The organism is Spirosoma migulaei (assembly GCF_054776855.1).
Genome location: NZ_BAAHBG010000040.1, coordinates 1 through 115,343, shown reverse-complemented (window position 1 = coordinate 115,343; position 115,343 = coordinate 1). Strand labels below are relative to the sequence as shown.

The window sequence follows — 115,343 nt, the reverse complement described above, 5'->3', positions numbered from 1 at the left end:
AAAGACATGAAAATTATTATCGTAGGTGCATCAGGCACCATGGGAAAACACCTGATACATGCATTTGAGAACGAGCACGAAGTAGTAAAAGTTGGGTCAAAAAGTGGGGATATTCAGGCGGATATTACCTCCATAGAATCCATTGAAAAGATGTACAAACAAGTAGGCAGTTTTGATGCATTAGTATGTACCGCTGGACCAACCTACGTGGGGCCCTGGAAAAAAATGACCCATACCGAATTTAGAAAAGGGATCGAAGGAAAACTGATGGGCCAAATAAATCTGGTACTCATCGGGCAGCACGCTATTAATCCAAAAGGTTCATTTACATTGATCAGTGGGGCTTTAACCCAGGAACCGCAACTAAATTTTGCGAATGCGTCGGCAGCGAATGGGGCCGTTGATGCGTTTGTCCGGGCAGCAGCCATTGAACTGGAACATGGAGTTCGTATTAATGCAGTTAGCCCTACCGTCATTGAAGACTCTCCTCAATACTTCCCCTTCTTTCCGGGAGATATTCCCGTATCAATGAAACACCTGGAATATGGCTTTCGTAAAAGTGTGTTTGGTTCAGGTACGGGCCAGGTGATAACCGTACGCTGATTACTACCGTTGGTCAAAAAATAGCCTTTTCTGTCGGATATATCCTGTCAACACGTACCTTTAAGTAGCAGTTTTCCTTCATGTTATCGCGAAAAAGCCATGGAAGCCAAAGACTATGATTTCGAAGAAAAGTGGAAGCAGTTTGAAGAAACGGGAAAAGAGGTATCGGGCACAATTGGAGCCGTGGCAGGCACACTAATCGGTATTTCCGTATTAGGACTAAGTGCTCCTGTTATGTACTTTACCAAGCGAGCGGCTGGCAAGGATGCCACAGATGCCCTACGGGAAACCGGCGCTAAGGTTGTAGAAAAGACCAAATGGATGGGCGAGTTTGGCCGGTTTACGGGCAAAAAATTCGGGCCCAAAATTTTAGGAACCGTGCTATTTGGCGTAACCGGCCTGCTTTCCAGCGAAGAATAGTAGCTTAATAAGCTAACCCACCAGTTCGGTTGGTGCATAGCCATACCGCTTTCTGAATACATAGCCAAAGTGGGAAAGATTCTCAAAACCAACTTCCAGGTATACATCGGACGGCTTTCGCTTTTTTTCCCGGATCTGATAATGAGCCAGTTCCAGTCGCTTCTCCATTAACCATTTTTGGGGTGTGGTCTGGAAAATCTTTTTAAAATCACGTTTAAACGTGGTCAGGCTACGTCCTGTTAAATAGCCGAATTTATCCATCGACATATTGAACATGTAATTCTGCTCCATAAAGTCGACAAGACTTAGCTTACCCGGTTCGTCGAAATTTGCCAGCACATGGTCAATTGAGGGATCAATCGTTCGAAGGTTCGTAATGGCCTCTTCTATTTTTAAGGAAGCAATGGCATCCGGTAACGGTTCGTTCAGTTCAAAATAAGGAATCAGAGAGGCAAGGCAACTTTTTAACAGCGGATGCTGGCCAAATGCGCGAAATTTAGGTGTCTGCATCTGCTTAAGATCCACCTTATTTTTGGTATAGAAATCAGTTAACCGCTTTTTAGTCAGGTGCATAACCGCCGATTGATGCGGCAAGCCGTCTTTGGGGTAATTAATAACCGTAACTAACTGATTACGAGGAAACAATAGACTATCACCCGCCCCAAACCAATATGTCTCATCGCCGTGCACGATCTTGGTTTCTCCCGAAATAAACCAGACCAGCAAATGCTGTTCAAAGAGCACATCTGCCTTATAAAACTTATCGTCGAAACGGGAGAGCTTCAAGTCGGGATGGATATAGTATGCCTGATGACTCATGATTTTGAAATCTGATAATGCTCTTAGTTTGCGTCAAACTCCACTCCTGTCAATTCTTCACTCAACGTCCATAACCGTTTCGCCTGTTCCGCATCAACTGAATACGGTTTTACTCCCCGCAGGGTTGATGGGTCATCGTACTGGTGGTCAATGTTTCCAGTATCCAGTTCGGCTATATCGGCGTCTTCACAATACACACCGCCCAAATTAGCCAATTGTGGGCTGGTTGCACACCAAACGGTTGTCGCGGCTCCCTGAGGTATCGTCTTTAGTTTCCTGGCCACGTCGGGAAATAAATTACCATTGGCATCATGCGTACCCATTTGTTGAAATAAATCCATGGGCGCCACCCGTCCTAAATCAGTCCCATTGACGGATCCCGGATGGAGTGAAAAGGCACGTACGCCAACCTTTTTGCCCCGATGATCTAATTCTACGGCGAATAGGTTGTTGGCCGTTTTAGATTGACCATAGCCTGCCAGCGTATCATAGTCCCGACAGGTAAAGTTAGGATCGTCAAAATTGAACGGGGCGATCTGATGGCCAAACGACGACACACTGATTACCCTGGCGTCAACCGCTTTTTTCAGCGCAGGCCAAAGCCGTGCCGTGAGCTGAAAATGCCCCAAATGATTCGTGGCTAACTGGGATTCATAGCCTCGTGCATCCCGTTGAAGCGGTACCCACATAATCCCCGCATTGTTGACCAGACTATATAGCGGCTTATCGGTACGAAGGAATTTCTCCGCGAACGCATCAATAGTAGCCGGGTCCATCAAATCCATCGGTTCAATCGTTACGTGTGAGATTCCATTGAGGTTTTTAGCTGCCTTGTTCACATCACGTGCAGGTACGATAACGTCAGCTCCCAGGGATGCAAACGTTTTTACGGTTTCCAGGCCTATGCCCGCGTAACCACCGGTTACGATAACTATTCTGCCAGTTAGGTCAATCCCTTTACTAACGTCTGTGGTGGTAGAAGTGGCTGTAAAACCAGAACCAATAGGCTTTTGCAGAGCCCCATTGTAATTGTCTACTTGTGTTCGTTGTTCCATGATTATCTGCGAATTAGCTGGAACAAAGGTAGACGGGGTGGTTTTTGCCGATTTTGTTTTAAGGGCCTATTTTATGTGTTTTAAAGACCACCTTCAAAAAGAGTGATATGCAGTCTCAGCCATGAGCTAAACAGCACATCCAGGACTTTATCCTTACCTTGTCTTGACACTAATCAACTCTATGTCTACGATAGATGACCCTTCCTGCTATGTTCGATACCTCAAATCTCCGTTTTAACCTCGCTGTCCGTCACTTCTGTGCGCTACCGGATACTGCCAGCGCACTCGCTATTACCAGAGCCTTCATGGACGTTCGAGTAGAAATGCACGCCTTGCTCGATTCAGTGGAGGACGAGGCTGTAATACCCCACCAACCAGCAGGCAGGCTTATAGAGCAACTCTATAAGACAGAACTCGTTGCTTACTTACAAGGCGACATTTCGGCCCTTTTTCGACTTCGGGGAAAGGTACGAGAAGCTGCACGGCTCTTGCCGTAAATCAAGACCTACGCTTTCACTTGTCGGTATGTATTGGTGTTGTCGGCGAATCCAGGAGGAGCTTGAATAAACGAAACATGAGATACTATTCTTACAGCATTGTTTTTAAGTATCAATCAGATCCTGAGTGATCCCCGGAACGCCCTGGCGGCATAATAGGAATCGGCACCGTTGTGATACACGAAAACCATGTTGTAGCGAAAATCACAAAAAAGGGCACCACCGAGTTTTCTGATCTCATCTGGTGTAACTATCCAGCTCGATGTTTTCATATCGAAATTTCCAAGTTGTTGCAGCTTCCGATAGTCCTCTTCCGTTAGCAGGTCAATGCCCATCTCGGCAGCCATATCAAGAGCGCTCGTTGCAGGTTTGTTTTCTTTCCTCGCTTCCAGTGCTTTACGGTCGTAACAAACACTTCTGCGGCCCTTGGGGCTTTCGGCAGAGCAGTCATAGAAAATGTATTCACCCGTCTTCGTATCCTGACCAATCACATCCGGTTCGCCCCCCGTTCGTTCCATTTCGTGGAGCGACCAGAGTTTTTCAGCACTAGCCTGCCCAGCGGACAGGCTAGCCTCCAGCTTTGCTTGTACGTCAGCCCAATCAAGGTCTTCGTGACGGTTCCTATATTTCTCAAAACGGGCTTTCAATGTGTTCAATAGTGATTCCCATTGTTCGGCTGACAACTCTTTTTTAGTGCTGCTCATGGTGTTCATTCATTTAAAGTATTTGTGTTAACTATGCTATTTTAAGCTACCTGCAATAGCTTGTAATCGGTTGTGGGCCATATTTAAACCCCTGGGCATACCTAGCTGCATCATTTGGTCTCTGTGTGCAACTGACCTATACACTATGTGCATGTTGAGTTTGCTGGTATGGTCCGTGAGTTGTTCAAATTCCAGGAACTCAAGCTGGGGGCCAAACCGGACTGCCGAAGTGGGCGTATTCTCCATTTCAAATGTCCGCGTGATTTTCTGGTTTGGGCTAAACTCATGAACGACCCCACTAAACCCGTATTTGTTACCACGAGGATCAGTTGTTTCAAATTGGTAACTGCCGTGCTTTTTATTGTCAAGTTTCAGCACTTTCGTTCCCATCCATTGCTCAACAATCTCAGGATCTGTATAGGCTTTAAAAAGTAACGCTACTGGCAAATCAAATTCTCTTGTAATTAGTAATTCCTGCTTACCCTCTTCGGCATTGAGTTTTGTTTTTTGTTCCATAGTAGTCTATTGCCCCGATTTATACGTCTTCATGATCGATTCTAATTTGTTGAATCGATCATCCCACAGTTGTCGGAATGACTCAATAAATTCAGCGACTTCCTTCATTTTTTTTGCATTGATGTGATAGTAAATTTCTCTGCCGTTTTGTTTTTGTTCGAGCAATTCGCACTCGGTTAGTATTTGAATGTGCTTTGAAATTGTTTGCCGTGATGAGTCGAAATTATCGGCAATGGCTCCTGGCGTTAATGCCTGCACCGCAAGCAGGGTTAGAATGGCCCTTCTGGTAGGGTCAGCAATTGCCTGGAATACATCTCTACGTGATTTCATTGTGCAGCTATTTGACTGCAAATATACGCGCAGTCAGTTAACTGCACAAATTTTTGGGTACTTAGTTTGATAAGAGCGCTGCCGATGGCCCGGCATGGTAGTCAGATAAAACGGATGAGTTAGGTTCCCGGTAGTTAAAAATTCGGGTTACCCTACTTCTAGCAGTAATCCAATTGACACCTAGTACGTTATGACCTACCTTCCGCGTATTGGCACACGCTTACTGCCACTTAGCCTGGTTCTACTGTCCAATCTCTTAACCCAGATAGCGGTTGCTCAATCAGCTCAGTTGCGCACGCACATCATTCACCCGTTGAAACTGGAGCAGGTACGCGTCAACGACTTGTTCTGGAGCCCCAAACTAAAGGTCTGGGATTCGAAAACGGTGTACGATGTGTTAGACAAACTGGAGGGCCGTTACGAACCCGACCTCCCGGATTTGATCAAGGAGAAAGCGAAGTTGGGTCGTACGCGAAACGCCTTTCTGAACTTCGATCTGGTAGCGCAGGGAAAGAAAAATACGGGTAGTCACGATGGGCCACCCTGGTACGATGGGCTGGTATACGAAACCATTCGCGGAGCCGCAGATTTACTGGTTGAATACCCCGATCCGAAACTGGAGCAGAAACTTGACGGCTACATCGACCGTATTGCCGCAGCTCAGGCCGCTGATCCGGATGGCTACCTGAACACCTACACAACCCTGGAAAAACCTACGCAGCGATGGGGCACTAACGGTGGGGATGATAAATGGCAGCACGATGTCTATAACGCCGGTATGCTCATTGAAGCCGCCGTGCATTATTACAAAGCGACGCATAAGACCAAACTGCTTGATGTAGCAACCAAATTCAGCAACTACATGTACCGGGAAATGGGCCCTTTCCCAAAAAAGAATGTCATTCCCGGACATGGCGGGCCGGAAGAAGCCATTCTGAAACTCTACTGGCTGTTTAAAGATGAACCGGCCCTGAAAGCGAAGATGAGTGTACCCGTAAACGAGAATCAGTACTACCAACTGGCAACGTTCTGGATTGAAAACCGGGGCAATCATGGTGATAAAGACGGTCGGTATGCCCGCAAGAGTGACGAGTCGTACAATCAGGATCACATGTCTGTCTTTCAGCAGCGGACTATAGAGGGTCATGCCGTGCGGGCGACCTTACTGGCCACCGGCATAGCGGCTACGGCGCTGGAAAATAACGACCCTCGCTACGTGGAAACAGCCAATGCTTATTGGGATAATATGATTGGTAAACGGATGTTCATTACGGGGGGCGAAGGGGCCATTGCCGATGGCGAACGATTCGGGGCTAACTTTTTTATGCCCGAATCGGCTTATCTGGAATCCTGTGCCGCTATTGGCTCGGCATTTTTCAGCCAGCGTATGAATGAACTGGAAGCCGACGGCAAGTACATCGACGAACTGGAACGGGTCTTATACAACAACCTGCTATCCAGCATTTCGCTCCAGGGCGATCATTACTTCTACGAGAATCCGCTGGTGGCAACCGACCACAAACGCTGGGCCTGGCATGGTTGTCCGTGTTGCCCGCCTATGCTGCTGAAAATGGTATCGGCCCTACCAGGTTTTATTTACGCCTACGACAAGGATGCCGCCTATGTGAACCTGTTTATTGGGAGTCAGGCCGATCTTACCGTTGCGGGAACTAACGTCAACCTAAAGCAGGTGACTCATTACCCCTGGAAAGGTGAGTCCGTGATTGTGGTAAATCCGGCAGCTACGAAAGCCTTTAGAGTAAAGGTGCGCATACCCGGCTGGGCACACAGTCAGGAGAACCCATTTAATTTATATACATCCGCCGTTCGGGAAGCGGTGGTGCTGAAGGTGAACGGGAAATCGGTGGCCACGCAGCCTCAGGACGGGTACGTGTCCATTCATCGAACCTGGAAAAAAGGCGACCGTATTGAACTGAACCTGCCGATGCAGCCCCGGATTGTATCCCCCAGCGATTCGATTCAGACCATCAAAGGCAAGGTAGCACTGGCCTCCGGCCCAATGGTATATGGCCTGGAAGGCATCGATAACCCCAGCCTGAATGAGCTCACACTACCCGTCAACACCCCCCTGACGCTAACCTACCAAACGGCCCTGCTAAACGGTGTCAACGTGATTACGGGGCAGGGGCAGGATAAAAACGGAAAGGCGATAAACTTCAGCGCCGTTCCGTTTTACACCTTCGGTAACCGGGGAGTTTACCCATATAAAGTCTGGGTGCCAAAATAAACTATCAGGCTTCTATCACGCTGATAATCAGCAGTAACAGGAGCAATAGAATTCATTTTGGCCAATACCAGCTCAAACGAATCATACCCCCAACCCGCTGAAGGGTAGGGCTGTTTAGTGCTAGCGTCTTTACCCCCCGGCCCCCTAAAGGGGGAGCACTCCAAAGTGGATTTTCTCCCCCTTTAGGGGGCCGGGGGGGGTAAAGGCAAGACAACAAAAGGAGCTGATTAAGTAAAGAAAATTGAGCACTAAACAACCCTGCCCTTTTCGGAAGATTGGGGGTATACACAACGTCGATAGTAAAATAGTCCTAATACGGCTGTCGTAAATTACGTTACAGCGCCGAAATAATACGGGCGTATATATTGTTGGTTATGTTGCTATCATAGCCATTGCTCGCATCATTCGTCACATTAACATTGATGCTGGTTGTGCTGCCGGAGTTCGCATTGGTTCGGGTAATGCTGAAGCCCAGATTTGCCATCCCTCCTGCCCCTATTAACTGACCAGCTTTCAATACCAGGGAGATTTGTCGATTATCAATGGTGCTCGTTACTGTCCAGTTGGCATTGCTTACCGTTACCGGATTACTTGTACCACCCGATACGTTGATACTTGTGATAGACGGCGCAAACGCGAGTGTATACCCTAGCGGAGCCGTGACGGTAATGGATACACTGGCTGGCGATGTAGGATGTCCGTTGACTTCAAAGAGGCTCACCACAAAATTGCCCACGCTACCTGATGCCGAAAAGCTGGCCTGGGGTAGCACTAAAGAAGGCGTTAGATCGGGGGTTGTTGGCGTATAAATGATTTTATAGAGCGCACTGGCATCCCGGCTCAGATAATAGAGGTTCCCATCCAGTCCCGTCGAAATAGCAAGGGAATTTCCGGGTAGGCTGGTGGCAAACGATGATCTGGTAGCGGGGTTTACCGACAGGTTTATGTTGTTTATCCAGGAGCCACAAAGATCCTGAAAGAAATATTTACCAATAAAACTGGAAGGATAGTTCGTTGTCGTGGGATTAAAGAATGTTCCACCTGTAATTGCGCATCCATTTCCATCGCCCGTAGGCGTATGCGGATAGCTATACACTGGATTGGTAAAAGCGACATTATTGCTTGTTCCTTCGGCAGTTGGCCAGCCAAAATTCAACCCACCCGTTGTGGCATCATTGATTTCTTCCCACGTACTCTGCCCAACATCATTGACAAAAATCCGGCCGGTTCCGGGCTGAATGGCAATTGTATAAGGGTTGCGTAATCCATAGGCCCATACGCGTTTACGCTGTTCCGTCCCACTCGGAAAGGGGTTATCGGCGGGCGCGCTTCCATCGGCGTTAATACGAAGTATCTTCCCTAAATGGGTATCCAGGTTCTGTGCATTAGGTCCGTTGGCGTTTTCACCAACACCCACGTAAAGCTTGCCATCAGGCCCGAAAACCATAGCGCCACCATTGTGATTGGTTGCACTACTCAACGGGTCTAAATCCAGAATCTCAACTTCGCTATTGGCTAACACAACATCGCCATTTGCCGTATACCGACTAATTCGGTTGTGGGCTGGCGTACCTGGCACCGTGTGGTACAGATAAATATAGTGGTTTGTTGAGAAGGCCGGATCTAATACGACACCGATAAGGCCCCGTTCACCGTTGTCATCTACCGTCAGGTGTACAAACGGAGTAGGCAGTAAGGCCCCGTTTTTAATAACCCGTAAATCGCCACTTTGTAAGGTTACAAAGATGCGCCCGTCTGGAGCAAACACCATGGCTGTAGGACCGCTGAGACCATTAGTTACCTGCACCTGCGTAAAACTGGCCGGATACGTTTGCGCTTGTGAAGCTCCAGCCGAAATGAGTAAACTACCCAAAGCGAGGAGCAACAAATTGCCCGTGCCGACAGCAGATTTGGGCATAAAGTACTTTACCGTATGTCCAATCAATTTGTAAAAAGTTGTCATAAAACGTCGGTATCAAGTAAATGAATCTTTAAAGTATATCGGTAAACTATACCTTTTCTCTAATGTTTGTAGATATGTAATTTCGTAGATAAAATATATTTATAAAAATAAATATGATACTTAATTAGAGTCTCGTAGTAAGTGTCGCTAAAGCCACCAAAATTTGATTGATCAATAGAAAAACCCTATAAAAAAAGTAGCCCAACCTAAGGCTGGGCTACTCGTAGAAATACGTATGGGAATTGAAAATTCTACACTGGTTCTGTTCTCGTAAGGCTACTTATCTTCTTTCAGGGTCGATAGGAAGCTAACGACATCCCGAATTTCCCGCTTTGTGAGTAGGTACTTCATTTCGGGCATACTCGACGGGGAGTTCGTGCGTTTGGCAATCTGGTCTTTTCGAACAGCAATATCAGGTTGATCACCCACTTTTACCGACACCTCTGTAGGCGTTTCACCCTGTAAAATACCGCTAACGGTTTTTCCATTTTTGAGCTTCAGGTTAACGGTTCCAAATCCGGGTGCCAAGCGGGCACTTGGATTAATCAGGGCTTCCAGGAGCTGTTCGCGCGTGAGTCGGCTGGCTACACCGTTCAGACGCGGGCCCGCATTGCCGCCCAGGTCATCATACGAGTGGCACCGAATACACTGAGCCGTTTGGTGGCGGAAGAAAATACGCCGACCCAGATCTGGCTCCCCACCCAGCAAGCTCCCTTTATACGAAGCCGCCAGCGCATCGGGCGATAGTTTGGCTGTAATGGCTTTATACCGAGCTGTCAATTGAGGAGAATGACTACTCTCAACGGCTTCTTCTAATTCCAGTTGCAATTCGGGCGACAGTGTACCTGCCGACAATTTTGTCAACAGTTGGTCGAATGCCTTCTGCGAACTGGCTGCAGGAAGTTTGCCCAGTGTGAGTAGGGCGGCCTGTTTTTCTTCGGTTGTGCGGGTGTTGATCACCTCCGTCAGCAGCGTCACCATCCTATCCTTCGGCATACTCGACTTAGCCAGCAAATCCAATCCGGCCACCCGTACACTTTTATCACTGTCGGCCATAGCTGTTTCAATGGCTTTGCTAACCTGTTTATCGTTCATTGAAGCCAGTGCCCGCAAGGCAGCTACCCGAACAACGGCTTCTTTATCAGTCGTTAACCGGCTAAATAAGGCCTCTGACGCTTCCGTCAAGTCCAATTTGGCAATGGCTTTGATAGCACTTAGCCGTAAGGCAAGTTCCTGATGGGTTAATAGCTTAGTGTACAAATCAGCCGTTTTAGCTTTAACCACGGCAGGGTCCCGCTCGATCACACCCCGGTAACGTCCGTCTACCCGATCCAATACCGATGGTTTCGCCCAGGTACTCAGCGCTTCCAGTGCTTCGGCCCGCATCGCCAGCGGACTACCTTCTTTCTTAGCATAATCAATCAGCGTTTGCATGGCTTCAGGCGTACCCACCCGCAAATTTGCGTTGATAGACCGTCGAAGTAAGGCTTCGTTGGTGAAGGCCGTCGTTTGCAGCACCTTACCCAACGCTGGTAATGCGTCTGGAATAGACAGGTCATCATTGATACCCCGAGCGGCTTCTGTCACGATAAACTCATCTTTATCAGCCAGAAAAGCGGCAATACCCGGATCGCTCATGCGACGGAGAGCCACCACAGCCGCAATCCGTACCGCCCGCGACGAGCTGCTGGCCAACGCCACAACGGGTGCTGCTTTACCGATACGAGCCAGCGCCAGACTACCTGCATGACGAATGTAAACGTCCTCATCATTGTTGGCTTCCAGCAGTTGAATAATAGGCTGAATGGCAGGCTCATACGCAATACGACCCAGGGCTTCGGCAGCAAAGAAGCGTGCCCGTGCGTTCGCATCTTTCAGTAACGGAATCAGAGCTGCCCCTGCTTCTTTATACCGAATATCACCCAACCATTTAGCGGCCTGCGCGCGGATTTCAGGGTCGGCATCCTGAAGCAACGGCATTAGTAACTGGCCGTATTGTTTATCCTTACGAGCCAGTTGGCTGATCCCCCAAATGCCATGCACACGGGCCAGCTGATTATCAGTTTGCTTAGTAGCTGCGGTAAAAATAGCTACGCCTTTGTCGCCCCGCTTCGCTAACTCAAACTGTGCTTTCTGCCGAACACGCATATCCGGATTTTTCAGTAACTCCCCTAAATCGGTTTCGGAACGAGGGCCAAATTTCTCGGCCAGCAAGGCTTTGGTACGTTGCCGATCAGCCGAATTAGCGCCCGCTTTATCGTCCAGTTTCCAGATACGACCATAGTCTTTGGCATCCCAGCCATTGATCCAGTCGGCTACATACAAAGCACCATCGGGACCAAAGTCGATACCGGTAGCCAGCACGTTTCCGAGCACCTTTTTCTGCTCACCCAGTTCAAATGAAGCTCCTTTTGGCTTTAACTTAAACGCGTGAATACCCGATTTGGCAGGATTCCCCACGAATTCGGCAATGAAAAACGTGTTCTTGTACGCCGGGCTCAGAGCCGTTCCCGGATTGTAGCGCATACCCGCCGGGCCACTCACGAAATTGGCTAAGGTCGGCGTGATATAAGCTGCCTGACCGGCAAAGCGAGGTTTGTACATCTGCTCGTCCATCCACACTTTGTAGGTGTTGTTGTTCGGGTCGCGGTATTTGCCGTACTGCCAGTTGCTGCGCCAGCCCGTATCGGATCCATTGACGATGTAAACCAGCCGTTCTTTCTCGCCCGGATGGTCGCCGTCATTGTCCTCACTGATCAGGTTTCCGTATTCGTCAAAAACGAACTCGTGGGTATTTCGGACGCCATAGGCAAAAACCTCAAAATCACTACCGTCCGGGTTTGATCGCACAACAACACCGCTGTTGGGGTGTTCCCACTTCTTACCATCTGGTCCTTTGCCATTAAAGCCAATATCACCGATTTGCCAGTAGATTTTGCCATCGGGGCCCATTTCGATCCCCGACATACCGTGACCACCAAAGCCAATATGAACACCGTAGCCATGCGAAATAGACGTTTTTGTTTCGGCGATACCGTCACCATCTTTATCCTGCATGCGCCAGAGGTCAGGTGCAACGGCTACGTATAAATCATCGCCATTCGTCATAACGCCACCCGCTACGTCGGTCACTTCGTCGTGAAAATCATCGACCACCAACTGCGATAAATCAGCAACGCCATCGCCAGACGTATCTTCAATCCGGTAGACATTCTCCTTTTCGACCGTCATGTCACGCCAATCGTGAGAGCCATCACCGTTCAGGTCTTTCAGCCATTCATTTTTCTTGCTGTTTTCGGGCGATAGTACCCGGTGCAGGAATGCTCGTTTATCTTCAATGCTTTGTAATCGGTTCGATTCGATTTCCCAATCCTGGTGGCCCCGGATGTCGAACTCCGAGTTCTTCTGCCGATTTGTCCGGGTGTAATACAGCCTGCCGTTATCATCAATATCAATGGCAATTGGGTCGGCCACCAGCGAATCCACGCCCCACAGGCTCAGGGTAAGTCCTTCGGCAAGTTCAGGCGTTACGGTGGCCTCAATGGCTTTCGCTAACTGCGCAGCTTTTTCGGGAACCATCCGCTTGATCCGGCGGTCTATCGGATCTTTCTCGTTCTGATAGCCTACTAAGCAAAGCATGGGAGCCAGCGCGCAGAGCCAGACAATCTTATTTCTTTTCAATACACTCACCTTACCTTTTTTCATTCTATAGCTAGTTAACCCGTAGTATCGCAAGCAATCAACGGGTCGGATTGGGATTAGTACACACTACAAAGATTCTCACTAATTGGCGGTAGTAAAAGGTTTTTTTTGGCTGGCGCTACTTAATGCAACGAATATGTTTTCTCCCCTACCCTATTTAACGAACCCAGCCCCCTCCAGTAACCATTCCACTTATTGACGGAAGGCCAGCGGCTATCCTGGTAATGGGTGATAAATGTCACAGACTGTCAATACCATGGAGAATAGCTTTACATCAGCATACGAAAAACGAAGCCAATGATACATCTATTGAAATCCATATTCGGCAGTGCCGATACCAGCAACATTGAGGAAGTACTCGCAAAGGGAGCTATTATTATTGACGTCCGCTCGGCAGGTGAGTTTGCCTCGGGTCACGCCAAAGGGGCTGTTAACATTCCCCTCGATCAGTTAGAGTCAAAGCTTTACAAGATCAAAAGCTACCAAAAACCACTCGTACTTTGCTGTGCTTCGGGCATGCGAAGTGCCCGAGCCAAATCGTTTCTGGCAGATCAGGGAATAGCCGATCTGTACGATGCCGGTAGCTGGCGAAATTTGAAGTAAACAATTTCAGGTACTTATCATCAACAAAAAATGCGGACTGGATTAGCCCGCATTTTTTGTTGATCGTTTCTGTGATGAAACATCCTCTAGTCATACTCTTTAAGGACTACCCGAATCGTAGGTTGTACGCTTACCTGCGACCGGACTGAATGACTGATCAGGCAGGCCTTTTCTGCTTTTAGTAGTACGCGATCCGCTTTTTCCACGTCGCCTTCATCAATTAATAGCAATTTCGGGAACAGCTTAATTTCCGATATCATCAGCGTATTGTCTACAGTTTCCAGTTTACCAACGGCCCGGCAATCGAAATCATCGAAGTCAAGCTTAGCGTTTTCGGCAATAGCCAGAAAGGTTGTCATGAAACAACTCGAAACTGAAGCTACCAGCAAGTGCTCCGGCGACCAGACACCGGGCATTCCCTTCGGAAATTCAGGGGGTGTAGCCACATCAATATTTTCGTTTAAAACGGGAGAGCTTAACTGCCCCAAACGGGCATATTGCCAGCCCAGATTGACTTCATGATAGTGGGTTTCCATACTATCCAGTCGTGAAGATGACTATTGATAACTAGTTACTACAGGAGGGTTGTTGGACAAACGTAATCCGTAAGCGGGAGTTTACCCGTTTGCTTGATGGCGGCAAAACCACCCGCTACATTGATCAGATTGGCGAATCCACGCGCTTTTAGGATAGATAGAGCAACCATAGAGCGATACCCACCCGCGCAATGCACATAGTATGTTTTGGTGCGGTCGATATGCGCCATGTTTTCGTTGATGAAGTCGAGCGGCAAATTCTCTACGCCTACGATATGCTCCGAATCGTACTCACTCTTCCGCCGGACATCCAATACTGGCAAGTTGGGATTCCGATTGAAAAGGGTAGCAAAGGTTTCGGCCGTTATCGACGGAATTGTATCGACCTCCCGGCCATCGACCTCCCGGCCATCGGCCTGCCAGGCCGTAAACCCACCGGTCAAATAGCCAATGCAATTATCATAACCAACGCGTGCTAACCGCAACACGGCCTCTTCCTCTTTACCTTCGGGAGCTACAAGCAGTATAGGCTGGTTTAAATCAGGAATCAACGTGCCGACCCAACCCGCGAACTGCCCTTCCAGACCAATATTTATCGCACTGGGAATGAAGCCTTTGGCAAAGTTCTGTGCGTCCCGAACGTCCAGAATCAGGGCATCCACTTCATTGGCTGCGGCTTCAAAAGCAGCGGGCGATAATGCCTGCGTTCCCTGTTGGATTACCTCATCAATAGCGCTATACCCCAGTTTGTTCTTCACCGCATTTTTAGGGAAATACTGCGGAGGAGGCACAAGCCCGGTGGTTACTTCGTTAATAAAGGCCTCTTTGCTTTGCGCGCGTAAGGCATAATTAAACCGCTTTTGATTACCCAGCGTGTCGGACGTTTCCTTACTCATATTCTTGCCGCAGGCCGATCCAGCCCCATGACCGGGGTAAACAATCACATCGTCGGGCAGGGTCATGATTTTGGTATGCAGACTATCGTAAAGATACCCGGCCAGGTCTTCGCGCGAAAGGTCAGTTTTAATGGCCAGGTCAGGTCGGCCAACATCGCCAATGAACAGGGTATCGCCCGTGAAGATGGCCGTTTCTTTACCCGCTTCATCGAGTAGTAAAAATGACGACGACTCCATGGTGTGACCGGGCGTGTGTAGCACCCTGATTTTAACTTTTCCTACCGAAAACTCCTCACCGTCTTTGGCAACATACGCTTCATAACCCGGTTGAGCTGTAGGGCCAAAAACGATTGTTGCTCCGGTTTTTGCCGCCAGGTCCAGGTGGCCTGATACAAAATCGGCGTGGAAGTGGGTTTCAAAAACGTATTTGATGGTTGCTCCATCTTCCTTCGCCCGATCCGTGTAGGGTTTGGTTTCACGAAGCGGATCAATAATGGCAGCCTCCCCTTCCGATTCAATGTAATAGGCTGCCTCAGCCAGACATCCGGTATAAATCTGCTCGATTTTCATGACTTTCCCCTTGTTAAATTGGTAAGTCAAAATTGGAAATCTGGCCGGGGTTCTTCAGTGATATTTGTTACAAACCAGACGTGATTATTATCAGGTTAATGCGGTAATTTTTTCCATACATACCCATACACCCAGGTACCGGCAATGGCACTCAGCAGGGTAACGAGTACCACAACGTATCCACTGCCGATCTGGGCAAACAAAGGTCCAGGACAGGCACCCGTGATCGCCCAGCCCAGGCCAAACAGCAATCCACCGTAGATTTGCCCCCGATTGAATGGTTTAGGATGAAACTCAATTGGTTCGCCTGATAAAGTTTTGATTTTAAACCGTTTGATTAACCAGACGGAGATCATGCCAACCACCACGGCCGATCCAATAACACCGTACATGTGGAAACTTTGCAGCCGGAACATCTCCTGAATCCGAAACCACGAAATGATTTCGGCCTTCACAAACACAATGCCGAACAGAATACCGACAATCAGGTATTTACTAGTAGCCAGGCCCGTTTCCGGCTTCTTCATGTCGTTGGGCGCATCGCACGCCACCACATCGGGGAATTCATCTACTTGCATAGCCCACTCGGTTAAACTAATTTCATCAGATAAGGAAGAATCAACTGGGTCATGGCAAAACCGCCAATCATAAAGCAACAGGTTGCCACGAGCGACGGCCACTGCAGGTTCGACAAGCCCATGATGGAATGGCCTGAGGTGCATCCTCCCGCCCAGCGAGTACCGAAACCCACCAGAAACCCACCGACCACAAAGAAAAAGAAGCCTTTCAGGGTAAACAGGTTCTCTACGCTGAATAAATCGGCAGGCATCAGGCCCGAAAAATCATGAATACCCAAAGCCTGTAAATCCGCAACGGTGGCTGGTGCAAGCTGAATTGGATCAGGGTTGTATAAGAACTGAGTGGCCAGAAATCCACCAATGAGTATACCAGCAACGAAAATCAGGTTCCATATCTCGTTTTTCCAGTTGTAATGAAAGAACGGAAGATTAGCGGGCAGGCAGGCGGCACATATATGCCGTAGTGATGAGGAGATACCAAATGACTTATTGCCGATCAATAATAAGGTGGGAACGGTAAGCCCAATCAGTGGTCCAGCCACATACCAGGGCCAGGGTTTTCGGATGAGGTCAATAAACTCCATGCAATTGAATTATACGTGCTAGCTAAGTGATATACGTAGTTGGGCTACGCAAGATTCCATCAAACACAAGCCATTTCATTGCGCTTACTAGCTAGTGAATCCGTTTATTTTTTCGACCTGTTGGTTCGAATCCCAAAAGGCAAATAAAGTGGGCATGTACTTACCAGGCTTGTCAGGATAAATACACCCGCCAGAACCAGACTGACAATACCCCAAACGCCTGTTAGGACACTAGTTGCGTATAAGCCAATGAGGACACTAGCAATAACGATTCGGAGTGTCCGATCAATAGAACCCATGTTCTTTTTCATGATGTTGGTTTTTCTGACGAAGGAACCGCTTTCTTTTGCTGGATTCAGTGATTTTTATCACATAGCACTACGATTCTGAGACAAGTACGAAATGGTTAGAGCAGCGTCTCTTTAAGAATGATATATACACCCATCACTAGCACAAAGTACCCGAAGGCTTTCTTCAGTTTGCGACTGGACACAAAGCGAGCCAGATAAGACCCAACAAAAATTCCAACCACAGAAAGCGCCGTGAATTCGAGTAGAAATGGCCAATCGACAGCCATGTTTGACAGGTCGCCAAGAAAACCGGTTAGTGATTTCACCGCAATAATCAGCAGGGAGGTACCCACCGCTGTTTTCATGGGCAAGCGGGCCAGTAGCACCAGGGCTGGTATGATTAAAAAGCCACCGCCAGCCCCTACTAGTCCGGTGAGGGCACCTACGAACATACCTTCCAGAGCAATCAATGGCAGATTGAATTGAATCGGACCATCAGGCTTGTTGACTTCCGCTTTTTTATCCCGAATCATACTCACCGAGGCTGCCAGCATAATCAGGGCGAAGAACACCATGATGGCCACGTTTTTGCTCAGTGTAAACGTATCTGTCGAAAAAACAGGGTCGGGGATAAGGGTCACCAGATACTTACGGGTCACATAAACGGTGAGCAGCGAAGGAATGGAAAAAACAATAGCCGCTTTGTAATTGATCTGGTGTTGCCGCATGTAATTGACTGACCCAACCAGCGAGGTCATGCCCACAACAAATAGGGAATAAGCCGTAGACAGCATGGGATTAATGCCCAACAAATAGACGAGTACGGGCAGCGTCAGAATACTACCCCCTCCGCCAATCAAACCCAGACTGACCCCGATTATAATGGATGCAGAAAAGCCCGCTACTTGCAGTGAAGTCATACACGCTTACTTTTTTAAGCGAAATACGTTCTTCCCGTTTTGCTCTTCCGTGACAATTGTTACACAGAAAATTAATTCCTAATTAGCCCAACATTGTTATTTTATTCCGCATCAGTTGAATTTGCCCATCCTTTTCCAACTGCTTTAACAAACGGGAAATTACCTCTCGGGAGGTGGCCAGTTCCTGCGCAATCTCTTCGTGGGTAATGTTCAGCACGGTACACTGGCAACTGGCTACTTTTTTTTGAAGGTACGTGAGCAGGCGCTCATCCAGTTTATGGAAAATCACCTCGTCGATCGTCTCCAGTAGGTTATCAAACCGCTTTTGATAAGTTTGAAACACAAACTGTTTCCAGGTCGAGTACTGGCATAACCAGGTATCCACCTTATCTACGGGCACCGCAATCAATTCGGTTTCCTCGTCAACAACAGCCGTAATTTCACTGCGCTTGTTGCCCAGGCAACAGGTCAGCGACATAGCACAGGCATCCAGCCCGCCCAGGTAATAGAGTAATGCCTCACGCCCTTCCTGATCAGGGCGCATAATTTTGACCGATCCCCGAATAATTATGGGTACCGAACGAATGTACTCACCCGGCCGAATCAGATAAGCGCCAACGGGTACAAGCTTGTGCTGCCCAACTTCGGTCAGTTCCTGAAGAAGCGCGTACTCAAATCGACTACCAAGTGCTTGCTGTAAATAATCGACTGTCAGTTTCATGGTTTATACGATGGGTCCGCTACTGGATTATTCCAGCAACATAAAATGGGCCACGCAAAGTTGCGGAGACAGAGGTCAAAACGTCGGGATGAGCATGGGAACCCGTTGCCGGTACTGTATATACTGACTCCCAAATTCCCGAATCAGCTTTTGTTCCTCAAAGTGAATTCCGATCCGCAGATAAGCGAACGCCAGTAAATCAAACAGGAGATGCTTCCAGTTAGGCTGGTAAATAAGCAGGCCAATCAGGATCAGAAGTATTCCCAGATAGAGCGGGTGGCGGACAAGGCGTAGCAGTCCATCTTGCCGAAATGATCCGTCTGCTGCCGAACTGGCCAGCCAATAAATTCGGCAAGATCATACTGTTTAAACGACAACAACCCAATGAGCACACCTGCGCTAATCAGGAGCCCACCCACCCAAAGCGAGCCATCCCAATTAGTAAAAAGCGGATCAATCGGGGCTGCCCGAAGCGTGAATAAAACAGGCAAAAATGTAGTCAGAGAAAAACCAGTATACGCCAGTCGGTAATAGGATTTGGGGAGCCCAATTATCGTTATTACCCAATGTTTGAACCACAAGCTTGCCGTAACACTATGGAGTGTGCCAAACAAAATCCAGCTGATTGCCAGTAAACCGTAACCCATGCTCAGAAAAGCGATGTGGCAATCCGGTTTACCTATGGCAGCCCCTAACCAGTCTGTTATAGCAGTTTAATCCCTGCCTCTTTAAGCTTTATAAACAACTGCTGCAATAACTGGCTCTTTATGCCAGCTTCACTATAAATACTTTGTATCCATATCAGTATTTTCAGCTCGACACTATCACCACCTATGGCATTGACAAGGATCTCTGGCTGCTGATTTTGCAACACGCCTTCCAACTGGATTGCGCTTTCTTTGATTAGGGTATTGATGGCTATAAGGTCTGTTTCAATACCCACTTTAATCGTCAATTCTGTTTTTATGTAGGTATCTCTGGATGTCCAGTTCACCAGTCGGTTCGACAATAAGTCTCCATTCGGAATAATCACTTCCGATCCCTGCGCCGTTATCATCCGGCTCGAACGGATGCCAATGTCGTTAATTCGCCCTTTTTTATCAGCAAGCTCTACGTAATCGCCAATACGGAACGGTTTCTCAAAAATGAGGATGATCCCTGATACAAAGTTGCTCACAATGTTTTGCATGCCTAAGCCAATTCCCACGCTAAGTGCCCCCAATACTACCGTCAGTTTATCGATCGAAATTCCTGAAGCTGCCACGGCCAGCAAGACGCCCGCCACAACTATCAGCAGGCGTACCAAGGCCAATACGGAACTCATTTGATCGACCTGCCGGTCTACGCCCGGCAACCGATTCTCGCCAAATAGCAGTCCTATATTTTTCTGTAGCAGGCTGGCCAGGTAAATAATCACCGAAAACGACAGAACATTGCCCAGTGTGAAGCTGATACTACCAAATGAGCGCGGGCGGGTGAGCAGTTGATACAGTAGACCGAATACGCCATCCGCAATGCCCAGATTTATAAAAAACACCAACAACCAGAGGGCAATGGCCACAAAAGCCAGCCCTTCTTTAAAGGAACGACGGATGTGGTTAACATTTACTCTGGAAAAAATACCTTTCGAGCAGGCGCTTATCTTTATTTGTAGTTCCAGGGCTTCCAGCACGATTTCTATAAAAACGCCCAGACCTGTGATCTGCACCAGACCAATAACAGCGGTAATCCCGAATGTTTTAGCCAGGCTGATTCGCCCAAAAATATTCAATACAATGGCCAGCCCCTGTAGCAGTAAATAAAGCTTACTAATTGGTCTGACAATGCGGGTGCTCAGGCGTTTCTGTTGTAATCGGCGGGAAAAGAGTAGGCCCAGGTACAAAAAACCGGCATTCAGTACAATAAGCCAGAGCCGCATAAATAGCGAATCACTCACCAGCGTGCTCGTTATAATCAGCAAAATGTAAAGAACTATGTTCAGTACCCACATCCATACATCATGCCTGGAAAGCCGATTCCATAAATGAACGGTGAGCACCAGTAACAGGACAAACTGAGTAATTTCGATGTATAATGATGGCGATTCGGGCTCAAACAGCGGGACTAAGTTCAGCAGCAGAATCAATGAAGCCACAATAGGCACGGGTCGTAGGTTTTCTAAATGAAGATCTCCTATCTCCTGACGTAGCTCAGGCTTACGTGCCTTTTTGAGGTTGGTAAATACCCAGAAAAAGAATAGGCCCACCACAAGAAGCAACAGAAGACGACTGTCCCAATTCGACGTAAAGAAGTATTTGAGTATTTTATCCTGCCCCTGATAATTCGAGGTAAAGATGGCCTGCAATCGGCCAATAGTAAGCGGTGCAGGCGCATCCCACAGATAAGGTGCCTCTTTTTGAAAAGCGCCTTCCGTTGACTTTTGCAACCGCTCATTAATGGTTGCCTGTAGATTACTGATGGTTAAATACGTGCCCGACACATCGGCCAGTAACCGACTTACCGTATCCAGTTGGGCACTGGTGCGCGTGCCCGCATCCTGAAGCTGTAACCTAAGGTCACCTAACTGATCGGCATAGAATTTTTTCTCGGTCGTATCCGTACTCACGACCGTTAGCAAGGAGTCTGTACTTAAGGCAAGTACCTGATCCATCCGACTTTGCAGATCGTTGTTGGATCTGGAAAGTAGGGTTCGCCAGTTCGTTAGTTTTTCCAGCGCATCATTCAGAATCAGGCCGTAATTGGCGAGGTTTTTCGAATCAATTGTTTTCCGATTCGTACGCAAATCTGCCGCAACGGGGGCTACGTTGCTTTTTACGGTGGCCAGCCCGCTACGGATGCGGGCAATGCCATACCCTTTTTTGTTAGCCGCTTTGATCTCGGTAATAACCGATTGTGCTTTCTGAATTTTGAATAATAAGGTATCTGGAATGGTCTGACCAGAAGACGTCGTTTTGGTTTTTGTTGTATCCTGTGCGCCTGCTGGCACTGCTACCGTAATCAACCACAGGCTTAGTATAACTAGTCTGAAAAGCATGTATGCGTACACGAGCAGGGTTGAGATGGTACGTCAACCCTGTTAATTATAACCTGAAAGAAAAGCGATGGTTTGGGATGAGAACCCAGGAAACTCCTGCTTACTTTGTTGAGTCGGATAGAAACGTCTACTCATCCAGTCAAACTAACCGGCTATTCTCAGGTTCCTGATGCATGAAGATATTACTCGTTGAAGATGAAGTTAGCCTGGCCTCATTTATTCGAAAAGGGGTGGAAAGCGAAGGCTATGAAATTGACCTGGCCTACGACGGCTTGATGGGGCAGCGGTTAGCCAGCAACAATCCCTACGACGTAATTGTCTTAGACGTTAATTTGCCACATATCAACGGGTTCGACCTGTGTCGGCACATCAAGCAGGAGTCACCCGGTCAGGCCATACTGATGCTGACCGCGCTGGATAGTTTAACCGACAAAGAAAGTGGGTTTGGAGCCGGAGCTGATGATTACCTCGTGAAACCCTTTGAGTTTCGGGAACTCATCTTACGTATCAAAGCCCTTGCCCGACGGACGAGTGACTTTGCTGGCTTGAAAACGATATTGCGGGTGGCCGATCTGGCACTGGACACAAAAGCGCATTCGGTTACCCGAGCCGGACGACGGATTGATCTGACCGCCCGGGAATATGCCTTGCTGGAATACCTGATGATTAACCAGGGACGAACCGTTAGCCGGGTCGATATTGCCGAGAAAGTCTGGGACTTACATTTCGACACCAACACGAACGTCATCGATGTGTACATTAATTACCTGCGCAAAAAAATAGACAAAGAATTTAGCCCCAAACTGTTACACACCATAGTGGGTATGGGCTACGTTTTACGGGACTCATGATGCAGATTAAACACAAGCTCATTCTGTGGTTTTCGTTACTGGTTGCCAGTATTCTGTTTATTTTTTCCGTGTATGTGTACAGCACCTACACCAGCTTTCGGCAACGGTCTATTGAGGATCGATTGGAACGAAAGGCCCGCGTAACCGAGCAGCTCCTGACCCTCCGGGGCTCGGTGGCGGGAAGCGTCATTACATCCATGCCGGAGCAGGTTGAATTTGTTTACTCTCCTATCGATAGTCTGATTTACACCAGTCAGAAAACCAACGACTTTGTGGCTCAAAAGGCCTTCCGGGAACGGGTTCGACGGGAACGCCTGGTGCGCTTTAGTTACGAAAGCCCCGGCCATATCTACCCAAAAGATGGTGTGGCCCTCACCTACACGGGCGTGTCGCCATCACCCGATGGGCGAGAATACGTGGCCGTCGTAACCGCGTATGATCAGGATGGCTACCAACGCCAAAATCAACTTCGCGATCTGTTTATCGTTGGCAATATCGTGGCCATTGGCCTGGTCGTTTTGCTGGGTTATTTCTTCTCCCGACAGGCCCTAAAGCCACTCAATAACCTGATCGACCAGATAAACACCCCAGCTGCCAGTACTCAGGCATTCCGGCTACGAGCCGATAATCCACAGGATGAGGTAGGCGTATTAGCGCAGGCATTTAATAACCTGCTCACGCGTCAGGAGCGGCTGGTCGATAATCAGCGTTCCTTTATTGCCCAGGCGTCGCACGAGTTACGAACCCCTTTAACCACCATTAAAGGCTGGCTGGAAACGTCCATGCTCTACGATACCGATGCCGATACCCTAAAGCGCGGCATGGCGCAGGCCGTTACTGAGCTCGACAAGTTAACCGCCTTATCCAACGGGCTTCTTCAACTAGCCCGTATTGATGGCGTAGATGCTCAACTCGATCGCCAACCCCTTGCGTTGGTCGAAATTGTACTGGATGCGGCCGATACACTTGGGCAGCAACAAGACGGCCAATCCCTATCTGTACAGGTCAGTGATGGTGTTCTTGAACAGACAACGCCGGTGACTGTATTAGGAAACGCCTATCTGCTGAAAACTGCCTTGCTGAATTTGTTAGATAATGCCGTCAAGTACTCCAACGGTCAGCCTGTTACGCTGCACCTGGAAATGGATACCGAAGAACGGGCACGCATCCGGATTGAAGACCGGGGTATTGGCCTGGCCCCCGGCGAGGAAGATCAGATTCTGTTACCTCTTGTGCGTGGCTCGAACGTAGCCTCAATAGCTGGATTCGGTATTGGATTGACCCTGGCTTCCCGCATTATTGCGCTGCATCAGGGACAACTACACTTACGCCCCCACCCTGGAGGAGGTACGCTCACGGAAGTGGTGCTGCCGTTGCAGCCAGCCTGAGACGACTCTAATAACATCTAATATGGCTCTAATTTCGCTCTAATCTCCTGCCCGTAGTTTTGAGGTTATCCATCGGACTACCCTCATGCTCAACGGAGAAAAACGATATTTGGGCCTGGCAGTCATACTAGCCATAGCCAGCTTCTGGGCTGGGCCAGTCGCTGCTCAGTCAGTCAATTCATTACCAGCAGTTGCCAATCAGCTCAGCCTGCCCAAAGCACTGGAACTGGCTCGTACCAATTACCCAAGTCTGCGTGGCAAGCTGGCTACCATTCGGGCGGCTGAAGCAGAGGCCCAAGGTTTGCAGGTTGCACTATTGCCGCAGGCGGGCGTTCAGGCTCAGGCGCTAAATGCTACCTCCAATCAGGTTCGGGGCGCGTATGTTTCCAATGGCGGATTACTCCTGCCTATCTCGGGCGTACGCACTGATGGATTCAATAACCAGGCCACCTGGACGAGTGGAGCCTCACTGGTTGTGGACTGGGAGGCCGTTACCTTCGGGCGACGGCAAGCCCGACGCAGTCAGGCCCGACTAGCCATTGAGCAAGCCCAGGCCGATTACGAAGGCGAGTTGTTTACCCATCAGGTGCGGGTTTGTGACGCTTACTTGCTGGCGCTCAATGCCCAGAAATCGGTGGCACTGCAAACAGCTAACCTCCAGCGGGCACAGGCGTTACAACGGGTTATCCGCGCCAGTACCGAAGCTGGACTCCGGCCGGGTATCGACAGCGCCATTGCCAATACCGAAGTGGCCCGCGCCCGTTTACAGGTGCTGGAAAGTCAGCAACTGGCGCAGCAACAGGTCCTCCGCTTAACCGAACTAATCGGCCAGCCCAATCCAACGGTTCAACTGGATTCGATGGCGTTTTATAATCGGCTCCCCCGTCTACTGAATACCCAATTAGGCAGTGTAGCACTTCACCCCCAGTTGCGGGTATTTCAGAAGTCGATTGAGTTGGGAAAAGCAAACGAAGCGTTGTTAAAAGCAGCGGCTCTGCCTTCGGTATCCGTTCTGGGCTCACTCCAGGGTCGGGGCTCGGGCATCAGTGAACGAGCCCAGCCCGACGGCACCTTCCGAATCGATCCCTCTCTGGGTGCTGGCTTGTCTTTACGATCCTATAATTACATCGTAGGCGTCACAGCTATCTGGCGACCCACCGATTTATTACGATCCAAATACGCTCTATCCGCCCAACGGGAGCGGATCAACGCCTTCCAGCAAACCTACAATCAACAGGCCCTAGGGATTCAGGCAGCCAGTCAGAATGCCAGCTTACAACTGGAACTGGCGCAGGCCAGGGCCGATCAGGCCCCTTTGCAACTGGATGCGGCTCAGCAAGCCTATACCCAATCGCAGGCACGCTACGAATCTGGTCTGGATAACATTCTGGCCCTGACGCAAACCACTGCCCTACTCAACCGGGCCGAAGTGGATCAGGCAATCGTGACCAATAGTGTTTGGCGGGCACTGCTGCTTCAGGCCGCTACCGCTGGTGATCTGGACTCATTCCTGCAACAAATTCCACGCTAACTCAACTGCCATGATTAAAGCTGCCCTAGCTAAACCCATTACCGTAATTGTTGCCCTGGCGGGTATCGTCTTGTTTGCGGTACTGGCCCTGCTCCAGATTCCGGTAGATATTTTCCCCCGACTCAATCTGCCCACCATTTATATTGCTCAGCCTTACGGCGGCATGACACCCGCCCAGATGGAAGGCTTCATTGCCACCCGTTATCAGAACCAGCTTCTGTATGTCTCGGGAATCAAGGCCGTTGAGGTAAAAAATATTCAGGGACTGTGTCTGGTGAAATGTACGTTCTACGAAGACGTAAACATGGCTCAGGTATCCGGGGAAGTGGCCAATCAGGTAAGCCGGGTCATGAATTACCTCCCCCCTGGCACCGTACCGCCTACAGTAGTTCGTTTCGATGCCTCCAGTTTGCCGGTTGGCCAGTTGGTCTTCAGCAGTCGCCGGGCGTCGCTGGGCGAGATGCAGGACCTGGCCTCTACCCGAATCCGACCGTTATTTTCCCAGATTCCGGGCGCGTCGGCCCCACCGCCATTCGGTGGAAACGAACGAACCGTAGTTGTTAATGTAAATCCCGAACGGATGCGCAGCTACGAACTCACACCCGACGAAATCGTACAGTCGGTTGTAAAAAACAACCAGATATCACCAGCGGGTAGCGTTCAGATGGGGGATTATACGGTGATGACGCCTAGCAATACGGTGCTCGATAAAGTCAGTGAGTTTCTGAACATTCCCTTACGAAAGGGCGTGGGCCCAACCGTGTTTTTGCACGATATAGCCACGGTAGAAGATGCCACCGACATCACGGTCGGGTACGCCCTGGTCAATGGCAAACGGTCGGTCTATATCCCGGTCACCAAAAGTGCCGATGCCTCGACTATGAGCGTTGTGAACGCGCTAAAAGCCCGATTGCCCGAAATGAAAGCCCTGTTACCAGATGATGTACAGCTTTCCTACGAATTTGACCAGTCGGTTTATGTGACGCAGGCGGTTCATAGTCTGGCCGTTGAAGGTGGGTTGGGCGCCATCCTGACGGGCTTGATGGTGCTGCTGTTTCTGGGCGACTGGCGTAGTTCGCTGATTGTGATTCTGACCATCCCGGTTTCGATTCTGAGCGCCATTTTGTTATTGAACCTGACGGGCCAGACCATCAATATCATGACCTTGTCGGGTCTGGCACTGGCCATTGGCATTCTGGTCGATCAGGCTACGGTGGTCATTGAAAATATCCACCAGCACCTGGAAATGGGCAAACCCAAAGCCCGCGCCATTCTGGATGCCTGTCAGGAAATGTCGTTTCCATTGTTGCTCATTACGCTCTGTATTCTGGCGGTGTTTGCCCCTGCGTTCCTGATGAATGGAGTTCCGCGCGGCATGTTTCTGCCGCTGTCGTTATCGGTCGGTTTTTCCATTATTGCGTCCTATGTTCTGTCGCAGGTGTTTGTACCAGTTGTGGCGAACTGGTGGCTAAAAAATCATGTGCATGCGAGCCCACACGAACTAAGTATTTTGCCTGATCTGAATCAGAAACCGGAGACTCGCCAGGAACAATTCGAACAAACGCATCCAGAAAAAGTAACTGGATTTGAACGCTTCAAACTGGGCTACCTCCGGTTGTTGGATCGGCTGATGGCCCGGCGAGCGCTGGTCATTGGGGTTTATGGGCTGCTTTGTGCTCTGCTGATTGGCATTGGATTTACCCAAACGGGCCAGGATATGATGCCTCGCCAGAACCACGCCCACCAGTTTCAGGTACGCATTGTGGGGCCGCAGGGCCTGCGAATTGAACGTACCGAAGAACTAACCAAGCAGGTTATTCAACAGATCAAAGATATCGTCGGCGCGAAGAATATCGCGATTTCATCAGCCTTTGTGGGCATGACGCCATCCAGCTATGGCACCAGCGCGCTGTATGTATTCAACTCCGGTCCGCACGAAGCCGTTCTGCAAGTCAACCTTGCGGATGATTACAAGGTCCAGTCGATGGATGCACTAAAGGATCAGATTCGCAGACGGGTCCGAAAAAAAATGCCCAATGTACGGCTGTCGTTTGAACCGATTGACCTGACGGATAAGATCATGAGTCAGGGGGCCCAAACACCCATCGAGATTTTAGTCGGCGGCAAAGACCTGACCGAAGGCCAGCACTACGCCAACCGCCTGTTAACCCGGCTGCACGAAATTCCTTACCTGCGGGATCTACGGATCAATCAGCCCCTAAGTTACCCAACCGTTACGGTTCAGGTTGACCGGGAGCGGGCCGCTCAACTGGGTCTCAGTGTCGATGAGATTGCCAAATCGCTGGTGGCGGCTACATCATCGAGCCGGTTTACGGCCAAAAATCTCTGGCTTGATCAATCCAAAGGCTTTGCTTATCAGGTACAAATCCAGCTGGAGCAACAGCAGATGAAATCGGTAGCTGATATCCAGGCGATTCCACTCGTAAAAGGGCAACTTAGACCTACGCTGGGCGATGTGGCAATCATTAAGCCAACAACCGTACCGGGTCAGTATGACCGCATTGGCCCCCGACGCATCATCACAGTATCGGCCAATATCAACAATAACGATTTGGGAACCGCCACGCGCGATGTTCAGGCCGCCATTGCTGCCGCCGGACAACCGCCTAAAGGATCAATCGTTGAGTTGCGAGGGTTGGCGCAGTTACTTCAGGAAACACTGGGTAGCCTTCAATTTGGGCTAGGGCTGGCTATTGTCGTCATCTTTCTGCTGCTGGCTGCCAACTATCAGTCCTTCAAAGTGGCCAGTGTTGTTCTGGTTAGTGTACCCGCCGTGCTGGCTGGCTCACTCACGCTGTTACTGATAACCGGGCAAACCCTCAACCTGCAATCGTACATGGGTATCATTATGTCGGTGGGGGTATCTGTAGCCAATGCGTTATTGCTGGTGACCAATGCAGAAACCCTGCGCTTACGCTACCGGGATGCCCGATCCGCAGCTCGCGTGGCGGGTGCATCCCGATTACGGCCAATTTTAATGACTGCCCTGGCCATGATTGCCGGGATGATTCCCATGGCCAGCGGTCTGGGCGAATCGGGCGAGCAGACGGCACCACTGGGCCGGGCCGTCATTGGTGGCCTGTTCTTTTCTACCCTAGCAGCCCTGCTGGTCTTACCTGTCGTCTTCTCCACCATTCAGCGTAAAACGACCTTCGACTCACCCTCCCTCGACCCGGATGACCCAACCAGCACGGTCTACGATGGTAGCGCAATTACGCTGATCGAACCTTCCGAACCCAGTCTTACCTACTAACCAGCCTTCAATTCCATGACTATATATGCTGTTCTCCGACGTGGTTTATTCCTGCTGACCATTACCAGTACGGGCTTTTTGATGAGCCAGTGCGGCAATTCGTCGGCCGAAAAGAGTCCAATGGACGAGGCTCCGGCTAACGAAGAAATTCGGTATGACGCCATCCGCGTAACTGCGTCCCGCCCGGCATCGGAGTTGAATCTGCCGGGTGAACTGGAAAGTTATTACGAAACCGATCTCTACCCCCGCGTGAGTAGCTACGTAAAGGCACTGCACGTCGATATTGGCGATCAGGTGCAGAAGGGTCAGGTGCTGGCCGAGTTGGAAGCCCCCGAACTCACAGCTAATCTGACCGAAGCGTTCTCCAAAGTCAAAGCAGCCGAAGCAGTCTATGGCGCCAGTAAAGGCACTTACCTGCGCGTGCTACGAACCAGCCGTACATTGGGTGCTATTTCGCCCGTCGACTTGGATGCTGCCCGCACCAAGGCTGTTTCAGATAGTTTAGGCGTTGTAGCCGCAAACGCCCATTATAGTTCAGTTCAGCAACTGGTGAGTTATTTAAAAATCATTGCCCCCTTTACTGGTGTGATTACTGATCGACGGCTTTCGCCCGGTGCATTTGTGGGGCCGGGCGGGCAGAATGGTGTGCCCATGCTCAAGATCAAACAACTTGATCGACTGCGGTTACGGATTGCCGTTCCAGAAGCCTATCTGGGCGATATTCGGCGGGGGAATCAGGTACAGTTTTCCGTACGTAGTTTTCCCAACCAAACCTTTACTGGCCGAATCAACCGTATCGCCAATAGTGTTCGTCCTGAAACCCGTTCAGAACTGGTCGAGATTGATTTTCAGAATAAAGGCGGACTGTTAAAACCAGGTATGTTTGCCTCGGCAAGATTACCTGTTACCTCTACTCGGGAGGGCAGTTTATATGTTCCCAAATCGGCTGTAGTCAGCACCCTGGATCGCACCTTTGTTTTGAAAGTGGTTGATGGGAAAGCCATTCGGACAACCGTGCAAAAAGGCGATGATACCGTTGGCCAGACGCAGGTTTTCGGTGATTTAAAAGCAGGTGATGTTATCTTAAAAACAGGCAGTGAAGACATTGCAGACGGGGCAGCGATCAAGACGCAGCCTACTAAACAATAAGCAACATATCTCACTCACATACAAGTACTTACCAAACAAAAAAAGGGATCCAGTCAGGTTTCAACCTAACTGGATCCCTTTTTCAATGATAGGCTATTCATGTGCCTGACTACCGTGGCGGATTGCCACTCGTAGAGGTAGACGTTGAATCGCTATTCATGCGATTGCTATTCCGTTTCATTTTCCGGTTCATCCGGCCTTTCCCCTGGTTATCTGACTGATTCGACATAGAGTTACTGTTCTGACCAGCAGTGCCATTAGAGCTGGAATTACTGTTCATCGACCGATTACCTCTGGTACCTGACCGATTAGATCTGCCCGTCGTATCCGTTGCCCCATTTTGAGCAGCCGATCCATTCGTTCCGTTCCCCGTTCCGCTGCCCGAGGTTGTTTGTGCCTGTGCACTGAAGCTCGCTACCGCAAGAAACAGCGCTCCCATCATAATTGCCTTTTTCATAACTGTGCGTTGAGTTTGTTTATTGGTAGTCAAACTCTGCCTTTAATCGCTTTGGCTAAAAGAGAGGCCATAAGTGAGCATACGGTCCTGATTACAAAAAGGTGACACCAGCTTTACAAAAAGCTATAAAGACAAGACAATCCGTACTCGGTTTACCAAATAATTATAACAATTTTTTTACATGTATAAACATTTATACCCCACAAATAGTATCGTTCAGATGAGCCTACATACGTTAGGGTTAGCACTTACCATCATGATAACGGAATCAACGAGATTTTCTATAATGGCGGGTGATTAATTAAACCCTTCTTATACCAGTAGAACTCAATCATACACCTGAAAATCTGCCAATTAGCTATCTAAGCTATTCATTACCATCTGTATGAATGTACGCTTTACCGATGAATCGTCTGAGTTACTCCAGACACTCGTAGAGACTTCACTTACAAATACCTATGTAGCCAGAGCTGTGCGCGATCCAGCTACTGGTCAGATCACCGACTTTCGCATTACGCTTGTAAATACCCAGTTTCAGAAGTGGATTGGTTCTTCGGTCGAAGAATTACAAGCCACTACCTTGCTAACGCTATTTCCTCAATTCGTCCAGTTGGTACTATTTGCCCACTACATAGAGGTGGTCGAAACCGGCCAGACGTACCAGGGTGAAGATTATCACCCCTCTCGAAACGACAACGGTATGGACTGGTTTACCCTGTCGGTGCGTAAACAGGGCGATGGGATTATGGTCAATTTCCTCGGTATTCCAGCGGAGCAGCTGAAACTGCAGCGACAAGCGGAACAGCTCCGTGCTACACTGGATGCATCGCTCAACAGTATTTTTTACATGAAAGCCGTTCGTGACGACCAAACCGGACAGATCATTGATTTCCTGATTGAGTTTTCCAACCAGGCCGTTCTGAGTAGCACAAACTTAAAGCCCGAGGAAGTTATTGGTCAGCGATTGCTGGAAAAATTTCCGGGTAATAAGGAAAATGGTTTTTTCGACTCGTATGTACGCGTAGTGGAAACAGGTCAGCCGGAACAAATGACCCAACCCTACCGAGATGAGTTAGGCTTAGAGGGCTGGTTTCAAATATCGGCCGTTCGCCATGATCGGGATAATGTGGTGGTCACGTTTATGAACATTACAGAAAGTAAGCAAATTGAACAGCAACTTCGGGAGTCGAATACCAGCCTTGAGCAATTTGCCTCCGTAGCCAGCCACGATTTGCAGGAACCCCTCCGAAAAATACAGTTGTTTAGTACTGCCTTAGTCGATCAATATGGTACTGCTCTTGGTAAAGGAGTCGACTTACTCAAGAAAATGCAATCGACAACCGAGCGTATGCAGTCACTCATTCGGGATTTATTAGACTACTCCCGGCTGTCAAAAGGTGATGACACAAGACATCAGCTAGTGGAGTTACCCAAACTTGTTGAGGAGGTTCTCATTGATCTTGAACTGGCGGTGCAGGAAAAAGGAGCATCCATAGAGGTTGGCAACCTACCCACACTGATGGGTAATGCATTGCAACTACGCCAGGTATTTCAGAATTTGATCTCCAATGGGCTAAAATTTAGCAAACCAGGCCAGGCACCGCACATCAGGATCACAAGCGAGAAAAAGGGACGAACCGAACTACCCGCCGATGTTCGGTTGCCGGGCTTACCAGGGCAATACTATTGGCAAATTAAGGTACGTGATCAGGGAATTGGCTTTGATGAAGCGTATCGAGAGAAGATTTTCGGCGCGTTTGAACGGCTACACGGCCGTAGTAGTGCGTACAAAGGATCGGGTATTGGCCTGGCTATTGTTCGCAAAGTGATGACCAATCACCATGGCCTCGTTGTTGCCCATAGCCGCGAGGGAGCAGGAGCAACGTTCACGTTGTACTTCCCGATCACAGAGCCGGATAGTTAAGGAGCCCCGGCAAGTAACAATAGCGGCTGACCAACTTTACCAGATGTACAACCAGGCACCTGAGTCTTGCCTATTTCAGGAGGTTTCAACCTGTACATCCAATGGCTATGTCAGTTATCGACAGAAAAACATTCCTGAAAGAGATTTCCCTGCTGGCTGGCGCTTCTATGCTGGTGGGACCAACTTTTGCCAGTGAATCCACACGGGACAAATCAGGAATCAAATTGGGATTCGTCACCTATTTATGGGGTAAAGACTGGGATTTATCCACGCTGATTAAAAATTGCGCGGATACAAACATTCTCGGTGTAGAACTGCGCGTGGAGCACGCCCATAACGTCATGCCCGAGCTGAATGCAGCACAACGGCTGGAGGTCAAAAAGAAATTTACCGACAGCCCGGTTAAACTCGTTGGGCTTGGCACAAACCAGCAATTTGATTATGTAGATCAAAGCCAGCTGAACGCATCGATTGAACGGGCAAAAGAGTTTATTCGGTTGAGTGCCGATGTGGGCGGATCGGGTGTAAAAGTGAAACCCAACGCCCTTCATAAAGAGGTCCCGACCGAAAAAACGGTCGCACAAATCGGCGCATCGCTAAACGAACTGGCCCGATATGGCGCTGAATTCGGGCAGCAGATTCGGCTGGAAGTGCACGGGGAGGAGACCCAGGAACTGCCAATGACGAAACGGATTATGGATGTGGCCAACCATCCAAATGCCAGCATTTGCTGGAATTGCAACCCGCAAGACCTCAATGGTAAGGGGTTCCAATCCAACTTCAACTTAGTAAAAGATCGGCTGGGCGCTACCTGCCACGTTCGTGAACTGGACCGGACCGACTATCCCTATCAGGACCTGCTGACTAACCTGGTTCAACTGAATTATAAAGGCTGGGTACTTCTGGAATGCCATACCAATCCGGCCGATAAAGTGGCGTCTATGAAAGCACAGCGAGCCGTTTTCGACCGGATGATCACCAAAGCGTAAGGGCAGCCATATAATGAGTTATTTCCTATCTTCTATCGGCGTTTTGCCAGTACTTCCTGAACACGAGTCCAGTGTATATCCGGGTAACGGTCGTTATCGAGCGGGTCGTTCTGGACGCTGAACATGCTGTGCATGTACTGACCCCGTTGCCAGTCCGGATACACGTCCTGTTCTCCTTCGGGATGCGCTGCCCGTTCACGTTTGTTGTAGGCCGCCAGTTCATCCCGGCTACCCATTCGCACCAACGTAAAATCCTCTCCCGTTATTTCCCTGGCAACCGCGGCCAGCTCATTGGCACTAATCTGAAAACTGGCAATGCGCAGAACTCTTGGAGTAGCAGAGTCCATCGCAGCTGCGGCCGTAAAAGCTGCGGTATTATCCATAGTCGTAAAATCCACCCGCCAGTCGGCACGTTCCCAGTAACCAACCTGCTTTTTCTTAAAATTGAGAAATGGAATGTTGTAGGTTAACAACTCCGCGAAAGCCCCGTTCAGAATCGATGTACCTGCTATACCCGGCTTTGTATCCAGATGCGCATTGAATTCCCGACGCAAATCGAAGTTTCGGTTGTCGCCAACGGTCAGTTTTGTAAAGTCACTTGAAAAGTCGGACGGAATGAAGCGAGGCACCCCTGCCGCCAGTGCCGCATCGAGCAGGGCAGACTGGGCATCTACGATTACGTCGCGCAAGCCCTGCAAGGCTGAAATTACACAGGAGGCCCCCACGCACGCCTGGGCAAGTCCGGCCACATCCGATAAGTCAACCCAGACAACCTGCACACCCCGTTCCACAAGTTTTTCCACCTTCGCGGGATCGGTAGTAGAACGAACCAACGCACGCACATCGGCACCTTTATCGAGCAATGCATTAGTAATCCGACCGCCGAGATCCCCGGTTCCACCGGCCACTACAATTGTTGTTGTCATTTAAATGTATGAGAGAAAGTTATTGATTCATGTAGTGATTGCCAACCTATTCACCCGGATTTAGTAACTAATACCCAATAACCAGCCTGTATCAGAACGCAATATAGACTGGCTATTGTTTTGTCGTGGCAATTTGTAGCACAGGCTACTTACAACCTTCGTTTGGCCAGATACGCGAGTAAAATCTGTTCGCGGATAAACTCCGATCTGCCAATTCGTTCACTGGTTAACCGGTTTTGATCCAGATAGCTTTTCAACCGACCAACCGTAATGTGCAATTCCTGAGCTGCTTCTGGAAGAGTATAAAATACCGTTCCTTTGATGGCTTTAGGCATGACTCAACTTGTTTGACTACTTCCTCCTGCCGGTATAGGCAGGTAATTCACTAAGATTTTGTTAAAGAAGATTGTTTCGTGTAACCCCGTCCTTATAGAGACACTGCCTCCCGCCATTCCGGTCCCCATTTAACCCGATTGAGTAGCAGTTTTCCATATTTTGGAAAAAGATGCCACGGCATAAATGAAACCAGCACTAACCACTCCAATATATACTGACAATCAACTACTTAACTGATTGACACCATCATTCGATATTCGAATTCGTATTTCTCAAGCAAGCTGTTGTACGGTTTACTCATATGGAATTCATTCATCTTATTCGGGCAAGGCTAATGCGGCCGGAATGAACGGCATCGACAACGTAGTGCATGAACTGGCGACCCAGCAGCAACAGGCAGGCCTTGCCGTTGAAGTCTGGGGGATTTTCGGTCAATCTGGCGCACGATTACCCCAAACGAACCTACACGACCCAACTATTTAAAGCCAGTCGAAATCCGTTTCAGGTGGAGCCGTTATGGACACAGGCGATCCTTGCCCGAAAGGATAAGATTATCGTGCAAATTCATGGTGGAGTTGTACCTCGTTTCTACGCATCAGCCCGCATCCTTCAACAGCATCAGATTCTGTACCTGATTAGCGTTTCAATCAGCTTTATCAGGCTATATGGCATGCTCACAAACAGCCGGATGGGGTCAAGTCATCACCAGACCAGTTTCCAGTTTCCAGAGAGAATTTCCATAAACTGGAACAGCCTGAGCGCGAAATTATCGAATAGAGCCCGCCAGAGGCTATTTGCAGCGCTGGCATAAAACTGGTAACTCCCGACTGCATGAGCACGTATGTTTACCAAGCAGATAGTCAGCGGTTGCAGACAGGTCTAGGCGCTATCGGCCTTCCAGTATCAGCAACACCTACACCCGACTTTACCTGTTCCATTTCCTGTTATCTGTACCGTAACCCAGATGGCAGCATTCGCTGGATCTGGCCAGTAGGTGCGGATCAGCCGGATTTTTTACGATTTTACCAGGTTGGTAGTCAACGGGCTCAGGTATTTATCTGGCTGGTCAGGCTGCTGTTCCGGCTAAAATTAGGGCGTTTGGTTGCGCAGGATCGTCTCATTCTCTACACAACTGTCGCTGGCTATCAGCTTTTTCGCCGTAGCCAGCTAAACCGGTGGGCATTATTTATGGGTACGCCCAGCCCGAATCGTAAGCTTGTGCTCTGGTACAGCACCCGTTCCTCAAAAAGCTACTTTCTGAAAATCGCGCTGACTTCGCCCGCAACCAATACCCTGCGTCAGGAAGCACTGGCGCTCCGGCAGGTGCAACGGGTACCCTTCCTGGAACTGGAAACCCCACGACTAAAATCCTATTCAGGCGCTGTTCTGATTCAGGAAGATATGGGGCTGGCTGATGGTCGGCAAACAACCCAGCTGGCCGATTTCCCCAGTGGTGCCTTACAGGAACTGGTTAGCCGGAACTGGCACACCCAACTGTTACAACAGACCGATTTCTGGCTGCAAGCTCGTGAAACGGTTTCGGAATTATGGATAACCAACGATCCCCGAATTCCCGTCAGCCTGCTTATTAAACTGGAGCAGCTAATGCGCAGTATCAATGAGCAATCAGCGGTTCCGCTGGCGGCTGCCCATGGCGATTTTACGCCCAGAAACGCGTTATTGATGGGAGATCGGTTGTGTGTTGTAGACTGGGCACTCTATCAGGCGGAGTTACCGGGCCTGTATGACCTCTTTCATTTCCTCTATCAATCAACCACGCTGATTGAACACAAAGGGTATGGCGTTATCCGGCAGCAGATCGACGCTACCTTGAACCAGCCCGAATGGCAGTTATTTCGGGAGCGCCACCCAATTGATACGAACCTGTCCGAAATGCTGTATCTGGTTCATACCATCACGCATCATCTCTCGGCCTATAGTCGTCAGGAGGAATGGCATCAGCAGACAGACTGGCAACTGACCACCTGGAACGATGCCCTGACGTACTGGCTGAATCGAACCCAAGCGGTGTCGGCCCAGAAACTACTCCTGCATGACCTTGCCTTCTGGTCAGAGGCCTGATGTTAGGTCGTTGACAACCTTGGTAATCACCTTGTCCAGTTTATCAATCAGTTGTTCCAACTGTTCCGATGCACCATATACGTCGGCTTTTGCTTCGATGGTCCTGATTGTTTCCGTCAAGGATGTAATGCCTAAATTATCCAGCGACGGTTTCATGCGGTGGGCCGTCTTACTTATTTTTTCGAAATCGCCGATGGCATAAGCCTCTTTGATTTCGTTCACCGACTCAGGGCCATATCCAACAAATAAGTTGATCATTTTAGTGATGAATGACTCATCCCCCCTGGCCAGGCGTTTAAGTTTAGACAGATCATATAAGGGAGCCACTTCTAAGACGTTACCTTCATCTTCTGGTTTCGGAGCTGGAATTTCCACTTTGCCAAGCCACTTGGCCACGACCGCAAGCAACTGAGTTTCTTCAAAGGGTTTGGATAAGTAATCACTCATACCGGCACCAATAAATTTCTGGCTATCTCCTTTCACCGCAAAAGCCGTTAAGGCAATAACCGGTAGTTGGTCACTTAAGGTGGCCCGGATTTCATGGGTGGCTTCTACTCCATCCATCACCGGCATTTGGATATCCATCAACACAAGATCAAAATGCTGTTGCCGTATTTTCTCAACCGCTTCCCGTCCGTTCTCCGCTTCCTCAATCAGGGCACCATAGTTTTTTAATATAGTAGATGCCACCAGGCGATTCATGCCATTGTCATCGGCCATCAGAATTCGTTTTCCAGCAAGAATAGCCGTATTTGTCTCTTCAACTTCCCGTACAGGTAAGTTTTCCTGACTTCCTTTCCGAAACGGAATACGAAACGAAACCGACGTCCCTACTCCTTTTTTACTTTCCACCTGCACGGTGCCGCCCATCAGTTCAACTAAATTTTTGCTGATACTGAGACCTAAGCCAGTACCTCCAAACCGCCGGGTAACGGACTCATCTTCCTGCCTGAAGTTCTGAAATAGATTCTGGGAGAAGGACTCATCCATGCCTATTCCGGTATCCTGAACGGTTGCTTCAATAAGCTGTTCGTCTTCATTTTCCTGAATGACCTGGCAGCGGATATCGACACTTCCTTTATGGGTAAACTTGATGGCATTGGAGATCAGATTGAGCAGAACCTGCGTAATCCGATAAGGATCGCCAATTAAAATCGGCGACAAATGACTGTCGCAAAATGAATTCGTGAATAACAATCCCTTTTCCTGGGCCTTATGCATCATCACCTGCATGGCCTTGCCTACCACCAGTTTGGGCTCAAATCCTATTTGTTCAAGGGATAATTTACCGGCTTCAATTTTCGACAGATCAAGTATATCATTGATGATAATCAATAGATTATCGGTGGCGGACTGGATCGTGTTCAGATAAAACAGCTGATCCGACGTCAGCGACGTTTTCGTCAACTGATTCGCCATACCCATAATAGCGTTCATGGGAGTCCGGATTTCATGGCTCATGTTCGCCAGAAATAATTCCTTCGCTTTAGTGGATTCTTCGGCTACTTCTTTTGCGTAGGTGAGTTCTAACTCCAGCTCTTTTTGTCGGGTAATGTCAATATGGGTGCCAATTATTTTAAGCGGCTTACCCTCCTCATCCGTTTTTGTAACAACGCCCCGATCGAGTACCCAGTGAATCGTTTCATCCTTATGAATCATACGGTATTCATTGTGATGATTGGTAATCAATCCGGCTTTGTACTGTCTGTCGTTTGCTTCTAAAATCGATTTATCGTCCGGATGGACACGGCTCCACCACAAGTCTGCCACATTCGTAAACTCTTCCAGTTGAAAACCCAGCAACGTTGTACCGGGATTGGAAAAGTAGGTTTTACCCGTTATGAAGTCGTGTTCCCAGTAATTGTCGCCCACGTTGGTTAGGGCCATGCGTAAGCGCTCTTCGTATTCTTTCAATTTCCGCTGCACTACTTTTTCGGCGGAAATGTCTTCAATCATGGAAAAGTAGTGCGTAATTTCTCCCTGTTTATTTACCACCGGCTGCCCCTGCGTCCGGCCCCAAAACCAGGTCCCATCTTTTTTATAATGGATTCCTTCAATATCAAAGGGAATCCCTTTATCAAACGATTCGATCATCGTTCTCAGGCTGGCACGGTCAGAAAATGGCCCTTTACAAAGCTCAATGGGTGTTTTCCCAATTATTTCGGCATTACTATAGTCGGTAAGATTACTAAATCCTTCATTGGCCCAGAAAATTTTTCGATCAAGCCCAACAAAAACGATTCCGTTCTTATTCGCACTGGCTACCATCGATAGCCGTTCCAGTTTCTCCTCCGTCTTTTTGCGTTCCGAAATATCCCGTATGAAGGAGCAAAAGAACTCATCGTCGCCCTGTTTAACCGGTATGATGTATAATTCGATAGGAAACGTTTTTCCCTCCCGGTTAATGGCGGGCAACTCCATTTGTTTCCCCATCACAGGCCCGTGTCCGGTTTTTTTGTAGCGTTCCATTCCCCGCTCGTGGGCAGTTCGATGTACATCCGGGATAATGATGTCCGACAATCGTTTACCAATCACTTCGGCGGCCTTCCAGCCAAATATATTCTCGGACTGAGGGTTCCAGAACGTAATTAGTCCGGCCCGATCAATGGTCACAATGGCATCCAGAGCCGCATTCATAATTAAGCGATTCTTCAATTCGCTTTGCTCAAGGGCATCCTGGTTCCGTTTCCGCTCGGTAATATCAGTATAGCTCCATAGGTGACCTTTGTATTTCTGATCGATAAAAATGGGGATGTAATCCCGTTGAAGTACACTTCCGTCAACAAGCTCCAGGATCTCACCCGTCACTAACTTTTGTTGTAACAGAATGGTATTGATCCGTTCAACAAAGGCATCTGAGTTTCTGAATAGTCCTTTTGTTTGTTCGGCGGTATGGGTGCAGTCCATGCCCTGCAGTAGCTCGGGAGGAGCCGTAATGCCAAACAAATCGCAAAAAACCTGATTTGTAAACGCTATTTTCCGGTTCTCATCTTCCAGCAATACCCCACTTTGCATGTTGGCAATTAAGGAGGTAAATACCTCCTCGGCATTTTTTCGTTTGCTGACCTGCTGGCTTAGGACTCGGGCAATGCCGAGCAAATCATTGGAATCGTGGGGCGTATCAACACCGGAAATAGTGCTAACGGCTTCTTTTAATTTTTCGACCGATCGTTTCTTCAGGTCAATTTCATGCTTGAGTTTATCATTTATCTCTACGTATTCGCACTCGCTAATGGTAAATGCGCGCTCCACCAACTCCCGATCCCGTTCCAGCGCTCTATACGACTCGCTGATCACATCCAGGAATTTACCCATAGCAGGATTGCTCCGAAGTTCCTCGGGTAAATGGCGCTGGACCTGCTTCGACAATAGTTTATGGAAGTTCATAAAAGGACGTAATTGTCATTGTCTGGTTGTGCAACTGACACGGGCCACCTTCATTAAAAGGAGAAATCTCCCCGTTGGCATAAAAACCCACAAGTGGTACCTGCTTACCCAGTGTTTCGCTAACCAATTCAACTTCCTCATCAATACGTGGACCGTAAATAAGCTTTCGGCCAACACAACTAATTAATAAGGCTAAATCCGGTTTCTGCTCGTTGGGTAAGCTGGTTTGCTGAGCCGCGGTTGCAGCAGCTGCCGTGAGTTTATCAAAATTTGCTTTCATAAAGCGAACTTTAGAACCCACAGGTACATCGCCAGCGAATGTCATGCGTTTTCTGTCTTCATCAATGGAGAGAATCGTGCGAACTACGGGTTTATCGGAATCAGGGATGGTTACAGCAAGCGGAAAGTAGAAAGCCGAGCCGGGTAAATTTTCTGCATCATCCCCCAAATACTTTTTATAAATCCCTAAAGCATTCTCATGATCAATTTCATACAATACGTTGCTTTCTGACTGGGTTATCTCCTTTTCCAGACCAAACATAGCCCATCCCCCTTTTGAGCCATGGGTAACCACCAGCTTTTGGCCATAGAAGCCAATTGCCACAATGGTACCCTCCGTAGGCTGTTGATTTAAGCCAACCAGCGTGGAGTTGAATTTGGCGGCATCCCCAGCCAAACCACCCGTTACTAAAACGTTTCCAGCCCCTGCCTGTAAGCCTTTTACCAGTTCACTACCATTTACCAGACCACCATCCGACAAGACAAGCATGTAGACCAGGTCTTCTCGTTCCAATTGCTCGGTCAGCCGTTGGGCAGCGTCGAAGCTTGTATTAAAATCGCGGATATTGACGGATGCCGTTACAATCCGGGTATCGGCAAACTGAATAGCTACGGCGATCAGCGTATTGTCCTGGACAATATCATGGTAAATTTCTCCCGCGGTACTGCATAATGCGATGGCTGCATTGGGAAATTTAGCGCGGACTGTGTCAAATATGGAATCGGACTGTAAAATTTCTTTAGCTGCGAAGCATAAAACAAGTTGCGCTTGTGCATCCTCCAACGACTGACTAATCGTGTGTTTCGACCAGACATTTTCATTAAACTGAACAATTGAGACGATCATAGAGAAAGTTATTGGCGTGCGTTTTGCGCAAATACTGGTTACACACAAAATAGAGACCAATCAAAATCACCATGATAAGTAATTAACAATAAGCCTTTTAGCTCACAATTCCAGATACACTCATTCCACAATCTGGAAATGAAGTCTATTTTCTGGAAAAACAAAGAACCATTGAACACTGCCCATCCACACTGCCCGTACTACACGAAATGGAAAAACTGTCCAGAATCTGGAAACAGGTAGTTGCAAAACCAACTTAAATAGCTCCATAGAAGCTATTTAACTAGTTGGCACGACTTAGGCTGTAGAACCTGATCAAAATCATCTGCATCGCTGGAACCAGTTTTCCTATTCACAGATTGCGTTACCAAAGGAAGTCTTTACGTCAGTTTGCCAGCGGCCTTTTTGCAAATCTACCGCCCTGGTAAAACCCTGGTAATAAAGTAACTACGGCTCATTCTATCGAATTCATGTAATTTAGTAGTTCAAATTGCCTTTTTATATAAATTGAAATTCCAATTAGTCAAATCAACATTACTATTGGTAACAATAAATATTCCCAACTTGCCAATATCTACACTAATAGTAAGCTAACTTGTACCATGAATGAGCCTAATACCTACCGTATTTTTATAGTTGAGGACGATCCCTGGTATGGTGAAGTACTTAAGTACCATCTATCCCTTAATCCTGATTATGAACTCTACCGATTTGCAACCGGGGAGGGCTGTCTGAAGTACCTCAGAACCTGTACACCCCACCTGATCACGATCGATTATTCCTTACCGGATACAAACGGAGCTGAGTTATTCCGGCGTATTCACGAACAATTACCTGATACACCGGTGATTGTGATTAGTGGTCAGAAAGATGTTGAAACGGCGGTTAGTCTGCTCCAGGCAGGTGTTCACGATTATTTAGTGAAGGATGATCGAACAAAAGATCTGCTCTGGAACGCCATTCTTAAGATTCGGGAAAATCAAAACCTGAAGCAGGAGATTGAACAATTACGCGAAGAACTGGGGCAGAAATATGACTTCAGCTCGATTATAAAAGGAAACAGCCCAGCGATTCGGAAGGTGTTTACGCTCGTTGAAAAAGCCGTTCGAACAAACATCAATATATCCATTACAGGCGAAACCGGAACCGGAAAAGAACTGGTTGCCAAAGCAATTCATTATCATTCTGATCGCCGGAAAAAGCCATTTGTTGCCGTTAATATGGCAGCTATTCCGCCCAGTTTAGCAGAAAGTGAATTATTCGGGCACGAAAAAGGGGCATTTACAGGTGCCATTTCCCGGAAAATCGGGCGGTTTGAAGAAGCCAATAAAGGGACTCTATTTCTGGATGAGATTGCCGAACTGGACTTGACCCTGCAAAGCAAGCTGCTGCGGGTGTTACAGGAACGAGAGCTTGTTCGGGTGGGGGGCAGCGAAAAAATAACGCTGGATATTCGGCTGGTGATTGCGTCTCACAAAAATTTACTGGAAGAGGTCAGGCAAGGTCGATTTCGGGAGGATTTGTACTATCGTCTTCTGGGCCTTCCTATTGCCCTGCCCCCGCTGCGCGATCGCCCAACCGATATCATGGTGTTAGCGCGCTTTTTTCTGGATGACTTTTGCAAAGCCAATAACTTCCCCTTCATGGCTATTTCTTCTCAGGCCACCGACAAATTAATGCACTATCCGTTTCCTGGTAACGTACGGGAACTGAAGTCGGTTATGGAGTTGGCGGCTGTGCTATGCGACGGAACGGAAATCAGGCCGGAAGACATTCTGCTGGCTTCCGACACAGAGGACATCTCCTTAAACTCCGGCGATAAGACCCTGCGGGATTATACGCTACAGGTGATTAAATCCTACCTAAAAAAATACGACAACAATGTGGTGCTGGTTGCCGAGAAGCTGGATATCGGCAAATCCACCATTTACAAAATGCTTCAGACTAATGAACTCACTTTATCCTGAAGCAAACCGCTAGTACTCGACCAATTTGGTCATTTTGATTCTTTGGGTTCTCTGGATGCTGTTGTTCTGAAAAGAAAAAGTTAACTCCATAGAATCCTGAGAATCTAGTTTTAGCGGAATCTTGAATCAATATACGCATGGAAAATGCCCACCCCTCTGCCCTACCCGAGCCATTGGCTTCACTAACATTACGTCAGGAAAACGAACAGCTTCGACGCGAAAAGCAACAACTGGAGGCCACGATTGCCCAACAGCAAACTGAAATGGCGCTAATTGAACAACGCTGGAAGTTTGCGCTGGAAGGCGTTGGCGACGCGATATGGGAGCTAAATCTGCAAACTGGAGCCATCTTCCGCTCGCCCAGATACCGCGAAATTCTGGGCTATAGCGTTGACGAAGTTCCCGATACAGTTCAAGGCTGGAGCGAGTTGCTACATCCGATGGACCGGGATTTGGCCCTCATTCCAGACCTGGATCAGTCCCCGCCTGACCAGTGGGCAAGCCATAGTATCGCGTATCGGCTTCTGGGTAAAGATGGATCGTACCGGTATTTTCTGGATCGGGGGCGGTTGTTTAGCTGTTCGGCAGACGGAAGACCCCTGCTGATGATTGGAACCACCACGGACATTACCGCCCAGAAACGCCGAGAGGAGGCAGTACGCTTACAGGCAAGCCGGTTAGCCAATCTAATCGCCGATTTACAGGAAGGCATTTTGCTCGAAGATGAGCACCGGACAATTGGGCTTGTCAATCAGCATTTCTGCGACCTGTTCTCGTTACCAGTAACGCCCGATCAGCTAAAAGGCATGGACTGCTCTGGAATGGCCGAACAAAGTAAGGATTTCTTCAAAAATCCAGACTGGTTTGTAAACCGGGTAAATCAGCTCCTGGCAGATCAACAGCCGGTTATTGGCGAAGAACTGGAACTGGCGGATGGGCGCATTTTTGAGCGAGACTATATCCCCGTTTTTACAGACGGTGTGTACGCCGGTCACCTCTGGAAATATTCAGACATTACGAAGCGGAAACGCGCCGAAGGTATTGCCGTTCACCTGAACGAAAAATACCAGCGGATTATTGAGAATATGAATCTGGGGTTGATTGAGGTTGACCTGGACGAACGCATCGTGTATACGAACCAGAGTTTCTGTACCATGAGCGGTTATGACCCCAATGAACTGATCGGGCAGATAGCAACGGATATTTTGCTCAAAGGCCAGAATATTCAGGTCATGAAGGAAAAAAATGATAGCCGATTGAAGGGTGTCATGGATGCCTATGAAGTAGCTGTTAAAAACAAACAGGGCGAAGCCATGTGGTGGCTGGTTAGTGGAGCACCCCTTTATTCGGATACAGGAGAAGTAATTGGCTCGACCGGCATTCACCTGGACATCACCAAGCAAAAGCAACTCGAATCCGAACTTCGGATTGCCAAGCAGGAAGCAGAACATTCATCCCACGCAAAAGAGCTTTTTCTGGCCAACATGAGTCACGAGATTCGTACGCCAATGAACGCAATCCTGAGCCTGGGGCAACAACTGGCCAAAACAACCCTAACCGATCATCAGCAGTTTTTTTTGAGCATGATCAATACCGCGGCCAGCAATCTGCTGGTCATTATTAATGACATCTTAGACTTTTCTAAAATAGAAGCAGGCCAGCTTGCCCTGGAGCATATCGGTTTTGATCTGGCCGATTTACTACAGCGTGCGGCACTGGTTATGACCCAGAATGCAACCGAAAAAGGCCTCCAATTACTAACAACCATTGATCCTGACCTGGCACCTGTGCTTATCGGCGATCCCTACCGACTGAATCAGATCTTGCTTAATCTGATTGGGAATGCGATCAAGTTTACGGATCACGGACGTGTACATGTACAGTGTGACTGCCTCACCATTGGGAACCAACAGGCCATTCACCTTATCGTAGCCGATACAGGTATTGGCATGGAGCCTGATTTTCAGCAGAATTTGTTCACAAAATTCACCCAGGAAGACGAGAGTATTGGGCGCCGGTACGGCGGAACAGGCCTGGGAATGAGTATTACCAAGCAGTTAGTTGAATTGATGGGTGGAGAGATTCGGGTGGAGAGCGTAAAACACAAAGGAACTACCGTAAGCGTATATGTATCCCTTCCAATTGGTGATCCGGAAAACCTTTTGGTGGATGAACAGGGGGTTCAGAATGACGAGGCTCTACAGTCGAAACGCGTTTTGTTAGTCGAGGATAATGAGATGAATCGACTAATTGTCAGAACTATTCTTGACCCCTACGAAATTGATCTGGTTGAGGTTACAAACGGATTGACTGCTGTAGATACCCTTAGAACCGACTCGTTTGATCTCGTACTCATGGATGTGCAAATGCCCGTTATGGATGGCCTGGAAGCAACCCGTATTATTCGACGAGAAATAAGCACCACTATTCCAATTATAGCACTAACGGCTAGTGCTATACGCAACGAAAAAGAGGCCTGCTATTCTGCTGGGATGAATGACTTTTTAGCAAAGCCGTTCGAGGAGAAAAGTCTGATTGAGAAACTAACGAAATGGCTGGTGGGAATAGACACGGTAACCGGATTAACTGCTACCAGCCCGGACAAGCCACTCTATAATTTAACGAAGCTGGAAGCCATCAGCCGGGGCGACGAAGAGTTTACACTAAAAATGATTCAACTGTTTTGTACAGAGGTGCCCATTGCTGCCACTGAGATCCGAGAAGCGTATGAATCAAAAGAGTATGCAAAAGCGAAATATGTGGCCCACCGAATAAAACCCTCCGTTGATATTATGGGACTACAGGCTCAGCTCGATGAGCTTCAACGCATTGAGGAATTGGCAGGCAACGAAACCAGTTCGCCGGAACTTGGTGAACTGATTATCAACTTTGAGCAGGAAATCAAGACGGCGGTTGACCACATGAAGGCTATGTATCTAACCGGAAATGAACTCAGCTAGCGCACAACTCGTAGTGTACAAACCCAAATAGCTCCTCGAACATAAAATCATTTAGCCCGTTTGGAAGTTTATAACAGAATCTATCAACACGACCGCCAGAATTAGGCTACTGATTCGTACCAGCGGCACTAAACCCTAGTTTTACAACTATGGAGGGACTATCCGATCAACTACCACCCAATGAGGATCAACCCTCTGCTCAGCAGGGAAATGTTGATGCCGCCAACGATTTTCTGTCCACATGCGACCGGTTGTCAACGGGTTACGATAGTGGATTTTACTGGGAGGACGTGCAACGGGCTTTACGCATTGCCTCAGGTTTAGAGAAATGGCCTGATTGATATCTGCAAAATCTATCCCTGACAGGGCATTGCCACGGGGCTTGTTTATACTAACTCAACATGCAAACTGCTTACGTACGATTACTTAGTGTACTCTTAATAGTACTAACTGCTGTCGGCCAACTTATGGCTCAGCAGACAACCGATGTACGCCAGGTTCGCTGGGGCTTTTCGCCAAAGCAAGTCAAGCAATCCGAATCCGTAAAACCTACCTCCATAAAGCGTGACAAAGTCGTTTATTCGCGCGTACCCTTGGCTACCCGGACAGTTGGCCTTGAGTATGAGTTCAACGGAGATTCGCTACTGTCCGCTACGTATTATTATTACACAACCCCTGCCATTACCGAGGCAGATGTACAAGCCGCGTCGGCTGAATTAGAGGCTTTGTTAACAGAAAAATATGGTCCTGGAAAAGTAGCTCAGGTGGGTGAACTCAGAACCGTAAACTGGCTGACACCAAGAACGCAAATTCGCCTGGCACTTGGCAATATAGACAGGGGCTGGTCTTTAGAAATCGGGTACCTATGTCGGGTTTGTGCGGGAGATCCCAAAACAACTGTACAACAGAAAGTCCCCTGGAAAGCCCTAAAAGACATTAAGGATTTATAACCGATCCTCCAGGCGATAACGCGTAAAAACCGCTTACTAAAAAGAGGCTAACCAACTAGTTTCGGTATCTCCAGACGTCCATTCAACCAGAGGTTTAACATGAGCGGGTAGGTTACTATCCATGCCAATTAATTTATCCACTATCTCCAAAGCCAGGTTAGTTGGAAGTGCTGAATAAAGATTACTAATTTCCATACCCTAAAAAAATCTTAGTAGTTCAGGTAAATTTACAACAGATAGGCACATAGTACATGTACCTTAACTCCTTCAATTCTGTAGAAAATAGTACCCACATGCTAAGCGAAGCATGATAGGCCAGCTGATTTTCAATAAATCGTGAGGCCGTGCACATTAACACAAAAAGTGGTTATACACTGCACAGACGCCCATTAGGCTCCATATAAGCGTAGCAAGTCAACTCGTGTAGCCATCTACGTATTCCTTTGGCAAACAAATTGTCTATACAGATCGATACCACCCCGCTCGATACGGCCAAACCTATACTTCAATGAAGCCTACCACCCTTAAAACGCATATGCGGCAGCCAGTACTTATTCTTAGCATCCTTGTCGGAAGTCTGATCGGTTTGTTTTTATACTGCGCAGCGCTAATTGACTGGGTACAGGATTACAAAACAGGGATTTACGCCCAAAACCAGCTCGAAGCGATACTCGAAACATCGGGTGTTCTGCTGTACTCCTACGCTGGTTTTCGATTTCTTCAATGGAGAGTACGATTATAAGGCTACCCAATCAAGCGAATTAACCCGGCTCAAGGATCAAAGTAATGGACTAATTACCAGGCATTCTGGTTCCCGATTCTATCTGTTCTATGTGATGAAACACGATTTACGCACACTAACCCTTTTTCTAGTTACCTTACTATTGTGCACGTTTACTCGCGCTAGAGGACAGTCTCTTCCAGTTTCTGAAGCCCATACAATCTTCATAACTACGAATTTAGCTGACAATCAGGCTTACATCGCCATTGGGAAGGTGCTGACAGAGCAATCTATCTTATTTTCAGTCACTAGCGATGGCATATTAATTAGTTCGCAGGGGAATACGTTTACTGATAACCAAGACGCCATTTTTGTTGGTCAACTAACGGTTACAGGCGGATTGGTAAAGCTAACCGGTCAAATGCGTACACCTTCAAAAGCCAATAGTAATGACCCAAGTGATAGTAAAGTCGTACCTATTGGGTATCAGAAAAGCAAAACCTCGGTATCAAAAGCAGGATTTATTTACATGAATGAATTGGCAAAAAAGTTAAAACCCGTTCTTCATGGCGTAATTCGTTATAAAGCCCAGAAAGGTACTATGTCTTGAAAAATAAGTTAGTTGCTTACTAAAACAGGCGAATAATCTTGTAGTTATCTGGCTATATTCATAGAATTAGGGGGTTGTATTTTATAAATTAGTTATAAAATACAACCCCCTAATTCTATGAATATAGCCAGAAGTTCATCAATAAAAAAGTCACCGTCGGTATGGTTACCGACGGTGACTTTTTTATTGATGAACTTAATAATTCTTCGAAAGCATCATACGTTATACGCTTCTGCCCTGAATCAGACGCAAAATTATTGCAATAACTGCAATAACTAGCAGGATGTGAATTATGCCACCCATGCCGAAGCTATTAAAGCCTAAAAAACCTAGTAGCCAAATGATGATAAGTACCACCGCAATGGTGTATAATAGATTGCCCATGTGTTTATTACTTTTAATGATAAATTAACTTCAACTTATAGCATAAACTATCCTTATTTGAATATGTTATAAAAATTAGTAATTCTATTGTCTGAACTCAATAAAAAAACAAATATTTTGTACAGAACAGTGCATTTAAGTAGCTGCCAGCACGAATACATAGCATCGTTAATAAACAAATATAAATTCATTAACATTTTCTCATATTACTTTTTACAATTATCTTTTTTAGCAGGTAATTAAACTAAATAAGCTACATCTACTCTACTTCTGTCTTTATAGGCTATAATCATGGCACAAGTCCGTTTTAATTAACTTTTTTTTCTGTTTTTAGCTAACAAACTAACCAGTTTGCTGTTACTACCAATAGTACCTTTTTTATTCATTAAAAAAAATCATTTACTATGAGAATGTTCTCCAAACTTCTGGTAGCAACTCTTATGAGCACAGCTATCTTTTCGTCTTGCAGCCGTCCTGTTGCTTATTTTCAACCTACTGCACGTGAACAATTTAAATCGGCTCAAACCAATGTAGCGGCACCATCAGTTGAAGTAACTCAGCCAGTCTTAGCACAAGAATCAGTAACTACACAACCTGTTGTCTCAGCTCAGGAAGTGGCAGCTCCCCAACAAATTTCACAAGCGAAACAGGCTGTTAGTCAGCTAGAAACGTATGTTCGAAACGACAACACACTGGCATCAAACAAGAAATTAGTTAAGCGAATGAATCGGGTGAATGAATTATTGTCATCATCTAAAGCTCAGACTGCTTTATCATCAAAGACTGCCTCTGCGCAAAAAACGACACTCATGCAGCGCGTGATGTTGAAGCAATTAGATAAGAAGATAAAAAATCATTTGTCTCCTGAGAAAACAATGGCCAAATCTGTTCTGACAATTGGCTTAATTGTTGCGATCATTGGCCTAATACTTTTACTTCTTAACGTTGCTACGCCACTTGGTTTAATTGCTTTAATTGTAGGTTTAGCTCTTGTTCTAGTTGACCTTCTTCGATAATCAACGGAGTTAAATTACTACTATAATTCAATAGGCGTAGAAAGAGATCTTTCTACGCCTATTGAATTATAGGCCAGCTATGGTATAAAGCGTATTTACTTTAAAGACAAATCCAGGAGTTAGCTAAATCTTGCAATAGACAATATCTATACAGTTTACCTTTCTTATTCAGCAATTAGTCAGGTTGATAGACTAGTAAGTCAACGACAAAATAAGCTATAGCCTATACTATATAATACGCATAGTCTGTATACTATTATTTATACAGACTAATTATATATAAGAATAGAAATTGCTAGAGTACCGTCTGCTAGCTTCCACTTTCCTGATCAGTAGCGTTAATCCGGTACTGCCTAAACTAGCATATTTTAGAGGGTATTTATATAGTTCCCTTATATCTATACTTCGTTTTAGCGTAACAAGTTGGTGAAATTGATTTTCTTATAACAGTAATTGACAAAACAAATACCTAAATAGTTGAGCTTCAGGGCTGGCCTTACAGAAGCAAAGTAAATAAGAATGAAAAACGAATTTCTTTGTACTGAACTACCAGAAATCACATTATTGAAATAGTGCTCAACGTGACAAATAAAGCCGAAGAAACTCTCAAGCTGTCCCTGATTTATAGTAAAATTTCTTATGAAACACTTATCTAGTAAACTAACGATAGAAAACAACGCAGCTCTATAGAATTTCAACTAATTGACAAGACTAGTTTACCAGATTGTCCCTTCGCAACTAAACAAGGCAGTTGACCCGCGGCTTTCTACACAACTAACGTCTCTGCGCTATTTCATTCTTTATAGGAGAGCCATATAGTGTAATCTGGCCGCTAGCTAAAATCAGGCCACTTTAACTTTCATGGGCTGCTGTAGCAGTATCCTATAGGAGAGCTTCTGCCTGGCATTTGCTTCCCAACCTAGCCCAATAGCCTTAAAAACGCCTTAATTCATATGATTGAGCCGTCAATTGGTTAGCTAAACCGGTCAGAATCAACTGGACGGTCATTTTTAAGAAAAAAAACAAAATTATTTTCCTTAAAGTGGCGTAGATTTTGCGATGGAGTATATACTATTCATCAGGAGAGACTATGGACATTCACGCCTACCAGCGCCTTAATTTTAGAGAAGAGAGTTCATTTACGTATCGCCGTCGGCTTCAGGCTTTTGCTATTGCCAATCGCTTCCCCAGAGCAAGTAATTATATCTATGTAGCCGATCAAATAGTACATCTTGGCTTAATCAGCGAATTTAAACAGTTTAATCCAGCTTCGGAGATTAAACAATGGGACGAGTAATCAAAACTCGTTCGTTTTCTGATACCTGGTAGATGAGGCATCGATCCAGATAGTAATTAAATAGTTTGAAAAAGGCTTACGGAAATCTCATTCCTAAACGGGATTCATAAATCAGTTGCAATTTGTGGTTAACAACTCAAAGGCATTGCAATAGCCTAGTTCGTAGACTCCCTCCCAATACCGCTTCCAGGGATTAGTTGGTACTCCTCAAGTTTCTACTGATAAGACAGCCCACAAAAGGGTTAGCTTATTTCGGTGGGGTCATTTGGTCATACACTACTACAGACACAATCCGACCAGCAGGATATCTGCCAGGCGATAGGTACATTTGCCAACTTGATGAAAGTCTCCAACTTGTAAAAAGTGGTCATGGATAGTTTGGTTCATAGACACCAAATTAACTACATCAATCATCAGCCCGGTTCATGCAGTTGCCCTGTCTGTTATTTATTGATCGCTCGAATTCTGTTTTTTACGTATGAGACCACTGATCCCATTTTGTATTTTACTATACCTGCTTAGTTCATGTACGGAAAAAAAGCAAAATGAAAAACCTGAATTTACCGATATACCTGCTTCGCAACTCTCTGGAAAAGAGCTGTCGATAGCGCACTGCAGCCGGTGTCATGCGTATGTGAGCCCCGAATTACTAGCAAAATCGAATTGGAGAGATGTGCTTCCTGCTATGGGCCATCGGATGGGCATATACAGTGGCGGAATTAGACCCGACAGTTTGTTTGATGAGGGCGAAAGCGGCTCTATTGTGCGTGATGCCACTATCTTTCCAGAAAGGCCAGTTCTGGCAAAAGAAGATTGGCGTAAACTAGTGGACTATTACATTGAGCATGCACCAGACACCCTCTTACCTCCCCTTCGCAATCATAAGATCAAGTTAGGACTAAAGCATTTCAGCTACAAAGAAACTTCCTTCTCCAATCAGCCAGCATTGACCACACTGGTCAAAATTCTTCCTGATAATCGAGGTATCGTGTTTGGTGATGGCAAAAGTAGACGCAATAACTTAACAGTTCTAACCCCCGATCTTCAGGAGAATTATAGTATCAGGTTGCCCTCAACACCTATTCATTTTTATGAGAAATCAAACGAGTTATACCTGACTACGATTGGGAAGGGCGTTTTTCCAACCGATGCAGCGAATGGAGCCATGCAAAGATGGGTGAAAAGTGGAGCGGAGCCAGGCTATAAACTAGAGAGTATTGCTATTCCAACGTTACGTCGGCCCGTTTTTATGGCATACGGTGATTTGAATAAAGATGGATTTGAGGATGTAGTGGCCTGTGAATTTGGCAATCAAACCGGGCAATTGGCCTGGTACGAAAATAACGGGAAAGGGGGGTATGAAACAAAAATTCTGCGTGCAAAACCCGGCGCGAGCACTGCGATAATTAAGGACGCCAATAACGATGGGCTACTGGATATTTATGTGCTTATGGCGCAGGGCGATGAGGGTATTTTTCTTTATGAAAATCAAGGATCGGGCAAATTCAAGGAAAAACGACTGCTATCTTTCTTACCCCTAAATGGGTCTCAACACATTGAATTGGCCGATTTTAATAAAGATGGGTTTGATGATATCGTATATACGTGTGGAGACAATGCAGACAAAACACCGATATTAAAGAAGTATCACGGTATTTATATTTTTCTGAATGACGGGAAATCCAACTTCAACCAATCGTACTTCTACCCATTGAATGGCGCCTATAAGGCAATGGTGCGAGATTATGATTTGGATGGTGACTTGGATATAGCGGCTATTTCGTTTTTCCCAGACTACCTGCGCTATCCAGAGGAAAGTTTTATCTATTTGGAAAATAAAGGGAAATTAAAATTTGACGATTACTCATTTCCCGAAGCCTCGAAGGGAAGATGGGTCGTAATGGATGCGGGCGATATGGATGCCGATGGAGATATTGACCTTGTGTTGGGGTCGTTTGTCTATTTTATACCACAAGGGGATACCACTGGACTCGGCAAAAAATGGCTATCAACCGGCCCCTCTGTCATTGTTTTGAAAAACACCATTCGGTAGTTCTGACGCAACTCCCACCGTCATCAATGGGTATTAGCTACGGCCGATACGCCGGAAGGCAGTTTTTGAGGTGTAGTAGTAGGGCCCAGGATCGTGATACGTCCGTTTTTCACCTGCATACGATCAATACATACAACCCGTTCGGTGCCGGATTTGGCAGTTCTTGCGTGGTAGACGCAGAACATTTCTTTGCCGTCTGGCGAGTAAGCAATGCTGTTATGCCCCGTGCCTGTTACGGAGCCCCCTTTATCGGTATTTTTTTGCATTACCGGATTATTAGCCGCTTTCTTGTAAGGCCCTAATGGCGAGCTGGACGTAGCGTACCCAATGGCGTAATACTGACCGCCGAAGTGATTAGCCGAGTACATCATGTAATACGTGTTGTCTTTTTTAAACGCAACCGACCCTTCCGTCCAACGGCGGTTCACTTCGCGCGACGTAACGGACCGACTTTCCCATTCGGCCTGTTTATCGCTAAGGCCAACGGGTGGTCTCAATAGTAAAACGGGCTCACCAATGACTCCTGAAAAATCTGGTTTGAGTTCGATGCCGTACACCCAACTCTCTTCAATTTCGTTGAACCATCCTTTTTGCCGGGCTAGATCGGCCACTTCACTTTTTACCGGATGTTTGTAGCAGCAACGCGAAAAATACAAATACGCTTTGCCATTGGTGTCAAAAAAAACATTGGCGTCAATGATAGGATAGCCAGGATCAAAAATTGGTTTGTTAGCCAGATCAATAAACGGGCCGGTAGGCTTGTCGGACACGGCCACGCCAATACGGAAATTTTCCACTTCCTGAGTCGGATTTACCTGCCATTGTGCACTGTAAAACAGGTAATATTTCCCCTTTACTTCATACACCTCGGGTGCCCAATAAGCACCGCCCCACTTCGCTTTTGGGTCGCTCCAGCCATTTCGGTTATTATGAAAATACACCTGCCCCTCTGCCTTCCAGTTCACCATATCTATTGATGAATAAGCAGCAAACCCTTTATCTGCACCACCGCCCGTTCCATACATGTAGTAGGTACCCTTGGTGTATAAAACGTAAGGATCACCAAATTGGACTGCTAGAGGGTTGGTATAAGTGGCTTTGTTCGTGGTAATGCCTTGTACTGTCTGAGCCCTTGATTGGGTTGAAAACAAGGAAATGAATATGCAAAACAGGAGCAATATTTTTTTCATGGTAACGATCTTTTTGAACTTGAGCCACCCGTCAAACGCCTTCTTGATAGGCTCGTCTGACCAGGAAAGGCATTAATGGGTTGTAGGCTACTAATTAAAAGTTGGGCCTAGTTTAAAACGTTCACATCTGCCCTACTTGAGTGCCCTGAATCCGCCGATGCAATCTGGAAAATCGATTTTAATTTCCAATACCGTCCACTGAAATCTGTACCATACGGGCCTTTCCTACGGTTTCGGATGGGAATTGAGCAAGTCCATTACCGCCCATAGTGTCGTCATCAAGCATGCGTCCGGCGAAAAGGCCAGCCATCAACCAAGAATGGTCTGTAATATATTCCGGAGCGGTTCTGGCAAGGGAGTAGGACGACGGGTATTACGATCCACATACACATGGACGAAGTGGCCCTGAGCGGCTGCATAATCCTGGTCATTTTTAAAAATAGCCAGTTCATACCGTACACTGGAATTGCCGATATGAGTAACCGCCAGTCCAACTGTTATAGCTTCTGGGAAGGAAACAGAACTGAAATAAGAACACTGAGTTTCGACTACTAACCCAATAACAGGGCCTGCTTGTATATCAAGAGCCTGATTTACGATTAGAAACTGATTGACAACGGTATCAAACCAGCTATAGTAAACAACATTATTGACGTGTCCATACACATCATTGTCCATCCATCGAGTCATAATGGATTGAAAGTAGTAGAATTCACTACGGGTTTTGGCTAGGGTACGCATCGGTTCAACGCTGGAATTACAAGAGTTGGGCAACCGGTCAACATGCGACCAGCTTTGGTCTAATGTTACAAAAAAGACGTCATCCAACTATAATTTTATCATGCAGACACTGCCCGTCGTTCCGTCCAGTGTAGTCTACCCACTACTAAAGTGAAAAATAATGCCACTTCTGTTACAGCCTGCACAATAAAGAGATCATACCTACGTTTTTAGATTGTTATGTTTCTTAAGCCTCAGCCGTTGAACCGCTGGGGCTTTTTTTGTTCATTAAGCTAGATTCTGCTCATTGAGGGTAACGCTTACACGTAATCATTTTTTGAAATCTGCCGCTACTCCTTATGAACTAGAGAGCGAAAGCAAATGAAGCCGCGATTGTGCCTGATTGTTTAATTGATTTATCAGTAATGTATGATGAGCCAGTTTTCTGTACTGCTCCTTCGTTGTCTGTTTCTGGGCTTTATCTCCCTGACTTACATCCAGAAACAGTTCTTCTAAAGTTGCCTGCATAGCAGAAACCAAATCAACCAACTGATTTATAGGGCATTGACCTAGATAAATAGCACCTACTTCAGTTAATTGGTCAGGATCTGTCGCTTGGTGAATATAGGCAGATAACTCTCGGTAATTAGTATATAAATTGGCAACTGCTTCTGTCCACTCAGTTACTACCTGCTCAGGGTTGAAATCATCGGATGAACTTAAATCATCTCCGGATAGATGATTAGTCATTTTGAACGTTTGTTTAACTCTTAGCTATATATAATGGCCAAAAGTTAAACATAAAATTGACTTAATCAATCCAGAATGCATTCTAATCAGTTTTTTTGTTCCTTTTAAGGCGCACTTTGGTTATCTATGATTAGTTCCTCAACCTAGCTTTGTTACCTACGTTATTTGTAGTGATGGTCACTAACTACCTCTTATACCGGCAAATAGATGCTGAATGTAGCACCCCGACCAGGCTGACTCGTAGCCGTAATAGCGCCACCATGATTAGCAGCCACTTTTTCACAGATAGCCAGCCCAATACCTGTCCCTTCAAACTCTCTTTTGCTGTGTAACCGTTGGAAGACCTGAAAGATGCGGTCGACATACTTTTGGTCAAACCCAATTCCGTTATCGGATACATCAATACGATGATAGGTAGATGTAATCCGGGTTGGCTTAACTAATGCGGGCAAATTTAACGCGCTCACTCGCTCCGTTGATACCCGAATTATAGGCGTGAGGTCTGGCTGGCGAAACTTCAGTGCGTTACTCAATAGGTTCTGGAACAACTGCCCTAGCTGCGAGGAGTCGCCCGAAATAGTGGGCAGAGGATCTACCATGACTACGGCACCCGTTTCCTGTATTCGAAGATCTAAGTCCGTCAGAACCGAGTGGAGAACATCAGACAGAGATACCCGTCCACTGGCGTCACGCTGGGTTGAAATGCGGGAGAAGCTCAGCAAATCCCGAATTAATCTCGACATCCGGCTAGCAGCCGACTGCATGCGCTCCAGATAAACGCCTTCATCGCCCGATAGACCCGTATAACGTGTCTTCAACAAATCACCGAATTGCTGAATCTTACGCAAGGGCTCCTGTAAGTCATGACTGGCGATATAAGCAAACTTCTCCAGGTTTTCATTCGAACGTTTTAGATCCTGAATAGAATCTTGCAATTGCTGGGTCCGCTCCTGAACCTGGGCATCTAATTCAGCGGATAGTATTCGATAGCGTTCCTCGCTTTCTTCTATTTTTTGTCTTGCCAACACCTGCTGGGTAACATCAGTAGCAACCACTAGTACGCCCACAATATCCTTTTTATCAGCCACTCCATTGAACTCTACCAAAGCGTCATGGCTAACATTATCCTGAGGCTGGTAGGTTAGATCTACATATATAGTTTCTAATTGATTCTGTCGGACAATTTCTACGGCAACTTCCTTAGCTACATAAGGGACTCCAGTAGCCATTACCTGGTTGAGCAACTGGTCGAAACCTTGCCCAACCAGTTCCGGTAAGGCTTCCAGCAAGGGTTTGCCAATCAACTCTTTGGGCTTCCGGCCAACTAACTCCCCATAAAAGGGATTAGCCAGGCGAAAGCGAAGGTCATCACCACTAATGATCGCAATAGCCACTGGCGATTGCTCAAAAGAAGCCAGCATCTGTCGCTGGCTTTCCTCAATTTGCTGCTGGGCAAGAACTTGCCGGGTCACATCAACAGCCATATCCATGATGCCATAGACTTCACCAGTCGTATTACGTAATGGTTTATACGTAAAGTCGAAATAATAAGTATCCACCACTCCATCGACCGCCAATTCGGCACGTGCTCCTTTTTCTTCGTAGGTCTTGCCGCTGGTGAATACCTCATCAAGTATCCTTAAAAAAGGTTGGCCTACTAACTCAGGAACAGCTTCTCGTAAAGGGTGGCCTAGTGCAGACTGACTCTTTCCCCAGTAACCGAGCATAATTTCATTTGCCACCTCTATCCGCATATCCCGACCCACAAATAGACAGGTAGCAATGGGAGCTTCTTCAATTAACGCACGGAATCTGACTTCACTTTGTTGCAACGCTTCACGACCAGCCACCAGTTCTTCAATATCAAGACAGAATCCTGCGTAACCCGCATAGCTACCATCATCCTGATAATAAGGGTCACCGGCTGCCTGGCACCAGACAACTCGTCCATCCCCTTTTTTAATTCGGAACAAAACATCGTAATGCGCCCGTGTTCGAATAGCGGCTAAAAATGCATCAATACTTCGCTGTCGGTCTTCATCAATAATTACGTTGGTCCAACCTGCCCCCAAGAGGTCATTGTAGGGCATACCCGTCCAGTCAACCAAAGTTTTATTCAGGTAGGTAACTCCCCCTGCTTCATCCGATAGCCACAGACCAGTTGGTGAACTGTTGGTTACGTTACGAAATAACGTATCGCTCTGGTGTTGCGCCTGCGCAAACCGTTCTTCGGCTTCCAGAAGTGCCTGACGTTGCTTTTCCTGTTCCGTAATGTCGCGTACCGTCCCCGAGTAAGTGATGGGATTTCCCACTTCATCGTACTCCAATCCACCCATTACACTGACATGGTGAACCGACCCATCCTCCCAAATAACCCGGATTTGGTAATAGAAGTCGCCCGTTTGCGCCCCCAATTTATTAGCGACTTCTCTTAACGGTAGATCGTCAGTATGCACATAATTGGTAAAGTCTTGCCGGGTAAATCCTTTTTTCGTGGCATCGCCCGTTATAATAGCGGCATAAGCGGGCGAATACGCTATTTTCCCAGTTGCTAAATCAACGCGAAAAAGGCCAATACCTGCGCTTTTGATAGCAAGTTCGGCCAGTTGTTCAGCAGTTGCGGTTTCTTCCTGTGCTTTTCGTTCGCTGGTTATATCCTGCAAAGTGCCGTTAAATCGGTATGCTATTTTTTGCTCTGTAAACCAGGTTTTTCCTTTTGCCCGAACAATTCGCTCGCTTCCGTTCACAGGATGCACGATGGTATAGTCAATCGCATAGCGCCCCCCTGATCTATAATCTAATGCCTGCTCAATCGCCTTAATCACCCGTGGGCGATCTTTGTCGGCAATAACTTCTGTTGCTTTTGACAGGAGCACTTCATCGTCTGGTAAAAGACCAAACCAATCTTTCAACCGAGCATTTGCGGTAAACTTATTTGTCAATGGATTCAAATCCCAGGTACCTAACTCGGTGGCCTCAATGGCAAACTCTAACAGGTCTTTACTTTCCTGCAAATGCTGAACACTAACTATTTTTTCTGTTGTTTCTGTACAAGTAACCAAAACCCCGGTCGGTTGACCGGACTCATCTTTTACAGGGCTGTAACTAAAGGTCCAATAAACGTCTTCTAACTGGCCATTGCGATAAATAGGTATGAGTTGGTCTTCACTCCAGGTAGCTTCTCCTCCGGTCAGTACCTGATCAATTAAAGGCTTAATGGTAGGCCATATTTCTGGCCAGCATTCGGCTCCGGATTGCCCAAGCGCTTTAGGATGTTTTCCATTGTTTCCCAGACTAGGGCGGTAGGCATCGTTATAAAACTGAATAAGCTCAGGCCCCCACCATAGGAACATGGGAAACTTTGAGGTAAGTAATATACTCACCGTAGTCCGCAGGCTTTGTGGCCAATGGTCAGGAGAACCCAGTACTGTGGTTGACCAATCGTAACGACGCGTAAGTTCGCCCATCTCCCCACCTGCCTGTAAAAAAGGGTAATGATTCGCCGTAGAGGTATTCAATACGAAAAAGTTAATGATTACTGCAAGTTAACCAGATAGCTTCATCAAGGTTCTAAATATGCCCAAAAAGCTCTTATCGGCCAAAGATGTATGAACAGGAGATTCGGTGTATTGCCGTTGGCACGGCTTATGTAAGCCCAGTAACGAATAAGGGGTGGAACAATGTCCACCCCAATCAGCTGTTTTCTGAACTAGTTTAACAGTAAACGGCTCAATTTCATGAGCCTAACATAGGTTTTATTCTACCCTATATTACCTCTCTTCCAGTACCGACAAAATGTTTCCGGCGGGGTCCTTGAACCAGGCAATAGTAGGGCCGTATCCGCGAGAAATCCCTTTTTCATCTGTTTTGATTTCGCCCTCGTAGTGCTCAAACTGAACGCCGAGCGCTGTCAGTTCATCAACTGTTTTGTCAACATCTGCCACGGGGAAATTAAGAATGGTAAAAGTAGCAGGGGTGTGATTGGGCTTTGGATAGATCAGAATAGTAGTCCCCCCACTGATATGTAGCGATAGCAAACCCATCGCTTCCTCGGTTACCTTCAGCCCCAGAGTTTGTTGATAAAACGCTTTTGCCTTTTGCAGATCATCTACCGAAAACCCACTGAACGCTTTGGTGCTCTCAAACATAGTTTTGTTAGTTAAACGTTGATAGATAGCCGATTTCGCTCATTACGCCAGATAGATCAAGCGTCGGCAACTCACGTTTATCGGCTAACAAATCTAGCTGTTTCAATCTAACAACAGCGGGGGTAAACACGTCAATTGCCGGTCTAATTGCGACAAGTTTTCTGTGTTACGAACGCAAATTCAACCCCTTTATCGAACGCTTTTTTAGAGACCACTCTTACCAGATGAGTTCAATTTGGTATAGATCAAATTTGTTAACGAAATGCCCTTAGTCGATTTAATAGACAGTTTATTCAGCTCCTTATCCGAAAAAAAGATATCGGTCATCACCGTAAGGCCACTATCAGCAAATAATTCAACAGAGGCCACATCAGCCAGAAGGGTAAGTGATACTTTACTAGCTGACGACAAACGCGGAGCCGTATGACGCTTCCCAAACCCTTTTTCAAAGTCCGTTTTTCCGGAATGGCTGCGGTCGATATAATAAACATTGGCTCCCTTATCGTAGCCAATAGTCAGTTCATTACCCTGTTCATTAGCCAACACAATGGAAAAATCATTCGTGTTTTGCGTAGACAATTCCAGCTTGAATAAGCCCGTCTCATTTTGGGTTTTAGCCGTCAGGTCATACTGTCCTTTTACGGTCTGATTTTTCAACGCAAAACGTTGGCCACTAAGTGCATCCAGTTCGTTTACAGGTTTGGATGTCAGGAATAGCTCCTTATTGACTTCGTTCAGACCAAGTTCACGGGGCACTGTATTGGCACTGCGCCAGGAGGAAGTAGGCACTACGGTTGCGTACTGCCAGTTACTCATCCAGCCCATAAGAATGGTACGATCACCCGTATTAGCGAACGTGACGCCAGCATAATTATCGGCTCCGAAATCCATCCATTTCGTGTCTTTGGAGTAGGGTTTAAACGTTGAACCGTCGAAGTCGCCGACAAAATATTGCGTAGCTGAGCCACCATTGGGGCCGCCAGGGTTGATGCTAACCAGTAACACCCACGTTTTCTTGCCGTTGTGATCCAGCGGGAACAAGTCCGGGCATTCCCAAACGCCCCCGTGCGCGCCCAGATCATGACCAAACTCGCTTTCCTTCGTCCATGTTTTCAGATTTGGGGAGGAGTAAAACGTGACCCGATCTTTGGTGGCCAGCGTCATAACCCACTTTTTCTGAGGAGCAAACCAGCGCACCTTTGGGTCACGGAAATCGGTAATGCCGGGATTCGGCAACACCGGATTACCAGCGTATTTCGTCCAAGTTTTCCCCTCATCGAGGCTATAAGCCAGACTTTGGTACTGAAACCTATCTGACTTCTGCTTCTCTCCTTTAGGATCGTGGTGCGTAAATATGGCGACTAACGGTATTTGCCCATTCTTGCCAAAGCCGCTGGTGTTGTTCACATCCACAACGGCACTGCCCGAAAAAATATACCCTAAACTATCCGGATAGAGAGCAATGGGTTGCTCCTGCCAGTGAACCATATCTTTACTGGTAGCATGCCCCCAATGCATCGGGCCCCATACGGTGGCGTCAGGATAGTATTGAAAAAACAGGTGATAGGTACCCTTGTAATACACCATCCCGTTCGGATCGTTCATCCAATGCGCTTTAGGCGTAAAATGATACTGGGGACGATGGGGCTCGGCATTCGTGGTGGCACGCGTCTGTTGCCCAACCGAATCAAAACCAAGATGGAGCAACAAAATAACGCCAGCGAGCAGCTTATGCATAAAACAGGAAGTAAAGCATTAAACAGAAAGTGAGGTCTTTTTCAGGAAATCCTGAATGGTAGCTTCCGAAAACAAAGGAGTTGCCCCTCGCTGGGTTGCTACGTAGGCACCCGTGGCACAGGAAAACTCCAGCGTCTTTTGAGGACTTTCGCCCTGTAGCGTTTTGTAAAGGAAAGCAGCCAGAAAGGCATCCCCACTCCCAATGGTGTCCTCAACCTCGACCGGAAAACCGGCCTGCTGAATGAAATCTGCTTTGTCCAGAAGAGCCGCTCCTTTTTCGCCGAGGGTTACGCAAAGCGTTTCCAACTGGTAGCGCTCGCGTAATTGGTACATGGCCTTTTGAAGATCAGACTCTTGTCCATACCAATCCGACAATTCAATCAGTTCATGCTCGTTCAGTTTGGCAATATCGGCCTGATGCAACAATTCTTCTACCGTAGTTCGCTCGTAGTGGGGTGCCCGCAGGTTCACATCGAACACTTTACGCGGTGCCACTTCCAGCAAAGCCAATAATGTTTCGTGCGTTTGTGGACTACGGGCCGCCAGACTCCCGTAAACAAATACATCGCTTTTCCTGACCGCTTCGAGCAGCATGGGCTCCAGAAAAATATAATCCCAGGCTACAGGCTGTACAATTTTATAGGTCACCTCGTTGGTATCCGATAAGTTGGCTTTGGCAATCCCAGTCAGGTGAGTTTGGCCGATCTGGACCAGATCGAGCGGGAGCTGTTTTTCGGCTAAAAAATTCAGGAGTTCCTGCCCTAAATCGTCACTACCAACGCGACTGATAAGTTGTGCATTCAATCCGAAATTGCGGAGGTCGGCAGCCACATTCATAGGAGCACCGCCGGGTTGCCGACTGGTAGGTAGTACATCCCAAAGTATTTCGCCGAAACAGGTTATTGTTGATGTCATAATAAGGCTGGTTTAGTAAAGACAAAAATTAAGTTAGGCAATTGTTTACTCATGGCTGAGTCAACACCAGTCGGCAGGCGATTGATTTCCAGTCAAACTTAAGTCCTATACACGGCCAACAAACTTCGAGAATCGTTCAAATTCTTTTGCTTGTGCACAGACCCACAGTACGCTATCAATCAGGCAATTGCCTAATGGCGGTTTCATCCCACTTTCGATTTTGTTCTATAAAATTTCAATTATGTCTCAGTTGTTCAGTAAAGTTCCGGCGTTCTATTCCTGGTACCCGATAAAGGTCGTTACTTTTGCAAAAGCCCTGTTAGCAGTTACCCAGGTAAGTCTATACCGTGAACATGACCACACTCCGCCATCTTACTTCATACCTCGAATCCGTTGCACCCCTCGCCTACCAGGAATCTTACGATAATTCAGGCTTGATCGTAGGCGATCCATCTACCGAAATTACGGGCGTGCTGGTGACGCTGGATACTACCGAGGCCGTTGTGGACGAAGCCATTGCCAAAGGTTGTAATGTGATTGTAGCCCACCACCCGATCGTATTTAAAGGGCTAAAAAAACTGAACGGCAAAACCTATGTGGAGCGAACCATTATTAAAGCCATCAAGCATGACGTGGCCATTTATGCCGCGCATACCAACCTAGACAATGTAACAGGGGGCGTTAATTTTAAAATTGCAGAGAAACTTAAGTTACAGAACGTTCGTGTGCTGGCCCCTAAAACACAGGTGTTAACTAAACTGGTCACCTTTGTTCCGGTAGCCGATACCCAGCGCGTACTGGATGCACTCTATGCAGCAGGGGCCGGTCAACTGGGCGATTATAAGAACTGTAGTTTTCGGGTCGGGGGAACTGGCACATTTCAACCTGGTGAAGGCGCTCAACCGGCTATTGGTACCGTAGGTGAATACCACGAAGAAGCCGAAAATCGAATCGAAGTTATCCTGCCTACTTATTTACAAGGACAACTTCTGGCAGGGCTGCGACAGGCCCACCCCTACGAAGAAGTAGCCTATTACCTGACTCCCTTAGATAATCAAAACCAGGAAGTTGGCTCAGGAGCGGTGGGGGAACTGGCCGAACCAATGGATAGTTCCTTGTGGCTTTCGTACCTAAAAGAACAAATGCAATTAAACCTGATCCGGTACACACCCCTGCCTGATCACCCGATCAAACGCGTGGCGGTATGCGGGGGTGTTGGCAGCTTTTTGTTACCCGATGCCCTCCGTGCCGGAGCGGATGTATTTGTCACCGCCGACTATAAATACCATGAGTTTTTTGATGCCGACGGGCGCATTAGCATTTGCGATATTGGACACTATGAAAGCGAGGTCTTTACGAAAGAATTGATTTGCGGGCATTTGGCAAAAAAATTCACTACTTTTGCGGTAATTTTATCTGAAACGGACACGAATCCCGTTCGATATTTTTAATGAATAATGTATAGTGAATAATGTAAACCCTGAATTCATTAACTTTCAGATAGTTAGCATAAATCTCATTATACATTAAACATTATTCATTATACATTAAAACACAAATCTCCGAATGGAACTGACGATTGCGCAAAAATTAGACGCTCTCCTGAAACTACAATCTCTTGATTCTCAACTGGATGAACTAATCAAAATTCGCGGTGGATTGCCTGAAGAGGTCCGTGATCTGGAAGATGACATCGCTGGCTTCGAAACCCGGATTGGTAAGTTTCAGAGCGAAATCAAGACATTAGAAGAAGAAATTGAGCGCAATCGCGTTGCTAAAAAAGATGCCGAAAAGCTGATCACCAAGTATAAAGATCAGCAAATGAACGTTCGGAACAACCGCGAGTTCGACGCTATCTCCAAAGAAATTGAGCTTCAATCGCTTGAAATCGAATTGGTTGAAAAGCGGGCAAACGAAGCACAGTTCCGTGTTCGGGGCAAAGAAGAAGAAATCAAAACGACTCAGGCTGCCCTGAACGAACGGAAAGAAGACCTGAAAGCAAAAAAACAGGAACTCGATCAGATCACCTCAGAAAGCCAGGAAGAAGAGAAAGAGATCATTAAGCAACGCGATCATCAGGCGACGACCATTGAGCCACGTCTCCTGAATTCATACAACAAAATTCGCGGTAACGCCCTCAATGGTCTGGCCGTTGTGATGGTAAAACGCGGTGCCTGCGGTGGCTGTTTCAACGTGGTGCCTCCCCAACGTCAGGCAGACATTAAAGACAAGAAGAAAATTATCGTCTGCGAACATTGCGGCCGTATCTTCGCCGATGTTGAAGGCGTCCCTGAGCCTGCTCCAACGGGCCGTGGTCGGTAGATTCACGATGTCATTTCATGAAAAGGTCGTCAATTGGCGACCTTTTTTGCTTTTCTCTAGTTTTTAGGGCTCGAACCACCCGGTACGATGCGTTATTTATTCATTTTTCTGCTGTCAATCAGTACCGCCAGTGCCCAGAACTTTACATGGACACCCGGTATGCAACGTGCCTATGCCGAGCTGCAAAAACTAAAAGTCAAATCGGCCCAACAAACGCTGGCAAATGAGCCAACACAAAATGGTGTCCGTATTTTCCTGGACGATTATATCGATATGCTTATCCTGGCTACCTCCGATGATGACCAGGCTTTTTCTACCCTAAGCGATCGCGAAGACGAGCGTCTGGATGCCCTAAAGGACTTAGACGATACTTCGCCCTGGCAGCGGGTGTTGTTGGCCGAAGTGCGTTTACACTGGGCCTTTGTAAAACTTAAATTTGGTAAAGAACTGAGTGCCAGCTGGGATGTTATTCGGGCGTATAAGCTGCTTAAGGAAAACCAAAAGCGTTTCCCGAATTTCCTGCCAACTTACAAATCGCTGGGTACGCTGCATGTGATGATTGGCTCCGTACCCGATAATTACGTTTGGGTGGCTAACCTACTGGGCTTACACGGTAATGTTAAACAAGGACAGCAGGAATTACTGCGGGCGCAACAGGACCCCACTTTCCGGCTCGAAGCCCGACTCATAGACCTCATGGTACGGGCTTATGTGCTAAAACTTACGGATGCCGATGGGCAGACCTTGAACCGATTAGTGAATGATAACGAGGACAACCTTCTTCTTCACTTTTTCGGGGCTACGATCGAACAGAAAAGCGGACATAGTGAGCAGGCGCTGGCTTATCTGACGAAACGGCCTACAGGACCGGCCTATCAACCTCTGCCCGTTATTGACAATATTCTGGGCGACATCTATATTCAAAAAAGTGATTATGCAACGGCAACGGCTCATTTTAAGCAGTTCCTCGCAGCCTACAAAGGCCAGAACTTCCTCAAGGATACCTATTACAAACTATTCCTCTGCCAATGGTTAGCCAGCGACAAAACCGATGCACAAACCCGCCCGCTTCTCCAAAAAGTCCTGACCGTCGGCCGTACTACGGTCGAGTCTGACAAAGCGGCCCAGAAGTTTGCCGAAGCCTATCTCAAAAAGGGAACATCGCCCAATCAAAAAATTCTGATGCGGGCACGGCTGGCTTCGGATGGTGGCTTTACCGATAGTGCGCTGGCTTACCTTCACCCGTTCAACGACGCCAGATTTCCAATAACGACTGAAAAAGCCGAGTACAATTACCGGATGGGGCGTATCTATCAACGCCGAAACGAACCCGATACAGCTATCCCCTACCTTACTCGTGCCCTGAAGCTCAGCGAACCCGATCAATTATCCTTCGGGGCAACAGCGGCTTTGCAATTGGGTTATATCTATCAACAAAAAAACGACCGAGCGCACGCCCGATCGTTTTTCCAGAAAGCCCTTAGTTTCAAGCACCACGAGTATAAAAACAGCGTGGATAATAAAGCGAGAGCGGGGTTAAGTAGTTTGTAGAAACGCAATACATACGCCATATCTCTGAAGATATGGCGTATGTATTGCGTTTCTACAAACTACTTAACTTTCAATAATCAAATCACTAATCGACCTTGATTCATAGGCATTTTGATGAAAATATTGATAAGCTTCATTCCCGCCAAACCAGTCAAGTACCTGACGTTTCATTAATCGAGTTGGCGTAGGATTCATCATTTTCAGATATGAACTATACGGGTAATCTGTGAAATCTGTACAAATGCCATGAGTTTGTGGATTTTGATGAATATAGGCAATTAACGTAGTCAGGTATTCATCTGAATCAACCTGTTTGCGTTTAAAATTCTTCTGAAATAAGCTACCGGTGCCTTCTTGCTGAACTTTAACCGATTTGGCATAAGACACAAAAAAACGCCGAAATTGCTCACTAATAATGCGCTCTGGCGATGTGATCAGCTCTGTACCATGCTGGAGCGTTTGGTCTGTCTTAGGTAAATCTGTAAAATTTCTAATCCGCACTAACAAGTGAAAATGGTTCGGCAACAGGCAAAACGTATACGTCTCCAAATAAGCACTAAGGTATAAATCGTATTTCTGTAGAAAGTATAGATAATTACGATGTTGAAAAAAGAGATTATCCCCGTTGTTGCCACGGTTATAAATATGATAAAAACAGTCTTCCAGTAAGGGCGGATAATATTCCTGACGATGAGATGACACAGCAGCATATTTTGTCTGCAAACTATAAAAAATAGAGACATAAGACAAAAACATACGCCATATCTTCAGAGATATGGCGTATGTTTTTGTCTTATGTCTCTATTTTTTATAAGCAACTACTCCAATGCCGCTACACCCGGCAGCACTTTGCCTTCCATATATTCCAGTAAGGCACCTCCACCCGTAGACACATAGCTAACACGGTCTCCGTAACCAGCCTGATTAACGGCAGCCGCAGAGTCGCCACCACCAATGAGTGAGAACGCTCCGTTTTCTTCAGTTGCCTTCACGACAGCCTCAGCAATAGCATTGGTGCCTTTCGCAAAGTTCTCAAACTCAAATACGCCCATTGGACCATTCCAGAGAACCGTTTTTGACTTTGACACAACATCCTTGAATAACTCAATCGTTTTAGGACCAATGTCCAGCCCCTGCCAGCCATCCGGAATCTGACCCGTATCTACCACCTGCCGGTTGGCATCGTTCGAGAACGAATCAGCGCAGAGGTTATCAAGTGGCATATAAATTTTCACGCCTTTCTCTTCCGCCTTTTTTAACAACTCAAGTGCTAGTTCCTGCTTATCAGCTTCGAGTAGCGAGTTCCCGATCTGGCCACCCTTGGCTTTTGTGAAGGTGTACGTCATACCACCACCAATAATGAGGTTGTCGACGTTGTCGAGCAACTTCTCGATAATCAGGATCTTATCCGAAATTTTAGCCCCACCCATGATTGCCGTAAATGGACGCTCGGCATTGCCCAGCACTTTTTTGGCGTTCTCCAATTCGGCTTCCATGACGTAACCAGCTACGCGATCAGTAAAAAACTGACCCATTACCGCGGTACTGGCGTGGGCACGGTGCGCTGTGCCGAAGGCATCATTGACCCAAACATCGCCCAGGCTGGCGAGTTTTTTAGCGAACTCTACATCGCCCTTTTCTTCTTCTTTATAAAAACGAAGGTTTTCGAGCAGCAGGATTTCTCCAGGTTGCAGACTGGCCGCCAGCTCAGTAGCCGATTGCCCAATGCAATCGTCGGCAAATTTTACTTCCCGGCCAAACGCTTCTTTCAACGCAGGCAGCAAATGTTTGAGCGAATATTTCTCTTCAGGACCACCTTTTGGCCGACCCAGGTGCGACATCAGAATGGCCGAGCCACCATCGTTCACAATTTTCAGAACAGTTGGAATGGTGGCTTTAATACGAGTGTCGTCGGTGATATTGTACGCCTTATCGAGGGGCACGTTGAAATCTACCCGAACGAGGGCTTTCTTACCAGCAAAATTGTAGGAATCTACGGTTTTCATGCGACTGCGTATGGTCGTTGGTTTTCGATGCCAAACTTAGCGGTTTTTCGGCAGACGCGAGTGGGAAGTTTATGATTACGCCTACGCTTTGGCAATCCGTAATGCAGTAAAGCGTGCGATTTGGTCAAAGTCGATATCGTTATGCAGAACAGGAATATCGTAGAATATGGCGTAATGAGTAATCAAACAATCGTTGGGTTTACGAATCGTTACCCCTTTTTTGCGAAGAGTTCGGTATAACGTTGCCGCTTCAATAGCGGCTTTAACAGGGTCAATCTGTAACATGCGACAGGCTAACAGGTCAATTTTTATTCGTTCAAAATGATTATCAGCATGTACTCCCTGTAATACTTCCTGCAGTATCGTAGGTGTAATACACAGCCTCTCCTTCGCAAGCAGGAGTTCGGCTAATAAATCTGTCTGAGCACTCTGAACATCCCTAAAAAAATCTATCCAAACGGATGTATCAATAATCATTTATCCCAATCAGTTGGTGTGTTATCGGTTCGCATCTGGTCTAAATCACCATCCCATTGAACTTTCCCACGTAAAGACAATAAATCTTTACGGCGCATCATGTTGATATACTCCTGCAAAGCCAATTCTACGATCGCTTTTTTTGTTTTTATGTGACTAATTTCCATAGCTACTTGAAGCAGCTCATCATTGATGTCAATATTTGTTCTCATCTCTTTCTGAGTCTATACACAAATATATCATTTTCTATACACATCAATACTTCCCTTCACTTCCGGCCCCGCCAAAGTCGCCATCACCAAATCGAAGATCGCCTTTGGGCGCAGGGTGTATCGAACCCGTTGCCTGAACGACAGCCACTGTAGCTGCATTCAAAAAGAATTCGTTCGGTGAATCGTCGTCGGGCGCATCTGTAAAACCATGCTTTAGTTGGCGAAGGAATCGGATACTGAGTACGGCAATACCAATTAGGAGTAACCCACCTATCGTCAAAGCTACATTAAGGGGCACCAGAGCCTTGTACTCATGTACGGTCATCACGGCAGCAATCAATCCAAGCATTCCCAATATAATTAACATCCTATTTTTCTTGGCTAGCCCCTGCCACAAGTATACGGCCGGAATGCCAAACGTCAGGAACCAGAACAGCCAGGGTAGTCCGATTTCGGGAGCATCCATATGCCGGGAACTGATAAAGCTGGTTTTAAGCAAGAGTCCGTTCAGTTCACGCACCACAAAATAGTTACTACTAGCCGCTAACACAATCAGGGAAACCCACTGGACGAGGTTCAGTGGATCAGTATAATACACCTGCTTTGGATTTCTTTTGACAAGCTGAGTAACCACTACATACAAAAGAAGTGAAACACCCATCATCACAAACGGCAACGCATCTTTCCCCCAGTCATACTTGATAAGACCATCAAATACAGCGGTGTAGAATGTGGCAAGGGTAAAAAACGCAATAAGCGTGTCGCCATAATACCAGAGAATGAGCAGCAGTAACGGCAAAGTCAGAAAACAGTGTTCAGCAAGCGAAAGGCCATCGGGTAGAAATTGATTGTAGCCAAATGCCAAAAAACCAGCCATTGTTACCACAAAAGCATTATCGACCCCGTTCCGGTACAACAGACGCCGATTAATGAGTAACCACCCAACCACCCCAACTGCAACGCCAAATATGATGTTAAATACGCCATAGGTCGTCGACGACTCTGAGAATATAGAGAACATACTCGCAGGAAGCAGGTAACAGGCCAGAATGGCAACCGTTGTGAAGAGAAATAAGCCGATTTCTAGGAAGCCGTTCGTCTGTCGAAACTCTACCGGATAAGCTTTCCGCACAAGGGTCATCTGCTCATCGGATAGTAACTTTTGCTGATGCCATCGCTCGGCCTGCTCCAGAATGTTACGATTATAAATCCACTGTTCGTTATACGCTTTCATTCGTGCGGATTCGTTTGGTGAACTGGTTCATCAGATAATAGACGACCGCAATGCCTGTCAGGATAAAATACCAGAAATAGGGATCGTCGCTACTGAAATCCATGTAATGAAAAAACAGATAGGTAACTCCGATGTACCCATAGACCACACCCATCAGCAAAAACAAGAAGGAATTATCTCGTTTCGCATATCGGTCGAGGACGAAACAGGCTATCGCCAATCCCAGTCCAAACCACAACCGGCTATCTTCGAAGTTAAATAACCCACCCAACAACGCCACCATCAGCAAGTTTCCGGCCATGGCCAGGTACGTATAGGTAAAATGAGGTTTAATGCGTTTTCGATCAAGCAACATGGCCGCGCCAATCAGAACAAGCGCCAGAATAATGGCCGAAAAGACGGTATCCTGATCAAAAAAATTGGTTTTAAAATACAGTTCAAGCGGCCGTACTGTTACACCCACCCACGAAATCAGGGCTGTTAACGCCATACCCAGTATACCTCGGTGATCGAACCGATAGGCAAGCGGTAAAAACAGCAAAGCAGGCAGTAGGGTTACGAGCCCATACCGGGTGCCAAACACGTTGTACGCATACTGAGCATATCCTTCGAGCGTAAGGAATAACAGACAGGCTAGAATCAGCGCATAATCACCGAACGTGGAACGGCTTTTGGTTTCAGCGGGTGTCCAGTCGGGCCGATAACGCCAGGCGAAGAAAAAACACCCAACGCATGCCAGCGCGATAGCTGCCAGCAAGGCCCCATGTCCAATCTGATCAAAGTTGTCATAAACCAGTAACCCTAGTCCTGAGCTTAACAGAAGTATACCGATGTATAGCATCGATCGAAGTTCCCAATGAAGCGAAAACGGTCTTTTCTGCTCTATAACGGCAATTTCCGTCTGCTGCTTAGGCGGCAAAATACCTTGTTTATTGAGTTCATTCAGAACATCCGTTGGGGACATAACTAATTATTTTTTTGTTACTTATACAGCATGGTTGGACGACAGAAAATTATTCTCACCCCTCGGTACTACCTTGACAATTTCCGCTACGTGCTGGATTTTGTTAAACGGTTGTACAGCAATTTATTGAACGATGCCGAATGGGATTTTTTGAATCGGTTCGACACCTTAAGCCTCGACGCTCAGTGTCTGTATGTCCGGTTCAGCAATCGCAAAGGACTCTTTTTTCGCGTCAACAAACTACAATATGCCGAAATAACTGACTTACCGGCAGCCGTTGGTGAGCTGCTTCAGGCTGGATTTGTAGAGCGTCTTTCGCCCCAGCAGGCTAGTATGGGCGAAGTGGCTTTGAGCGTTTTCACCAAACCCGAACTACTCGATCTGTTGCCATTGGAGCCGGAAGAGATCAGGGCATTGGCCAAAGAGAAGAAAGAACACGTTGTGCGTTATGCCTTAAACGAACTTGATTTCGGCGAGATTGTTACGAGCCTTACTACCCACGAGACCGTCATTAAGATGAATTTTGAGGTCGAGGGCATGATGGTAAAGTACCTGTTTTTTGGCAATCGGGGCAGTAGCATGACCGAATTCGTGATTCGCGATCTGGGTATGGTCAACTTTGAGCGCTACGACGAAAGCAAGCTTACGGCCCGTTTCCGAACCAGAAAAGAGGTGGAAGATAAGCTCTTGATTTCGCTGACGAACGAAGAATTTTATGAACTCAAAGAAGCCGATACCCCCGCTGATGACATTTATAACTGGTTTTTGAACTGGAATGAAACCCGCCCTGAATTAACCGAAATAGCCATTCCAGGGTATCAGAAACTGGTTTGTCGGGTTGGAGCTTATCTGGAACGACAGAAACTACCTGAGCAGGCCTTATCTGTCTATGAACTCTCCGACCGTGTACCCGCCCGCGAACGGCGTGTTCGATTGTTGTTCCGCAATGGCGCAATTGACGAAGCCCTTGCTCTTTGCGACGAAATTGCAGTCAATCCGTTAAACGCCGAAGAGCGGTATTTCGCGAATGACTTCCGCGAGAAAATTCTGGGTCTGGGTGAGAAAAAACGTACCCGAAAAGCCACTACACGCTTTCTGTCGGATGCCGACAGTGTCCATATTCCAGCAGCCTATCGCCACCATGTAGAAGCGGGTGTGATGAATTATTACTTAGAGCAGGATTTCGATGCAGCGTTCACAGAAAACTACCCCTGGCGTGGCCTGTTCGGGCTGGCTTTCTGGGATATTATTTACGATGCCAACGTATCGGCCATCCACCACCCGCTCCAACGCGCCCCATCTGATTTTTACCTGCCCGACTTTTACATAAAGCGTGAAGACTTACTAAAAAAGCGACTTGCTGAACTCGACACAAAAGACGACTGGCGACGGCATATGGGTCGAATGTTCAATGCAAAATACGGCATTACCAACGTACTCGTCGACTGGTCGGATGAGTTGCTCACGCTGGTTCAGCGTATGGTCGAGCTGTTGTCTGTTGATCAGCTCCGGCTGATTTTGCTCGAAATGGCCCGCAACGTCCGAGAGCATACGCGCGGTTTCCCGGATTTGCTTATCTGGAATGAGCAGGGCGATTATGATTTTGTTGAAGTCAAATCCCCCACCGATCACCTCGGGCCGCAGCAACTGCACTGGCTGGAATTTTTTCAGACCATTGGCGTGAGGGGGAAAGTGGTACGAGTGATTTGGGAGGCTTAGTTTGCCAAAAAAGTCGCATTCCACCCGTAACAATGTCGTTTTTGCACAGTATTCAGTACAACGAGTGGGTGTAGATTTGTATCAGTAACTCACGCATCCACTAGCTTAGACAATGGCAACTACGGCAAAAAACAGCCCAGCGGAAAACATCGATGACTACATAGCAGGCTTTCCAGAGAACATTCAACAGATGCTGGAAGCTATACGGGCCACTATCAAAAAGGCTGCGCCAGATGCTGAGGAAACCATAAAATACGCAATACCAACGTTTACCTTAAACGGTAATTTAGTGAGTTTTGCCGCCTGGAGAAACCACATTGGCTTATACCCTGTACCCAGAGAAACGGAAGAATTTAAAGAAGAACTTTCAGCTTATGCCGGTGCGAAAAGTACAATAAATTTCCCACTGAACACCCCACTTCCTCTTGACTTGATTGATAAAATCGTAAAGTTCAGAGTAGATAAAACTCTGGAGAAAGCCAAAATCAAACCCGTCCCATCCGCAAAAAAATAGGGAAGCAAACCTCGCGCTCGCCGTCGCCCCAAAGCGGCTTTAACTCTTCCCCTAGCCATTTAACGGGGTCTTCCTCATTTTCATGGATGTACTGCCGCACCGCCGACCAGGTACGCAGGTAATTTAAAAAGCGCTCCAAAGACCACGTTCGCCGGGCAGTGAATGTTGCCCGTTGCACATCGGCGAATGGGAATGGTAAGGTGGCGTAGGCATCGTCTATGTATTTCCGTTGTGGATCCCAGTAGGGGCCAATTCGGTTTCGGTAAAAATTCAGCATGATTGAGTCCAGATCGGGACCAAGCTGCACCAAACCATAACCCCATTCGGCCAGTACAGCACCCGGTTTGGCTACCCGTCTGACTTCCTCATGAAAGGCATTGACATCAAACCAATGTAGAGCCTGAGCTACCGTAATCAAATCGAAGGTATAATTAGCAAAAGGGGTTTGCTCGGCGGGGCTAAGCTGGTAATTGATATTCGATTTTTTAATAGCGAGAATGAGCTGGGTTTCGCTGATATCCGTGGCTTCAACCTGTTCGAATAGAGCTGCCAATGCCCCCGCCACCTGCCCGTTACCCGTAGCGCAATCCCAGGCAGTTTGCCGGTTTGCAACCAATGGAAGTACAAAGTCATACAGCTCAGATGGATAATCTATTCGATACTGAGCATAGAGATCGGCGTGGCCGGAGAAGCGGTCGAGCGGCTGCATATTTTTTGTTTTGGCAAATATTAAACGTTTTTGTAGAACAACTGTCTAATGTTTAGTTTACTAGGAAAAACCGTAGCTAAAATTGGGTTATCGCATTAAACCGTATATTTTTGCGAAGCTGACCTTTACCCGGTTATCAACTAGTTCGTCCTTTTATCGTTTACCCGATTCTCATGAAAAAAACGTTTGGCATTCTCATCGCTTCGGCTGCGCTTGCCGTAGCCTCCTTCGACGCTAACGCTCAGGCACCAGCCGATATTCCGGCAGATATGAATGCCCTGATGAGCAAATACACCTGTATTGCCTGCCACCGCCCAAACCAGCGCCTAGTTGGTCCGGCCTATGTAGATGTAGCCAAGAAAAATTACTCGAACGAAGAAATCGTAAAGCTGATTTATACGCCTGTTCCTTCGCACTGGCCTGGTTATCCGCCAATGGCTCCAATGACGCAAGTACCAAAGGAAGATGCCATGAAATTAGCCGTCTGGATCAATTCGTTGGATGGTGATACAAAAACTAGCACCAAGAAAAGCACGAAGACCACAACTAAGAAAACGAAGAAGTCAGCGTAAGCTACGTTCAGATGGCAAAAACCCTTTGATTCTCAAAGGGAAGGCATAAATGCTTAAGGAAAAAACACCGGGCTACGTCCGGTGTTTTTTCCTTAAGTCACCTAAAGTTATTTATTTGCTTATATTTGCTGTATGACACCTGATAAGAGACTTAATCAAATTGAGCCGGTATTAGCTGACTTTGTACAGAAAGTTGATCGCCTGATTGAGGGTAACGGCCAAATCATCAATGAGGTATCCAAGATATCTGGTATTGAACAGCAAGTAGCCAAAATACCCGGCATCGAACAGCAGGTATCTAAAATACCAGGCATCGAACAGCAAGTAGCCAAAATTTCCGGCATTGAACAGCAAGTAGCCAAAATACCAGGTATAGAGCAACAGGTGGCTAAAATATCTGGAATTGAGCAACAGGTGGCTAAAATATCTGGAATTGAGCAACAGGTGGCTAAAATACCGGGCATAGAACGTAGTGTTGCAATTACAGCAAAAGGATTAGCAGAATTAACGGTCACTGTTAATCATTTTGTGGTCAACATCAATCAACGGTTCGATCAGTTTCAACAGGAAATAAGTGACGTTAAGTCAGGCCAAGAGCTTATCCTACAAATTCTCCGGGAGAAGCTACCTTAACCTAGGCAGAATCAACTCGATCAGCATTGATCAAGATGCACAATCATAAAAAAGTCCCAGCCTGATAGCTTCAGGCTGGGACTTTTTTATGAGAAGAACAGTTAGCTTTGTTCAGAAGTCAATCAAGAATCTGACCAGGAAATTTCTACTTCACTTACAATGCAGCCAGATCAGCTAGTAAAGCAAATCGCGTTTATCAAAGAGATCGATAAGCTTAAATACATTCAACGAAAGACGAAACTATTTAACAGTGACCGAAACGAAAATGATGCGGAACACAGCTGGCATTTAGCCATGATGACGATCGTTCTCGCGCAACATTCGAATACGCCCATTGATGTGCTGAAAGTGTTGAAGATGGTCTTGATCCACGATATTGTCGAGATTGATGCCGGTGATACATTTATCTACGATACCCAAAAAAGTCATGATAACACCGATGAAGAACGATTAGCTGCGGAACGGATCTTTGGCTTGTTGCCCACTGAACAGGCCACCGAATTTATTGCCATCTGGGAGGAGTTTGAAGAAAGTAAAACGGACGAAGCAAAGTTTGCCCGATCAATGGATCGATTAGAACCCTTGCTTCAAAACGTATCAAACAATGGGGGCACCTGGCAGGAATTCAGTGTAGACTATGCCAAGGTTTATGAAAAGAAGAAAGCTATCCAGAATGGGTCTGCTACCATTTGGCAGTATGCCGAGCAATTGCTAAACGATAGCGTTGACCGTGGAATTCTAAAAAAATAGGGGCTTAAAGCCCCCATATGGAAAATAAATAGATTCAGTTCTAACCAGGCCTTTATTCAACAGGCTCAATTTGCATACTGCGCTGGCGTACAGCTTCATATAGCACCACGCCCGTTGCTACCGATACGTTCAGTGAACCTACCGCTCCTAGTAGTGGAATTTTAACGTGGGTGTCTACCATACGAAGCAGTTCAGGCGAAATACCGTCTTCTTCCGATCCCATAATAATAGCAAGTGGACCAGTCAGATTGGTTGTTCGCTCGTACAAATCACGGCTTGATTTTTCGGTACAGGCCACCACTGTAATGCCTGAATCCTGCAAGTATTTTACGGTTTCGGTGAGTTCAGGCTCCCGGCAAACCGAAATGTGGTTCAAGGCACCCGATGAAGTTTTCATAGCATCGGAGTTGATAGCAGCCGAGCCCCGACCCGGAATAACTATGCACTGAATTCCCGTACATTCGGCGGTGCGGGCAATAGCGCCGAAATTCCGAACATCAGTAATGCGGTCAAGTAAAAGAAAAAACGGCTGTTCGCCCCGTTCAAATACATCCGCAATCACATTGGACAGCTTAACGTATTGAACCTGAGCAATCAGACAAACAACTCCCTGGTGATTTTTCCGGGTAAATCGATCAAGCCGTTCTGCCGGTACCCGCTGAATGGTGACGCGTTTCTGAAAAGCCAGATTTTGAATATCATGATTACTTAACTCCTTGTCCATGTAGAGTTTATCAATCTGCTGATCAGACTTGAGCGTCTCGATAACGGATTGAATACCAAACACCATTTCGTCGGGCTCAGGACGAAACTGGGGACGGGAATTGTTCGTTCGATTATGATTGGGGCGATTTACTCGCGGATTGCGCCGGTTCTCCATGCTTCGACAATCGGATACCAAATTGGCTGATACTCAATGTAGCGCACCAGTTCATAATGGTCTTCGACAAATTGATTCGGTTTCTTCGTGAATGTAAAATTAACCTCCGAGACATTAGCCCGGCGATTATAAACCCACACTTCGCGCTCCCGGTTCCGTTGCACACGGTCGGGAGCTCCCAGCACGATGTAAATCATGCCTTTATCGGTTTTCCAGCCTTCTTTATAGGTTGTAAATAACCGGTTCGCTTCTTCAACCCGATCGAAGTAAGCTTTCAGTGTTTTTCTGGCAACGTCTTCATTACCCGACATCATGCTTAGCCAGTAACGATCAAACGCCTTTTTGGTATCCTGCGCCTGATTCAGTTCCCCAATTTCGCTGCTGGTACTCATATACAACACAGGCTTAATGAGTTTCTCAGGGCGGGTCAGCTTCGGAAATCGTTTGTCCGCAACGACTAACCCGATACCCGATGCATCGGTTGTATCTTCCACAAAATAGTACAGGCCTTCGCGCGGGAGTACGAACGGCTGATTTGTTGTGATACTCAACGAAGAATCCACTGACAGGGATTTAGAAGCCGGCCGGGGCGATGTATTCATTGGCGACGAAGCCGCGTCAAAATCATGCCGATAGCGAACACCATACAGAGTTTTGCTGGTGCCGCTCACATCGCGAAGGATAACCGTATCGCCCACATTCACGTAATTTCGCAGTTGCGGCTGATTGCTGTTCTTATTAAACAACGTAAACCGATCACTCAATTTAGGCGCGTTGAACCGTAACGATAGATCATTACGCGCTTTGGTCCCGCTGTTTGTTTCGGTAATTTCAGTCAGCAAAACAGCACTGGTAGCTCCTTTGGGCCGCTTTATATCAAATGTCAGTGTCAAGTGATCTCCATCCCGTCCTACATTTTGGGTAGTTAAAGGCACCGTTCCGTAGCCCAGCCGTTCCCTATTGTTATAATCGGGATACATGACGTAGGCAATCAGGAAATGTTCGACAAAATCGGCGGGGTTCATAATGGCTTCGCCCGCTGGTGTTTTTGCCGTTAAGTCCATATACACCCGTACGTTGGATGTATCAATCGCCAGAAACTTTCCTTTGATGGACGTAACCACCCATTCGCCCCCTTTTGTCGACATAGCAGGGCCTGTACCAATAGCCGCCCCATCAGCCGCTTTGACGGGTGCCGGTGCCTGAGTTGTAGCCGGACGCGCATCGCTTTGCGTGGCTATGCTTGTTCGCTGGCCATCGTCTGTACGAGTAGCGGGTGGCCGGTTGGCCTGATTGCGCTGAGCTTCAGTACGGGCGTCGTAGGCCGCATTGATTTTAGCCTGCTGCGTCTTTTTGTTGCTTGAGCAGGCCGATAGAATGGTAAGTAAGAGTAAAGCAGACAGAATGCGCATAAAAACGGTGCATTTCAGACCGATGAGTTGGATTACTTTCGCAATTTTGACAACCGCAACAGCGGCTCCGTTCATCAGTCTGGTTTTAACGATAATTCGTTCGTTGAACTAGTTTATTAATAACGAAAAAACAGGCCGGTTCGACTTATGAATCCGCTTCATTTTTCTTTGCTTACACAAAAGAGTAATTTTACAGATTGAATTGCAACAAAGACGTTAACTATATGCAACGGCTAACGTCCCGAACGAACTATGTATAAAACCACAGAAATTACTTCAGCCGAAATTGCATCCGATAATCCGGTTCATCAGCGCCTGCTGTTTCCCTATGTCGAAGCAGCTGCGATGGTGAGCGGTAATGTACTCGAAATTGGCTGCGGCTGGGGCCGGGGGCTGGAATTATTGACTAAAGCCGCCACCCATTATACCGGTATCGATAAGAACGAAGAGTTAATTAAGGCGCTTCAGGCCGAATATCCAACCTCAACGTTTATTTCTGCCAATATACCTCCTTTGCGTACGCTTGCTGACAATACGTTCGATTACATTGTAACGTTTCAGGTGATCGAGCATATCGAAAACGACGATTTATTCATTAAAGAAGCGCATCGGGTTTTAAAACCAGGTGGTAAACTGCTGTTGACAACGGTGAATAAAACCTTTTCGCTCACCCGCAACCCCTGGCACGTTCGGGAATACTATGCTGATGGACTGAAGTCATTGATGGCAAACTACTTCCCCAAAGTTGAAACGAAGGGAATTCACGGCAACGACAAGGTGATGACGTACTACGAGCAGAATAAAGAATCTGTTAAAAAACTAACGCGCTTCGATATTTTCAACCTGCAATACCGACTCCCCCGACGACTCCTGCAAGTACCCTACGATCTGATGAATCGCCTGAACCGCAACCGGCTGCTGCAAGCCGACGGGCTGGCTGCCCAAATCAAGTATACGGATTACCTTGTCAGCAAAGACCCCGCCGGAAGTCTTGATTTCTTTTACGTAGCAACGAAGTAAACGGCCGTTCATCTGTATTTGTAACTCAACAAGTAGTGGATTTGATTCCGTAACAGTAATGACTTTAGAATCGACAATCACCTGCCCACAGTGCGGCCATCAGAGACTGGAAACCATGCCGATGAACGCCTGCCAGTTTTTCTATGAGTGCAGAGGTTGTCAGACATTATTAAGGCCCTTATCGGGCGATTGCTGTGTTTTTTGCTCGTATGGGTCGGCCAAATGTCCACCTGTACAGCAACAACAGCAATGTTGCTCTCAATAAGCCAGATTTAACAAACTACCAGCCCGGAAGAAAGAACAAACTTAGCTCAAGGGGTTAGCTTATACTCATGAAAGTACTCTTCATTGTCTGCCTAAACCTGCTTCTGGCCAGCCAGAGCTACGCTCAGGTGTATGTGGATGGGGTTGCTATTGATACAACGAATACGCCTTTCTGTCAATTAATCTGCACAAATGCCAATGGTTTTTCCAAAGCCCGCATTCTCATTGACCACGGTCAGCATTTTGTGGATAGTGGCCTTTCCCGTCAGAAAATAGCAGATGCCGATAAACGTGTTATTACCTTCAATTCCAGCATCGATGCACTGAACTTTATGGTGCGGCACGGCTGGGAGCTCGTTACGTTCAAACTGAAAGGCGATACATTTATTTACCTGTTGCAGCGAAAGAAGATTTGATAGTTTCACTAGCGTGAACCAAGACGTTCGCGCCATCACCCATTAGTCCTACGTCTTCCGCTTCTTCTTCCGAGCCGAAGGAAACAATACGTTATTCAAAATGAGCCGGTAGCCGGGCGAGTGTGGGTGCAGGTTCAGATCGGTGGGATTGCGGAAGCCGCCACCACCACGCAGGCCCTCTGGATCATGGCCACCATAAAATGTCCACTGGCCCCGGCCCACTTCGCCGTAGAGGTAGCGATCAGAGGATTTACTTTCTCCCATCACCAATGAACTTGGCTTGACGGCCCCTTTGCGGAAAGCCGTCGTTTGCCCGAAAAACTCCTTGATAATCGACTCGTGATTCTGCGTCAGCATGGCCGGAATGACGTCCCATTTGGCCGAAAAGTTGAACAGCTCAAAGAAACCCTGTGGCTGGTCGAAGCCGCGTCCTCCAGCCGAATTGATGTCCGAAAATGTCGAAAAACCCCGGTAGCCGTTATCCGATTCGAGGGTAAAGTTTCCGAAGGCAAACGTTTTGGTAAAATCAAGTTTTTCCTGTGCATCGGGGTCCATGCCATCGCCATCGTAGCTACTGCCTACAATATCGACGCCATCGGCGGCCAGCGCAATATCCAGCGTTTCGGCAGCGGAACACATAGCGAACAGGTAACCTCCACCCGCGCAAAATGCCTTGATCGCTTTCGCCACCGCTAATTTCATCTGCGATACTTTACTATAGCCATACTTACGGGCAATGTCTTCCTGGGCTTTGATATCGGCCAGCGACTGGCGGTGCATATTCCGGCCATATTGGCCCGTAAAATCCTCGTGGTGCAGGTGCAACCAGTCGAACTTGGCCAGATCACCTTTTAGGATTTCTTCGTCATAGACCACCTCATACGGAATCTCAGCGTAGGTAAGTACGAGCAATACCGCATCGGTATTCTCAAATTCGGCCGGGCTCACCTTAATGGGCGAATACACAATGATTTTGGCCGCTTTTTGGAGTGTCACTACATTCATGTTCAGGTCGGGATCGGCCAGTTGCTGACGAATGGAAGCCGCCTGTGCATCGGAAATAGCATCGAAGGATACGCCCCGAACCCGGCATTCGGTTTCAACGGCAGCGGTATGTTTCATCATAAAACTGCCCCCCCGGTAGTTCAGCAGCCAGTCAACATCCTGATCGTCTTTTAGAACTTTGTAGGCAATTCCATACGCTTTCAGGTGATTTGTCTGCCGATCATCCATCGGAATCAGTACATAATTGGCCCAGGCAGAGGTAGCCCGACCCGTAATTGCCAGTAATAGCAGCAGAAAAGATAGGTGCTGTTTCATAGAGTACCTTATTTTTGACCCAACGATTAAGTGTCATTCCATTGTCGCTGGTTGTCATTAATAGCCATTGATTGCTAAATGACGCAAGGGGCTACACTGGTAATGACAACGACTGACTCTCAATGACCATTAATGACTATTAAATGACCTTTCTATGATTCATTACGGTAGTACGCTACTCTTTATTCTGTTAATCGCTATGTCGGGGAACGGTCAGTCTTTACCAACCAATCCTCCAGTTGTTGAAACGGGCGTTTCTCAAACACTGGCCAAAGCACGCAAACAGCAAATTAGTCAGTTGGCCTATGCATTAAAGTTCGACATTCCAGCCCAGAAAAACCAACTAATTCCAGCCAGTGAAACGATAACCTTCAATTGGGCTAAAACGAGTGCTCCTCTTCAGATCGACTTTAAAGAAGAACGCACTCATATCCAGAAAGTTTCAGTGAATGGAGTCGATATTTCTATTGTATTTGAGAGCGAACATGTGCTAATTTCTACTGCTTTTCTGAAGCCAGGCGCGAACCGGATTTTCATCCAATTTACGGCAGGCAATCTGTCGCTAAATCGGAACGATGATTACCTCTACACACTGCTCGTTCCTGACCGTGCCCGAACGGTTTTTCCCTGCTTCGACCAGCCCGATCTGAAAGCTACCTTTCAACTCTCACTTACGGTTCCTGGCCATTGGCAGGCTATGACCAATGCTGCCGTCAAGGACTCTTCCGTTGCGGGTGATCGTAAAACGGTCAACTTCCAGACCTCTAACCTCATTCCTACGTATCTGTTCTCGTTTATTGCGGGCAGATTTACCCCAGTAACCCGTACGTTGACTGGTCGGCCGATGACGCTGCTGCACCGCGAAACCGACTCAACGAAGATTCGTTTGAGCCTGGAGACACTCTTTAAACTCCACGCTGATGCTTTGACCTTTCTGGAAGCGTACACGCAGATTCCCTACCCATTCCAAAAATTCGATTTCGCGGCTATTCCCGACTTTCAGTATGGAGGCATGGAGCACGTAGGCGCCATTGATTATCGGGCTTCGGCTTTATTTCTAGACAATGGGGCCACCCGCGATCAGCGACTGGCCCGCGCCAGCGTAATCTCCCACGAAACAGCCCATATGTGGTTCGGTGATTTAGTGACGATGCGCTGGTTCAATGATGTCTGGCTAAAAGAGGTTTTCGCCAATTTCATGGCCGACAAAATCACGGAAGTCTCCTCCGCCGATGCTAACTACGATCTTCAGTTTGTAGTCGATCACTTCCCGGCCGCTTATGCAGTTGACCGTACGGAAGGCGCTAACCCTATTGGCCAGCCCCTTGCTAATTTGCAGGAAGCCGGATCAATGTATGGGGGCATCATTTACCACAAAGCGCCCATCATGATGCGGCAACTGGAGCGACTTATGGGTAAAACGGCTCTGCGCGATGGGCTTCGGGACTATCTGAAAAAGTACGCATTCAGTAACGCAACCTGGGCCGATCTGATCGCCATTCTGGACGCTCGAACCCCAACCGATCTGGCAGCCTGGAACCACGTTTGGGTTAGCGAGACTGGCCGACCCAAGTTCAGTTATCAGTTGGATGGTCGCGGAGGAACGATCAAACAATTCGTTATTTCGCAGCAGGGCGAAGATGGTTCCCAGCGATTGTGGCCCCAGGGGTTTGAACTAGAGCTGGTCTACAGTGATCACATCGATCAATTGACAGTAACGATGGATCGGCCACAGGTTACCTTGACGCAAGCGATTGGCAAACCTACCCCACAGTATATCATCTTTAATTCCTCTGGGCAGGGCTACGGTGTATTTCCGATCGACTCTGTGTCGGTTCTGCAACTGGAGCGGATCAAAAATCCGGTAGCACGGGCGTCCATTTATATCAATCTGTATGAAAATATGCTGGCAGGTCAAGGCATTACCCCCGCCCAATTGGCCACGGGCTACCGAAGTTTGCTAGGAAAAGAATCGGAAGAACTAAACTTACGGCTGTTGACGAGTCAATTAGCCGATCTGGTCTGGAATTTCACTCGGCCCGAAAACCGTCCGCCACTGGCGGCTTCTGTAGAGAAAGAGGCCTGGCACGCGATGGAACAGGAAACGGCTTCTGGTAAAAAGAAATTGCTTTTTAGACTCTATCAGAACATTGCCGGTAGTGCCGAAGCAAAAGATCGGTTATATGCGATCTGGAACGAGCAAAAAGCGCCCGCAGGCGTAACCCTTACCGAAGACGATTACACATCACTCGCCCTGGCTCTGGCCGTACGCGATTACCCTGTGGATGGCATTCTGGAAAAACAACTGGCCCGCATCAAAAACCCGGATCGCAAAAAGCGCCTGCAATTCATGATGCCTGCCTTATCGAGCAACGTAACCAATCGCGACCAGTTTTTTGCGTCACTAACCAATGAAGCCAATCGGGAACGGGAAGCCTGGGTCGTTGATGCGTTGGGCTATCTACACCACCCATTACGAACAGAAACCTCAGCGAAGTATCTGCGTACGAGTTTAGAACTGTTGGAAGAAATTCAGAAAACGGGCGATATTTTTTTCCCTGAACGATGGGTAGGCTCTACCTTCTCCGCGTATCAAACCCCCGAAGTTGCCAAACTGGTACGCACGTTCTTAACTGACCATCCAGGGTACAATGCCCGCTTACGAGCCAAACTCCTGCAAGCCGCCGACCGGACGTTCCGGGCGAGCCGATTGCTGTATAAATGATTATAATGGGATAAATTAAAAACGCCGGACTCACAGTCCGGCGTTTTTTTTGAGGCTGTGAGACTGGCGCAGGTGTTTACCCGTGCCAGCCCTACTAACTAGCAGCTTCAATAGCGGCAGCTGCTTCCGCTGCGGCCAGTGCTGCACTGTTTTTCTCTGCATACTCATCGCGCTTAGTCTCGAAGTGCGAAAAAATCTCAGTAATGGTGTCGAGGTTCTCGGCAATTTTGCCGTGCATCGTACCCAGGTTTTTCTCCAGATACGAGTCATTTAACCCATTCATATTATCAACTTCAATCTTGCCAATTTTCTCGATCAGGGCTGTCTGACTATTCTGAAGGTCTTCCAGTTCACGAACGATTTTGTTCATCAACTCAAACTTCTGTAGCTTATCCATATTATTTTTTGTTGAGTATTACTTTATAAACGGAACAACAACCAAATGGTTTGACCGGACTCGCTGCAGATTGCCTAAGTAGATGTGAGGCAGCGACTTACTCTGTATATAATTAGCTTACATACCCCTACTACTAACCGCCGTGTACACAAAACCTACGCTATTCTTCTCGCTTGCCTTTGTCGGGATCTCGCTACTCGAAATGATTGGCGATACGTTCTCGATTAGTTGGCTTCATTACGGATGCAAACCACTCATTATGGGTCTGCTACTTGGGTATGCCTGGCATCACTATCGAACAACAGGCTTTCCCCCTATTTACCGCTGGTTGATGGTTGGTATGGTATTCGCCTTATTGGGCGATGTATTTCTGATGATCCGCGAAGTTGACCTGTTTGCTCTGGGGCTGGGCGCTTTTTTAGTCATGCAACTCTGCTATAGTAAAGCCTTCTGGCTGTCTATACGCCGAAATGGGCAAAACCTTACGCTCCCATCAATATGGAAACGAGCGCTCCCCTTTGTCCTGTATCTGGTCATTTTTCTGGCTGTGCTCCGCCCGGCATTCGTTCACAATCCAGCCTTGCAATTGCTATGGTGGCCGGTTGTCGTATATGCCCTTTGTCTGAATACAATTGGGCTTCTGGCTGTTTTACGAGAGGGTGCATCAGCGTATGGCGGGGTCGTAGCGGGTGCCTTGTTATTTATCCTGTCTGACTCACTGATTGCCATCGACAAGTTCCTGACGCCTGTTCCCGGCGCTACCTGGCTTGTCATGAGTACCTATGCAGCCGCCCAATACTTGATTATTGTGGGCATGATTCAATGGGTATCAATGCCTGAAAACCAGCCTACGTCAGTTGAATCTGTACGATCATAGTAAAACACAACGCCGGTCAGTTTTGACCGGCGCTGTTCGTTTTAAAGATGTAGTCACTTAAGCCTGACTGGTTGGCTCGGGAGCGTCTGGCTTTTTGCCTAACACATCGTCAATGGTGGCTTCGGCATTCGGGAAGTTCGTTTTGAGCATTTCAGCGAGTTGTGTTTTCAGCTTCTCGAAATACTCCGGCGCATTATCAATGGCTCCTTCGGCCTCCGTTTTGAGTTGATTTCCTTTTTCTTTCAGATCGGCCATCAATTTCTGACCATCCTCCGTTTGGGCATACTTATTGAGCGCCACCCCGGCAGCAGCACCGAGGATAAACGTGGCTAAATGTTTCGCGTTGACAGGCATAGGTTTTGTTTTTAGTTGGTTAAATTACTTGCCGAACCTACCCAAACGATTTTATAAAGACTAATACAATGTGAGGAGATGCTGAAATGCACAAATCAACGGTCTAATAACTCCGCAAGAATCGGGTTTCCTCTCGGAGGGCTTATGGCGACATTTGTATAGGTCAAACAACGATACGTCATGACAACCAACAGCACCTACACCTATCAGCAAATTGCCCGCGCCATCGAACACCTCACCACGCACTTTCGCGAGCAGCCCTCGCTTGGGGAGTTGGCCGAAAAAGCGAATCTAAGCGAGTTTCATTTCCAGCGATTATTCACCGAATGGGCGGGGGTTAGTCCCAAAAAGTTTGGTCAATACTTAACCCTTGAACACGCCAAAACCCAACTACGCAAAGGGGCTCCTCTAAGTGATGCCGCCCACGAAGCTGGCCTTTCAGGTACGGGTCGGTTACACGATCTATTCGTTACAATTGAAGGCATTACCCCAGGCCAGTTCAAGCAAGCTGGTTCCGGGCTTGTCCTTTCGTATGGTATCTTTAATAGTCCCTTTGGGGAATACGTATTGGGAGCCATCAACGGGAAAATTGCACTGCTCCACTTCCTGAACGACGGAGACACTCCTGAATCCATTCTGACAGCCGCCTGGCCCGAAGTTGCACTTCACTGGAATCAGGATGCAGTACAAACCCTGGCGGATCAGGTTTTTCCGTCAAACGACGTTGTCTCTGAAACACATGCGCTACCAGTTTTACTTCGCGGTTCTGCCTTTCAGCTTAAAGTATGGGAAGCCTTACTCAAAATTCCGGAAGGGCGGCTGGCTAGTTACGACCAGATTGCCGAAGCCATTGGGCAGCCTACAGCCTCACGGGCCGTTGGAACAGCCATTGGAAGTAATCCCGTTGGCTATCTAATTCCATGTCATCGGGTTATCAAAAAAACCGGCCTGTTTGGCGGTTACCGTTGGGGAGTTGAACGTAAACAAGCCATGCTCGGCTGGGAAGCTGCGCGGGTTGATCAATAAAAGTTATTGTCCACAGAGACACAGAGATTTTGTGGCTTTTCTCTGTGTCTCTGTGGTTAAATTTTTTTTAATATAGATGGTAATTATGCTTGACAAACCGCTCACTTCTATCAACTGGCCATCTTACCAGCAAACTCTCTCCGAAACAGGCTTTACTGTTTTACCCTCACTAATCTCACCCGACGAATGCCGTGAACTGGCTAACCTGTTCGATACGCCAGTCCTGTTTCGAAAGTCAATTGTCATGCAGAAACATGGTTATGGCAGTGGCGAGTACAAGTACTTTAATTACCCATTACCGCCCCTTGTCGATGCGCTTCGACACGAATTGTTTACACACATAGCGCCGGTTGCTAACGACTGGAACGAAAAACTCGGCATTCCACAACGGTACCCAACCGACCTCGACGACTGGCTGGCAACCTGCCACAAAGCAGGACAAAAGCGCCCAACGGCACTAATTCTGAAGTACGGCGCGGGTGATTGGAATGCACTCCATCAGGATATTTACGGTGAATTATACTTCCCGTTTCAGGCCGTTCTGTTTCTGAATCAACCCGGCCAGGATTTCTCAGGAGGTGAATTTGTATTAATAGAGCAACGCCCCCGTATGCAATCGAAAGCCATTGTACTGCAACCCGGACAGGGTCAGATTGTGCTGTTTACCACAAAATATCGGCCTGGCAAAGGGTCACGAGGCTATCATAAGGTAGGTATGCGTCATGGAGTGAGTGATGTAAAAACCGGTCAACGGATGACGGTAGGGCTCATTTTTCACGACGCAGCATGATTCGGCACACGGCCCTCGGCCCGACACGTTTTGCCCAGCTTCGTAATCTGGCAACATTGATAAATAGCAAAGCAATTACGATAGGAGGCCATCGTCCCGGAAAGATTTACGGTACCCTTACCTGCCGAACAGGCAAACGCATGAAACCGGAAAAGCGGGTGTTTTTTCAGGAAGAAACAGAAGCTGTTGCGCTTGGTTATCGGCCCTGTGCGGTTTGCCTACCAGACAAATACAAGGTCTGGAAGGAAGCTAGTAAGTAGGTTTGTAATGCCATTTTTTATACTAAACTTGTCCATACACAAACTCAACATAAACATGACGGTCGTTACCTAGAAAAAGCCACCCCGGCGAACCAGTCGTTTGTCTACCCGACCTATTCCGTCCGCCCTCATCTACGAAATGTGGGCGGAAAACCTGTTTATTACTGGGGCTACCAGGAGGTTTTAGCAGGCAAGAAATCTATTGAGGAAATTAGGTCGTGTTCTGATTTACAGGGAGTACTAGTCTCGTTACTGAATGGGTATTTATATAGTGTCATCAATCGAAAAAAATACCTGCTTGCCACCAATGAAATAGGCTTGCATTTGGCATTGAATGATAATCTAGGTAACGATGTGGTTCTTTTTGAGAAAGAAAAGCTTGGCAAACTCAACGGAAAATATTTCGATATACCACCGAAAATCGTCATTGAAGTTGATATTAAAGCCGACTTATCTGATTTTCCGAGCAAAGCCGACGAATACATTATGCGGAAGTCGCAAAAACTGCTTGATTTTGGTGTTGAGAAAGTACTGTGGGTAATTACAGGTACACAGAAAGTCTACGTCATTGACCACAATGATCCAACCTGGTATGTGGTTAACTGGACCGAAAACATTACTGTACTGGATAATTGTATACTGAATATCAAGCAACTTCTCGATGACGAGGAGATAGTTTATTAAGCACCTAGCACTGCCTTCTTCAATACCACCACACTTTGCTCGAGTTCCTCCTCTGTACTGGACGCAAACCCCAGTCTCGTTCCGTTGAGCCGCTGTCCGGGGGGGTTATGCAACACACCACTCGACAACATCAGCCCTTCCCGAGCCGCTCGTTGCGCTATCAACTCCATATCAATGACCGGATCAAATGTAGACCAGACAGCCAGTCCGCCGTCGGGTTTTGTAAACTGAATGACATCGGGCAATTCCCTTGTCAATAGATTGCAAAAATGGTCGCGCCGAGCGTGATAGGTGCGTAGGGCTTTACGAAAATGGCGCTTTAAATCGCCCGTTTTAAGGAGTTGCCCAATGGCAAACTCAAGCATTGGATCGCCCTGTCGGTCAATGATGCGTCGGAGCCTTGCCAGTTCATCAATTACGGCCGATGGGGCCACTACGTAGCCAATTCGAAAAGCCGGTGCAACGGATTTAGTTAACGAACCTACATAAACGACCATGCCTTGCTGGTCGGCGCTGGCCAGGGGAAGAATCGGGCGACTGAGGTAATGGAAATCGTAGTCATAATCGTCTTCCAGGATAGCAAAACAGTACTGTTCAGCTAGTTGGAGCAATCGAACTCGTCTGTCTGCCCGCAACGTTACGGTGGTTGGATAGTGGTGATGGGGAGTTACAAAAACCATTCGGATTGGCCGGGCGATGCTTCGCTGTTTGTGGCAAAGAGCCTCCAGGGCATCAATATCCATACCCTGTTGAGTAACCGGAACGGTCAGCACCGATGCGCCCGTTTTTAGTATGTTCATCGTGGCACCAGCCCAGGTCGTTTCGCCCGTTACAACTACGTCGCCCGGCCGTAACAGTACCTGGCAACTCAGGTGCAACCCCATGATGCTGCCACGCGTAATGAGCACATTGTCGGGCGTTGTTCGTAGTCCCCGCGTTTCGTTCAAATGAATCGAGAGTTGTTCCCGAAGCAACAAATGCCCTTTGGTATCGCCATAGCCGAAGTGCTTCTGCGGGTTACCCCATCGAAAATACGAGCGATACGCCCGGCTCAATTCCTCCATGGGTGCCAGTCGGATGTCGGGGAAACCATCATCCAGCCGTAACCCAGCCTGATCGGTGAGTACAGGCCGAACCAGAAAATTGAGCGATTCAAAACGATAGCCGGGCTGTTTATTCGTCTGACCTTCAGAAACGCCATATCGTTGAGATATGGCGTTTCTACTAGTACCCTCCGACACCAATGCTTGTGGTTTAACCTCTTCAATGTGAGTCGCTACATAGGTCCCACTCCCCGACCGACTTTCGAGCCAGCCTTGTGCTAAGCCTTCGTCATAAGCCGCTACGATGGTTTGGCGATTCAATGTCAGTAATTCGGCTAGTTGACGCGTACCCGGCAGACGCTGACCTGGGGCTAAGTTACCTTTCCGAATAAGTTGACCAAGCTGATCACTCAGCTGCAGGAAAACGGGCGTTGTTGATGACTTATCAATCTGAATCAGGGATCTGAATGGCAACATAACCGGACTAGCAGTTTTATAAAAATCGGACGATTTCAATAGTCCAGCAAAGAACGACATTTGTTTCAGAAATTAACTAGATCCTATGCAAACCGCTCGCACAACGCCCAGCCGATTAGCCAAACGTGCTCATTACGATGAAGCTACCATTCACCCGATTCTTGATGAAGCCTTATTCTGCACGGTCAGTTTTGCCGTCGACGGGCAACCGATGGCCATTCCTACCGCCTTCGCCCGGCAGGGTGACAAGCTCTATATTCATGGATCGGTAGGTAGCCATTTCATCCGGGCTATCGAACACGGGGGTGCGGTTTGTATCACGGTCATACTGGCCGACGGGTTGGTATTAGCGAAATCAGCTTTTCATCACTCGGTCAATTATCGGTCGGTTGTGATCTTCGCTACAGCGGAAAAAGTTACGGATGAAACCGAACGAATGAATGCCCTGGCTTTACTGACTGACCACCTGATTCCTAACCGCTGGGATGACCTGCGCCCCACTACCGATAGTGAAATGCGAAAAACCACTGTCCTACGTTTCTTGTTGGCCGAATCCTCCGCAAAGGTGCGTACCGGTGGACCAAATGATGATCCTGAAGATGAGCACCTTCCCACCTGGTCGGGTGTAATTCCACTGCAAACGGTGCGCCTAACACCAGTGCCAGCGGAGCTTAGTGTCAATACAGTTTTGCCAGCTTATCTGCAATAAGCCAATCGTTACTATGCTACCTATTAACGACTTATTGCTTTTCGCGCTAGCTGCACTGGGTTTGGTACTTAGTCCTGGCCCGAACATGATTTATATCATTTCCAGATCCATCACCCAGGGACGACGCGCTGGGTTACTGTCGCTGGCGGGTGTACTGACCGGCTTTCTGGTACATATTTTTCTGGTCTCATTTGGGCTAACCGCTGTATTTATGGCCATCCCAATGGTGTACGAAATTCTGCGCTGGCTTGGCATTGGGTATTTACTTTTTCTGGCCTGGGAAGCGATCAAACCCGGCGGTAGTTCCCCATTTGAGACACGCAATCTGCCCCACGATTCCAATGCCAAATTATTCCAAATGGGTTTTCTAACCAACGCCTTGAATCCGAAAGTAGCCGTTTTCTATCTGTCCTTTTTCCCACAGTTCACCCGGCCCGAATACGGTTCGTTACTCGCTCAAAACGTTGAATTAGGACTTACACAGTTAGTAGTCAGCGCAACCGTCAACTTCCTGATCGTACTATCAGCAGCGCGGATGGCACGTTGGTTTCAGAATCGTCCGACCTACATTCGGGCGCAAAAATGGGTTATGGCCAGTATCCTGGCCGGGCTTGCGATGCGCATGGCCATTGATAAAGGGAAGTAATTTATAGTCATTAATTTAGCAATCATGAAAACTAACTATGGGTACATTTTGTGTGACCCCGATGGGATCACACAAAATTCGTCCTGGCTTTCGTGATTCTAATACGAACAACGATACCTCTATGTATACCCCCAAACTGTTTCAGGAAACCGACCGCGATAGTTTGTTTCAATTTGTCCGGGATAACCCGTTTGGCTTACTGGTCACCACAGGCAACGATGGTATTCCCGTAGCCACGCATATACCCATCGAACTCCTACCCGATGCCGACGGCCAATTCCAGTTGATTGGTCACCTGGCGAAAGCGAATCCACAATGGAAGTTGCTGGATCAGGCTACGCCCGCACTGGCTGTATTTTCGGGAGCGCATGGCTACATATCCTCGTCCTGGTACGATCATGTGAATGTGCCGACCTGGAATTACCTTGCCGTTCAGATTACAGGACGAACCCGCGTATTGACGGACGACGAAACCCTGGCATTCCTGCGTCAACAGGTAGATAAGCACGAAGCCTATTCTAAGCATCCGGTATCGGTAGACAGCATGACGGAAGGGTATGTACGTAAGGAGATGCGGGGTATCGTCGCCTTTACCATGACTATTGACACATTACAAGGTACGGCTAAACTGAGTCAGAATCGCGACGACAAAAATTATCAGAACATCATTTCTGAACTACAACAAACCAACAACCCGAGCGCTAAGGAGCTAGCCAATGAGATGGCAGCTCGGCGCCCATGATTGTTGGCCCAAACAAAATCAGCTATGGCGAAGCAACATCAATACGCGCTGACAATAAAGTGGACTGGTAATACAGGAGAAGGAACCAGTACCTACCGATCCTACGAGCGAAGTCATATCATCTCCGTCGATAATAAGCCGGACATTCCTGGCTCATCGGACCCAGCGTTCCGGGGCGACAGCACAAAATATAACCCGGAAGAATTACTGGTTGCCTCACTATCAACTTGCCATATGCTGTCGTACCTACATTTATGTGCCGTAGCGGGTGTCAACGTGATCGAATACACCGATAAGGCAACAGGCGTTATGGTCGAAACGCCGGAAGGTGGTGGGCATTTTAGTGAGGTCACGCTTCATCCACATGTTGTAGTTGCAGATTCCTCCATGATCGACAAGGCCAATGAGCTGCACCATCAGGCAAACAAGCTCTGCTTCATAGCTAACTCCTGTAACTTTCCAGTTCACCATGAACCAACTTGTATAGTGTGAAGTCAGATTCTTAAATCTGACTTCTGAGGTTTCTCAAAACCTATAGCTACCATGCCTTAGGTTTTGAGAAACTGACACCACGTACACTACTTTTTCTCGTGATAAACCAGCACCGGTACTTCTGATTTTTCAATCAATTTGGCCACGTGATTGGGGTGGAATAAACTATCCAGAAACCCGGATGCAGGGTATAATTGCATCACAATCAGGTCAGCATGGGCATCCTCCAGTTTATCTTCGGTCAGAATGAGCAGTTGGGCGTCAAATGCCTCTACCAGTGAATCTGTCTGAAAAGACACCTGAGCCTGCGTTGTTTCGGGCTGCATGGCATAGGCAATTGTATGTACCTGAGCCGGACGAATGGCATGTCCTTCGGGCGTGGTGGGTACAATCAGCACCGGGCACTGAGCGCTATCGGCCACATCGGTTACCGCACTACCCGCCAGTCGGTCAAAAAACGTGCTTAGGTCACTTCGTCCCATTATAATCAAGTCAGACGAACGTTCGCGGGCGGCATCCAGGATACTGTCATCAACAAAGCCAATGCGCCAGTCAACCTCAACAGATAGCCCTTCAGCTTGTAGTTCATCGGCCAGTTTGCCCAATCGCTGGCGGCTAATATCTTCAAGTTCCTGAGATGCGATAAAACCCATTCCTGGATCGCCAAGAGTAGGAAACGTAGTATCGGCAACCATGGGTTGAAAAACGTGCAGTAACGTAACGGTAGCACCCGTTTTGTGCGCAAAGAGCCGCACCCAATCCAAAGCGGCAGTTGTATTGGACGAAAAATCGGTAGGGAATAGTAGGGTTGTCATAAAATGTTTACGGTTTTCAGTACATGGTTTATGCCGGGCTATCGCTACGGTAGCAGATGCATACCTATAAACCATGTACTGAAAACCGTAAACGGCTAACTATGTTCAGCGTTTTCCGGGTGTAGATGTCGGTATTATACCGGAATCACCACCTCGCTTCATGTTTTCAACGGCTAATAGCTGGTTCATTGTTTTTTGCATACCCTCGGTGGAACCGTCTAAGAAAATGACATTACCCTTCCCGTTTTCGGCAAAATGCTTGATGGCTTCGGTCCAGATCGAGAACAAAATCAACGAAGCATCCAGGTTCGCTTCATTCATTACTTTGGCTGACTCGGCCATACCCTTAGCGACTTCTTCCCGGAACAAAGCCACACCCTGACCGCGTAATTGCGAAGCCGTTTTTTCTGCTTCGGCAGAAATCTGGATAGCATTCCCTTCGGCCTGAGCCGCTTTGGTCTTGGTAATCAGTAAGGCCTGTCCTTCGTTTTCGGCAGCTGCTTTCAGGTTTGAGGAAGCCACAACCTGCGCCATTGACCGCATAATGACTTCGTCGAAGGCGATATCGTTTAACTGGAGGTCGGTGAGGTGATACCCCCAACTTTCGAGCAGGACATCAAGTTGAGATTTTACGTGTTCGATGATTTCGGAACGCAGTGCCAGAATTTCTGACTGGCGTTTGGTAGCCACAAAACTCCGGATCGAGCCTTCAATGGTCCGAATGAGCGCCTGCATAAATGAGGCTTCGTCAATGAACTTGAAGGCTACGTTTTTAATCGTCTCTTCAGCCTGATTAAGGACCGAATAAACCAGCATGGCCTTGAAATTCACATTGGCCTGATCGGCAGTGATGGCCTGAAACGCCAGCTCCACGGATCGATTCTGAATAGAAATACGTCGGTAAATGAACTCAATAAAGGGAATTTTAAAGTTCAGTCCCGGCGTCATAACTCGGGAGTATTTACCAAAAACGGTGATAACGGCCACGGTGCCCTGCTGCACAATGACCACCGAAAGGTAGATGATAATGATTGCCAGTACGAAAAATATGCCTAGAAAGCTCATGTATAGAAAAGGTTAAAAAACAAAAAACGGATTCCGCGTATAAGGTACGGAATCCGCTGGAAGGCTAACGAGAATTTTGTTTAATCGGTATTGTCCTTACAAGTGTGTAGTGCTAGATTCTGTGGATTCTTTCGATTTTACAGAAGACCGAGAATCCTCTAGTACGCTTATACCAGTTTAATGTCCGGTTGATAACTCATAATTGACAACCTCTTTCTGCCGATAATACATCATCATGGCCATGATAAAACCAGTAAATGCCAGCATTGCACCAACTAATTCTGGGGATGAATAGCCTAAGCCAGCCGCAATGGGTAATCCGCCCAGGTAAGCCCCCAGCGCATTACCGATGTTAAAACCAGCCTGACTTACTGATGACGCCAGCATTTCGGAACCATTGGCAGCCCGAATCATCAAAATCTGGATTGGCGCGCCCAGGGAGAAAGCAATAGCGCCCGTAATAAATGTCATGCCCAGCAGTGGTATCTGAAAGGGCGAGACATAATAGACTATGACCAGACTAATAGACATCAACAATAAAAATAGAGCGGTAGCCTTTATCGGCGAGATAAGATCCGCAGTGCGCCCCGAAATCAAATTACCAACGGCCATGCCTAAACCGGCCAGTACCAGAATCCAGGTAAGTTGATTGCTGCTAAAGTGTGCGACTTCCGTGAGTAATGGAGCGATATAACTGAACCAGGCAAATAACCCGCCGGTACCAATGGCCGTAATGCCTAAAATGAGCCAGGGCTCTATGTGCGTAAACAGCTTCAGGTCTTTACGCAGATTAGATTCACCCACTACCGGCATAACCGGTAGCAGTTTCTGAATACAAGCCATCGTGATCAGGCCCACGGCGGCAATGATCACAAACGTGATGCGCCAGCTCATGGTATGCCCAATATAGGTACCTAACGGAACCCCAATGATGTTGGCAACGGTCAGCCCGGCAAACATCATAGAAATAGCCTGCGCTTCTTTTCCCTTACCCGCTAATCGACTGGCTACTACGGCTCCTACCCCAAAAAATGCACCATGCGGCAGGCCCGATAGCAAGCGGGTTAGCAACATGATTTCATAATTCGGAGCAAACGACGAGAGTACATTACAAAAAGTAAACAAGGCCATCAGGCCCAACAGAATTTTCTTGGGAGGATAATTTCCGGCAATGCCCACCAGCAGTGGAGCACCCAGTACAACACCCAGCGCATAGGCCGAAATAAGGTGACCAGCAGCCGGAATCGAGATGGTTAATGAGTTTGCAATATCAGGCAGAATGCCCATCATGACGAACTCCGTCATGCCAATACCAAAGCCCCCAATAGCGAGAGGCAACAATGCTTTTTTCATTTGCAGCTTTTTATTTCCTGACAGCCCGCGAGTGCATCCAACTTGGAAAACTCACAATAAACCTCACGAAACGAGGCCTATTTTAACGGAAAAATAAAAAAAGTGCAAAATTGTTCCCCATTCTGAGAATGTTCTAATTTATTAGTTAGTCGATGCAATTAAGGATAATTTTAACCGCAAAGGTCGCAGTGAGTAGTTGCTTTGTGCCTACCTCTTGCGACCTTTGCGGTAAGTACTATTTAACTCGTTTGCCCGGAATATCGCGTCCATTCTGATGGAGAATTAGTTGCGTTACTTCGCCTTTATCGTTCGTGTCAAACGTTACCTGAGCCTCAACAACTTTGAGGTAAAATTTCGTTTTCGACTCGGCAAAAAGCTCAAATTTAGGTTGCCCGGTGGCTTGTCCGAAGAGTTTATCACCATCTCGTGTGATTACAATCGAGAAGGAAGGAGCCAGCTCATAGTTACCTACATACGACTCTAACGTTTGTGCATCGACAGTAACGGCCGTTTCTTTGGGTGCTTCTACTTTTTCGCCTAATTCCTTCAGTTTGTCGAACCCGTTGGTATTACGCGGGTTGAGTTCGACTGATTTTTTGTAATCCTGAATAGCAGCCGCTTTATCACCCGCTTTCATGTATGCTTCGCCCCGGCTATCATAGACATTGTACGATTTTGGGAACGCGTCAACGTTGAACGTAAATACAGCTATTGACTCAGGTAATTTTCCACTACCCATGAGTTCATACCCCAGATTATTTAAGTCGTTCTCATTGATGCCATAGGTTTTATCGGTCTTCCACGCGCTAAATTTTCCCTGTGTTTTGGCCAAAGGTTCTGACAGGATTGACTGCCGAAGCAAATCTGTAATCGGCTTTTTAGGCGCTTCAACGGGTTGATTGTAAAGAATATTAAGGATATTTTTACGGATGCCACTAAGTGGGGCACCACCTGTGTTATTCAATAACACCACTAGCTGTTTATCCTGAGGCAGTCGACTAATGAGGGTATTGAAGCCATTTATGCCTCCCCCATGTTCAATCAATAACAAGCTGTCTTTCCGTTCGCCAACCTTGGTTTTACCAACTATCCATCCGTAGGCATAGCCAAACCCCTCTTCATAACTTCCCAGGAATGGCGTAAACATTGACGCTTTCAACGATGCCGACAAAAGCTTATCGGTGTACAATACCTGATCCCAGCGATATAAATCCTCTACTGTTGAATACATTGACCCAGCCGCATACGGAATTGACATATCTAGATAGGGCGCATTAACGTACGTCCCTCTTTCTTTTTCGTAGCCTGCAGCCCGTTTGGGTAGTATCGGGCTGAATAAATCGTAACCTGTATCGTTTAGCTGTGCGGGTATAAGAATCGTTTCTTTTAGGAGGTCAGCATAGGATTTCCCAGTCACCTTTTCTACAATAACGCCTAACAGAAAGTAGCCGGAATTGCTATAATTAAACTTCGTTCCTGGTTCAAAATCCAGAGGCAGGTTGGAAAATTCTTTCGTAAATACTGTTGGTGTATAAGGGTTACGAGCCAGTGTCTCGAAAAATCGTGGTACATTGGTATAATTTGGAATACCCGATGTGTGCGTGAGCAGGTGATGAACGGTGATTTTATCGCCGGTTGCTTTGGGGTAATCGGGCAAATAATCTGTGATTTTTCCGTTCAGTTTCAGCTTCCCTTTTTCAACCAGTTGCATTATAAGCATGGCCGTAAACTGCTTGGTAATGGAGCCCAGCCTGAATTTGGTATCAGGTGTATTAGGAATGTTCCACTCCATATTGGCCATGCCGTAGCCTTTCTTAAAAATCACCTTGCCATGCTCAGCCACCAGCACAGTTCCGTTGAACTGCCGATTGGCCACATATTGCTGAACGAGTGCGTCAATTTTAGCGGCTTTGTCCTGAGCGAACGTCGCAGAAACGGCCAGCAGAACGGCTATAATGGCCAGATAGAATCGATTACGTATAGGTGTATTGTTCATGGGAGACGATGGAAATGGAATACTTTGCCAAGATTACCCATTTCTGACTTTCGCCATCGAAAAAAGTTAGTAGTCGGTTGAGGGTGGGGATAGATGGTTGATTACAAATAAAAACGTCTTACCACTTAGGTAAGACGGAAAAGCAAATCACACAAAATCATAATAGATTAGTTACTACTTGCATGACCCGATGGGGTCAAATGTTTATAGAAAGGGCCTATATACTATAAACATTTGACCCCATCGGGTCATACAGAGTTACCTTAATTTTTTCAACTGCTTAAATTCTTAAGTGCGCCAGCAGCCAGTTCTCTCCCGTACCGATACCGGTTCCATCTTAACGCCCATGGGAATGGCGTTTCTAAGCTACAGCAAACCCTGAGTAAGGGCGCATGGCCTCTGGTAGAAAACCGATGACAATATCTGATGTTGGGATACCGCGTTCTATCAGGTCATCCGTTACCAAAATATCAGTATTATTGACCAATAGCCAAACTTTGCCCGTCGGTTTAATTTGAAAATGGAATACGACTCTAAACTTGAAACTACCTTGATACCATTCCGTACGCATAACTTGGAAATGACGATGAACAGGGTCAATTACTAGCTCATAATCAGTATCTGAGCCATTGTTACGGCTCTCAACAAATTCGGTAAGCCAGTCTACAATAATTAGCGTATAGGTTTCGATCTTAGCATCCATGCTTCTATAGTTTTTAGTTCTGAATCAATGACGATGGTATTGATATTGAATTTACTCAGAATTAATTGAGTACCCTCTTCCATAAAAAACTCATTATAAACATTTTTAGCCACTGCAAGATAAAGCACTCGTTCGGGTTCTTTGATCTCCATAAACGTATGGTAATTCAAATACTGCCCCAGAACTGTGTGGAATTCGTAAGCTATAGAAGGGGAAATAAAACTTTTAACCTCAATTGCTATTTTGTCAGTGCCCCGTTCAGCAGCGACTATCTGTTCGGCAGCTAAATCAATCGCATAGTCTCTACCCATAAGTTTAACTGAGTATGGATCATGAGTGATTGTCCAACCGTCTTTTTCAAGGGCCTCGCGCACAATAGGATGAAAAATATCTCTTGCCATATCAGTGCGCCAGCAACCAATTCTCTCCCGTGCCGATGCCAGTTTCCATTTTGACGCCCATGGGAATGGCGTTCCGCATGATCTCGTCGACACGTACACGGAGGAGGTCAATTTCGTCACGGTGGGCGTCGAAGACCAGTTCATCGTGGACAGTCAGGATCATTTTCGACTTCAATTTCTCCTGCTGCATGAACTCGTGAATCCGAATCATGGCAATCTTGAGCATGTCGGCGGCACTGCCCTGGATGGGGGCATTCACGGCGTTACGTTCAGCAAACATCCGGTCGGTCTGGTTCCGCGAATTGATGTCGCGCAGGTACCGGCGACGACCCAGAATGGTTTCAGCATAACCAAAGCCGCGCGCTTTCTCAATGCATTGGTCGATGTAGTCTTTTACCGCTGGAAAACCCGCAAAATACTCCTCGATAATCTGAGCCGCTTCTTTGCGCGGAATCTTTAACCGTTGTGATAACCCAAACGACGAAATACCATAGATAATCCCGAAATTGATGGTTTTGGCCTTCCGGCGCATGTCGCTTGTTACTTCATCCAGACCAACGTGAAAGACTTTGCTGGCGGTTTGGGTGTGAATATCGACCCCATTATTAAAGGCCTCCAGCATCGTTTGATCACCACTAAAGGCCGCCATAATACGCAACTCAATTTGCGAATAGTCGGCCGACATGATCAGAAATTCGGGCCCACGGGGTACAAACGCTTTTCGAATTTCCTGCCCACGCGGGGTTCGAATCGGGATATTTTGCAGGTTAGGATTGACCGACGACAAACGCCCGGTAGCAGCAACCGCCTGGTTAAACGATGTATGAATCCGGCCGGTGCGTTTGCTAATCAGCAAAGGCAGCACATCCACGTAGGTGTTTTTGAGTTTAATTAACTCTCGGTAGTCCAGAATCTTCCGGGCAATCTCGTGCTCGGCTTCCATCTTCGACAGAATCTCCTCGCCTGTAGCGTACTGGCCTGTTTTAGTCTTTTTAGCGTTCTTGTCAAGCTTCAGTTTATCGAATAACACCTCGCCCAGTTGCTTTGGTGATCCAATATTGAAGGGCTCGCCCGCAATGTCAAAAATCTCCTGTTGCACCTGTCGCATATCCACTTCAAGTGTAGCCGACAATTCTGCCAATGCGTTGGTATCGATCTTGATGCCTTCCAGTTCGAGGTCGGTCAATACCTGTACGAGTGGCATTTCTACCTGATCGAACAGTTTGTACAAACTGTCCTTTTCGAGTCTTGGGGCAAAGGTTTCCTTGAGTTGAAGTGTTATATCGGCATCTTCAGCCGCGTAGTCGACAACTTTCTGAATATCCACATCGCGCATGGTCAACTGGCCTTTTCCTTTCTTCCCAATCAATGCTTCAATCTCAACCGGACTGTAGTTTAGGTAGGTCATGGCCATCATGTCCATATTATGGCGCATTTCCGGCTCAATCAGGTAATGGGCAATCATGGTATCGAAGAGCTTACCCTGTACTTCTACCCCATACTTTTTCAGCATGAGCAGGTCGTATTTCAGATTCTGCCCAATCTTGCCGATACTGGCGTTTTCAAAAACGGGTTTAAACTGATCCACAATGGCCTGTGCCTCCTCCCGCTCAGACGGTACTGGAACGTAAAACGCTTCACCTTTTCGATACGCGAATGACAAGCCAACCAGATCGGCTTCTACAGGGTCAATAGCCGTGGTTTCGGAATCAAAGCAAATGCTTTCCTGAAGTCCCAGGTAATGCACCAGACTGGCCCGTAATTCGGGCGTATCGACCAATCGGTAGTCGTGCTTAACCGATAAGATCGTTTTCCGGCGTTCGGGCTGGACTGGGTCTATTTCATAATCAGGGTAAACATCCAGGTAAGCGGGGGCTTCTGCCCCTGTGGAGTCATCTGTCGTGATTGTATCCGTTACCTGTCCGGGAGTCGCTTCAGAAGCCGATGCAATCGGGACACTGACTGGCGTTTTCTTCGATTTTGACGCTGTCTTTGCTGGAGTTGCTGGTGTTTTTTCTGAACCAAAATCAAACGGTAAATCATCGGCTCCCGATGGATTAACCGCTCCCATATTCGGGAAGGGCATGAAGGCTGGCGAGTTGCCCCCGGGAGAATCGAACAGGTTCATTTGGGCCGTAGCCGGTGCTTTAAACGCAGCGGGCAAGGGCTTTTCGTCAAAATCACCGAGTAATCGGGTTTTCATCTGCCGAAATTCCAGCTCATCCAACAGCGCGGCCAATCGGGGTTTGTCGTATTCGGTATGCCGAAGGTGTTCTTCGTCGAAGGGTACGGGCACGTCCAGATGAATGGTTGCCAGTTGTTTCGAGAGCAAGCCTTGTTGCGCAAAATTGACCACATTTTCCTTGAGCTTTCCTTTGAGTTCATCGGCTCGGGCAATCAGGTTTTCGACCGAACCAAAATCCGTGATGAGCTTTTGGGCCGTTTTTTCACCAATGCCCGGAATACCCGGTATGTTATCGACCGAATCGCCCATAAGGCCCAGCATATCCGTTACCTGATCGATCCGTTCAATTTGCCAGCGATCCAGCACTTCATTCACGCCCAGCTTTTCGGCGGGTTTGCCCATAAAGGCGGGCTTATAAATATGAATATGCTCTTCCACCAACTGACCGTAATCTTTATCGGGTGTCATCATATACACCTCAAAATCAGCCAGGGCCGCTTTCTTGGCAATTGTCCCAATAATGTCATCGGCCTCGTAGCCGTCCAGAATCAGCATGGGAATGTGCATGGCTTCTACAATCTGTTTGATGTAGGGCATGGCCACGCTGATATCTTCGGGTTGCGATTGCCGGTTGGCCTTATACATCGGAAATTGCTCGTGCCGGAAGGTCTTCTTAGCCGAGTCGAACGCAACGCCGATGTGGGTAGGTTTTTCCTTCGTCAGTACCTCGATCATGGCATTCATGAAGCCAAAAACGGCCGACGTATTAACCCCTCGCGACGAGATACGGGGTGCTTTGCTAAAGGCAAAATGAGCGCGGTAAATAAGGGCCAGCGCATCTAACAGAAACAGTTTTTTTTGTGGTTTAGCCATTCGAAACGATCACAGATCAAGGCTCAAAGGTCGAAAGTCTTACGGACAATCACGCAGTTTTGGCCCGACAAATTGCGAAGAAGTATAGGAGAAATTACCTATCAATACAACAGGATTATGAGCCGTTTGATTCCTCTGAAATAGGTAAACGCAAAGGCAGCGCAACGGTCGCAGTTAAAGGTAAGATTATTCCTTTGCGACCCTTGCGCTGCCTTTGCGCCCTTTGCGTTTACGATAAGCTTACGGTATCAATAGTCGGTCAATAATATGAACCACGCCATTGGTTGCCGAAATATCGGCCCCAATAATGTTCGAGGCAGTATTGGCATTACCTTTCCCGGTAACGGTTAGGGCCGTGGTGCTGATGCCAGCGGTTAGGGTTCCGCCCTGTAGAGTGGTTAAGCTCGATCCGTTGGTAATCAGCGGTGTATACGTACGGCTATCCAGGACATGATAACTTAAAATATTGGCCAATATGCCCACGGGGGCTTTGGCAATCATAGCAGAGTCATACCCAACAGCCTTAAATGCCGCATCTGTCGGAGCAAAAACTGTTATTGGGCCTGGTCCCGTTAGTATTGCGCCAACACCCGCTTTTGTTACGGCCGCCTGTAGCAGTTTAAACGAGACAGTAGGAAACAGAAGCGAACTATTCTGAAGCGTGGTAACCACATTGCCTAACACAGGCGGTATCAAGATCCGGTCAATGGCATAAATAACGCCATTACTGGCCTGTCCATCAGCCTGCAATACATGGGCCCCATTGATTGACAACTTCGTAGAGGAAGATGTAGTGGAGGTTCCCGATGAAACTTTAGAAGTATAGAGAACAGCCGTAGGAATTAATGTCTGTTGAGCTGTATTGACCGCAACAGGTATAGCTGACGATTCCAGACGGGTTCCGAGCACATGGTATTGTAAAACGGCTTTCAATGTTTCGACAGGGGCCGCATTAACCGTAGCGACATCACCATACCCAAACAGTTTAAAGGCATCGTCTGTGGGCGCAAATACGGTGTACGTACCCGGCTGGCTGAGCGTACCATCTAATCCAGTCCGCACCAGTGCTGCCTTGAGGAGCGTAAACTTACTTCCGGTGTTGATAAGCTCCGTAATTGTTGACAGCTTTGGTGTGGTATCCTCCTGTTCTTTACAGGAAGAAAATGAAATGGTCAGAGCCGTTAATAACGCGAGTAGCAGACTCCAACTACGTCCAGTAGACGCGTAGTGATGGATGGACATAATGATCGGGATTAGTGAAGAAAGTTGTACGATACTTCCTGTTGCACAACAGACATTTAGTTGATTTGTTCACCCGACATAAGCAATAATTGGGCAATTTCTACGGCTAGTGTACCATTTTATGGCTACTTTTCGTATCAGCTAAAGACCGCTGTGCCAAGTCGCTTGAATGAAGTACGAAGGTTCGGTGACTTAATGGGTAATTCCATATAAATCTTCTTCCCCCATTTGTCGGTTTCGGTTTTCGGTGGTTGGTTTGTAGAATATATCTAACAAATGCCTCAACCCAAATACGCCCGCGAGTCCATGACGGTGATGACCGAAATGGTACTACCCAACGATACGAACACACTGAATAATTTGATGGGAGGGCGACTGCTGCACTTCATGGATATAGCGGCTGCCATTGCCGCCCAGAAACACTCGAATCGTATTGTGGTAACGGCCTCAGTCGATAATGTGTCCTTTTCCGAACCCATCCGGCTGGGCAACATCGTAACCATGAAAGCACAGGTGACCCGGGCGTTCAGTTCGTCGATGGAAGTCTTTATTGAAGTGTGGGCGGAAGATATTCCAGCTGGCATTCGGGTCAGCACCAACAGTGCATTTTACACCTTCGTGGCCGTTGACCAGAGTGGGCGGCCCATTGAAGTGCCAGCGGTCATTCCTGAAACCGACGAAGAAAAAGACCGTTACGCCAGCGCCCTCCGCCGGCGGCAGTTGCGCCTGGTACTGGCCGGACGCATGAACCCCCAGGATGCTAAAGAGTTGCGGGAATTTTTGAAAGTATAGAGGACGAGAGGGAGGAAGGCGGAGAGGGACGAGGGGGAGGAAAGGGAAAAGGTAAGGATGGATTGTTTTTTCCCTCTCCTCCCCTTCCTCCCTACTTCGTCAATTTGAGTGACTGCCAGGCCACCATCTGCCATTGACCGGCATTTTTGACATAGACCGATAGATAACGCAAGTGGTTATTCAGTGTTTCACCATTGCTAATCGCTTTCAACATACACATGCCATTGATGGTAGCGGTAGTTCCATATATCCGCACTTTCTGTTCTTCAGTATCGATGGAAGTGTACTTTGTTTTTCCATCCCGGATAGACTGGATATACGACTGTTTCGTGTCGGTATTACCATTCGAATGTGCATAGATCAAGTCATTGGCGAGCACCTGATCCAGTACGGGAAGATCGGCATTTATCTGCGCCAGAAATCGTTTTTTTTCGGTTTCAATAACTGTTTTTTCATCAGCCGATGTAGCTGCAACTGAAGCCGAAGCCGAAGGGGACACAGGTGCTTGCGCCCTAACAAATTGAAGGGACAAGAATAGACCAAAGGTCAAAAGGAATCTCATCAGATTTAGTAGGAATAGGTGGTTATAGTTGCTACGATTGGTTTATCCTGACCAGGGTATTGCGAATACTCAACTTGTTTGATTAGGCGATCCTGGGGATCATACGTATTCTGATAGGTAGAAATATAAGCGTTTGCCTGATCCTGAGTACCGTATTGGGTCGTTCGCTTCACAACGGCATTCCGGCTTGTTTCACCAAGAAATGTAAAATAAGCCGGGGGTGCATTGTGATCCATATCGTAATCAAAAGACGTACTGTTGTCTAACTTACCTGTCCTGTTACTATACTCATCAATTTTGGTTATGTTTTTCTTATCAATCGTGGTCATCTGCCGATTAGCTCCCCTGATTACTTGTTTCAGAATACCCTCCGGCGAATACTGTCTTAACGTATCGAGCGTAGCCGGTACAGGCGTACCCGTATCAGTATAGCTTCGTTTCGTATAGGCAAGCACCCGGACCTGGGCGCTATCGAGCGTAAATAAATACGTTCTTGTTCCGCCATCAGTGGCTTGTGTCTCGGTCATTCGGCCATTGGCATAGCTATAACTGTATTGATCTTTGCGCGAATGCAACCCATTATCAGAAGCACTGGTCTGAACCAGGACCTGTTTAATTAGTCGATTCTGCGCATCGTACTGAAACGAGTAATCATCGGTCCCAATAAAACTGTAAATCTGCCCATTTACGGTATCCTTGCCCACATAATTCTTACTTTCCAGGGTCGATGTGTATTTCACTATCATTCGGCTTACACGCTCAATTGGTACAGCTTGTCGTACGGAAGCAGCGTCAAAAAAAGGGTCTACATCCGGTGTATTGCAATTGTATAAACCAACGCAGGCAATTAGTATTAGTGTTAAACGGCTCATAATTCACAACGTTTAGCAGGTTACGTCATTTATCCGGGATCGGATCTAATTATATGGATCTAATTATATAAAGCACCGTCAGCCAATTTTGTTTACTAAACGGTAAATACATCAACATACAGTCCAAAGATTATCAGACGCCCGTGCCGATGAGGACATAAAAAAACCGGCCTATTGGCCGGTTAAAACAACTGTTTTCATAAAAACCGGACGTTATCGGAAACCGGCGTTACAAAACTCATTTCTTGGTTCCACTAATGGATTCGTACCGGCTAATGCGCCCTCCCTGTACCGTTTCGGTGGTTGTTGAGATAGCAATCTGGTTATTTTCAAAAACGCCCGTCGCTGTGAAATCACCGGTAAACGTCTTATTCAACACCGACATCTGATCCTGATTACGATCAATTACAGTGAATGTCTTGCCTGATTCGTCCAATTGAGCCGTTACTTTTAACGCTTGTGGCCGGGGCATGGTTGCGTCGATATAAAATTCTCTAGGATTCGACCCTTTGGAAATGACAATAGTTGCCGTTCCTGACTCTGGTGCACTTTCAACGCCACCTACCGTAAATGAGGTTTGAAAACCGCCCGTATAGGTGCCAACGTACTGATCGCGAGGGTCAACAGCATCTGCCCCGCCAGATTTTTTACAAGATGCCGTAAGCAGGCCAATTGCCAATAACGTAAAAAGCGCATTCCGGAAAGACCGAACGGCGTAAGAAGTTGCCATGGTTTGGTGTAAATGGGTTATGTCCATATGTTGTCTATCAAACGTCGTGCCGGGTTTGTGAAGTATAAACCCGGGCGAAAAGTGCAAATTTACGTAGGTTTACGGCTTATCGACGCTGGTATCTCAATCTTACGAACTCAGGTACGGGATAAGTTATTCGATACCGAGATGTGGAAGAACGGGAAATGGCAGAGTCTCGGGCGTATTTCTTGAGCCGGTGAAGTAACTGCCAACTTTTATTTTACCATAAAAAGAATTAATAGAATTTAAACTACAAACTTACTAGTTATAGCAGAACTATATTTGGCTTAACTAAAGAATTGCATATCTTCCTGCTTCGTTATGGCTTGGTTCTGCTCGCTATAACAGATTGGTTCTGAAAAATGAATCGGGTTAATCGATACATGTTCTAAATACAGGAAAAGCTTTTGAATCGACGAGATTTTATGCAGGTAGCGGGCTTAGGTACCGGTACACTGATGCTATCGCAACTCCCCGTTTTCGGACGCCCGGTCTCCGAAGAAGCCTTGCTGATGCCTGGTCTGGACGTGGCTATAAAGAAACGACTGGCCGATGCTGCGCTGAATGCCGCTAAATCCAAAGGAGCTTCCTATGCCGATGTACGTATTGGCCGCTACCTGAATCAGTTCGTTATTACCCGAGAAGACAAGGTGCAGAACATCACCAATACTGAATCGTACGGTGTAGGGATTCGTGTGATTGCCGATGGGTGCTGGGGATTTGCTGCCGTTGGTGATGCCAAAACCGAAGCCGAGTTAGCCAAAGCAGCCGAAAAGGCGGTGGCAATGGCCAAAGCAAACGCCTTGCTATTGTCTGACGAGCCCGTTCAACTGGCGCCACAAAAAGGCTTTGGCGAGATAAGCTGGAAAACGCCTATTCAGAAAAACGCTTTCGAAATACCCATTAAAGAAAAAGTGGACTTGCTGATGGCCGTCAATGGAGCCGCCACGAAAAATGGAGCCAACTTCGTGAACTCCCAGTTGTTTCTGGTCAACGAACAGAAATACTTCGCATCCACCGATGGCTCCTACATCGATCAGGATATTCACCGTTTATGGCCCAGCTTCACCGTTACAGCCATTGACCCAAAAACGGGTAAATTTGAGACCCGGGATGCCCTGAGTGCGCCCATGGGCATGGGTTACGAATACCTACAGGTTAACCCAGCGGATAAAATTACGGGCATCACTACCCGCTATAACAAGGGCTACGATATGCTCGAAGATGTGGTAGCGGCTGCCAAACAGGCAAAGCAAAAACTCGCGGCCAAATCAGTCGAAGCGGGCAAATACGATCTGGTACTCGACCCATCGCACACCTGGCTGACCATCCACGAATCGGTTGGACACCCGCTGGAACTGGATCGGGTGCTGGGCTACGAAGCCAACTTTGCCGGAACCTCCTTTGCGACTATCGATAAGTGGAAAACCAAAGGATTCAATTATGGCAGCAACCAGATCACCCTTTTTGCCGACAAAACCCAAACAGGTTCGTTAGGTGCTGTTGGGTACGATGATGAGGGCGTTCAAACCAAGCGCTGGGATTTGGTCAAAGATGGCATTCTGGTCAATTACCAGGCCATTCGCGATCAGGTGCATATGCTGGGTGAGACAGAATCGCAGGGGTGTTGCTACGCCGATAGTTGGGGCTCGGTTCAATTCCAGCGCATGGCCAATGTATCGCTGGCAGCGGGTAAAGAACCGCTCTCGGTCGATGAGCTGATCAAGGATGTCAAGAAAGGCATTTACATTATTGGCGATAGCTCCTACTCCATTGATCAGCAGCGGTATAACTTCCAGTTCAGCGGACAGTTGGCCTACGAAATTAAGGACGGTCAAATCGTGGGTATGCTGAAAGACGTAGCCTACCAATCCAATACACAGGAATTCTGGAACTCCTGCGTAAAAGTCTGCGACGAGCGCGACTACCGATTAGGCGGCTCCTTTTTCGACGGGAAAGGGCAACCGATTCAAATCAACTCCGTCTCGCACGGCAGCGCAACGGCTCGTTTCAACGGCGTCAATGTGATCAATACAGGTCGGAAAATATAGTGAAGTAGGTGTAGTGGTTGAGTGAGTGGAATCAGCCCTCACTTCAATCACTCAACCACTACACCTACTTCATCAATCAACCAAACACATGGCAATTATTCTAACCGAAGCAGACGCCAAAACACTATTACAGAAGGTGCTGAAGTTTTCCAAAGCCGACGAATGCGAAGTGAATTTGCAGGGGGAAGAGTGGAGTAACATCCGGTATGCCCTCAACAAAGTCACTACCTGCGGATCGAAATCGTATAAAACACTTTCGATTCAATCGGCTTTTGGCAAAAAAGTGGGCGTTGCTACAATCGACGAATTCGACGATGCGTCACTGGAAAAAGCAGTCCGGCGGTCGGAAGAAGTGGCCCAACTAGCCCCGGAAAACCCAGAATATATGGGTCTGGTTGGTCCGCAACAGTACCTCCCCGCCACGGGCTTTTTCGACTCAACCGCTACTATATCGGCAGTTGATCGGGCTAAAGCGGTGGCTCAGAGTATTCAGGTTGCCAAATCACAAAAACAAACCGTAGCCGGTTACCTGGAAGACCGCATTGGTTATTCGGCTATGATGAATAGCAAAGGACTCTTTGCGTATTATCCGAGTACGCGGGTCAATTTCAGCGCTACCATCCGTACCGACAATGGAACGGGTTCGGGTTATTCTGCGCAGGGCGTAAGCGATTTCCCCAAGCTAAATACCGCGGCCTCTACCCAGATTGCGCTTCAAAAAGCCTTGGGGACGGTAGGCGCACGAGCCATTGAACCCGGAAAATACACCGTTATTTTAGAACCGCTGGCGGCTGCCGTATTACTTGAGCATCTGTTCCGCAGTCTGGATGCGCGCAGTGCCGATGAAGGACGCTCGTTTTTGAGCAAACCCGGCGGTAAAACGAAACTCGGCGAGCAAATTATGGACGAGCGGGTAACGATCTACTCCGATCCAACTAATCCGGAACTTCCGGCATCCCCCTGGTCGGCCGATGGACGGGCGCAGGAAAAGCTCAACTGGATTGAAAAGGGCGTCGTCAAAAACCTAGCCTATTCCCGTTATTGGGCACAGAAAAAAGGCGTTAAAGCCGTACCAGCCCCAACCAACGTCATGATGGTAGGCGGAACTGCTTCGCTGGATGACCTGATCAAAAGCACGCAACGCGGCATTCTGGTTACCAAATTCTGGTACATCCGCTCCGTCGATCCGCAATCACTGTTGGTGACCGGCTTAACCCGGGATGGAACGTTTTACATCGAAAACGGCAAAATAAAACATCCCGTCAAGAATTTCCGATTCAACGAAAGCCCGGTGATCATGCTCAATAATCTGGAAACCCTGGGTAAAGTAGAGCGGGTGGTCAGCAGTGAGGGCTCGTTTAGTAACTACCTCATTCCAGCCATGAAAATCCGGGAATTTACATTCACGAGTTTGTCGGATGCGGTGTAAGCATAGTTTGGTAACGCATCATTCAACCCCGTTAGGGGTGACCTGTCAATAGTAACAAACATTCCGCTCGTTTCAAGCGCCGTAGGTGCGGCCTAATCCAAATTAAACAGGTCGCACCTACGGCGCTCTTGAAGTGTCCATGTACTCGATTCTCTATTAACAGACCGCACCTTACGGCGCTAAAGAGCTTAGATAAATTACCGAAAATATCGTCCTTATAATTAACACAGCAACATGTCAACCAGCTCTCAAGACGAACGAGAAGCAAACCACATGAACCGACGCCAACTCTTAAAACTCAGCGTTCAGGGTGCGGTAGCCAGTGCATTAGGAGCCACTACAATCCCCGCACAGGCTAGTGTTCCCAACTTCGTCAAAGAGTCCGCTAAAAACGGCAGGATCGTCGTTGTCGGTGCGGGTGCGTTTGGCGGCTGGACGGCTTTGCATCTGTTGCGTAAGGGCTATAAAGTAACCCTTGTTGATCAATTTGGCCCTGGCAACAATCAATCAAGTTCGGGTGGAGAAACACGACTGATTCGGGCCTATTATGCCGATCCTATTTATACGGACATGGCAATTCGCGCGCTAGCTATCTGGAAGGAGAATGAGGCACGGATGGGTCAAAAACTACTTCATCAGAATGGATTACTACTTTTTAACTATCCGTCCAGTAAGGCCGAATCCGAAGCGGCTGTCTCCATCTACAAAAAGGCGGGACTACCCCTCGAGAAAGTAAGTCTGGACGAGGCCGTTAAGCGGTGGCCTCAAATTGGGCTGGACGGACTGGATCATGTCATGTACGATCCAACGGCCGGGTACCTGGATGCGCGCAAAGGCTGTCAGGCCGTTCGCGATTTGTTTGTAAAAGAAGGTGGCACGTTTCTGCAACAGCAGGTGAAACAGGAAGCCATTAAAGGTGGTAAAGCAACCTCTCTTACCCTTGCCAATGGCACTGTACTGGAAGCCGATCAGTTCCTGTTCGCCTGTGGCCCGTGGGTGACACGCCTTTTCCCGGAACTCACAAAGAAGCTCACTGTGACCCGAGCCCTGGTTTTCTTCTTTGCCAGTCCAGCGGGTCAATCCGATTTTATGGAGAATAAACTGCCTACCTGGATGGATCGGGACATGGCGGGCCCGTTCCGCTCGTTCGGCGTACCGGGGAGCGATTATCGAGGGTTCAAACTAGGATTAACGCCACCAGACAACAACGTAACGGACCGATTTGATACGTATAATCGCTTTGTAAAACCAGAAGAATTTGAGTTGGCGTTAGGCGTCATTAAACGTCGGTTCCCTAAAATGGTGGGTCAGCCACTGATCGAACAGCGTGTTTGTCAGGTTACGATAACGCCCGATTCTGATTTTATTCTTGACACCCATCCCGAAGCCGATAACCTTTGGGTCATGGGGGGCGATTCGGGTCATGGATACAAACAGGGAGCCTCCTTTGGCGAGATAGCAGCCAATACAATAGCGGGTGAGCAGGATAAGATCAAACAGTTTGCACTAACCCGGTTATTGGGTTAATTTAATACAGTACCTGTTTAAACTTTCCAAATTCAGTTAAGATTGACTTGTTTTCTGTTATTTCAGCCGAACCTGCTATCCCAGGATAGCTAACGTATTCGCTTTCATCATCAGTCTCTTACCGAAATCTTTTCAAAAATCACGGCCCTTCGTTGCCTATAGCCCGCTGGTTTGTTCTATTTTTACAAAGGAACAAAATCCTGAAAATCAAAAAAATCAGGTAAATCCTGGCTCAGACAATGCAATTCTCACACCTCCACTGCCACACTCAATACTCGCTGCTCGATGGCCAGGCCGATATTAAGAAGCTGATTAAGAAGGCTAAAGCCGATAATATGCCCGCCGTTGCCATTACAGACCACGGCAATATGTTCGGCGTGTTTGAATTCGTGGCCGAAGCTAGCAAGCAAGGCATCAAACCCATTGTTGGTTGCGAGTTCTATGTAGTGGAAGATCATACCAAGAAACAATTCACCAAGGAGCAAAAGGACATTCGGTATCACCAGCTTTTATTAGCCAAGAATGCACAGGGCTATAAAAACCTGGCGAAACTGTGTTCATTGGGGTACATGGAGGGATTATACGGCAAGTATCCCCGTGTTACTAAAGAACTCATTGATAAATATAAAGAGGGCCTGATAGCCTCTACCTGCTGCATTGGCGCATCGGTTCCAAAAACCATTCTCAAAAAAGGCGAAGAAGCGGGTGAAATTGAATTCAAGTGGTGGCTCGATCGCTTCGGCGAAGATTATTATGTTGAGCTACAGCGCCACGAAATTCCCGATCAGATCAAAGCCAATGAGGTTTTAATCAAGTTTGCCCGGAAGTATAACGTCAAGATCATTGCGTCCAACGATTCGCACTATGTCGATCAGGACGACTGGGTAGCGCATGATATCCTGCTGTGCGTGAACACCAACGAAAAGCAAAGTACGCCGTCGATGAAGGACTTCAGCGACGACGATGTGATGCCTAAAAACACCCGCTTTGCCTTCTTCAGCGACCAGTTCTATTTCAAGAACACGCAGGAGATGACGACGCTCTTCCACGACCTGCCCGAAGCCATCGACAATACCAACGAGATTGTGGGCAAGGTCGAGACGCTAAAGCTGAAGCGCGATATCATGCTGCCGAACTTCCCCATTCCGCAGGAATTCCAGCAACATACCGATGACGTTCTGAATCAGTGGGAATACCTGCGTCACCTCACGTATACAGGGGCTAAAGAACGCTACGTAGATATTCTGCCGCACATTCAGGAGCGCCTTGATTTTGAATTGTTTACCATCAAAACGATGGGTTTTGCCGGGTACTTCCTGATCGTAGCCGACTTCATTAAAGCTGGGCGCGATCTGGGTGTGATGATCGGCCCCGGCCGTGGATCGGCAGCGGGTAGTGCAGTGGCCTATTGTACGGGCATCACCAATATTGATCCCATTAAGTACGACCTTCTGTTCGAGCGGTTCCTTAACCCCGACCGGAAGTCGATGCCCGATATCGATACGGACTTCGATGATGAAGGCCGCCAGAAGGTGATCGATTATGTGGTGCAGAAGTACGGAAAATCGCAGGTAGCGCAGATTGTGACCTACGGTACGATGGCCTCCAAATCGTCGATCAAAGATGTAGCGCGGGTGATGGATTTACCCCTTCAGGATGCCAACGCCGTTGTGAAACTCGTGCCCGACAAGCCGACGTACAACATGACGCTCAAGCGTATCTTCGAAGATCCACTCGACGGACCAGGGGGGTTAGCGAGCGTTATCCAGCCCGAAGAACTGGATAATGTGAAGCGAATGCGGGCGCTTGAATCGGGTGATCGGAGTGCCGCGCAGGCCATGCGAATTGTCGATTATGAAAAGGTATCGGCTGTTCTTAAACAAGCGCGTAAACTGGAAGGTACGGTTCGTAATACAGGTTTGCACGCAGCTGGAATTATCATTGCTCCCAGCGATTTGTCGGACATTGTTCCGGTATCGACCTCAAAAGATACGAACCTGATTATCACCCAATATGAAGGGAAAGTCATTGAGGATGCGGGTGTAATAAAAATGGACTTTTTGGGGTTGCGCAACCTGACCATCATCAAGGAATGTTTGCGGCTCATCCGGCAGAACCACGGCGGCTTTTTAATTGATGGCAAGGAAACTGACATTGATGATATTCCACTAGACGACGAGGAAACCTATAAACTCTTCCAGCGGGGCGAAACCAATGCCGTGTTCCAGTTTGAATCGGACGGCATGAAAAAGCACATGAAAGACCTGAAGCCTGACCGCTTTGGTGACCTCATTGCCATGAACGCCCTCTATCGTCCGGGTCCAATTGCCTACATCCCGAATTACATCAACCGGAAACACGGCCGCGAAGAGGTTAAGTACGACATGCCAGAAATGGAAGAGTACTTGGCTGATACCTACGGCATTACGGTGTACCAGGAGCAGTTGATGCTGCTGTCGCAAAAGCTGGGTAACTTCACCAAAGGCGACGCCGACGTATTGCGGAAGGCAATGGGAAAGAAGGACAAAGCCACGCTGGATAAAATGAAGGGCAAATTTATGGATGGTTGTGCCTCTAATAATTTGCCCCTGAAAGTCTGCGAGAAAGTCTGGACCGACTGGGAAGCGTTTGCTTCCTACGCGTTTAACAAATCGCACTCCACCTGCTATGCGTTCGTAGCTTACCAAACAGCTTACCTCAAGGCCCATTATCGCTCTGAGTATATGGCGGCCGTTTTAACCAGCTGCCTCGGTACAATTGATAAGATTACGTTCTTCATGGAAGAATGTAAGAATATAAATATTCCGGTATTAGGCCCGGATGTAAACGAATCGGAACGCTTTTTCGGCGTTAACCAAAAAGGTGAAATCCGCTTTGGTCTGGGTGGTATCAAAGGTGCGGGCGATGCGGCCGTGGAAGCTATCATTGAAGAACGCAAAGCAGGCGGCCCTTTCAAAGATATATTTGATTTTGCCATTCGGGTCAACCTACGAACGGTGAACAAGAAAACCTGGGAATCGCTGGCCTATGCTGGTGCGTTCGACAGCATCGACGAATACCATCGGGCGCAGTATTTTGAGATGGCCGAGGGCGATACATCGCCGTTTCTGGATAAGATTATCCGCTACGCCAACAACTACCACGCCGAGAAAGCAGCTGCCCAACAGTCATTGTTTGGGGGCATGATGAATGGGGAACCCATGATTGCCCGCCCCAAAGCGCCAACCGTGACAGAGTGGAACCAGATCGAAAAACTGAAATTCGAGAAAGATGTGGTTGGTTTTTACATTACCGGCCACCCGCTCGATGAATTCAAACTCGAAATGGACGGATTTTGTAACTGCACACTGGCCAATATCTTCGAGACAAAACAACCCGAAATTAAGGTTGGAGGCATCGTATCTGCCGTTCAAATGCGGGTAACAAAGAGTGGAAATCCGTTCTGCATCTTCAAAATCGAAGATTACAATAGCTCACTGGAAATGGCCCTTTTTGGGGATGACTATGTCCGGCTGGTGCAATATATTGAGGTGGGTCGTTTCCTACATATTACCGGAAAAACCCAGAACAAATGGGGCTCTGAGCAACTGGAGTTCAAACCAGTAAGTATTCGACTACTGAACGATATGCGCGAAAAATTCTGCAAAGAATTACGCGTATCCTTAACCATCGATATAGTAAATGCCCAACTTATTGCCAAACTAAACGAGCTGGCAACTGCACATCCAGGCACCTGTGCGCTTTCGTTCAACGTCGTCGATCCCATCGAGCGTATTGAGATAAGTTTGCAGGCCCGAACGTTAAAAGTATCGCCCGCGAACTCATTTTTGAAAGCGCTGGAAGCGATGGACGGCGTGACGTGTAAGGTGGCGTAACGTCATTTGGGAATTCTAATTCCTTCTGCTAGAGAATTAACTCCATCTGCGGTATAGTATTCGGTATAGCGGATTGACTTCTCCGAAAAAATTACATTTTCCCAAGTGATTACTCGTGGTGGGCCATAGTTAAGTGTATAGTGAATTGACGTTTTATCTGAATTAATCACTGAAGTTACGCAGTGATTGTGCCTTTGTCACAATCTGAGCAGAATATACCATTTTTG

102 protein-coding genes are annotated in these 115,343 nt (G+C 47.4%); 49 read left to right on the top strand and 53 right to left on the bottom strand.

Annotated elements, in window-relative coordinates; translation table 11 throughout:
• The first annotated feature begins 6 nt into the window (after positions 1–6).
• Together ACYVGO_RS36090 and ACYVGO_RS36085 are read left to right on the top strand one after the other, a co-directional pair.
• Positions 7–603, top strand: a complete 597-nt coding sequence (locus ACYVGO_RS36090; RefSeq protein WP_460973523.1) for a short chain dehydrogenase — start codon at positions 7–9, stop codon at positions 601–603.
• A gap of 99 nt (positions 604–702) precedes the next feature.
• Complete coding sequence (locus tag ACYVGO_RS36085; protein WP_142774307.1) at positions 703–1,023, top strand: hypothetical protein; 321 nt, start codon at positions 703–705, stop codon at positions 1,021–1,023.
• A 12-nt stretch (positions 1,024–1,035) separates the two neighbouring features.
• On the opposite strand, the gene ACYVGO_RS36080 is transcribed toward ACYVGO_RS36085, so the two are convergent.
• Together ACYVGO_RS36080 and ACYVGO_RS36075 are read right to left on the bottom strand one after the other, a co-directional pair.
• Complete coding sequence (locus tag ACYVGO_RS36080) at positions 1,036–1,842, bottom strand: helix-turn-helix domain-containing protein (RefSeq protein WP_460973521.1); 807 nt, start codon at positions 1,840–1,842, stop codon at positions 1,036–1,038.
• A gap of 23 nt (positions 1,843–1,865) precedes the next feature.
• A complete protein-coding gene (locus ACYVGO_RS36075) occupies positions 1,866–2,897 on the bottom strand; it encodes an SDR family NAD(P)-dependent oxidoreductase (protein WP_460973519.1) in 1,032 nt (343 codons plus the stop codon).
• A 209-nt stretch (positions 2,898–3,106) separates the two neighbouring features.
• Here ACYVGO_RS36075 and ACYVGO_RS36070 point away from each other — a divergent pair, with 209 nt between their 5' ends.
• Complete coding sequence (locus ACYVGO_RS36070) at positions 3,107–3,394, top strand: hypothetical protein (protein WP_460973517.1); 288 nt, start codon at positions 3,107–3,109, stop codon at positions 3,392–3,394.
• Positions 3,395–3,510: 116 nt separating this feature from the next.
• Here the strand turns inward: ACYVGO_RS36070 and ACYVGO_RS36065 are convergent, their stop codons facing one another.
• Genes ACYVGO_RS36065 through ACYVGO_RS36055 form a run of 3 tightly spaced genes read right to left on the bottom strand, consistent with a single transcriptional unit; the run spans position 3,511 to position 4,944 of the window.
• Complete coding sequence (locus ACYVGO_RS36065) at positions 3,511–4,098, bottom strand: DUF4256 domain-containing protein (RefSeq protein ID WP_460973515.1); 588 nt, start codon at positions 4,096–4,098, stop codon at positions 3,511–3,513.
• A 36-nt stretch (positions 4,099–4,134) separates the two neighbouring features.
• On the bottom strand, positions 4,135–4,614 hold the full coding sequence (locus ACYVGO_RS36060; RefSeq protein WP_460973514.1) for an SRPBCC domain-containing protein: 480 nt from the start codon (positions 4,612–4,614) through the stop codon (positions 4,135–4,137).
• Between the two features lie 6 nt (positions 4,615–4,620).
• Positions 4,621–4,944 carry an ArsR/SmtB family transcription factor gene (locus tag ACYVGO_RS36055; protein WP_460973513.1) on the bottom strand — a complete coding sequence of 108 codons (324 nt, stop codon included), beginning with the start codon at positions 4,942–4,944 and terminating at the stop codon, positions 4,621–4,623.
• Positions 4,945–5,134: 190 nt separating this feature from the next.
• Between ACYVGO_RS36055 and ACYVGO_RS36050 the strand changes: the two genes are divergently transcribed.
• Positions 5,135–7,192 (top strand): glycoside hydrolase family 127 protein, encoded by a 2,058-nt coding sequence (locus ACYVGO_RS36050; protein WP_460973512.1) that lies wholly within the window; start codon positions 5,135–5,137, stop codon positions 7,190–7,192.
• A gap of 334 nt (positions 7,193–7,526) precedes the next feature.
• Here ACYVGO_RS36050 and ACYVGO_RS36045 read toward each other — a convergent pair whose 3' ends face one another.
• Both ACYVGO_RS36045 and ACYVGO_RS36040 read right to left on the bottom strand, forming a co-directional pair.
• Positions 7,527–9,155 (bottom strand): PQQ-dependent sugar dehydrogenase, encoded by a 1,629-nt coding sequence (locus ACYVGO_RS36045; RefSeq protein WP_460973511.1) that lies wholly within the window; start codon positions 9,153–9,155, stop codon positions 7,527–7,529.
• Positions 9,156–9,431: 276 nt separating this feature from the next.
• Positions 9,432–12,860, bottom strand: coding sequence for a HEAT repeat domain-containing protein (locus tag ACYVGO_RS36040; RefSeq protein ID WP_460973510.1), 3,429 nt, complete (start codon positions 12,858–12,860; stop codon positions 9,432–9,434).
• Positions 12,861–13,154: 294 nt separating this feature from the next.
• On the opposite strand from ACYVGO_RS36040, the gene ACYVGO_RS36035 reads away from it, so the two are divergent.
• Complete coding sequence (locus ACYVGO_RS36035) at positions 13,155–13,460, top strand: rhodanese-like domain-containing protein (protein WP_460973509.1); 306 nt, start codon at positions 13,155–13,157, stop codon at positions 13,458–13,460.
• A gap of 86 nt (positions 13,461–13,546) precedes the next feature.
• Here the strand turns inward: ACYVGO_RS36035 and ACYVGO_RS36030 are convergent, their stop codons facing one another.
• From ACYVGO_RS36030 to ACYVGO_RS35990, 9 genes are all read right to left on the bottom strand, one after another.
• Positions 13,547–13,996: an OsmC family protein gene (locus ACYVGO_RS36030; RefSeq protein ID WP_460973508.1), complete on the bottom strand. Its 450-nt coding sequence runs from the start codon at positions 13,994–13,996 to the stop codon at positions 13,547–13,549.
• Positions 13,997–14,034: 38 nt separating this feature from the next.
• Positions 14,035–15,462: an MBL fold metallo-hydrolase gene (locus ACYVGO_RS36025; RefSeq protein WP_460973507.1), complete on the bottom strand. Its 1,428-nt coding sequence runs from the start codon at positions 15,460–15,462 to the stop codon at positions 14,035–14,037.
• A 95-nt stretch (positions 15,463–15,557) separates the two neighbouring features.
• Positions 15,558–16,040: a YeeE/YedE family protein gene (locus ACYVGO_RS36020; protein ID WP_460973506.1), complete on the bottom strand. Its 483-nt coding sequence runs from the start codon at positions 16,038–16,040 to the stop codon at positions 15,558–15,560.
• Between the two features lie 11 nt (positions 16,041–16,051).
• Complete coding sequence (locus tag ACYVGO_RS36015; protein WP_460973505.1) at positions 16,052–16,624, bottom strand: YeeE/YedE family protein; 573 nt, start codon at positions 16,622–16,624, stop codon at positions 16,052–16,054.
• Positions 16,625–16,728: 104 nt separating this feature from the next.
• Positions 16,729–16,935, bottom strand: a complete 207-nt coding sequence (locus ACYVGO_RS36010) for a YgaP family membrane protein (RefSeq protein ID WP_142774319.1) — start codon at positions 16,933–16,935, stop codon at positions 16,729–16,731.
• 95 nt (positions 16,936–17,030) lie between these two features.
• The gene (locus ACYVGO_RS36005; protein ID WP_460973504.1) at positions 17,031–17,834 is read right to left on the bottom strand and encodes a sulfite exporter TauE/SafE family protein; all 804 of its coding nucleotides are present in this window, start codon (positions 17,832–17,834) and stop codon (positions 17,031–17,033) included.
• 82 nt (positions 17,835–17,916) lie between these two features.
• Positions 17,917–18,555, bottom strand: a complete 639-nt coding sequence (locus ACYVGO_RS36000; protein WP_142774321.1) for a Crp/Fnr family transcriptional regulator — start codon at positions 18,553–18,555, stop codon at positions 17,917–17,919.
• 251 nt (positions 18,556–18,806) lie between these two features.
• Positions 18,807–19,202 carry a hypothetical protein gene (locus ACYVGO_RS35995; protein ID WP_460973503.1) on the bottom strand — a complete coding sequence of 132 codons (396 nt, stop codon included), beginning with the start codon at positions 19,200–19,202 and terminating at the stop codon, positions 18,807–18,809.
• A gap of 56 nt (positions 19,203–19,258) precedes the next feature.
• Positions 19,259–21,589 (bottom strand): mechanosensitive ion channel family protein, encoded by a 2,331-nt coding sequence (locus ACYVGO_RS35990; RefSeq protein ID WP_460973502.1) that lies wholly within the window; start codon positions 21,587–21,589, stop codon positions 19,259–19,261.
• Between the two features lie 173 nt (positions 21,590–21,762).
• On the opposite strand from ACYVGO_RS35990, the gene ACYVGO_RS35985 reads away from it, so the two are divergent.
• The 5 genes from ACYVGO_RS35985 (at position 21,763) to ACYVGO_RS35965 (ending at position 29,782) form a co-directional block, all read left to right on the top strand.
• Positions 21,763–22,440 (top strand): response regulator transcription factor, encoded by a 678-nt coding sequence (locus ACYVGO_RS35985; protein WP_460973501.1) that lies wholly within the window; start codon positions 21,763–21,765, stop codon positions 22,438–22,440.
• Positions 22,437–23,828, top strand: a complete 1,392-nt coding sequence (locus ACYVGO_RS35980) for a sensor histidine kinase (protein WP_460973500.1) — start codon at positions 22,437–22,439, stop codon at positions 23,826–23,828. The genes ACYVGO_RS35985 and ACYVGO_RS35980 overlap by 4 nt, the downstream gene beginning before the upstream one ends.
• A gap of 85 nt (positions 23,829–23,913) precedes the next feature.
• A complete protein-coding gene (locus ACYVGO_RS35975) occupies positions 23,914–25,359 on the top strand; it encodes a TolC family protein (RefSeq protein WP_460973499.1) in 1,446 nt (481 codons plus the stop codon).
• A 10-nt stretch (positions 25,360–25,369) separates the two neighbouring features.
• Complete coding sequence (locus ACYVGO_RS35970; protein WP_460973498.1) at positions 25,370–28,633, top strand: efflux RND transporter permease subunit; 3,264 nt, start codon at positions 25,370–25,372, stop codon at positions 28,631–28,633.
• 15 nt (positions 28,634–28,648) lie between these two features.
• Positions 28,649–29,782, top strand: a complete 1,134-nt coding sequence (locus tag ACYVGO_RS35965) for an efflux RND transporter periplasmic adaptor subunit (protein WP_460973497.1) — start codon at positions 28,649–28,651, stop codon at positions 29,780–29,782.
• Positions 29,783–29,891: 109 nt separating this feature from the next.
• Here the strand turns inward: ACYVGO_RS35965 and ACYVGO_RS35960 are convergent, their stop codons facing one another.
• On the bottom strand, positions 29,892–30,239 hold the full coding sequence (locus ACYVGO_RS35960) for a hypothetical protein (protein ID WP_460973496.1): 348 nt from the start codon (positions 30,237–30,239) through the stop codon (positions 29,892–29,894).
• Positions 30,240–30,624: 385 nt separating this feature from the next.
• On the opposite strand from ACYVGO_RS35960, the gene ACYVGO_RS35955 reads away from it, so the two are divergent.
• Together ACYVGO_RS35955 and ACYVGO_RS35950 are read left to right on the top strand one after the other, a co-directional pair.
• Complete coding sequence (locus ACYVGO_RS35955; protein ID WP_460973495.1) at positions 30,625–32,163, top strand: sensor histidine kinase; 1,539 nt, start codon at positions 30,625–30,627, stop codon at positions 32,161–32,163.
• Positions 32,164–32,270: 107 nt separating this feature from the next.
• The gene (locus ACYVGO_RS35950) at positions 32,271–33,152 is read left to right on the top strand and encodes a sugar phosphate isomerase/epimerase family protein (RefSeq protein WP_142776803.1); all 882 of its coding nucleotides are present in this window, start codon (positions 32,271–32,273) and stop codon (positions 33,150–33,152) included.
• A 32-nt stretch (positions 33,153–33,184) separates the two neighbouring features.
• Here ACYVGO_RS35950 and ACYVGO_RS35945 read toward each other — a convergent pair whose 3' ends face one another.
• Positions 33,185–34,078, bottom strand: a complete 894-nt coding sequence (locus ACYVGO_RS35945; protein ID WP_460973494.1) for an NmrA family NAD(P)-binding protein — start codon at positions 34,076–34,078, stop codon at positions 33,185–33,187.
• Positions 34,079–34,227: 149 nt separating this feature from the next.
• The gene (locus ACYVGO_RS35940; protein ID WP_142774331.1) at positions 34,228–34,413 is read right to left on the bottom strand and encodes a helix-turn-helix domain-containing protein; all 186 of its coding nucleotides are present in this window, start codon (positions 34,411–34,413) and stop codon (positions 34,228–34,230) included.
• A gap of 371 nt (positions 34,414–34,784) precedes the next feature.
• On the opposite strand from ACYVGO_RS35940, the gene ACYVGO_RS35935 reads away from it, so the two are divergent.
• Complete coding sequence (locus ACYVGO_RS35935; RefSeq protein ID WP_460973493.1) at positions 34,785–35,225, top strand: hypothetical protein; 441 nt, start codon at positions 34,785–34,787, stop codon at positions 35,223–35,225.
• A 20-nt stretch (positions 35,226–35,245) separates the two neighbouring features.
• Positions 35,246–36,496 (top strand): hypothetical protein, encoded by a 1,251-nt coding sequence (locus ACYVGO_RS35930; protein ID WP_460973492.1) that lies wholly within the window; start codon positions 35,246–35,248, stop codon positions 36,494–36,496.
• Here the strand turns inward: ACYVGO_RS35930 and ACYVGO_RS35925 are convergent.
• Both ACYVGO_RS35925 and ACYVGO_RS35920 read right to left on the bottom strand, forming a co-directional pair.
• Positions 36,485–39,883: a PAS domain S-box protein gene (locus ACYVGO_RS35925; RefSeq protein ID WP_460973491.1), complete on the bottom strand. Its 3,399-nt coding sequence runs from the start codon at positions 39,881–39,883 to the stop codon at positions 36,485–36,487. The two genes, ACYVGO_RS35930 and ACYVGO_RS35925, sit on opposite strands and share 12 nt — an antisense overlap.
• Entirely contained in the window at positions 39,870–41,009 is a 1,140-nt protein-coding gene (locus ACYVGO_RS35920) for an FIST signal transduction protein (protein ID WP_460973490.1), read from the bottom strand. The genes ACYVGO_RS35925 and ACYVGO_RS35920 overlap by 14 nt, the downstream gene beginning before the upstream one ends.
• 602 nt (positions 41,010–41,611) lie before the next feature.
• Here ACYVGO_RS35920 and ACYVGO_RS35915 point away from each other — a divergent pair.
• From ACYVGO_RS35915 to ACYVGO_RS35890, 6 genes are all read left to right on the top strand, one after another.
• Positions 41,612–42,976 carry a sigma-54-dependent transcriptional regulator gene (locus ACYVGO_RS35915; RefSeq protein WP_142774336.1) on the top strand — a complete coding sequence of 455 codons (1,365 nt, stop codon included), beginning with the start codon at positions 41,612–41,614 and terminating at the stop codon, positions 42,974–42,976.
• A 137-nt stretch (positions 42,977–43,113) separates the two neighbouring features.
• On the top strand, positions 43,114–45,936 hold the full coding sequence (locus tag ACYVGO_RS35910; RefSeq protein WP_460973489.1) for a PAS domain S-box protein: 2,823 nt from the start codon (positions 43,114–43,116) through the stop codon (positions 45,934–45,936).
• Positions 45,937–46,085: 149 nt separating this feature from the next.
• Positions 46,086–46,277 (top strand): hypothetical protein, encoded by a 192-nt coding sequence (locus ACYVGO_RS35905; protein WP_142774338.1) that lies wholly within the window; start codon positions 46,086–46,088, stop codon positions 46,275–46,277.
• A gap of 126 nt (positions 46,278–46,403) precedes the next feature.
• Entirely contained in the window at positions 46,404–46,886 is a 483-nt protein-coding gene (locus ACYVGO_RS35900) for a hypothetical protein (RefSeq protein WP_460973488.1), read from the top strand.
• Between the two features lie 508 nt (positions 46,887–47,394).
• Complete coding sequence (locus ACYVGO_RS35895) at positions 47,395–47,628, top strand: hypothetical protein (RefSeq protein WP_142774339.1); 234 nt, start codon at positions 47,395–47,397, stop codon at positions 47,626–47,628.
• Between the two features lie 94 nt (positions 47,629–47,722).
• Positions 47,723–48,217, top strand: a complete 495-nt coding sequence (locus ACYVGO_RS35890; RefSeq protein WP_460973487.1) for a hypothetical protein — start codon at positions 47,723–47,725, stop codon at positions 48,215–48,217.
• A 222-nt stretch (positions 48,218–48,439) separates the two neighbouring features.
• On the opposite strand, the gene ACYVGO_RS35885 is transcribed toward ACYVGO_RS35890, so the two are convergent.
• Entirely contained in the window at positions 48,440–48,601 is a 162-nt protein-coding gene (locus ACYVGO_RS35885) for a lmo0937 family membrane protein (RefSeq protein ID WP_142774341.1), read from the bottom strand.
• 440 nt (positions 48,602–49,041) lie between these two features.
• Between ACYVGO_RS35885 and ACYVGO_RS35880 the strand changes: the two genes are divergently transcribed.
• The 3 genes from ACYVGO_RS35880 to ACYVGO_RS35870 all read left to right on the top strand — a co-directional run bounded on the left by ACYVGO_RS35880 (position 49,042) and on the right by ACYVGO_RS35870 (position 52,967).
• Complete coding sequence (locus ACYVGO_RS35880; protein WP_246859208.1) at positions 49,042–49,617, top strand: hypothetical protein; 576 nt, start codon at positions 49,042–49,044, stop codon at positions 49,615–49,617.
• Positions 49,618–50,707: 1,090 nt separating this feature from the next.
• Complete coding sequence (locus ACYVGO_RS35875; RefSeq protein WP_142774342.1) at positions 50,708–50,914, top strand: hypothetical protein; 207 nt, start codon at positions 50,708–50,710, stop codon at positions 50,912–50,914.
• Between the two features lie 478 nt (positions 50,915–51,392).
• Positions 51,393–52,967 (top strand): FG-GAP repeat domain-containing protein, encoded by a 1,575-nt coding sequence (locus ACYVGO_RS35870; RefSeq protein ID WP_460973486.1) that lies wholly within the window; start codon positions 51,393–51,395, stop codon positions 52,965–52,967.
• 23 nt (positions 52,968–52,990) lie between these two features.
• Here ACYVGO_RS35870 and ACYVGO_RS35865 read toward each other — a convergent pair whose 3' ends face one another.
• The 7 genes from ACYVGO_RS35865 to ACYVGO_RS35835 all read right to left on the bottom strand — a co-directional run bounded on the left by ACYVGO_RS35865 (position 52,991) and on the right by ACYVGO_RS35835 (position 62,427).
• Positions 52,991–54,157: a glycoside hydrolase family 43 protein gene (locus ACYVGO_RS35865; RefSeq protein ID WP_460973485.1), complete on the bottom strand. Its 1,167-nt coding sequence runs from the start codon at positions 54,155–54,157 to the stop codon at positions 52,991–52,993.
• A 309-nt stretch (positions 54,158–54,466) separates the two neighbouring features.
• Positions 54,467–54,898: an acyl-CoA thioesterase gene (locus ACYVGO_RS35860; RefSeq protein WP_460973484.1), complete on the bottom strand. Its 432-nt coding sequence runs from the start codon at positions 54,896–54,898 to the stop codon at positions 54,467–54,469.
• A 336-nt stretch (positions 54,899–55,234) separates the two neighbouring features.
• Positions 55,235–55,627, bottom strand: a complete 393-nt coding sequence (locus ACYVGO_RS35855) for a hypothetical protein (RefSeq protein ID WP_460973483.1) — start codon at positions 55,625–55,627, stop codon at positions 55,235–55,237.
• A 191-nt stretch (positions 55,628–55,818) separates the two neighbouring features.
• Positions 55,819–59,145 carry a PAS domain-containing sensor histidine kinase gene (locus ACYVGO_RS35850; protein WP_460973482.1) on the bottom strand — a complete coding sequence of 1,109 codons (3,327 nt, stop codon included), beginning with the start codon at positions 59,143–59,145 and terminating at the stop codon, positions 55,819–55,821.
• A gap of 252 nt (positions 59,146–59,397) precedes the next feature.
• The gene (locus ACYVGO_RS35845) at positions 59,398–59,775 is read right to left on the bottom strand and encodes a VOC family protein (RefSeq protein WP_460973481.1); all 378 of its coding nucleotides are present in this window, start codon (positions 59,773–59,775) and stop codon (positions 59,398–59,400) included.
• A 204-nt stretch (positions 59,776–59,979) separates the two neighbouring features.
• Entirely contained in the window at positions 59,980–61,512 is a 1,533-nt protein-coding gene (locus ACYVGO_RS35840; protein WP_460973480.1) for a glycoside hydrolase family 32 protein, read from the bottom strand.
• An 18-nt stretch (positions 61,513–61,530) separates the two neighbouring features.
• On the bottom strand, positions 61,531–62,427 hold the full coding sequence (locus ACYVGO_RS35835) for a carbohydrate kinase family protein (protein WP_460973479.1): 897 nt from the start codon (positions 62,425–62,427) through the stop codon (positions 61,531–61,533).
• A gap of 353 nt (positions 62,428–62,780) precedes the next feature.
• Between ACYVGO_RS35835 and ACYVGO_RS35830 the strand changes: the two genes are divergently transcribed.
• The 3 genes from ACYVGO_RS35830 (at position 62,781) to ACYVGO_RS35820 (ending at position 66,300) form a co-directional block, all read left to right on the top strand.
• On the top strand, positions 62,781–63,878 hold the full coding sequence (locus tag ACYVGO_RS35830) for a Nif3-like dinuclear metal center hexameric protein (protein ID WP_460973478.1): 1,098 nt from the start codon (positions 62,781–62,783) through the stop codon (positions 63,876–63,878).
• 115 nt (positions 63,879–63,993) lie between these two features.
• Positions 63,994–64,749, top strand: a complete 756-nt coding sequence (locus ACYVGO_RS35825) for a zinc ribbon domain-containing protein (protein WP_111349440.1) — start codon at positions 63,994–63,996, stop codon at positions 64,747–64,749.
• 87 nt (positions 64,750–64,836) lie between these two features.
• The gene (locus ACYVGO_RS35820) at positions 64,837–66,300 is read left to right on the top strand and encodes a tetratricopeptide repeat protein (RefSeq protein ID WP_460973477.1); all 1,464 of its coding nucleotides are present in this window, start codon (positions 64,837–64,839) and stop codon (positions 66,298–66,300) included.
• 63 nt (positions 66,301–66,363) lie between these two features.
• Here the strand turns inward: ACYVGO_RS35820 and ACYVGO_RS35815 are convergent, their stop codons facing one another.
• The 6 genes from ACYVGO_RS35815 to ACYVGO_RS35790 form a co-directional block, all read right to left on the bottom strand.
• Positions 66,364–67,056: a transposase gene (locus ACYVGO_RS35815; protein WP_460973476.1), complete on the bottom strand. Its 693-nt coding sequence runs from the start codon at positions 67,054–67,056 to the stop codon at positions 66,364–66,366.
• A 62-nt stretch (positions 67,057–67,118) separates the two neighbouring features.
• Entirely contained in the window at positions 67,119–68,306 is a 1,188-nt protein-coding gene (locus tag ACYVGO_RS35810; protein ID WP_460973475.1) for a phosphoglycerate kinase, read from the bottom strand.
• An 81-nt stretch (positions 68,307–68,387) separates the two neighbouring features.
• The gene (gene vapC / locus ACYVGO_RS35805; RefSeq protein ID WP_460973474.1) at positions 68,388–68,783 is read right to left on the bottom strand and encodes a type II toxin-antitoxin system VapC family toxin; all 396 of its coding nucleotides are present in this window, start codon (positions 68,781–68,783) and stop codon (positions 68,388–68,390) included.
• Positions 68,780–68,995 carry a type II toxin-antitoxin system VapB family antitoxin gene (locus tag ACYVGO_RS35800; RefSeq protein WP_460973473.1) on the bottom strand — a complete coding sequence of 72 codons (216 nt, stop codon included), beginning with the start codon at positions 68,993–68,995 and terminating at the stop codon, positions 68,780–68,782. The genes vapC and ACYVGO_RS35800 overlap by 4 nt, the downstream gene beginning before the upstream one ends.
• Before the next feature lie 43 nt (positions 68,996–69,038).
• Positions 69,039–70,229 carry a hypothetical protein gene (locus ACYVGO_RS35795; protein WP_460973472.1) on the bottom strand — a complete coding sequence of 397 codons (1,191 nt, stop codon included), beginning with the start codon at positions 70,227–70,229 and terminating at the stop codon, positions 69,039–69,041.
• Positions 70,216–71,193 carry a DUF2157 domain-containing protein gene (locus tag ACYVGO_RS35790; RefSeq protein ID WP_460973471.1) on the bottom strand — a complete coding sequence of 326 codons (978 nt, stop codon included), beginning with the start codon at positions 71,191–71,193 and terminating at the stop codon, positions 70,216–70,218. The genes ACYVGO_RS35795 and ACYVGO_RS35790 overlap by 14 nt, the downstream gene beginning before the upstream one ends.
• Positions 71,194–71,223: 30 nt before the next feature.
• Here ACYVGO_RS35790 and ACYVGO_RS35785 point away from each other — a divergent pair, with 30 nt between their 5' ends.
• Positions 71,224–72,912, top strand: coding sequence for a VRR-NUC domain-containing protein (locus tag ACYVGO_RS35785; protein WP_142774360.1), 1,689 nt, complete (start codon positions 71,224–71,226; stop codon positions 72,910–72,912).
• A 112-nt stretch (positions 72,913–73,024) separates the two neighbouring features.
• Positions 73,025–73,426, top strand: a complete 402-nt coding sequence (locus ACYVGO_RS35780) for an iron chaperone (protein ID WP_142774361.1) — start codon at positions 73,025–73,027, stop codon at positions 73,424–73,426.
• Here ACYVGO_RS35780 and ACYVGO_RS35775 read toward each other — a convergent pair.
• The gene (locus ACYVGO_RS35775) at positions 73,398–74,135 is read right to left on the bottom strand and encodes a class I SAM-dependent methyltransferase (RefSeq protein WP_460973470.1); all 738 of its coding nucleotides are present in this window, start codon (positions 74,133–74,135) and stop codon (positions 73,398–73,400) included. The genes ACYVGO_RS35780 and ACYVGO_RS35775 overlap by 29 nt on opposite strands.
• A gap of 173 nt (positions 74,136–74,308) precedes the next feature.
• Here ACYVGO_RS35775 and ACYVGO_RS35770 point away from each other — a divergent pair, with 173 nt between their 5' ends.
• The 3 genes from ACYVGO_RS35770 to ACYVGO_RS35760 all read left to right on the top strand — a co-directional run bounded on the left by ACYVGO_RS35770 (position 74,309) and on the right by ACYVGO_RS35760 (position 76,090).
• Positions 74,309–74,707 (top strand): c-type cytochrome, encoded by a 399-nt coding sequence (locus ACYVGO_RS35770; RefSeq protein WP_142774363.1) that lies wholly within the window; start codon positions 74,309–74,311, stop codon positions 74,705–74,707.
• A 132-nt stretch (positions 74,708–74,839) separates the two neighbouring features.
• Positions 74,840–75,340, top strand: coding sequence for a hypothetical protein (locus ACYVGO_RS35765; protein WP_460973469.1), 501 nt, complete (start codon positions 74,840–74,842; stop codon positions 75,338–75,340).
• A gap of 159 nt (positions 75,341–75,499) precedes the next feature.
• Complete coding sequence (locus tag ACYVGO_RS35760) at positions 75,500–76,090, top strand: HD domain-containing protein (RefSeq protein WP_460973468.1); 591 nt, start codon at positions 75,500–75,502, stop codon at positions 76,088–76,090.
• 52 nt (positions 76,091–76,142) lie between these two features.
• On the opposite strand, the gene rlmB is transcribed toward ACYVGO_RS35760, so the two are convergent.
• Together rlmB and ACYVGO_RS35750 are read right to left on the bottom strand one after the other, a co-directional pair.
• Entirely contained in the window at positions 76,143–76,970 is an 828-nt protein-coding gene (rlmB, locus tag ACYVGO_RS35755) for a 23S rRNA (guanosine(2251)-2'-O)-methyltransferase RlmB (RefSeq protein ID WP_460973467.1), read from the bottom strand.
• Complete coding sequence (locus ACYVGO_RS35750) at positions 76,943–78,382, bottom strand: GWxTD domain-containing protein (protein ID WP_460973548.1); 1,440 nt, start codon at positions 78,380–78,382, stop codon at positions 76,943–76,945. The genes rlmB and ACYVGO_RS35750 overlap by 28 nt, the downstream gene beginning before the upstream one ends.
• A 252-nt stretch (positions 78,383–78,634) precedes the next feature.
• Here ACYVGO_RS35750 and ACYVGO_RS35745 point away from each other — a divergent pair, with 252 nt between their 5' ends.
• The 3 genes from ACYVGO_RS35745 to ACYVGO_RS35735 all read left to right on the top strand — a co-directional run bounded on the left by ACYVGO_RS35745 (position 78,635) and on the right by ACYVGO_RS35735 (position 80,082).
• Entirely contained in the window at positions 78,635–79,402 is a 768-nt protein-coding gene (locus ACYVGO_RS35745) for a class I SAM-dependent methyltransferase (protein WP_142774367.1), read from the top strand.
• Positions 79,403–79,460: 58 nt separating this feature from the next.
• Complete coding sequence (locus tag ACYVGO_RS35740; protein WP_460973465.1) at positions 79,461–79,667, top strand: GDCCVxC domain-containing (seleno)protein; 207 nt, start codon at positions 79,461–79,463, stop codon at positions 79,665–79,667.
• Between the two features lie 67 nt (positions 79,668–79,734).
• Positions 79,735–80,082 (top strand): hypothetical protein, encoded by a 348-nt coding sequence (locus ACYVGO_RS35735; protein ID WP_460973464.1) that lies wholly within the window; start codon positions 79,735–79,737, stop codon positions 80,080–80,082.
• A gap of 48 nt (positions 80,083–80,130) precedes the next feature.
• Here the strand turns inward: ACYVGO_RS35735 and ACYVGO_RS35730 are convergent, their stop codons facing one another.
• Entirely contained in the window at positions 80,131–81,402 is a 1,272-nt protein-coding gene (locus ACYVGO_RS35730; protein ID WP_142774371.1) for an asparagine synthetase B, read from the bottom strand.
• Positions 81,403–81,556: 154 nt separating this feature from the next.
• Between ACYVGO_RS35730 and ACYVGO_RS35725 the strand changes: the two genes are divergently transcribed.
• Positions 81,557–84,127 (top strand): M1 family metallopeptidase, encoded by a 2,571-nt coding sequence (locus ACYVGO_RS35725; RefSeq protein ID WP_460973463.1) that lies wholly within the window; start codon positions 81,557–81,559, stop codon positions 84,125–84,127.
• 94 nt (positions 84,128–84,221) lie between these two features.
• Here the strand turns inward: ACYVGO_RS35725 and ACYVGO_RS35720 are convergent, their stop codons facing one another.
• Entirely contained in the window at positions 84,222–84,524 is a 303-nt protein-coding gene (locus ACYVGO_RS35720; protein WP_142774373.1) for a hypothetical protein, read from the bottom strand.
• Between the two features lie 142 nt (positions 84,525–84,666).
• Here ACYVGO_RS35720 and ACYVGO_RS35715 point away from each other — a divergent pair, with 142 nt between their 5' ends.
• The gene (locus ACYVGO_RS35715) at positions 84,667–85,401 is read left to right on the top strand and encodes a lysoplasmalogenase (RefSeq protein WP_460973462.1); all 735 of its coding nucleotides are present in this window, start codon (positions 84,667–84,669) and stop codon (positions 85,399–85,401) included.
• Between the two features lie 57 nt (positions 85,402–85,458).
• Here ACYVGO_RS35715 and ACYVGO_RS35710 read toward each other — a convergent pair whose 3' ends face one another.
• Entirely contained in the window at positions 85,459–85,755 is a 297-nt protein-coding gene (locus ACYVGO_RS35710; RefSeq protein WP_142774374.1) for a YtxH domain-containing protein, read from the bottom strand.
• Between the two features lie 180 nt (positions 85,756–85,935).
• Between ACYVGO_RS35710 and ACYVGO_RS35705 the strand changes: the two genes are divergently transcribed.
• The 4 genes from ACYVGO_RS35705 (at position 85,936) to ACYVGO_RS35690 (ending at position 88,515) form a co-directional block, all read left to right on the top strand.
• Positions 85,936–86,781, top strand: a complete 846-nt coding sequence (locus ACYVGO_RS35705; protein ID WP_460973461.1) for a bifunctional transcriptional activator/DNA repair enzyme AdaA — start codon at positions 85,936–85,938, stop codon at positions 86,779–86,781.
• Positions 86,782–86,866: 85 nt separating this feature from the next.
• Positions 86,867–87,571 carry a 2OG-Fe(II) oxygenase gene (locus ACYVGO_RS35700; protein ID WP_460973460.1) on the top strand — a complete coding sequence of 235 codons (705 nt, stop codon included), beginning with the start codon at positions 86,867–86,869 and terminating at the stop codon, positions 87,569–87,571.
• Positions 87,568–87,831, top strand: a complete 264-nt coding sequence (locus ACYVGO_RS35695) for an Ada metal-binding domain-containing protein (protein WP_460973459.1) — start codon at positions 87,568–87,570, stop codon at positions 87,829–87,831. The genes ACYVGO_RS35700 and ACYVGO_RS35695 overlap by 4 nt, the downstream gene beginning before the upstream one ends.
• A gap of 141 nt (positions 87,832–87,972) precedes the next feature.
• Entirely contained in the window at positions 87,973–88,515 is a 543-nt protein-coding gene (locus tag ACYVGO_RS35690; RefSeq protein ID WP_246859210.1) for a Uma2 family endonuclease, read from the top strand.
• On the opposite strand, the gene ACYVGO_RS35685 is transcribed toward ACYVGO_RS35690, so the two are convergent.
• On the bottom strand, positions 88,512–90,035 hold the full coding sequence (locus tag ACYVGO_RS35685; RefSeq protein WP_460973458.1) for an aminotransferase-like domain-containing protein: 1,524 nt from the start codon (positions 90,033–90,035) through the stop codon (positions 88,512–88,514). The genes ACYVGO_RS35690 and ACYVGO_RS35685 overlap by 4 nt on opposite strands.
• A gap of 85 nt (positions 90,036–90,120) precedes the next feature.
• Here ACYVGO_RS35685 and ACYVGO_RS35680 point away from each other — a divergent pair, with 85 nt between their 5' ends.
• From ACYVGO_RS35680 to ACYVGO_RS35665, 4 genes are all read left to right on the top strand, one after another.
• Positions 90,121–90,744 carry a pyridoxamine 5'-phosphate oxidase family protein gene (locus tag ACYVGO_RS35680; protein ID WP_460973457.1) on the top strand — a complete coding sequence of 208 codons (624 nt, stop codon included), beginning with the start codon at positions 90,121–90,123 and terminating at the stop codon, positions 90,742–90,744.
• A gap of 13 nt (positions 90,745–90,757) precedes the next feature.
• The gene (locus ACYVGO_RS35675; protein ID WP_460973456.1) at positions 90,758–91,390 is read left to right on the top strand and encodes a LysE family translocator; all 633 of its coding nucleotides are present in this window, start codon (positions 90,758–90,760) and stop codon (positions 91,388–91,390) included.
• 121 nt (positions 91,391–91,511) lie between these two features.
• Positions 91,512–92,132, top strand: a complete 621-nt coding sequence (locus tag ACYVGO_RS35670; RefSeq protein ID WP_460973455.1) for an FMN-binding negative transcriptional regulator — start codon at positions 91,512–91,514, stop codon at positions 92,130–92,132.
• 24 nt (positions 92,133–92,156) lie between these two features.
• Positions 92,157–92,624: an OsmC family protein gene (locus tag ACYVGO_RS35665; protein ID WP_460973454.1), complete on the top strand. Its 468-nt coding sequence runs from the start codon at positions 92,157–92,159 to the stop codon at positions 92,622–92,624.
• A gap of 86 nt (positions 92,625–92,710) precedes the next feature.
• On the opposite strand, the gene ACYVGO_RS35660 is transcribed toward ACYVGO_RS35665, so the two are convergent.
• The 8 genes from ACYVGO_RS35660 to ACYVGO_RS35625 all read right to left on the bottom strand — a co-directional run bounded on the left by ACYVGO_RS35660 (position 92,711) and on the right by ACYVGO_RS35625 (position 103,257).
• Entirely contained in the window at positions 92,711–93,439 is a 729-nt protein-coding gene (locus tag ACYVGO_RS35660; protein WP_142774383.1) for a universal stress protein, read from the bottom strand.
• 105 nt (positions 93,440–93,544) lie between these two features.
• On the bottom strand, positions 93,545–94,504 hold the full coding sequence (locus tag ACYVGO_RS35655) for an SPFH domain-containing protein (protein WP_142774384.1): 960 nt from the start codon (positions 94,502–94,504) through the stop codon (positions 93,545–93,547).
• Positions 94,505–94,681: 177 nt separating this feature from the next.
• The gene (locus tag ACYVGO_RS35650) at positions 94,682–95,857 is read right to left on the bottom strand and encodes an MFS transporter (RefSeq protein ID WP_142774385.1); all 1,176 of its coding nucleotides are present in this window, start codon (positions 95,855–95,857) and stop codon (positions 94,682–94,684) included.
• 235 nt (positions 95,858–96,092) lie between these two features.
• Entirely contained in the window at positions 96,093–97,853 is a 1,761-nt protein-coding gene (locus ACYVGO_RS35645) for a serine hydrolase (RefSeq protein WP_460973453.1), read from the bottom strand.
• Between the two features lie 361 nt (positions 97,854–98,214).
• Positions 98,215–98,556: an element excision factor XisI family protein gene (locus tag ACYVGO_RS35640; protein ID WP_460973452.1), complete on the bottom strand. Its 342-nt coding sequence runs from the start codon at positions 98,554–98,556 to the stop codon at positions 98,215–98,217.
• On the bottom strand, positions 98,526–98,957 hold the full coding sequence (locus ACYVGO_RS35635) for an element excision factor XisH family protein (RefSeq protein ID WP_460973451.1): 432 nt from the start codon (positions 98,955–98,957) through the stop codon (positions 98,526–98,528). The genes ACYVGO_RS35640 and ACYVGO_RS35635 overlap by 31 nt, the downstream gene beginning before the upstream one ends.
• 1 nt (position 98,958) lies before the next feature.
• The gene (polA, locus tag ACYVGO_RS35630; RefSeq protein ID WP_460973450.1) at positions 98,959–102,015 is read right to left on the bottom strand and encodes a DNA polymerase I; all 3,057 of its coding nucleotides are present in this window, start codon (positions 102,013–102,015) and stop codon (positions 98,959–98,961) included.
• Positions 102,016–102,255: 240 nt separating this feature from the next.
• Complete coding sequence (locus ACYVGO_RS35625; protein ID WP_460973449.1) at positions 102,256–103,257, bottom strand: fasciclin domain-containing protein; 1,002 nt, start codon at positions 103,255–103,257, stop codon at positions 102,256–102,258.
• A gap of 276 nt (positions 103,258–103,533) precedes the next feature.
• Here ACYVGO_RS35625 and ACYVGO_RS35620 point away from each other — a divergent pair, with 276 nt between their 5' ends.
• Entirely contained in the window at positions 103,534–104,049 is a 516-nt protein-coding gene (locus ACYVGO_RS35620; protein WP_460973448.1) for an acyl-CoA thioesterase, read from the top strand.
• A gap of 91 nt (positions 104,050–104,140) precedes the next feature.
• Here ACYVGO_RS35620 and ACYVGO_RS35615 read toward each other — a convergent pair whose 3' ends face one another.
• The 3 genes from ACYVGO_RS35615 to ACYVGO_RS35605 form a co-directional block, all read right to left on the bottom strand.
• Complete coding sequence (locus ACYVGO_RS35615; RefSeq protein ID WP_460973447.1) at positions 104,141–104,611, bottom strand: nuclear transport factor 2 family protein; 471 nt, start codon at positions 104,609–104,611, stop codon at positions 104,141–104,143.
• A gap of 5 nt (positions 104,612–104,616) precedes the next feature.
• Positions 104,617–105,483 (bottom strand): hypothetical protein, encoded by an 867-nt coding sequence (locus ACYVGO_RS35610; protein ID WP_460973446.1) that lies wholly within the window; start codon positions 105,481–105,483, stop codon positions 104,617–104,619.
• Between the two features lie 238 nt (positions 105,484–105,721).
• Complete coding sequence (locus ACYVGO_RS35605; RefSeq protein WP_142774394.1) at positions 105,722–106,213, bottom strand: hypothetical protein; 492 nt, start codon at positions 106,211–106,213, stop codon at positions 105,722–105,724.
• A 428-nt stretch (positions 106,214–106,641) separates the two neighbouring features.
• On the opposite strand from ACYVGO_RS35605, the gene ACYVGO_RS35600 reads away from it, so the two are divergent.
• From ACYVGO_RS35600 to dnaE, 4 genes are all read left to right on the top strand, one after another.
• The gene (locus ACYVGO_RS35600; RefSeq protein WP_460973445.1) at positions 106,642–108,285 is read left to right on the top strand and encodes a TldD/PmbA family protein; all 1,644 of its coding nucleotides are present in this window, start codon (positions 106,642–106,644) and stop codon (positions 108,283–108,285) included.
• 88 nt (positions 108,286–108,373) lie between these two features.
• A complete protein-coding gene (locus ACYVGO_RS35595; RefSeq protein ID WP_460973444.1) occupies positions 108,374–109,714 on the top strand; it encodes a TldD/PmbA family protein in 1,341 nt (446 codons plus the stop codon).
• A gap of 234 nt (positions 109,715–109,948) precedes the next feature.
• Entirely contained in the window at positions 109,949–111,241 is a 1,293-nt protein-coding gene (locus ACYVGO_RS35590) for an NAD(P)/FAD-dependent oxidoreductase (protein ID WP_460973443.1), read from the top strand.
• 239 nt (positions 111,242–111,480) lie between these two features.
• Positions 111,481–115,116, top strand: a complete 3,636-nt coding sequence (gene dnaE / locus ACYVGO_RS35585; protein WP_142774400.1) for a DNA polymerase III subunit alpha — start codon at positions 111,481–111,483, stop codon at positions 115,114–115,116.
• The last annotated feature ends 227 nt before the right edge of the window (positions 115,117–115,343 follow it).

Coding starts and splice junctions, on each gene's coding strand:
- ACYVGO_RS35610 (WP_460973446.1), bottom strand. CDS start 105,483: ATGAGCCGTTTAACACTAATACTAATTGCCTGCGTTGGTTTATACAAT.
- ACYVGO_RS36005 (WP_460973504.1), bottom strand. CDS start 17,834: ATGACTTCACTGCAAGTAGCGGGCTTTTCTGCATCCATTATAATCGGG.
- ACYVGO_RS35655 (WP_142774384.1), bottom strand. CDS start 94,504: ATGAGCTTTCTAGGCATATTTTTCGTACTGGCAATCATTATCATCTAC.
- ACYVGO_RS35830 (WP_460973478.1), top strand. CDS start 62,781: ATGACCACACTCCGCCATCTTACTTCATACCTCGAATCCGTTGCACCC.
- ACYVGO_RS35720 (WP_142774373.1), bottom strand. CDS start 84,524: ATGGATAAGCTACAGAAGTTTGAGTTGATGAACAAAATCGTTCGTGAA.
- ACYVGO_RS35665 (WP_460973454.1), top strand. CDS start 92,157: ATGGCGAAGCAACATCAATACGCGCTGACAATAAAGTGGACTGGTAAT.
- ACYVGO_RS35825 (WP_111349440.1), top strand. CDS start 63,994: ATGGAACTGACGATTGCGCAAAAATTAGACGCTCTCCTGAAACTACAA.
- ACYVGO_RS35810 (WP_460973475.1), bottom strand. CDS start 68,306: ATGAAAACCGTAGATTCCTACAATTTTGCTGGTAAGAAAGCCCTCGTT.
- ACYVGO_RS36090 (WP_460973523.1), top strand. CDS start 7: ATGAAAATTATTATCGTAGGTGCATCAGGCACCATGGGAAAACACCTG.
- ACYVGO_RS35760 (WP_460973468.1), top strand. CDS start 75,500: ATGCAGCCAGATCAGCTAGTAAAGCAAATCGCGTTTATCAAAGAGATC.
- ACYVGO_RS35900 (WP_460973488.1), top strand. CDS start 46,404: ATGGCTCAGCAGACAACCGATGTACGCCAGGTTCGCTGGGGCTTTTCG.
- ACYVGO_RS36080 (WP_460973521.1), bottom strand. CDS start 1,842: ATGAGTCATCAGGCATACTATATCCATCCCGACTTGAAGCTCTCCCGT.
- ACYVGO_RS35640 (WP_460973452.1), bottom strand. CDS start 98,556: ATGGATGCTAAGATCGAAACCTATACGCTAATTATTGTAGACTGGCTT.
- ACYVGO_RS35735 (WP_460973464.1), top strand. CDS start 79,735: ATGAAAGTACTCTTCATTGTCTGCCTAAACCTGCTTCTGGCCAGCCAG.
- ACYVGO_RS35625 (WP_460973449.1), bottom strand. CDS start 103,257: ATGTCCATCCATCACTACGCGTCTACTGGACGTAGTTGGAGTCTGCTA.
- ACYVGO_RS35680 (WP_460973457.1), top strand. CDS start 90,121: ATGCAAACCGCTCGCACAACGCCCAGCCGATTAGCCAAACGTGCTCAT.
- ACYVGO_RS36045 (WP_460973511.1), bottom strand. CDS start 9,155: ATGACAACTTTTTACAAATTGATTGGACATACGGTAAAGTACTTTATG.
- ACYVGO_RS35890 (WP_460973487.1), top strand. CDS start 47,723: ATGAAACACGATTTACGCACACTAACCCTTTTTCTAGTTACCTTACTA.
- ACYVGO_RS35865 (WP_460973485.1), bottom strand. CDS start 54,157: ATGAAAAAAATATTGCTCCTGTTTTGCATATTCATTTCCTTGTTTTCA.
- ACYVGO_RS36085 (WP_142774307.1), top strand. CDS start 703: ATGGAAGCCAAAGACTATGATTTCGAAGAAAAGTGGAAGCAGTTTGAA.
- ACYVGO_RS35985 (WP_460973501.1), top strand. CDS start 21,763: ATGAAGATATTACTCGTTGAAGATGAAGTTAGCCTGGCCTCATTTATT.
- ACYVGO_RS35820 (WP_460973477.1), top strand. CDS start 64,837: ATGCGTTATTTATTCATTTTTCTGCTGTCAATCAGTACCGCCAGTGCC.
- ACYVGO_RS35740 (WP_460973465.1), top strand. CDS start 79,461: ATGACTTTAGAATCGACAATCACCTGCCCACAGTGCGGCCATCAGAGA.
- ACYVGO_RS35995 (WP_460973503.1), bottom strand. CDS start 19,202: ATGGGTTACGGTTTACTGGCAATCAGCTGGATTTTGTTTGGCACACTC.
- dnaE (WP_142774400.1), top strand. CDS start 111,481: ATGCAATTCTCACACCTCCACTGCCACACTCAATACTCGCTGCTCGAT.
- ACYVGO_RS35895 (WP_142774339.1), top strand. CDS start 47,395: ATGAAGCCTACCACCCTTAAAACGCATATGCGGCAGCCAGTACTTATT.
- ACYVGO_RS35920 (WP_460973490.1), bottom strand. CDS start 41,009: ATGATCGTCTCAATTGTTCAGTTTAATGAAAATGTCTGGTCGAAACAC.
- ACYVGO_RS35770 (WP_142774363.1), top strand. CDS start 74,309: ATGAAAAAAACGTTTGGCATTCTCATCGCTTCGGCTGCGCTTGCCGTA.
- ACYVGO_RS35785 (WP_142774360.1), top strand. CDS start 71,224: ATGGTTGGACGACAGAAAATTATTCTCACCCCTCGGTACTACCTTGAC.
- ACYVGO_RS36035 (WP_460973509.1), top strand. CDS start 13,155: ATGATACATCTATTGAAATCCATATTCGGCAGTGCCGATACCAGCAAC.
- ACYVGO_RS35855 (WP_460973483.1), bottom strand. CDS start 55,627: ATGACTAATCATCTATCCGGAGATGATTTAAGTTCATCCGATGATTTC.
- ACYVGO_RS35960 (WP_460973496.1), bottom strand. CDS start 30,239: ATGAAAAAGGCAATTATGATGGGAGCGCTGTTTCTTGCGGTAGCGAGC.
- ACYVGO_RS35745 (WP_142774367.1), top strand. CDS start 78,635: ATGTATAAAACCACAGAAATTACTTCAGCCGAAATTGCATCCGATAAT.
- ACYVGO_RS35990 (WP_460973502.1), bottom strand. CDS start 21,589: ATGCTTTTCAGACTAGTTATACTAAGCCTGTGGTTGATTACGGTAGCA.
- ACYVGO_RS36000 (WP_142774321.1), bottom strand. CDS start 18,555: ATGAAACTGACAGTCGATTATTTACAGCAAGCACTTGGTAGTCGATTT.
- ACYVGO_RS36030 (WP_460973508.1), bottom strand. CDS start 13,996: ATGGAAACCCACTATCATGAAGTCAATCTGGGCTGGCAATATGCCCGT.
- ACYVGO_RS35915 (WP_142774336.1), top strand. CDS start 41,612: ATGAATGAGCCTAATACCTACCGTATTTTTATAGTTGAGGACGATCCC.
- ACYVGO_RS35840 (WP_460973480.1), bottom strand. CDS start 61,512: ATGCATAAGCTGCTCGCTGGCGTTATTTTGTTGCTCCATCTTGGTTTT.
- ACYVGO_RS35730 (WP_142774371.1), bottom strand. CDS start 81,402: ATGAAACAGCACCTATCTTTTCTGCTGCTATTACTGGCAATTACGGGT.
- ACYVGO_RS36055 (WP_460973513.1), bottom strand. CDS start 4,944: ATGAAATCACGTAGAGATGTATTCCAGGCAATTGCTGACCCTACCAGA.
- ACYVGO_RS35870 (WP_460973486.1), top strand. CDS start 51,393: ATGAGACCACTGATCCCATTTTGTATTTTACTATACCTGCTTAGTTCA.
- ACYVGO_RS35765 (WP_460973469.1), top strand. CDS start 74,840: ATGACACCTGATAAGAGACTTAATCAAATTGAGCCGGTATTAGCTGAC.
- ACYVGO_RS36070 (WP_460973517.1), top strand. CDS start 3,107: ATGTTCGATACCTCAAATCTCCGTTTTAACCTCGCTGTCCGTCACTTC.
- ACYVGO_RS35710 (WP_142774374.1), bottom strand. CDS start 85,755: ATGCCTGTCAACGCGAAACATTTAGCCACGTTTATCCTCGGTGCTGCT.
- ACYVGO_RS36015 (WP_460973505.1), bottom strand. CDS start 16,624: ATGGAGTTTATTGACCTCATCCGAAAACCCTGGCCCTGGTATGTGGCT.
- ACYVGO_RS36075 (WP_460973519.1), bottom strand. CDS start 2,897: ATGGAACAACGAACACAAGTAGACAATTACAATGGGGCTCTGCAAAAG.
- ACYVGO_RS36065 (WP_460973515.1), bottom strand. CDS start 4,098: ATGAGCAGCACTAAAAAAGAGTTGTCAGCCGAACAATGGGAATCACTA.
- ACYVGO_RS35950 (WP_142776803.1), top strand. CDS start 32,271: ATGTCAGTTATCGACAGAAAAACATTCCTGAAAGAGATTTCCCTGCTG.
- polA (WP_460973450.1), bottom strand. CDS start 102,015: ATGGCTAAACCACAAAAAAAACTGTTTCTGTTAGATGCGCTGGCCCTT.
- ACYVGO_RS35795 (WP_460973472.1), bottom strand. CDS start 70,229: ATGAAAGCGTATAACGAACAGTGGATTTATAATCGTAACATTCTGGAG.
- ACYVGO_RS35675 (WP_460973456.1), top strand. CDS start 90,758: ATGCTACCTATTAACGACTTATTGCTTTTCGCGCTAGCTGCACTGGGT.
- ACYVGO_RS36060 (WP_460973514.1), bottom strand. CDS start 4,614: ATGGAACAAAAAACAAAACTCAATGCCGAAGAGGGTAAGCAGGAATTA.
- ACYVGO_RS35695 (WP_460973459.1), top strand. CDS start 87,568: ATGATTCGGCACACGGCCCTCGGCCCGACACGTTTTGCCCAGCTTCGT.
- ACYVGO_RS35800 (WP_460973473.1), bottom strand. CDS start 68,995: ATGAGAACAAATATTGACATCAATGATGAGCTGCTTCAAGTAGCTATG.
- ACYVGO_RS35835 (WP_460973479.1), bottom strand. CDS start 62,427: ATGACATCAACAATAACCTGTTTCGGCGAAATACTTTGGGATGTACTA.
- ACYVGO_RS36025 (WP_460973507.1), bottom strand. CDS start 15,462: ATGAAAATCGAGCAGATTTATACCGGATGTCTGGCTGAGGCAGCCTAT.
- ACYVGO_RS35970 (WP_460973498.1), top strand. CDS start 25,370: ATGATTAAAGCTGCCCTAGCTAAACCCATTACCGTAATTGTTGCCCTG.
- ACYVGO_RS35815 (WP_460973476.1), bottom strand. CDS start 67,056: ATGTTTTTGTCTTATGTCTCTATTTTTTATAGTTTGCAGACAAAATAT.
- ACYVGO_RS35790 (WP_460973471.1), bottom strand. CDS start 71,193: ATGTCCCCAACGGATGTTCTGAATGAACTCAATAAACAAGGTATTTTG.
- ACYVGO_RS35845 (WP_460973481.1), bottom strand. CDS start 59,775: ATGTTTGAGAGCACCAAAGCGTTCAGTGGGTTTTCGGTAGATGATCTG.
- ACYVGO_RS35670 (WP_460973455.1), top strand. CDS start 91,512: ATGTATACCCCCAAACTGTTTCAGGAAACCGACCGCGATAGTTTGTTT.
- ACYVGO_RS35940 (WP_142774331.1), bottom strand. CDS start 34,413: ATGCCTAAAGCCATCAAAGGAACGGTATTTTATACTCTTCCAGAAGCA.
- ACYVGO_RS35775 (WP_460973470.1), bottom strand. CDS start 74,135: ATGCAGCCGCTCGACCGCTTCTCCGGCCACGCCGATCTCTATGCTCAG.
- ACYVGO_RS35965 (WP_460973497.1), top strand. CDS start 28,649: ATGACTATATATGCTGTTCTCCGACGTGGTTTATTCCTGCTGACCATT.
- ACYVGO_RS35875 (WP_142774342.1), top strand. CDS start 50,708: ATGGACATTCACGCCTACCAGCGCCTTAATTTTAGAGAAGAGAGTTCA.
- ACYVGO_RS36010 (WP_142774319.1), bottom strand. CDS start 16,935: ATGAAAAAGAACATGGGTTCTATTGATCGGACACTCCGAATCGTTATT.
- ACYVGO_RS35980 (WP_460973500.1), top strand. CDS start 22,437: ATGATGCAGATTAAACACAAGCTCATTCTGTGGTTTTCGTTACTGGTT.
- rlmB (WP_460973467.1), bottom strand. CDS start 76,970: ATGGAGAACCGGCGCAATCCGCGAGTAAATCGCCCCAATCATAATCGA.
- ACYVGO_RS35780 (WP_142774361.1), top strand. CDS start 73,025: ATGGCAACTACGGCAAAAAACAGCCCAGCGGAAAACATCGATGACTAC.
- ACYVGO_RS35930 (WP_460973492.1), top strand. CDS start 35,246: ATGAGCACGTATGTTTACCAAGCAGATAGTCAGCGGTTGCAGACAGGT.
- vapC (WP_460973474.1), bottom strand. CDS start 68,783: ATGATTATTGATACATCCGTTTGGATAGATTTTTTTAGGGATGTTCAG.
- ACYVGO_RS35955 (WP_460973495.1), top strand. CDS start 30,625: ATGAATGTACGCTTTACCGATGAATCGTCTGAGTTACTCCAGACACTC.
- ACYVGO_RS35705 (WP_460973461.1), top strand. CDS start 85,936: ATGACAACCAACAGCACCTACACCTATCAGCAAATTGCCCGCGCCATC.
- ACYVGO_RS36050 (WP_460973512.1), top strand. CDS start 5,135: ATGACCTACCTTCCGCGTATTGGCACACGCTTACTGCCACTTAGCCTG.
- ACYVGO_RS35605 (WP_142774394.1), bottom strand. CDS start 106,213: ATGGCAACTTCTTACGCCGTTCGGTCTTTCCGGAATGCGCTTTTTACG.
- ACYVGO_RS35635 (WP_460973451.1), bottom strand. CDS start 98,957: ATGGCAAGAGATATTTTTCATCCTATTGTGCGCGAGGCCCTTGAAAAA.
- ACYVGO_RS35945 (WP_460973494.1), bottom strand. CDS start 34,078: ATGACAACAACAATTGTAGTGGCCGGTGGAACCGGGGATCTCGGCGGT.
- ACYVGO_RS35975 (WP_460973499.1), top strand. CDS start 23,914: ATGCTCAACGGAGAAAAACGATATTTGGGCCTGGCAGTCATACTAGCC.
- ACYVGO_RS35645 (WP_460973453.1), bottom strand. CDS start 97,853: ATGAACAATACACCTATACGTAATCGATTCTATCTGGCCATTATAGCC.
- ACYVGO_RS35880 (WP_246859208.1), top strand. CDS start 49,042: ATGAGCACAGCTATCTTTTCGTCTTGCAGCCGTCCTGTTGCTTATTTT.
- ACYVGO_RS35595 (WP_460973444.1), top strand. CDS start 108,374: ATGGCAATTATTCTAACCGAAGCAGACGCCAAAACACTATTACAGAAG.
- ACYVGO_RS36020 (WP_460973506.1), bottom strand. CDS start 16,040: ATGCAAGTAGATGAATTCCCCGATGTGGTGGCGTGCGATGCGCCCAAC.
- ACYVGO_RS35925 (WP_460973491.1), bottom strand. CDS start 39,883: ATGAACTTCCATAAACTATTGTCGAAGCAGGTCCAGCGCCATTTACCC.
- ACYVGO_RS36040 (WP_460973510.1), bottom strand. CDS start 12,860: ATGAAAAAAGGTAAGGTGAGTGTATTGAAAAGAAATAAGATTGTCTGG.
- ACYVGO_RS35685 (WP_460973458.1), bottom strand. CDS start 90,035: ATGTTGCCATTCAGATCCCTGATTCAGATTGATAAGTCATCAACAACG.
- ACYVGO_RS35615 (WP_460973447.1), bottom strand. CDS start 104,611: ATGAGATTCCTTTTGACCTTTGGTCTATTCTTGTCCCTTCAATTTGTT.
- ACYVGO_RS35750 (WP_460973548.1), bottom strand. CDS start 78,382: ATGCGCATTCTGTCTGCTTTACTCTTACTTACCATTCTATCGGCCTGC.
- ACYVGO_RS35885 (WP_142774341.1), bottom strand. CDS start 48,601: ATGGGCAATCTATTATACACCATTGCGGTGGTACTTATCATCATTTGG.
- ACYVGO_RS35935 (WP_460973493.1), top strand. CDS start 34,785: ATGAACTGGCGACCCAGCAGCAACAGGCAGGCCTTGCCGTTGAAGTCT.
- ACYVGO_RS35650 (WP_142774385.1), bottom strand. CDS start 95,857: ATGAAAAAAGCATTGTTGCCTCTCGCTATTGGGGGCTTTGGTATTGGC.
- ACYVGO_RS35700 (WP_460973460.1), top strand. CDS start 86,867: ATGCTTGACAAACCGCTCACTTCTATCAACTGGCCATCTTACCAGCAA.
- ACYVGO_RS35590 (WP_460973443.1), top strand. CDS start 109,949: ATGTCAACCAGCTCTCAAGACGAACGAGAAGCAAACCACATGAACCGA.
- ACYVGO_RS35910 (WP_460973489.1), top strand. CDS start 43,114: ATGGAAAATGCCCACCCCTCTGCCCTACCCGAGCCATTGGCTTCACTA.
- ACYVGO_RS35660 (WP_142774383.1), bottom strand. CDS start 93,439: ATGACAACCCTACTATTCCCTACCGATTTTTCGTCCAATACAACTGCC.
- ACYVGO_RS35860 (WP_460973484.1), bottom strand. CDS start 54,898: ATGCGTACCCTAGCCAAAACCCGTAGTGAATTCTACTACTTTCAATCC.
- ACYVGO_RS35620 (WP_460973448.1), top strand. CDS start 103,534: ATGCCTCAACCCAAATACGCCCGCGAGTCCATGACGGTGATGACCGAA.
- ACYVGO_RS35905 (WP_142774338.1), top strand. CDS start 46,086: ATGGAGGGACTATCCGATCAACTACCACCCAATGAGGATCAACCCTCT.
- ACYVGO_RS35725 (WP_460973463.1), top strand. CDS start 81,557: ATGATTCATTACGGTAGTACGCTACTCTTTATTCTGTTAATCGCTATG.